Source organism: Arthrobacter sp. Leaf234, from assembly GCF_001422665.1.
GTDB lineage: Bacteria > Actinomycetota > Actinomycetes > Actinomycetales > Micrococcaceae > Arthrobacter_D.
Map to the genome: position 1 here is coordinate 57,672 of NZ_LMLU01000009.1, position 92,726 is coordinate 150,397.

86 protein-coding genes, 1 tRNA gene and 1 other RNA gene (1 of these 88 only partly in view) are annotated in these 92,726 nt (G+C 69.4%); 38 read left to right on the forward strand and 50 right to left on the reverse strand.

Annotated elements, in window-relative coordinates; genetic code table 11:
- The 12 genes from ASF21_RS14750 to ASF21_RS14805 all read right to left on the reverse strand — a co-directional run.
- Window position 1, reverse strand: partial view of a F0F1 ATP synthase subunit epsilon gene (locus ASF21_RS14750; protein WP_055772985.1) — a 1-nt sliver only. The gene continues 293 nt to the left of window position 1, outside the view; a 1-nt sliver of its 294-nt coding sequence is all that appears in the window; its start codon straddles the left edge of the window (only 1 of its three bases is visible, at window position 1); its stop codon lies off the left edge, out of view.
- A 5-nt stretch (window positions 2-6) separates the two neighbouring features.
- Window positions 7-1,470, reverse strand: coding sequence for a F0F1 ATP synthase subunit beta (gene atpD / locus ASF21_RS14755; RefSeq protein WP_055772988.1), 1,464 nt, complete (start codon window positions 1,468-1,470; stop codon window positions 7-9).
- An 86-nt stretch (window positions 1,471-1,556) separates the two neighbouring features.
- On the reverse strand, window positions 1,557-2,450 hold the full coding sequence (locus ASF21_RS14760) for a F0F1 ATP synthase subunit gamma (RefSeq protein ID WP_055772991.1): 894 nt from the start codon (window positions 2,448-2,450) through the stop codon (window positions 1,557-1,559).
- Window positions 2,451-2,542: 92 nt separating this feature from the next.
- Window positions 2,543-4,177, reverse strand: coding sequence for a F0F1 ATP synthase subunit alpha (gene atpA / locus ASF21_RS14765; protein ID WP_055772994.1), 1,635 nt, complete (start codon window positions 4,175-4,177; stop codon window positions 2,543-2,545).
- Between the two features lie 94 nt (window positions 4,178-4,271).
- A complete protein-coding gene (locus ASF21_RS14770; RefSeq protein WP_055772997.1) occupies window positions 4,272-5,084 on the reverse strand; it encodes a F0F1 ATP synthase subunit delta in 813 nt (270 codons plus the stop codon).
- On the reverse strand, window positions 5,084-5,635 hold the full coding sequence (locus tag ASF21_RS14775; RefSeq protein WP_055772999.1) for a F0F1 ATP synthase subunit B: 552 nt from the start codon (window positions 5,633-5,635) through the stop codon (window positions 5,084-5,086). The genes ASF21_RS14770 and ASF21_RS14775 overlap by 1 nt, the downstream gene beginning before the upstream one ends.
- A 50-nt stretch (window positions 5,636-5,685) precedes the next feature.
- A complete protein-coding gene (locus ASF21_RS14780) occupies window positions 5,686-5,901 on the reverse strand; it encodes an ATP synthase F0 subunit C (RefSeq protein ID WP_019481292.1) in 216 nt (71 codons plus the stop codon).
- Between the two features lie 75 nt (window positions 5,902-5,976).
- Window positions 5,977-6,798: a F0F1 ATP synthase subunit A gene (atpB, locus tag ASF21_RS14785; protein WP_055773003.1), complete on the reverse strand. Its 822-nt coding sequence runs from the start codon at window positions 6,796-6,798 to the stop codon at window positions 5,977-5,979.
- Window positions 6,799-6,880: 82 nt separating this feature from the next.
- Window positions 6,881-7,198 carry an AtpZ/AtpI family protein gene (locus ASF21_RS14790; RefSeq protein WP_235499024.1) on the reverse strand — a complete coding sequence of 106 codons (318 nt, stop codon included), beginning with the start codon at window positions 7,196-7,198 and terminating at the stop codon, window positions 6,881-6,883.
- Between the two features lies 1 nt (window position 7,199).
- Window positions 7,200-7,757, reverse strand: coding sequence for a hypothetical protein (locus tag ASF21_RS14795; RefSeq protein ID WP_200914848.1), 558 nt, complete (start codon window positions 7,755-7,757; stop codon window positions 7,200-7,202).
- 261 nt (window positions 7,758-8,018) lie between these two features.
- On the reverse strand, window positions 8,019-9,041 hold the full coding sequence (locus tag ASF21_RS14800; protein WP_055773005.1) for an MraY family glycosyltransferase: 1,023 nt from the start codon (window positions 9,039-9,041) through the stop codon (window positions 8,019-8,021).
- Window positions 9,038-11,023, reverse strand: a complete 1,986-nt coding sequence (locus tag ASF21_RS14805; protein ID WP_082471618.1) for a polysaccharide biosynthesis protein — start codon at window positions 11,021-11,023, stop codon at window positions 9,038-9,040. Before ASF21_RS14805 ends, ASF21_RS14800 begins: the two co-directional genes overlap by 4 nt.
- A gap of 202 nt (window positions 11,024-11,225) precedes the next feature.
- Between ASF21_RS14805 and ASF21_RS14810 the strand changes: the two genes are divergently transcribed.
- Both ASF21_RS14810 and ASF21_RS14815 read left to right on the forward strand, forming a co-directional pair.
- A complete protein-coding gene (locus ASF21_RS14810) occupies window positions 11,226-12,200 on the forward strand; it encodes a glycosyltransferase (RefSeq protein ID WP_162237556.1) in 975 nt (324 codons plus the stop codon).
- Window positions 12,197-13,129 (forward strand): NAD-dependent epimerase/dehydratase family protein, encoded by a 933-nt coding sequence (locus tag ASF21_RS14815; RefSeq protein ID WP_055773011.1) that lies wholly within the window; start codon window positions 12,197-12,199, stop codon window positions 13,127-13,129. Before ASF21_RS14810 ends, ASF21_RS14815 begins: the two co-directional genes overlap by 4 nt.
- Before the next feature lie 41 nt (window positions 13,130-13,170).
- Here ASF21_RS14815 and ASF21_RS14820 read toward each other — a convergent pair whose 3' ends face one another.
- The 10 genes from ASF21_RS14820 to argS form a co-directional block, all read right to left on the reverse strand.
- Window positions 13,171-13,878 carry an L-threonylcarbamoyladenylate synthase gene (locus ASF21_RS14820; RefSeq protein ID WP_055773014.1) on the reverse strand — a complete coding sequence of 236 codons (708 nt, stop codon included), beginning with the start codon at window positions 13,876-13,878 and terminating at the stop codon, window positions 13,171-13,173.
- Between the two features lie 114 nt (window positions 13,879-13,992).
- A complete protein-coding gene (locus ASF21_RS14825; RefSeq protein ID WP_082471619.1) occupies window positions 13,993-15,042 on the reverse strand; it encodes a glycosyltransferase in 1,050 nt (349 codons plus the stop codon).
- Window positions 15,039-15,938 (reverse strand): peptide chain release factor N(5)-glutamine methyltransferase, encoded by a 900-nt coding sequence (gene prmC / locus ASF21_RS14830; RefSeq protein ID WP_082471620.1) that lies wholly within the window; start codon window positions 15,936-15,938, stop codon window positions 15,039-15,041. The genes ASF21_RS14825 and prmC overlap by 4 nt, the downstream gene beginning before the upstream one ends.
- Before the next feature lie 2 nt (window positions 15,939-15,940).
- Window positions 15,941-17,020 (reverse strand): peptide chain release factor 1, encoded by a 1,080-nt coding sequence (gene prfA, locus ASF21_RS14835; protein ID WP_055773017.1) that lies wholly within the window; start codon window positions 17,018-17,020, stop codon window positions 15,941-15,943.
- Window positions 17,021-17,171: 151 nt separating this feature from the next.
- Complete coding sequence (gene rho, locus ASF21_RS14840) at window positions 17,172-19,421, reverse strand: transcription termination factor Rho (protein ID WP_055773020.1); 2,250 nt, start codon at window positions 19,419-19,421, stop codon at window positions 17,172-17,174.
- A 328-nt stretch (window positions 19,422-19,749) separates the two neighbouring features.
- Window positions 19,750-20,751 carry a homoserine kinase gene (thrB, locus tag ASF21_RS14845; RefSeq protein WP_414826634.1) on the reverse strand — a complete coding sequence of 334 codons (1,002 nt, stop codon included), beginning with the start codon at window positions 20,749-20,751 and terminating at the stop codon, window positions 19,750-19,752.
- A gap of 1 nt (window position 20,752) precedes the next feature.
- Window positions 20,753-21,856 carry a threonine synthase gene (gene thrC, locus ASF21_RS14850; protein WP_055773024.1) on the reverse strand — a complete coding sequence of 368 codons (1,104 nt, stop codon included), beginning with the start codon at window positions 21,854-21,856 and terminating at the stop codon, window positions 20,753-20,755.
- Window positions 21,857-23,185, reverse strand: a complete 1,329-nt coding sequence (locus ASF21_RS14855) for a homoserine dehydrogenase (RefSeq protein WP_055773027.1) — start codon at window positions 23,183-23,185, stop codon at window positions 21,857-21,859.
- Window positions 23,182-24,738 carry a diaminopimelate decarboxylase gene (gene lysA, locus ASF21_RS14860; RefSeq protein ID WP_157365935.1) on the reverse strand — a complete coding sequence of 519 codons (1,557 nt, stop codon included), beginning with the start codon at window positions 24,736-24,738 and terminating at the stop codon, window positions 23,182-23,184. The genes ASF21_RS14855 and lysA overlap by 4 nt, the downstream gene beginning before the upstream one ends.
- Before the next feature lie 2 nt (window positions 24,739-24,740).
- Window positions 24,741-26,390 (reverse strand): arginine--tRNA ligase, encoded by a 1,650-nt coding sequence (gene argS, locus ASF21_RS14865; RefSeq protein ID WP_055773029.1) that lies wholly within the window; start codon window positions 26,388-26,390, stop codon window positions 24,741-24,743.
- 256 nt (window positions 26,391-26,646) lie between these two features.
- Between argS and ASF21_RS14870 the strand changes: the two genes are divergently transcribed.
- The 11 genes from ASF21_RS14870 (at window position 26,647) to hrpA (ending at window position 39,357) form a co-directional block, all read left to right on the forward strand.
- Window positions 26,647-27,189 carry an FMN-binding protein gene (locus ASF21_RS14870; protein WP_235499025.1) on the forward strand — a complete coding sequence of 181 codons (543 nt, stop codon included), beginning with the start codon at window positions 26,647-26,649 and terminating at the stop codon, window positions 27,187-27,189.
- A gap of 11 nt (window positions 27,190-27,200) precedes the next feature.
- Window positions 27,201-28,061: an FAD:protein FMN transferase gene (locus ASF21_RS14875; RefSeq protein ID WP_055773032.1), complete on the forward strand. Its 861-nt coding sequence runs from the start codon at window positions 27,201-27,203 to the stop codon at window positions 28,059-28,061.
- Window positions 28,058-29,569 carry an FAD-dependent oxidoreductase gene (locus ASF21_RS14880; protein ID WP_055773035.1) on the forward strand — a complete coding sequence of 504 codons (1,512 nt, stop codon included), beginning with the start codon at window positions 28,058-28,060 and terminating at the stop codon, window positions 29,567-29,569. Before ASF21_RS14875 ends, ASF21_RS14880 begins: the two co-directional genes overlap by 4 nt.
- Window positions 29,570-29,666: 97 nt before the next feature.
- A tRNA-Arg gene (locus tag ASF21_RS14885) sits at window positions 29,667-29,739 on the forward strand.
- Between the two features lie 159 nt (window positions 29,740-29,898).
- A complete protein-coding gene (locus tag ASF21_RS14890; RefSeq protein ID WP_055773038.1) occupies window positions 29,899-30,639 on the forward strand; it encodes a DUF4129 domain-containing protein in 741 nt (246 codons plus the stop codon).
- The gene (locus ASF21_RS14895; protein ID WP_055773040.1) at window positions 30,636-31,112 is read left to right on the forward strand and encodes a hypothetical protein; all 477 of its coding nucleotides are present in this window, start codon (window positions 30,636-30,638) and stop codon (window positions 31,110-31,112) included. Before ASF21_RS14890 ends, ASF21_RS14895 begins: the two co-directional genes overlap by 4 nt.
- On the forward strand, window positions 31,109-32,188 hold the full coding sequence (locus ASF21_RS14900) for an AAA family ATPase (protein ID WP_082471623.1): 1,080 nt from the start codon (window positions 31,109-31,111) through the stop codon (window positions 32,186-32,188). Before ASF21_RS14895 ends, ASF21_RS14900 begins: the two co-directional genes overlap by 4 nt.
- On the forward strand, window positions 32,181-33,593 hold the full coding sequence (locus ASF21_RS14905; protein WP_055773043.1) for a DUF58 domain-containing protein: 1,413 nt from the start codon (window positions 32,181-32,183) through the stop codon (window positions 33,591-33,593). The genes ASF21_RS14900 and ASF21_RS14905 overlap by 8 nt, the downstream gene beginning before the upstream one ends.
- Window positions 33,590-34,144, forward strand: coding sequence for a hypothetical protein (locus ASF21_RS14910; RefSeq protein ID WP_157365936.1), 555 nt, complete (start codon window positions 33,590-33,592; stop codon window positions 34,142-34,144). Before ASF21_RS14905 ends, ASF21_RS14910 begins: the two co-directional genes overlap by 4 nt.
- A 93-nt stretch (window positions 34,145-34,237) precedes the next feature.
- Window positions 34,238-35,206, forward strand: a complete 969-nt coding sequence (locus tag ASF21_RS14915) for a helix-turn-helix transcriptional regulator (protein ID WP_055773049.1) — start codon at window positions 34,238-34,240, stop codon at window positions 35,204-35,206.
- Between the two features lie 77 nt (window positions 35,207-35,283).
- Window positions 35,284-39,357 (forward strand): ATP-dependent RNA helicase HrpA, encoded by a 4,074-nt coding sequence (hrpA, locus tag ASF21_RS14920; protein ID WP_055773052.1) that lies wholly within the window; start codon window positions 35,284-35,286, stop codon window positions 39,355-39,357.
- A gap of 5 nt (window positions 39,358-39,362) precedes the next feature.
- Here hrpA and ASF21_RS14925 read toward each other — a convergent pair whose 3' ends face one another.
- Window positions 39,363-39,788: an HIT family protein gene (locus ASF21_RS14925; protein WP_055773055.1), complete on the reverse strand. Its 426-nt coding sequence runs from the start codon at window positions 39,786-39,788 to the stop codon at window positions 39,363-39,365.
- A gap of 335 nt (window positions 39,789-40,123) precedes the next feature.
- A complete protein-coding gene (locus ASF21_RS14930) occupies window positions 40,124-40,951 on the reverse strand; it encodes a sulfurtransferase (RefSeq protein ID WP_055773058.1) in 828 nt (275 codons plus the stop codon).
- A gap of 150 nt (window positions 40,952-41,101) precedes the next feature.
- Between ASF21_RS14930 and ASF21_RS14935 the strand changes: the two genes are divergently transcribed.
- Complete coding sequence (locus tag ASF21_RS14935; RefSeq protein WP_055773061.1) at window positions 41,102-42,190, forward strand: PLP-dependent cysteine synthase family protein; 1,089 nt, start codon at window positions 41,102-41,104, stop codon at window positions 42,188-42,190.
- A gap of 24 nt (window positions 42,191-42,214) precedes the next feature.
- Here ASF21_RS14935 and ASF21_RS14940 read toward each other — a convergent pair whose 3' ends face one another.
- The gene (locus ASF21_RS14940; protein WP_055773064.1) at window positions 42,215-42,874 is read right to left on the reverse strand and encodes an MBL fold metallo-hydrolase; all 660 of its coding nucleotides are present in this window, start codon (window positions 42,872-42,874) and stop codon (window positions 42,215-42,217) included.
- Window positions 42,875-42,953: 79 nt separating this feature from the next.
- On the opposite strand from ASF21_RS14940, the gene ASF21_RS14945 reads away from it, so the two are divergent.
- The 4 genes from ASF21_RS14945 to ASF21_RS14960 all read left to right on the forward strand — a co-directional run bounded on the left by ASF21_RS14945 (window position 42,954) and on the right by ASF21_RS14960 (window position 45,128).
- Window positions 42,954-43,481: a Fur family transcriptional regulator gene (locus tag ASF21_RS14945; protein WP_082471624.1), complete on the forward strand. Its 528-nt coding sequence runs from the start codon at window positions 42,954-42,956 to the stop codon at window positions 43,479-43,481.
- A 218-nt stretch (window positions 43,482-43,699) separates the two neighbouring features.
- Window positions 43,700-43,882, forward strand: a complete 183-nt coding sequence (locus ASF21_RS14950) for a hypothetical protein (protein WP_162237557.1) — start codon at window positions 43,700-43,702, stop codon at window positions 43,880-43,882.
- A gap of 81 nt (window positions 43,883-43,963) precedes the next feature.
- On the forward strand, window positions 43,964-44,515 hold the full coding sequence (locus ASF21_RS14955) for a MarR family winged helix-turn-helix transcriptional regulator (protein WP_055773070.1): 552 nt from the start codon (window positions 43,964-43,966) through the stop codon (window positions 44,513-44,515).
- Window positions 44,516-44,588: 73 nt separating this feature from the next.
- Window positions 44,589-45,128, forward strand: a complete 540-nt coding sequence (locus tag ASF21_RS14960; protein ID WP_055773075.1) for a MarR family winged helix-turn-helix transcriptional regulator — start codon at window positions 44,589-44,591, stop codon at window positions 45,126-45,128.
- Here ASF21_RS14960 and ASF21_RS14965 read toward each other — a convergent pair.
- The 6 genes from ASF21_RS14965 to ASF21_RS14990 all read right to left on the reverse strand — a co-directional run bounded on the left by ASF21_RS14965 (window position 45,097) and on the right by ASF21_RS14990 (window position 52,290).
- Window positions 45,097-46,014 (reverse strand): metal ABC transporter permease, encoded by a 918-nt coding sequence (locus tag ASF21_RS14965; protein ID WP_055773078.1) that lies wholly within the window; start codon window positions 46,012-46,014, stop codon window positions 45,097-45,099. The two genes, ASF21_RS14960 and ASF21_RS14965, sit on opposite strands and share 32 nt — an antisense overlap.
- 3 nt (window positions 46,015-46,017) lie before the next feature.
- Window positions 46,018-46,854, reverse strand: a complete 837-nt coding sequence (locus ASF21_RS14970) for a metal ABC transporter ATP-binding protein (protein WP_200914849.1) — start codon at window positions 46,852-46,854, stop codon at window positions 46,018-46,020.
- A 78-nt stretch (window positions 46,855-46,932) separates the two neighbouring features.
- Window positions 46,933-47,907 carry a metal ABC transporter solute-binding protein, Zn/Mn family gene (locus ASF21_RS14975; RefSeq protein WP_055773081.1) on the reverse strand — a complete coding sequence of 325 codons (975 nt, stop codon included), beginning with the start codon at window positions 47,905-47,907 and terminating at the stop codon, window positions 46,933-46,935.
- 98 nt (window positions 47,908-48,005) lie between these two features.
- Window positions 48,006-49,094, reverse strand: coding sequence for a hemolysin family protein (locus ASF21_RS14980; RefSeq protein WP_055773084.1), 1,089 nt, complete (start codon window positions 49,092-49,094; stop codon window positions 48,006-48,008).
- Window positions 49,091-50,548, reverse strand: coding sequence for a hemolysin family protein (locus tag ASF21_RS14985; protein WP_082471625.1), 1,458 nt, complete (start codon window positions 50,546-50,548; stop codon window positions 49,091-49,093). Before ASF21_RS14985 ends, ASF21_RS14980 begins: the two co-directional genes overlap by 4 nt.
- 290 nt (window positions 50,549-50,838) lie before the next feature.
- Window positions 50,839-52,290: a GuaB1 family IMP dehydrogenase-related protein gene (locus ASF21_RS14990; protein ID WP_055773087.1), complete on the reverse strand. Its 1,452-nt coding sequence runs from the start codon at window positions 52,288-52,290 to the stop codon at window positions 50,839-50,841.
- 271 nt (window positions 52,291-52,561) lie between these two features.
- Here ASF21_RS14990 and ASF21_RS14995 point away from each other — a divergent pair, with 271 nt between their 5' ends.
- The 6 genes from ASF21_RS14995 to ASF21_RS15020 all read left to right on the forward strand — a co-directional run bounded on the left by ASF21_RS14995 (window position 52,562) and on the right by ASF21_RS15020 (window position 63,620).
- A complete protein-coding gene (locus ASF21_RS14995; RefSeq protein ID WP_055773090.1) occupies window positions 52,562-56,416 on the forward strand; it encodes a multifunctional oxoglutarate decarboxylase/oxoglutarate dehydrogenase thiamine pyrophosphate-binding subunit/dihydrolipoyllysine-residue succinyltransferase subunit in 3,855 nt (1,284 codons plus the stop codon).
- A gap of 120 nt (window positions 56,417-56,536) precedes the next feature.
- On the forward strand, window positions 56,537-57,136 hold the full coding sequence (locus ASF21_RS15000; protein WP_055773093.1) for a GDSL-type esterase/lipase family protein: 600 nt from the start codon (window positions 56,537-56,539) through the stop codon (window positions 57,134-57,136).
- Between the two features lie 228 nt (window positions 57,137-57,364).
- Entirely contained in the window at window positions 57,365-59,149 is a 1,785-nt protein-coding gene (locus ASF21_RS15005; protein ID WP_055773096.1) for an ABC transporter family substrate-binding protein, read from the forward strand.
- A gap of 105 nt (window positions 59,150-59,254) precedes the next feature.
- Entirely contained in the window at window positions 59,255-60,787 is a 1,533-nt protein-coding gene (locus tag ASF21_RS15010) for an ABC transporter permease (protein WP_157365938.1), read from the forward strand.
- 8 nt (window positions 60,788-60,795) lie between these two features.
- Window positions 60,796-61,830, forward strand: coding sequence for an ABC transporter permease (locus ASF21_RS15015; protein ID WP_082471626.1), 1,035 nt, complete (start codon window positions 60,796-60,798; stop codon window positions 61,828-61,830).
- On the forward strand, window positions 61,830-63,620 hold the full coding sequence (locus ASF21_RS15020) for an ABC transporter ATP-binding protein (protein WP_055773099.1): 1,791 nt from the start codon (window positions 61,830-61,832) through the stop codon (window positions 63,618-63,620). Before ASF21_RS15015 ends, ASF21_RS15020 begins: the two co-directional genes overlap by 1 nt.
- Window positions 63,621-63,700: 80 nt before the next feature.
- On the opposite strand, the gene ASF21_RS15025 is transcribed toward ASF21_RS15020, so the two are convergent.
- Entirely contained in the window at window positions 63,701-64,666 is a 966-nt protein-coding gene (locus tag ASF21_RS15025; protein ID WP_055773102.1) for a zinc-binding dehydrogenase, read from the reverse strand.
- Window positions 64,667-64,826: 160 nt separating this feature from the next.
- Between ASF21_RS15025 and ASF21_RS17610 the strand changes: the two genes are divergently transcribed.
- A complete protein-coding gene (locus ASF21_RS17610; RefSeq protein ID WP_369299106.1) occupies window positions 64,827-64,901 on the forward strand; it encodes a 50S ribosomal protein bL37 in 75 nt (24 codons plus the stop codon).
- Between the two features lie 96 nt (window positions 64,902-64,997).
- Here the strand turns inward: ASF21_RS17610 and rsrA are convergent, their stop codons facing one another.
- Window positions 64,998-65,258 (reverse strand): mycothiol system anti-sigma-R factor, encoded by a 261-nt coding sequence (rsrA, locus tag ASF21_RS15030; protein ID WP_055773106.1) that lies wholly within the window; start codon window positions 65,256-65,258, stop codon window positions 64,998-65,000.
- Window positions 65,255-65,953 carry a sigma-70 family RNA polymerase sigma factor gene (locus ASF21_RS15035; RefSeq protein ID WP_235499026.1) on the reverse strand — a complete coding sequence of 233 codons (699 nt, stop codon included), beginning with the start codon at window positions 65,951-65,953 and terminating at the stop codon, window positions 65,255-65,257. The genes rsrA and ASF21_RS15035 overlap by 4 nt, the downstream gene beginning before the upstream one ends.
- Before the next feature lie 347 nt (window positions 65,954-66,300).
- On the opposite strand from ASF21_RS15035, the gene ASF21_RS15040 reads away from it, so the two are divergent.
- The 11 genes from ASF21_RS15040 to ASF21_RS15090 all read left to right on the forward strand — a co-directional run bounded on the left by ASF21_RS15040 (window position 66,301) and on the right by ASF21_RS15090 (window position 76,175).
- A complete protein-coding gene (locus tag ASF21_RS15040) occupies window positions 66,301-66,849 on the forward strand; it encodes a DoxX family protein (protein ID WP_055773109.1) in 549 nt (182 codons plus the stop codon).
- A 41-nt stretch (window positions 66,850-66,890) separates the two neighbouring features.
- Complete coding sequence (aroA, locus tag ASF21_RS15045) at window positions 66,891-68,213, forward strand: 3-phosphoshikimate 1-carboxyvinyltransferase (RefSeq protein ID WP_055773222.1); 1,323 nt, start codon at window positions 66,891-66,893, stop codon at window positions 68,211-68,213.
- Window positions 68,210-69,340, forward strand: a complete 1,131-nt coding sequence (gene rsgA, locus ASF21_RS15050) for a ribosome small subunit-dependent GTPase A (RefSeq protein WP_055773112.1) — start codon at window positions 68,210-68,212, stop codon at window positions 69,338-69,340. Before aroA ends, rsgA begins: the two co-directional genes overlap by 4 nt.
- 158 nt (window positions 69,341-69,498) lie before the next feature.
- A complete protein-coding gene (locus tag ASF21_RS15055) occupies window positions 69,499-69,702 on the forward strand; it encodes a cold-shock protein (protein WP_043446208.1) in 204 nt (67 codons plus the stop codon).
- 137 nt (window positions 69,703-69,839) lie between these two features.
- Window positions 69,840-70,649: a histidinol-phosphatase gene (gene hisN / locus ASF21_RS15060; protein WP_055773117.1), complete on the forward strand. Its 810-nt coding sequence runs from the start codon at window positions 69,840-69,842 to the stop codon at window positions 70,647-70,649.
- A 27-nt stretch (window positions 70,650-70,676) separates the two neighbouring features.
- A complete protein-coding gene (locus ASF21_RS15065) occupies window positions 70,677-71,438 on the forward strand; it encodes a class I SAM-dependent methyltransferase (RefSeq protein WP_055773120.1) in 762 nt (253 codons plus the stop codon).
- 31 nt (window positions 71,439-71,469) lie between these two features.
- Window positions 71,470-72,393: a metal ABC transporter substrate-binding protein gene (locus ASF21_RS15070; RefSeq protein ID WP_055773124.1), complete on the forward strand. Its 924-nt coding sequence runs from the start codon at window positions 71,470-71,472 to the stop codon at window positions 72,391-72,393.
- Entirely contained in the window at window positions 72,390-73,208 is an 819-nt protein-coding gene (locus ASF21_RS15075; protein ID WP_082471627.1) for a metal ABC transporter ATP-binding protein, read from the forward strand. The genes ASF21_RS15070 and ASF21_RS15075 overlap by 4 nt, the downstream gene beginning before the upstream one ends.
- Window position 73,209: 1 nt before the next feature.
- Window positions 73,210-74,157: a metal ABC transporter permease gene (locus ASF21_RS15080; protein ID WP_055773127.1), complete on the forward strand. Its 948-nt coding sequence runs from the start codon at window positions 73,210-73,212 to the stop codon at window positions 74,155-74,157.
- On the forward strand, window positions 74,157-74,897 hold the full coding sequence (locus tag ASF21_RS15085) for a metal-dependent transcriptional regulator (protein WP_055773130.1): 741 nt from the start codon (window positions 74,157-74,159) through the stop codon (window positions 74,895-74,897). Before ASF21_RS15080 ends, ASF21_RS15085 begins: the two co-directional genes overlap by 1 nt.
- 177 nt (window positions 74,898-75,074) lie before the next feature.
- Complete coding sequence (locus ASF21_RS15090; RefSeq protein ID WP_055773133.1) at window positions 75,075-76,175, forward strand: glutamate--cysteine ligase; 1,101 nt, start codon at window positions 75,075-75,077, stop codon at window positions 76,173-76,175.
- A gap of 170 nt (window positions 76,176-76,345) precedes the next feature.
- Here ASF21_RS15090 and ASF21_RS15095 read toward each other — a convergent pair whose 3' ends face one another.
- From ASF21_RS15095 to ftsE, 8 genes are all read right to left on the reverse strand, one after another.
- Window positions 76,346-78,493 (reverse strand): alpha-galactosidase, encoded by a 2,148-nt coding sequence (locus ASF21_RS15095; protein WP_055773136.1) that lies wholly within the window; start codon window positions 78,491-78,493, stop codon window positions 76,346-76,348.
- A 40-nt stretch (window positions 78,494-78,533) separates the two neighbouring features.
- Window positions 78,534-78,761 carry a hypothetical protein gene (locus ASF21_RS15100; protein ID WP_055773138.1) on the reverse strand — a complete coding sequence of 76 codons (228 nt, stop codon included), beginning with the start codon at window positions 78,759-78,761 and terminating at the stop codon, window positions 78,534-78,536.
- Between the two features lie 191 nt (window positions 78,762-78,952).
- Window positions 78,953-79,320, reverse strand: a transfer-messenger RNA (tmRNA) gene (gene ssrA / locus ASF21_RS16610).
- A gap of 118 nt (window positions 79,321-79,438) precedes the next feature.
- Window positions 79,439-79,813, reverse strand: a complete 375-nt coding sequence (locus ASF21_RS15105) for a hypothetical protein (protein WP_055773141.1) — start codon at window positions 79,811-79,813, stop codon at window positions 79,439-79,441.
- The gene (gene smpB, locus ASF21_RS15110) at window positions 79,810-80,283 is read right to left on the reverse strand and encodes an SsrA-binding protein SmpB (RefSeq protein ID WP_043446231.1); all 474 of its coding nucleotides are present in this window, start codon (window positions 80,281-80,283) and stop codon (window positions 79,810-79,812) included. The genes ASF21_RS15105 and smpB overlap by 4 nt, the downstream gene beginning before the upstream one ends.
- Window positions 80,284-80,354: 71 nt before the next feature.
- Window positions 80,355-81,944 (reverse strand): M23 family metallopeptidase, encoded by a 1,590-nt coding sequence (locus ASF21_RS17450; protein WP_268753711.1) that lies wholly within the window; start codon window positions 81,942-81,944, stop codon window positions 80,355-80,357.
- A gap of 28 nt (window positions 81,945-81,972) precedes the next feature.
- Complete coding sequence (ftsX, locus tag ASF21_RS15120; RefSeq protein WP_055773147.1) at window positions 81,973-82,887, reverse strand: permease-like cell division protein FtsX; 915 nt, start codon at window positions 82,885-82,887, stop codon at window positions 81,973-81,975.
- Window positions 82,884-83,588 (reverse strand): cell division ATP-binding protein FtsE, encoded by a 705-nt coding sequence (gene ftsE, locus ASF21_RS15125; protein WP_055773150.1) that lies wholly within the window; start codon window positions 83,586-83,588, stop codon window positions 82,884-82,886. Before ftsE ends, ftsX begins: the two co-directional genes overlap by 4 nt.
- A gap of 200 nt (window positions 83,589-83,788) precedes the next feature.
- Here ftsE and rfbA point away from each other — a divergent pair, with 200 nt between their 5' ends.
- A complete protein-coding gene (gene rfbA / locus ASF21_RS15130; RefSeq protein ID WP_055773155.1) occupies window positions 83,789-84,685 on the forward strand; it encodes a glucose-1-phosphate thymidylyltransferase RfbA in 897 nt (298 codons plus the stop codon).
- A gap of 90 nt (window positions 84,686-84,775) precedes the next feature.
- On the opposite strand, the gene prfB is transcribed toward rfbA, so the two are convergent.
- The 8 genes from prfB to ASF21_RS15170 all read right to left on the reverse strand — a co-directional run bounded on the left by prfB (window position 84,776) and on the right by ASF21_RS15170 (window position 90,772).
- Entirely contained in the window at window positions 84,776-85,891 is a 1,116-nt protein-coding gene (prfB, locus tag ASF21_RS15135) for a peptide chain release factor 2 (RefSeq protein WP_055773158.1), read from the reverse strand.
- A gap of 106 nt (window positions 85,892-85,997) precedes the next feature.
- Window positions 85,998-86,480, reverse strand: a complete 483-nt coding sequence (locus tag ASF21_RS15140; protein ID WP_157365939.1) for a pilus assembly protein TadG-related protein — start codon at window positions 86,478-86,480, stop codon at window positions 85,998-86,000.
- Window positions 86,477-87,019 (reverse strand): hypothetical protein, encoded by a 543-nt coding sequence (locus ASF21_RS15145; protein WP_235499030.1) that lies wholly within the window; start codon window positions 87,017-87,019, stop codon window positions 86,477-86,479. Before ASF21_RS15145 ends, ASF21_RS15140 begins: the two co-directional genes overlap by 4 nt.
- Window positions 87,000-87,413, reverse strand: coding sequence for a TadE family protein (locus ASF21_RS15150; RefSeq protein ID WP_055773160.1), 414 nt, complete (start codon window positions 87,411-87,413; stop codon window positions 87,000-87,002). The genes ASF21_RS15145 and ASF21_RS15150 overlap by 20 nt, the downstream gene beginning before the upstream one ends.
- The gene (locus ASF21_RS17000; protein ID WP_055773163.1) at window positions 87,414-87,620 is read right to left on the reverse strand and encodes a hypothetical protein; all 207 of its coding nucleotides are present in this window, start codon (window positions 87,618-87,620) and stop codon (window positions 87,414-87,416) included.
- 133 nt (window positions 87,621-87,753) lie between these two features.
- The gene (locus ASF21_RS15160) at window positions 87,754-88,695 is read right to left on the reverse strand and encodes a type II secretion system F family protein (RefSeq protein ID WP_055773165.1); all 942 of its coding nucleotides are present in this window, start codon (window positions 88,693-88,695) and stop codon (window positions 87,754-87,756) included.
- A complete protein-coding gene (locus tag ASF21_RS15165; protein WP_157365940.1) occupies window positions 88,692-89,549 on the reverse strand; it encodes a type II secretion system F family protein in 858 nt (285 codons plus the stop codon). The genes ASF21_RS15160 and ASF21_RS15165 overlap by 4 nt, the downstream gene beginning before the upstream one ends.
- Complete coding sequence (locus ASF21_RS15170) at window positions 89,546-90,772, reverse strand: CpaF family protein (protein WP_055773169.1); 1,227 nt, start codon at window positions 90,770-90,772, stop codon at window positions 89,546-89,548. Before ASF21_RS15170 ends, ASF21_RS15165 begins: the two co-directional genes overlap by 4 nt.
- 311 nt (window positions 90,773-91,083) lie before the next feature.
- Between ASF21_RS15170 and ASF21_RS15175 the strand changes: the two genes are divergently transcribed.
- On the forward strand, window positions 91,084-92,726 hold a 1,643-nt coding region (locus ASF21_RS15175; protein ID WP_055773172.1), incomplete at its 3' end, for a zinc-dependent metalloprotease family protein.

Sequence of the window (92,726 nt, forward strand, 5' to 3'; positions counted from 1 at the left end):
TCGGCGCTACTTACCGGTCTGCTCTTGGATCTTGGCCCACTGGCGCTCGACGTCGTCGAGGCCGCCGACGTTGAAGAACGCCTGCTCCGCGATGTGGTCGAGGTCGCCGTTGCAGATGGCCGAGAAGCCTTCGATGGTGTCCTTGATGGAGACGGTCGAACCCTCGACACCGGTGAACTGCTTGGCGGTGTAGGTGTTCTGCGAGAGGAACTGCTGGATGCGGCGTGCACGCGCGACGATCACCTTGTCCTCCTCGCTGAGCTCGTCGATACCGAGGATCGCGATGATGTCCTGCAGTTCCTTGTTCTTCTGGAGGATCTGCTTGACGCGGACGGCCGTGTTGTAGTGGTCGTGGCCGATGTACTGCGGGTCCAGGATGCGTGAGGTCGACGCGAGCGGGTCCACGGCCGGGTAGAGGCCACGGGACGCGATCTCGCGGGAGAGCTCGGTGGTCGCATCGAGGTGCGCGAAGGTGGTCGCCGGCGCCGGGTCGGTGTAGTCGTCCGCAGGCACGTAGATGGCCTGCATGGACGTGATCGAGTGACCCTTCGTCGAGGTGATGCGCTCCTGCAGGAGACCCATCTCGTCGGCGAGGTTCGGCTGGTACCCCACGGCCGACGGCATGCGACCCAGCAGGGTCGAGACCTCGGAGCCCGCCTGGGTGAAGCGGAAGATGTTGTCGATGAAGAGCAGCACGTCCTGGTTCTGCACATCGCGGAAGTACTCCGCCATGGTCAGTGCGGACAGTGCCACGCGGAGGCGCGTTCCGGGCGGCTCGTCCATCTGGCCGAACACGAGGGCGGTGTCCTTGAGGACGCCCGCCTCCTCCATCTCGACCCAGAGGTCGTTGCCCTCACGGGTGCGCTCGCCGACACCGGCGAAGACCGAGGTGCCACCGAAGTTCCGGGCGACACGCGTGATCATCTCCTGGATGAGGACGGTCTTGCCGACGCCGGCACCGCCGAAGAGACCGATCTTGCCACCCTTGATGTACGGGGTGAGCAGGTCGATGACCTTGATACCGGTCTCGAGCATCTCCGTGGAGCCCTCGAGAGACGCGAAGCTCGGCGCCTTGCGGTGGATGGGCCAGCGCTCGGTGATCTCGAGCGCCGATTCCTCGACGTCGAGCGGCTTGCCCAGGACGTTGAAGATGTGGCCCTTGACGCCGTCGCCCACCGGCACGGAGATCGCCGCGCCGGTGTCCTGCACCACGGTGCCGCGGACGAGTCCGTCGGTCGCCTGCAGCGAGATGGCACGCACGAGGTTGTCGCCGAGGTGCTGCGACGTCTCGAAGGTGATCAGGCGGGTCTCACCGTTGAGCGTGATCTCGGTGGTGAGGGCGTTGTACATTGCGGGGATTGCGTCGGCCGGGAACTCGACGTCGACAACCGGGCCGATGACACGTGCAATACGGCCGGTGGCGCCGGGGGCAACTGAGTCCGTACCGTGTTCAACAGTCTGGGCAGTCATCTCTCTCACTTCATTTACGTAGATGGCGTGGAACTAAGTCTAGCTGTGCCACCCGGCGCCCCTGCGGGGCCCGGGCGGGGAGGATGTCAGGAGGCGTTCAGCGCGTCCGCGCCGGCCACGATCTCGGAGAGCTCCTGGGTGATCTCGGCCTGGCGTGCGGTGTTCCGCAACCGGGTGTACTTCTTGATCAGCTCGGTGGCGTTGTCACCCGCGGACTTCATCGCCCGCTGGCGGGCGGCGAGCTCGCTGGCTGCTGCCTGCAGCATCGCCGCGAAGATCCGCGATTCGATGTAGCGCGGCAGCAGTGCGTCGAGCACCTGCTCGGGCTCGGGCTCGTACTCGTAGAGGGGCAGGAGGTCGCCCTCCTGCGTGACCTGCTCGTCGACCACTTCGAGCGGGAGCAGGCGCATGACCGACGGCTCCTGCACCACCATCGAGCGGAACTTCGTGTAGACCACGTGGATCTCCTCCACGCCGCCGTCCTCGTAGTCCTCCAGGAAGGAGGACAGCAGAGCCGCTCCGACCTCCCGGGCGGTCTCGAACTCGGGAGCATCGGTGTTCCCCGTCCAGACCTTCTCGTAGCCGCGGCCGCGGAAGTCGAAGTAGGACTGCGCCTTGCGTCCGATCAGATAGGCCTTGACGTCCTTGCCTTCGCTCCGCAGTGTCTCGAACAGGCCTTCGGCCTGCTTGAGCGCACTCGCGGAGTACGAACCCGCCAGGCCGCGATCGGACGTGAGGACCAGGACTGCTGCACGCCTGACCTCGCCGCGCTCGGTCGTGAGGGGGTGGTCGATTTCCGACTGCGACGAAACGGCCGACACGGCGCGGGTGATCGCATTGGCGTACGGCAGAGCCGCGGCGACACGCGTGCGTGCCTTGCCGATGCGAGAAGTCGCGATCAGCTCCATCGCCTTGAAGATCTTCCGCGTGGACGTCGTCGACGCGATCTTCTGGCGGTAGACCCGGATCTGGGCTCCCATTCTTGTCCTTTCCTCCGCTCCCCCCGAGGGAAGCGTTCAGGCCAGGGTCCTGCAGGCCGGGAGGGGCGGTGCCCCTCCCGGCAGCAGATCCTCTAGCGCTTCTGCCTGACGATCTTTTCCTGCTCGACCGAATCGGCGTCGATCGCCTCGTGCTGCTCGCTGCCGACCCCGAAGCCGTTGGCCCCGGCACCGAAGAAGCCCTGCTTGAAGTCGGTGATCTGCGTCTTCAGCTCCTCCGCCGTCGAATCCTCGAGCTTGCCCGTCTGGGCCAGCGTCGTGAGGATCTGCGACTTGTGGCCGAGGTGCTCCAGGAACTCCGTCTCGAAGCGGTTGATGTCCTCGACGGGGACGTCATCCAGGTAACCGTTGGTGCCGGCCCAGATGGACACGACCTGCTGCTCGACCGGCATCGGCGAGTACTGGCCCTGCTTGAGCAGTTCCATCAGGCGTGCACCACGCGTCAGCTGCTGGCGCGACGCGGCATCGAGGTCCGACGCGAACATCGCGAAGGCCTGCATGTCGCGGTACTGGGCGAGGTCCAGCTTCAAGGTGCCCGAGACCTTCTTCATCGACTTCACCTGCGCGGCGCCACCCACGCGGGACACCGACACGCCGACGTCCACGGCGGGACGCTGGTTGGCGTTGAAGAGGTCCGACTGCAGGAAGATCTGGCCGTCGGTGATCGAGATGACGTTGGTCGGGATGTACGCCGAGACGTCGTTCGCCTTCGTCTCGATGAGCGGGAGACCCGTCATCGAACCGGCACCGAGCTCGTCGGAGAGCTTGGCACAGCGCTCGAGCAGACGGGAGTGCAGGTAGAACACGTCGCCCGGGTAGGCTTCGCGTCCCGGCGGACGGCGCAGCAGCAGCGACACGGCGCGGTAGGCCTCGGCCTGCTTGGACAGGTCGTCGAACACGATGAGGACGTGCTTGCCGCCGTACATCCAGTGCTGTCCGATGGCGGACCCGGCATAGGGCGCCAGGTACTTGAAGCCTGCGGGGTCGGACGCAGGAGACGCGACGATGGTCGTGTACTCCAGGGCGCCCTTGTCCTCGAGGGTCTGGCGGACGGCGGCGATGGTGGACGCCTTCTGGCCGATCGCGACATAGATGCAGCGGACCTGCTTGTTCACGTCACCGGAGGCCCAGTTGGCCTTCTGGTTGATGATGGTGTCCACCGCGATCGCGGTCTTGCCGGTCTGGCGGTCACCGATGATCAGCTGGCGCTGCCCGCGACCGATGGGGATCATGGCGTCGATGGCCTTGAGCCCGGTCTGCATGGGCTCGTGCACCGACTTGCGCTGCGTGACACCGGGAGCCTGGGTCTCCAGGGCACGGCGCCCCTCGGAGACGATCTCGCCGAGGTCGTCGATGGGCTGACCCAGCGGGTCGACGACGCGACCGAGGAAGGCATCGCCCACGGGAACCGAGAGGATCTCGCCCGTGCGGTGCACTTCCTGGCCTTCTTCGATGCCGTTGTAGTCACCGAGGACGACGACACCGATCTCGCGGGTGTCGAGGTTCTGGGCGAGTCCGAGCGTGCCGTCCTCGAACCGCAGCAGCTCATTGGCCATGACCGAGGGAAGCCCCTCGACACGGGCAATGCCGTCGCTGGCGGTGGTCACGCGGCCGACTTCGACGCGCTCCGCGTTCCCGGGCTCGTAGGACGCCGCAAAGTCGTTCAACGCACTACGGACGTCTTCGGCGTTGATGGTCAATTCGGCCATCTCAGTCCCTGCTCTCCTGTGTTGTGGTCACCGCAGGATGCGTGGCGACCGATGGGTGATTCAGTGTGTGTGGCACGGAACGGGGCGCGAACGCCTATCCCGCCAGCTTCCGGCGAAGCTCCGACAGGCGTGTGACGACGGTCGAATCGACCATCTCGTCACCGACGCTGACGCGGACGCCACCGATGAGGGCCGGATCGACCTTCACGTTGACCTTCAACTGGCGGCCGTACATGGCATTGAGCCCTGCCTCGAGGCGCTCGAACTGGCTCGCCGACAGCGGACGGGTGACGCTGACATCGGCGATCCAGCGCTGCTGGCGCGCCGCGACCAGTTCCAGGAACCGCTCGACCAGCGCAGCGGGCTTGAGTCCGCGCGGCGACCGGACGGCCTGCGTGATGAGCAGGCGGCTCGCAGGCCCTGCCGACGGCACGAGCTTCAGGCCGAGGGTGACCTTCGACTCCGACGACGCCTGCGCCTCGGAGAGAGCCCTCTGCAGGGCGTGGTCCGAAGCGACGACCTGGATGAAGGAGTACAGCTCGTTCTCGAGTTGCTCCAGACCCTCGACGCCGCTTCCCTGCTCGGCGACCGAGATCACCACGGTGGCCGCCAGGGTCTCCAGCGCATCACCGATGTCACGGGCATTGGCCCAGCGCTCACCGACGAGGTCGCGCACGACACCGGCCGCCTCCGAGGACACGCGTCCGGCGATCAGCTGATCGACGAGCACGGCCTTGTCCTTCCCGGTGCGGGACGGATCCGTCAGCGCCCGGCGGAGGCCTGCGTTGCTGTCAAGGATCGCCAGGACGCCGAACAGGTCCTCGGCCAGCGCGAGGTTCGCGCCCGCCAGGCGGGACTCGAGTCCTTCACGGACCGTTGCCAGGGAGACGCTCGATACTCCGGCCATTACTGCGATGCACCTGCGCTCGACGAGGTCTCGAGATCGGCGAGGAAGCGATCGACGACGCGCCCGGAGCGGGCGTCGTCGGCGAGGGATTCACCGACGATACGGCTCGCCAGATCGGTCGCCAGCGTGCCGACCTCGGCGCGGAGCGAGACCACGGCGGCCTGACGCTCGGCCTCGATCTGGACGTGGGCCTGCTCGGTGATACGAGCCGACTCCGCAGCCGCCTTCTCCTTCAGGTCCGCGAGGATCTGCGCACCTTCGGCACGTGCTTCCTCACGGATGCGGTTGGCCTCGGTGCGTGCGTCGACAAGCTGCTGCTTGTACTCGTCGAGGGCCGCGTTGGCTTCGGCCTGTGCGGCCTCCGCCTTGGCGATACCGCCTTCGATCGCCTCGGTGCGCTCTGCGAACGTCTTCTCGAACGCCGGCATGACGTACTTGAAGACGATGAACAGCAGGACGGCGAAGCCGACAACGGTCACCAGCAGTTCCCATAGGTTCGGGATCAGAGGATTGGAGCCCTCTTCCGCCGCCATAATCGCTGCGTTAAGCATTTTTCACCCGTCTTTCTTCAACTGGTCTTCGGTCGGTCAGGACGGCTGTGTCAGGCGCCGATGACGAAGGCGAAGACGAGGCCCAGGATCGCGAGGGCTTCGGTCAGTGCCAGGCCGAGGAAGGCGATGGGCTGGAGGACACGCTGTGCCTCAGGCTGGCGAGCCACGCCATTGATGTAGGCCGCGAAGACGAGACCCACACCGATACCACCGCCGATTGCGGAGAGACCGTATCCAACGAGGTTGAGGCTACCCTGTACTTCCATTGTGTTCCTTTCAAGATGCCGCCTTGATGCGACAGGTTGTTTGGGATCATCCCCGACGGGGAAGACATGTGTGAATCAGTGGGCGTCGGCGTGCAGTGCGCCTTCGATGTAGATCGCGGCCAGCAGCGTGAAGACGTAGGCCTGCAGGATCATGATCAGTGCTTCGAGCATGTACATCGCGACGGATCCGACGAGGACCAGGACGCTGGTTCCCTGCAGCAGGATGTTGCCCGTCATGACCATGTACTCGATGGCCGAACCCGCGAGGGTCACGATCAGGTGGCCCGCGAGCATGGTGGCGAAGAGTCGGAGCGAGTGCGTGACCGGCCGGACGATGAAGTTCGAGATGATCTCGATCGGCACCACGATCAGCAGGATGTACCAGGGGACACCCGAGGGGACCACGGCCAGCTTGAAGTAGCGGATACCGTGCCTCTTCAGGCCGATGCCGACCCAGAGGAAGAAGAAGATGGCGGCGATGCCGTAGGCGCTGCCGGGGTGGGAGAACGTCGGCAGCTGCAGGAAGGGAACCGCGCCGAAGATGTTGTTCACCAGCACGAAGAAGAACGCGGTGAAAAGCCACGGCACGTACTTCAGGAATTCCTTGCCGCCGATGATGTCCTTGCCGATGGAGTTCCGGACGAATCCGTAGGCGGACTCCCCCAGGAACTGCAGCTTGCCGGGCACCAGCTGGTTCCGCCTCGAGGCGACGAGGAAGAAGGCGGCGATGAGGACCACCGAGAGGATGGTCAGCAGCATCTGCTTCCCGAAGCCGCCCTCGAGGAGGACGCCGTATTCCCCACCCCAGGGCAGGATGTCCCGGTAGTGGGTGTCATCGATAGTCGGGGCTACGAATCCCTCTTCGGTAGTTGCGGCCGGGAGCGCAAGCGCGATCAACGCGTTTCCTCTCTGCAGTGTCCATCGTTGGGCAAGATCTGTTCGGCCGCGTGACTGGTCCGACTCGTTGAGTTATGGGGAGTCACTCGGGTCCTGTACCGGCATCGGGCGTCGGCCGGGATCCGCTCTGCGGATTCGGCGTATGGTCCCGGGTGAGGTTGTGCATGTGGGAGAGGTAGAAACCGCCCGCTGCACCTAAGAACGCTCCCGCCAGCACCAACCAGCGCGTGTCGAGGAGATTATCCAGCCACCAGCCTATCAAACTCCACACCAGGATCCCGCCAATGATGTAGCTGAAGACGGCCATCCCGGCGTTGTAGCCGCCGTTGGAATAGCGGGCGTCGCCGCTTCCGCGCGGCGTGCCGGGGCCACCGCCAGCTTCCGGTCCTGTCATCGGCATGTCAGTGTCCTTCCGGTCCGTGCGGGGTGGGCCGGGCGTCGGCCGGCCCCTCTACAGGCGGCTGCGCGGGGACGTGCCCGGGCTGGGTCCGGGGCTCCTCGCCGTCGCCGTACAGGGGGGTACGGAGGCGCGAGAAGGCGATGACCTCGGCGACCTGCCAGGCGATGACGGTGGCGAGTGCCCCGCTGAAGAACCAGGTGCGGTCCAGCCATCCCGGCGTTCCCAGGAAGAACAGCACGGCGGCGAACCCCACGACCTTGATGGCGTAGGTGACGGCGAAGAGGCCGAGTGCCCCGGACGGATTGGTGCGGCCCGCATAGTGGCCGATCAGGAGGCTGATACCGAAGAAGGCGACGACGAGCGCCGCTCCGGAGAGGACGCTGAGACCGGCTGCGGGCGACGTCGCCACGGTCGCGACGACGGCCAGGCCCACGGCGATCGCTCCCCCGGCCCCGGCGCTCCGTGCCAGGATCCCGAGCCAGGGTGACGCCGTCGCTCCCGATGCCGGCACGATGTGGGCCTGGTCGGGTCCTGTGGCCGGCTCATCCGGTCGTGGCACGTCATGTCCGCTCTGTCGGCTGCGCCGTCCGGCGCCCTGCTGGTCCTCCACCGACGGCGTCGGGAGGGCTGTACCGGATCGGCGGGACGGATAATCACCGCGCCCGGCGCATGGAATTCTACCGTACCCGCGCTGCGCCCCCTCTGCCGTCCGGCCTCCGGCACCGGCTCCCGCCGCCCCACCGGACGTCCCCGGCGATCCGCCGCCCCCGGCCCTTCACGGCTTCCTGGGCTCCCGCCTCCCCCGCCACAGTGCCTGCGATCAGGCGCCCGCAGCGACCCGTCGGCGGGCCGCGGCGCGGAAGATCCGCGGCGAGTAGAGGTACACGGCGACGACGGCGGCGGCGAACAGGGACGCCGACACCGCGAGCGGCGCGGGTGCCGTGGCGAGCACGAAGCCCGCTGCTCCGGTCAGGGCGGACAGCACGGAGACGAGGACGGAGACCTGTACGTGGGAGAGTCCCGTGTCCGTGAGTCGCTGGTAGACGTGCTGGCGGTGCGCCGTCGAGAGGCGTTCGCCGCGCCGCGCGCGCCGGAGGAACGTGGTGAAGGTGTCGGCGAGGTAGATGAGGACCGGCGAGAGCAGGTATTCCAGGTACACCCCTGCGAGCAGGCCGGTCACGGCGATCGCCGCGATGGAGGCGCCGAGCAGATAGCTGCCGACGTCGCCGAGGAAGACGAACCCGCGGCCGAGGTTCCAGGGCAGGAACCCCGCGAAGGCCGCCGCCACCACGAGTCCGGCGACGGTGAGCCAGAGCTGGTCCGACAGCACGCCGGCCCAGGCATAGAAGAGGCCGACCACGAGGCCGTGCATACCGGAGATGCCGTTGATGCCGTCCATGAAATTGGCTGCGTTGATGTAGGTGGCGACCGCGACGGCGCCGACCGGGATCCACCAGTAGCTGCTGTCGTCGATCGTCGTCGCCAGGGCGGCGGTACCGACCGCACCGATGAGCAGCTGGGTCGCCAGCCTGACCCGGACGGACAGTCCGCGGAAGTCCTCGATCCACCCCAGGGCGGACGCCGCGGCCACCAGCACGAGGATCACCAGGATCAGCGACCGGTCGACGGCGACGAGGCCCGTCGCGAGCGAGAGGGCGAGGGCCACGAGGATCGCGAGCGAGACCGCGAGGCCCATGCCGCGCAGGACGACCGTGCTGTGCGAGGAGCGGGTGTTCGGGATGTCGATCACGCCGAGCCGCCGGAGCAGCGGCCTGACGGCGAAGGGCAACAGGAGCGAGAGGACGAGCGCGATCAGGCCGATCACGACCAGCAGCGTGGTCATGGCGTCGTCCCGCCGGACCCCGAGGTGGAGGACGCGGACGGACGGGATGCCGCGGAACGTGCGTCGTGACCGCGGTCGTCGGACCGCGTCGGACCGTCCGGCGCCGATCCTGCGGGAGCCTCCAGCTCCGTCGCCGCATCGAGGGAGGCGATGCTGCGGTGATCGTGGCCGAAGCCGCCCTCGGCCTTCCACGCCTGCAGGTCCAGCTGCTGCGGGTCGAGGGCCACGACGGAGGTGTGCGAGATCTTCGGATGCAGCGGGCGCGAGTCGTCCTCGCCGACGCCCATGAGGTCCTCGTGCATCTTCTCGCCGGGGCGCAGCCCGGTGAAGACGATGTCGATGTCCTTGCCGGACATCGCGATCATGCGCTGGGCGACGTCGAGGATCCGGACCGCCTCCCCCATGTCGAGGATCAGGACCTCCCCGCCCCTGCCGATGGCACCGGCCTGCACCACGAGCTGGCATGCCTCGGGGATGGTCATGAAGAAGCGCGTCACCTCCGGGTCCGTCACGGTGATGGGACCGCCGGTGCGGATCTGCTCCGTGAACAGCGGCAGCATGGAGCCGCGGCTGCCGATCACGTTGCCGAACCTGACGGAGACGTACTGCTGCCCGGTCCGCTGGGCGTGGTGGGACGTGAGCTTCTCGGCGACGCGCTTGGAGTGGCCGAGGACGCTGGTGGGGTCCGCGGCCTTGTCCGTCGAGATGTTCACGAAGTTCGTCACCCCCACCGAGGCGGACGCCCGCAGCACGTTCAGCGAGCCCTGCACGTTCGTCTTCCAGGCCTCCTCCGGGTACTGCTCGAGGAGGGAGACGTGCTTGAGTGCCGCGGCGTGGAAGACGACCTGCGGCTTGCGGTCCTCGAAGATGTCCAGCAGTGCGTCCGCGTCCCGGATGTCCGCGAGGACGGTGTCGCGGCCGGTCAGCAGTCCCCGTCCCGTGAGGGAGATCTGCGTGGACTGGAGGCCCGTCTCGTCACGGTCGAGCATGATCAGCTCGGCCGGGGCGAACGCGGACAGCTGGCGGCACAGCTCGGAGCCGATCGAGCCGCCCGCTCCCGTCACGAGCACGCGCTTGCCGGTGATGTAGCCGGCCACCTCGTCCGGGTGGATGTCCACCGGACGGCGTCCGATGAGGTCCTCGACCGCGACCTCACGGAAGTCGGCGATGGCCGGGCCCGAGGCACCCAGCATGTCGCGCAGCGGCGGGAGGACGAGCACCTTGATGCCGAGGCCCGCGACGAGGTCGGAGACGCGACGCACCTGGGCTGCCTCGACCCCGGCGAAGGCGATGACCAGGAGCGAGGCCTGCGTCCTCGCCACGACCTCGCGCAGATCGTCGATCCGTCCGAGGACCGGCACCGAGGAGAGGCGGAGGTGCTTCTTGGCGGGATCGTCGTCGATCAGGCCGACGGGGAAGTAGGGCGATCCGGGGTCCTGCATCATGCGGACCACCAGGGAGTTGCCGAGGAAACCGGCACCGTAGATGAGCGTCCGCTGCGCATCCTCGCCCGGCTTGGCCTTGCTCTCCACGTACATCCGCTTGAGGTACCGGGTCGCTGCGAGGAACATGCAGGCGAACGGGAAGGCGATGATGCCGATGCTGCGCGGGACCTCGATGACGGTGAAGAAGGCGACGCTGACGAGGACGAGGATGACGCCGACCAGCACCGCGACGATGACGAGGAGCTTCGCCTCGTGGAAGCTGCCGAAGCTGTACCTGCCCCGGTAGAGCGCGAAGCTCAGTCCGACGACCAGCTGTGCCAGGACCGCGACCGCGCAGAAGGCCGCGATACCGGGGACATTGACCTCCTTCACGAGCAGCTCGTACCTCAGGATGAGGGCCAGGAGGATCGCGACGATCCAGGCGGCGGCGTCCAGCAGGTACTGCGACCACAGCCAGATGGCGGGTTTGTCGCCGCTCGACCCGACGGCGGTGGAGCCGGATGTCCGGGCCGCGGCCCGTCCTTCGTTGAGTCCCATGATTCCTAACGATGTCTTGCAGGCCGGGACCGCGTTCCCACCGTCGGACCTGCCGTCTCCGGGCCCGCCGGTGGTGACGGGCGGGCCGGTCCGGCAGCAGCTGGAACACGGTGTAATAGACTGCTACTACCCGAGAATACTAACTGCACGGCCTGTACCAGGCCCGTCGCGCACCGCCCTGGCGCGGCCCGGAAGGAGCAGTTTGCACGCCCCTGACGCCGGCTCCCCCCGCGTGTTCATCGTCATCACGACGTACAACCGGGCGTCCTTCCTGAGGGATCTCCTCGACTCCATCGCAGCCCTGGACCCCGCCCCGGCGGGGGTCGTCGTCGTGGACAACGCCAGCACCGACGACACCGCAGGGGTCCTCGCGGACCTCGACCTCGCCGTGCCGGTCGTCGTGCTGCGACTGCCGGCGAACGTCGGGGGTGCGGGCGGCTTCGCGGCCGGCGTGGCCCGCGGGCTCGAGGCAGGCGCCGACTGGCTCTGGCTGATGGACGACGACGTCGTCGTCCTCCCTGATGCCCTCGCGTCCTTCCGGCCCTGGATGGACCGCTACTCCTGCATCCACGGTCGTCGCCTCGACCACGCCGGGCGACCCTTCTTCTGGCAGCACCAGCTCCACGAGCGGCTCGGCGTCCATCTGCCGGTCCGCGGGGACGTCTTCGCCACCTCCCCGGTGTTCCACACGAACGTGGGCTGCTTCGAGGGGATGCTCGTCGCGGCCGACACCGTGCGGGAGACCGGTCTGCCCGACGCACGGTTCTTCCTCAACGGGGACGACACCACCTACGGGTGGCTGATCTCGCGGCACCACCCGGTCGCCTACGTCGATGCGTTCGTCCTCCGGAAGACGCGGGCGCAGCGGCAGATCGACCTCGGCGTGCGTCACCTCAACGACTCGAGCGACCTGTCCCGGTTCTGCGGCATGCGCAACCGCGGGCACCTCGCGCGCTACCTCCAGCTCCACGGCCGGTACTCCCGCCTCGGCTTCGGGCTGGGCACCCTCCTCTCCGCGGGGAAGGAGATCTTCCGCCTCCTGGCGGTCGAGCACTCCGTGTCCGGGCTGTCCGCCGTGTGGCGTGGCTGGCGGGCTGCGCGCGTGATCCTGCGGGACCGGAGCTGGCGTCCCGAGCCGTCGCCGGCGGGCTCCACCGGCACGGGTGGCCCAGGATGAGCTGGCTGGTCATCGGCGGCTCCGGCTTCGTCGGCCACGAGATCCTCGGTGCGGCCCGCGCAGCGGGCATCGAGACCCGCAGCGCTCCTGCGCCCCGGCTCCGGACGACGGCGGACACCCCGGAGGCGGTCCTCGCGGAAGCGCGCCGCAGTGACGTCACTGCACTGACCGGGCTCATGGCGGGTCACGACGTCGTCGTCAACGCGGCCGGACTCGCGACGCCGTCCGCCGAGGACAGTGCCGGGCTGAGGGGTGCGAACGCGTTGCTTCCGGCCGTCCTCGCCAGGGCGGCCGGCGCCGCGGGTGTCCGCCGCCTCGTCCACCTCAGCAGCGCTGCGGTCCAGGGACGCACGCCGCTACTGGACGAATCCGGCGGCGTCCAGCCCTTCTCCCCGTACTCCCGCAGCAAGGCGCTCGGCGAGCAGGCCCTGGCCCTGCTGGACCCGGGCGGCCTGGCGGTCGTCACGGTCCGCGCCACCTCCGTCCAGGGAGCAGGGCGGCCCACGACGGCGGCACTGGCGCGCCTCGCCCGTTCACCGCTGGCGTCGGTGGCGGCACCCGGTACCGCCGCCTCGCCCGTCACCTCGGTGGGCGCGCTCGCGGACCTCGTGATCGCCGTGGGGCGTCACTCCGGCGAGGTGCCCGCCGTCGTCCTGCAACCGTGGGAGGGACTGTCCGTACGATCGGTCCTCGAGGCCGCGGGCGGAAGACCGCGTGTCCTGCCGGCGTGGCTGTGCAGGACTGTCGTCAGCGGGGGCTTCGCCACGTCGCGGCTCCTCGGCGGGAGGCTGGACGGCCATGTCCGTCGCGTCGAGCTCATGTGGTTCGGACAGGACCAGGTGGCGGGCTGGGCCGCTGCCGAAGGGCTGGCGCCCGCGCCCCGGGTGAGGGATGTCCTCGGAGCGGCAGCGCTGCCCGACCAGCGGTAGGCGTCCGGGCGGCGCCCCGGGGCGGGATGGCCGAGGAGGGCTCAGCTGTCGGCGGCGACCGTGCCGTCGCCGTCGTCCCTGCTTGGACCTGCGTCGCCGTCGACGCCGATGATCCCCGGAACGATCTCCCGAAGCCGCTCCAGCGGAAGTGTCCCCTGGCGGACCACGCGCAGGGCCTCCCCCGTGGCGTCGACGATGGTCGAGCCCGTGCCGCCGCCCTCGCTTCTCGGACCTCCGTCGAGGTACACCGCGACCGAGGCGGCCAACTGGTCGGCGGCCTCGGCCGCCGTCGTCGCCGCCGGTTGCCCGGTCCTGTTGGCGGACGACACGGCCAGCGGACCGGTGAGCATCAGCAGCTCGAGGGCGATCTCGTCGTCGGGCACCCTGAGCGCCACCGTACCGAGGGTGTCCCCCAGGTCCCACGTCAGGGAGGGCTGGGCATGGCAGATGAGGGTCAGTCCGCCGGGCCAGAACGTCTCGGCGAGCTTCCGCGCGTCCGGGTGGACGTCGGTGGCGAGGCCGTCGAGCGTCTGGAGGCGGGGGATGAGGACCGGCGGCGGCATGGTGCGCCCGCGCCCCTTCGAGGCCAGCAGCGTGGCGACGGCCTGGGGCGAGAAGGCGTCCGCCCCGATGCCGTACACGGTGTCGGTGGGCAGGACGACGCACTGCTTCAGCGAGACGGCGCGCTGCGCGGCCGCGAGGCCTTCACGGCGCTGGGCGGGATCGGAGCAGTCGTAGCTGGTGGTCACCGGGTAATCTCTCCATTCGCCGGCGGTGCACGCCGGAGTCGGGGTATCGGGTGGGAGGGGTCGATGGGGTCGATCGGGTCGAGGCGTCGGCCCGCGGTGCACGCGCCTCGTCGATCAGGCCGACGGCGGGGGCCCGAAGCCCCGGCCGCGGAAGCCGGCCGAGTAGGCGGCGAACCAGGACCTCAGGCCCGTGAGGTCACGCTGCGTGAGGAAGTAGTAGGGGAAGCCGATCATGTCGGCGCCGAACCACCGGAGGTTCCGGTACTTCCGTGCCAGGTAGGCACGGTTGCGGAAGTAGGAGGCACGCTTGAACTCCCCCACCGGGATCACGGGGGTGATGAAGCCGCCGAAGATCGGCTTCATCTCCGACCAGGTGGCCGGGTGACGGACCGCGACGGTGGCGAGGGTCCCGAACTTCAGTCCCGCCTTCCGCACACGGGCCAGGAAGTCGACCTCGTCCCCGCGGATGAAGAACTTCATGTCCGGCAGTCCGATGGTCGAGAAGACCTCGGTGCGGATCAGGGCGCCGTTGAAGAAGTGCACCATGTCGGGCAGGAAACCGAGCGGCTCGAGGGTTGCACGGTCATTGGTCAGCAGGCCGCCGATGCGGAAGTTGAAGGACAGCCGCGTCGGATCGTCGGTCGCGGCGACCAGCGGGCTCACGATGTCGAGGTCGTGCTCGTGGGCCGCGCGCAGCAGTTCGGCGAGGCAGCGCTCGTCCTCCGGATGCCCGTCGTCGTCCATGAGCCAGATCCACCGCGCGCCGCTCGCGATGGCCGCGAGGATCGCGAAGGCGAAGCCGCCGGCCCCGCCGAGGTTCGCCTCCGAGCGCAGGTAGTGGATGGAGCCGCCGGCAGCCTCCACGACGTCGGTGGCAGGACGCGTGCCGGAGTCGACGAGGGCGACCGTCCTGATCGGTGCGGTCTGCCGGGCGAGCGCCTGCAGGAGCTGGGCGAGTTCCTCGTGGCGGTCGTAGGTGACTGCGGCGACGGCGACGGTGTCGGCGAGCTGCCCGGTGAGCTGCCCGGTGAGCTGCCCCGTCCCCTCCGCGGTTCGATCCGAGGCCTCGATGGCATCCGCGGCTCCGCCGTGCACCGGCTGATCCGGCTGATCCGGCTGATCCGGCTGGTCCGGGTGATCCGTCTGCTCCGTCTGCTCCGTCATCGTCCGCCTCCTGAGGCTGTGTCCGCGACGTCGGCTTCCGACGTCGATGTCCCGTCCACGCGGAGCTGCCCCAGGACGGCGCTGGTGGCACGGTCGCGCCCGCCGAGGTCCTGGTGCGTGGTGACGTCCGCCCACACGCCGGCCTCCGCGAGGAACGCGGCGACCCAGGGCGCCTGCACCTCGGCGTGCTCCATGACGAAGTACCCGCCCGCCCTGAGCAGGCGGGCGGCCGAGGCCGCCGCGGCCCGCGGCAGCCGGAGTCCGTCGGCTCCCCCGCCGTACAGCGCCATCTGCGGATCGTGCTCGGCCACCTCGGGTTCGGTGGGCACGGCGTCGGCCGGGATGTACGGCGGGTTCGACACGACGATGTCGAAGGTGCCGTTCTCCTCGGGCAGCGCCGTCGCGAGGTCACCCTGGACGAGGCGGACCCCGTAGGGCTCGAGGTTCGCGCGGGCCCAGGCGATCGCGAGGTCGCTCAGTTCGACGGCGTAGACCTCGGCGCCGGGCACCTCGTCCGCGACCGACGCGGCGATCGCCCCGGAGCCGGTGCCCAGGTCCACGATCCTGGGAGCCGCCAGCGTGCCCGCCCGGTCGATCACGAGCTGCGCCACTGATTCGGTCTCGGGACGCGGGATGAAGACTCCCGGGCCGACCGACAGCTCGATCCGCCGGAAGGATGCAGCGCCGGTGAGGTGCTGCAGCGGGACACGGCGCGCGCGCTCGTCGACGAGGGCGTCCAGTCCCTCCGGCGCCGGAGCGCCGATCAGTGCCATCGATCGGAGCCGGCCGCGGGACACCCCGAGCAGGTGGGCTGCCAGGAGCTCGGCGTCGACCCGGGGACTCGGCACGCCCGCCGCCCGCAGCCGTTCCTCCGCCGCACGCAGGGCGTCCTCCACGCCTACTCTTCCGTGCCGATGGCGTCCAGGCGGGCCTGCTCGTCCATCTCGATGGCCGACTGCACCACGGGCTCGAGGTCACCGTTCATGACGGCGTCCAGGTTGTAGGCCTTGTAGCCCGTGCGGTGGTCCGCGATCCGGTTCTCGGGGTAGTTGTAGGTGCGGATGCGCTCGGAGCGGTCCATGGTGCGGATCTGGGACTTCCGGATGTCCGAGTTCGCGGCGTCGATCTTCTCCTGCTCGTGCGCGAGGATGCGGGAGCGCAGCACGCGCATCGCCGCCTCGCGGTTCTGCAGCTGCGACTTCTCGTTCTGCATCGCCACGACGATCCCCGTGGGCAGGTGCGTGATGCGGACCGCCGAGTCGGTCGTGTTGACGGACTGGCCACCCGGACCCGAGGAACGGTAGACGTCGATCTTCAGGTCGTTCTGGCTGATCTCGACCTCCTCCGGCTCGTCGACCTCGGGCAGCACGAGCACGCCCGCCGCGGAGGTGTGGATGCGGCCCTGCGACTCGGTGACCGGGACGCGCTGGACGCGGTGCACGCCGCCCTCGAACTTCAGGCGCGCGTAGACGCCCTCCGCCGGATCGTTGGAGGACCCCTTGATGGCCATCTGGACATCCTTGTAGCCGCCGAGGTCGGACTCGTTGGCGGAGATGAGCTCCGTCTTCCAGCCCCGGGACTCCGCGTACCGCGCGTACATGCGCAGCAGGTCCCCGGCGAACAGCGCGGCTTCGTCGCCACCCTCGCCGCCCTTGACCTCGATGATGACGTTGCGGCCGTCGTTCGGGTCCCGCGGGATGAGCAGGCGTCGCAGGCGCTCCTGCGCCACGGCGAGCTGTTCCTCGAGCACAGGAACCTCGGCCGCGAACTCGGGGTCCTCGGACGCCATCTCGCGTGCGGCCTCGAGGTCGTCGTTCAGGGCGGCCCACCGGTTGTGGGCGTCGACGATCCTGCCGAGCTCGGCATACCGGCGGCCGAGCCTGCGGGCCAGCGCCTGGTCGGCGTGGACGGCGGGGTCGGCGAGCTGGTCCTGCAGTTCGGAGTGCTCGTCGAGCAGTCCCTGGATGGACTCAAACATCTGGTGTACCTCTTTCGGCGTCTACCGCCAGTCTACGAAGGTCGGGACGGCCCGGTTGACCACGCTGTGCCGGGACGCGACTTAACGGGCGAAGCCGCTCGCCCTGCCGTCCCGGGGAGGGACGGCAGGACGAACGGCGTCGTGGGGTGCGCTAGTCGGAGTCCTTGGAGCCCAGGGTGGTCTTCTGGACCTGCATGAGGAACTCGACGTTGGACTGCGTCTCCCGGATCTTGTTGGTCAGCAGCTCGAGTGCCTGCTGGGTCTCGAGACCCGACAGCACGCGGCGCAGCTTCCACATGATCTTGACCTCGTCCGGCGAGAGCAGGTTCTCCTCGCGGCGCGTACCGGACGCGTTGACGTCCACGGCCGGGAAGATGCGCTTGTCGGCGAGGCTGCGCGAGAGGCGGAGCTCCATGTTGCCGGTGCCCTTGAACTCCTCGAAGATGACCTCGTCCATCTTGGAACCGGTCTCGACGAGCGCGGTCGCGAGGATGGTGAGCGAGCCACCGTTCTCGATGTTGCGGGCAGCACCGAAGAAACGCTTCGGCGGGTACAGCGCTGCGGAATCGACACCACCGGACAGGATACGGCCCGAGGCCGGCGCGGCCAGGTTGTAGGCACGGCCGAGGCGCGTCATCGAGTCGAGGAGCACGACGACGTCCATGCCCATCTCCACGAGGCGCTTGGCGCGCTCGATGGAGAGCTCGGCGACCGTGGTGTGGTCGTCCGCGGGTCGGTCGAAGGTGGAGGCGATGACCTCACCCTTCACCGTGCGCTGCATGTCGGTGACTTCCTCGGGACGCTCGTCCACGAGGACCATCATGAGGTGCACCTCGGGGTTGTTGATCGTGATGGCGTTCGCGATCGCCTGCAGGATCAGCGTCTTGCCGGCCTTGGGCGGCGAGACGATCAGGCCGCGCTGGCCCTTGCCGATCGGCGCCACGAGGTCGATGACGCGGGGGCCGATCTTCTTCGGGTCCGTCTCGAGGCGCAGGCGGTCCGACGGGTAGAGCGGCACGAGCTTCGCGAACTCGACGCGGTCCTTGAGGTCCTCGGCCGGCTTGCCGTTCACCGTGGTGACGCGGACGAGGGCGTTGAACTTCTGGCGTGCGCTGGCCTGCGTCTCGCCCTCGCGGGGAGCGCGGATGGCACCGACGACGGCGTCGCCCTTGCGCAGGTTGTGCTTCTTGACCTGGGCCAGGGAGACGTAGACGTCGTTCGGACCCGGCAGGTAGCCGGACGTGCGCACGAAGGCGTAGTTCTCGAGGACGTCGAGGATGCCCGCGACGGGCAGCAGGACGTCGTCCTCGGTGACCTCGACGTCGTCGACGTCGGGCTGGTTGCGGCCACGGCGACGGTCGTTGCGCTCATTGCGCTCGTTGCGGTCACGGAAGCGGCTGCTGCGGTCCTCGACGGGATTCCCACCGTTGCGGTTGGCACGGTTGCGGCGGTTCCGGCCGCGACCCTCGTCGTCGTTCGATGCGTTGGAGCCGTTGGAGCCGTTGCCCCCGGAGTTCCGGTTGTCGCTGCGCTCGCTGCCGGTGCGGCCGCCGTCGTTCTGGCCGTCACTGTTCGAGCCGCTGTTGTTCGAGTTGTTGTTCGAGTTGTTGTTCGAGCCGTTGTTCGAGCCGTTGTTCGAGCCGTTGGAGGACCCGTTGTTCGAGCGGTCCTCGTCGCGGCCGTTGCGTGAGCGGTTGCGGCGCTCGTTGCGGTCGCCGCGCCCCTCGCCCTGCTGGCCGAAGCCGGAGTCACCCTGCTGGCCGGACTCGTTCTGTCCGTCGTTCTGGTTCTCGTTGCGGGTCTCGGCCGCGGTCTCGGTCTGCCCGGACTGTGCGTCGCTGCGGTCCTCGCCGCGACGGTTGCGGCGGTTGCGCTGGTTGCGGCCGCCGGTTTCGCGGTCACCGCGATCCTGCTGGTCCCCGGCGGACGGGGCGTCGGCGGTCTCACGCGACGGGGCCTCGACCTGCTCGCCGGTGATGACGGCAGCGTCCGTTGCAGGCACGGAGACGACGCCGTCGCTTCCCGCGCGGCGGTTCCGGTTCCGCGTCCGGGGCTGGCGCTCGGGCGCCTCCTGCCCGTCCTGCGTCGGAGCGGCCGGTGCTTCGGTGGCGTCCGGCGTGCCGGCGACGACAGGGCGCGCGCCGTCCGCGTTCCGCTCGCTGCGGACGGTGGGGGCCTTCTGGCGGTCGGCCACCGCGCCTCCGCGCTGGTGGTCCGAGATGGCGGAGACGAGGTCGCTCTTGCGCATCCTCGATCCGCCGGTGATGCCGAGCTGACCGGCGAGTGCCTGCAGCTGGGCGAGCTTCAGGCCGGCGAGGCCGCTGCTCTTGGAAGTTGTTGCGCCGGTTGCTTCAGCGTCTTGGGTGGCCACACCTGGTAACAGGTCAGTGGTTTCAGTCACGAAGGATCCTTCCCCCTCGTCGGGCGGCCACCTGATCAGTGGTCCGCGGTGGTTTGCCCCGTGCCGCATGTGAAGCAGGCGGGGTTCAGTCGGGCCGGGAACTGTCCGGCCTCGACTGGGCGTGCTGGAGCCTGAGGATGTCTTCGCAGGCAGGACTGGCCCGCGCACGAAGATCAGGTCGGAGGCTACACCGGAGGATGCGCTACTGCTGATGGACCCTGCAGTTTTCGCGGCGGTCCGAAGAAGAGGACGGCCGACTCAGCAGAAGCACACGATGCCTTGAGAGACACAGTGACACGTAGTGCGCACAGCGTACGCGGAACGGTCACTACCCTTGGTGCACTCCTACTTTAGCACCCGAACGCTCCACCGTGAGTCGCAGGATACGCCAGGGTTCCGGCGTGTCGAGGGTGCGAAGAAGCGCCCGCAGCGTCTCCTCGGCCGCCTCCGCCCCTGCCGCGCCGACGGCCAGCGTCATGATGCTGGGCCCCGCTCCGGAGATGGTGCTCGCGAAGCCCGCAGCGCGCAATCCGCGCAGGAGCGTGGCACTCGGGAGCATGGCCTGGGCGCGGTAGTCCTGGTGCAGCCAGTCCTGCGTCGCGGGGAAGAGGAGTGACGGATCCTCCGCCAGGGCGTGCACCAGCAGCGCCGCACGCCCTGCGTTCGCGGCCGCGCTGTGGTGGGAGACCGACGCCGGCAGCAGCGCCCGGGCGCTCTCCGTCGACAGCACGCTCCCGGGGACGGCGACCACGGGGACGACGTCTGGATGCACCTCCACACGCGTGCTGTGGTAAGCGTGTCCGCTCTCCCAGGAGACGGCGAGGGAACCCATGAGGGCGGGGGCCACATTGTCCGGATGGCCCTCGAGCTGTGCCGCCCACTGCAGGAGGTGGGCGTCGTCGAGCCTGCGGTCGACGGGCAGGAGCGCGTTGCCCGCGAGGACACCCGCGACGATCGCGGCCGCGGAGGAGCCGAGGCCCCTGCCGTGCGGGATCACGTTGGTCGTGTCCAGTTTAAGGCCGGGTGATGCGAACCCGGCGCGCTCCAGCGTACTGAGGAGCGAACGCGCCACGAGGTGCGTCCCGTCCGTCGGCAGGGCGGCGGAGCCCTCCCCCGTCGGCCTCACCACCGTCGTCCCGGCGGTGACCGTGCGGACGCGGACCGTGTCGTAGAGCGACAGTGCCAGACCGAGTGCGTCGAAGCCCGGTCCGAGGTTCGCACTCGTCGCGGGGACGCGCACCTCGACGGACTGTCCGGGCGCTACGCCGGGGAGTCCGGCGGTGCCGTCCGGATCGGCGACGGGGACCGGCACCGCGTGGAGGCCGGTCACCTCAGCCCTCGAGCCCGAGGGCCGCGGCGACGCTGACGACGTCGAACTCCACCTTGGTGGGCTCGACATCCGCGCCGTCGGCGGTGCGGAGCGCCCACTGCGGGTCCTTCAGGCCGTGACCGGTGACCGTGATGACGATCGTCTTGCCCGTCGGCGCGAGGCCCTCGGCGTGCTTCTTGATGAGTCCTGCGACGCCGGCAGCGGAGGCGGGTTCCACGAAGACGCCCTCGCGGGAGGACAGCCAGCGGTGCGCGTCGAGGATCTCCTCGTCCGTCACGGCCTCGATGAGTCCGCCGGACTCGTCACGGGCGGCCACGGCGAAGTCCCAGGACGCGGGGTTGCCGATCCGGATGGCGGTCGCGATGGTGTCCGGTTCGGTGATCGGGTGGCCCTTGACCAGCGGGGACGCGCCCTCTGCCTGGAAGCCCCACATGATCGGCGTCCGGGTCGCCACGGCCGGCAGCTCACCGTGGTGCATCGAGGCGTACGGCGCCGCGTACTCCTTGTAGCCCTTCCAGTAGGCGCTGATGTTGCCCGCGTTCCCGACCGGCATCAGATGGTAGTCCGGTGCATCGCCGAGAGTGTCGACCACCTCGAAGGCTGCGGTCTTCTGCCCCTCCAGCCGCGCGGGGTTGACGGAGTTCACCAGGAACACGGGATAGGCCTCGGCGAGCTTCCGCGCCACGTCGAGGCAGTTGTCGAAGTTGCCGTTGACCTGCAGGAGCTGCGCACCGTGCGCGATCGCCTGGCTCAGCTTGCCCATGGAGATCTTGCCGTCGGGAACGAGCACGGCGCAGGTGATTCCGGCCTGCGTGGCGTAGGCCGCCGCGGAGGCGGAGGTGTTGCCCGTGGACGCACAGACCACGGCCTTGGCCCCGGCGGCGACCGCGGCCGTCATGGCCATGGTCATGCCGCGGTCCTTGAAGGAGCCGGTGGGGTTCATGCCCTCGACCTTGAGGTAGACGGTGTTGCCCGTCAGCTCGGACAGATGGCGGGCGTGCACGAGGGGCGTACCGCCCTCGCCGAGGGTGATGACCTCGGTGGCCTCGGTGACAGGTAGGCGTTCTGCGTATTCGCGGATGACTCCGCGCCACTGGTGGGCCACTTAGATTCCCTCTACTCGGAGCACGGATGAGACGGCGGTGATGACGTCGAGCGCACCGACCTGCTTGACGGTCGCCGCGAGGGACGCCTCGGGGGCGCGATGGGTGACGATGCGCAGCTCGGCGGTGGTGCCGCCGTCGGGCCCGCGCTGATGGATGCGCTGGCGCATCGTCTCGATGGAGACGCCGTTCTCGGCGAAGATGTGGGCGATCCGGGCGAGGACACCGGGCTGGTCCGCGACCTGCAGGCCGATGCAGTAGCTCGTGCGGACGGTGTCGATGCTCAGCGGCGGCACGTGGCCCGTGGTGGTCTCGGTGCGGCCGGGCCCGCCGAGGACCATGCGGCGGGCCGCGCTCACGACGTCGCCGAGCACGGCCGACGCCGTCGGCGTCCCGCCTGCACCCTGGCCGTAGAACATGAGCTCGCCCGCGTTCTCCGCCTCGATGAACACGGCGTTGAACGCGCCGTGGACGGCCGCGAGCGGGTGCGAACGCGGCAGGAGGGTGGGGTGGACGCGGACGCCCACGCCCGCTGCGCCGGCCTCGTCGGTCAGGATCTCGGCGATGGCGAGCAGCTTGATGACGTAGCCGTCCTCGGCGGCGGCCGCGATGTCGTCCGCGGTGACCGCGGTGATGCCCTCGCAGTACACGTTCTCGAGCGCGAACCGGGTGTGGAAGGACAGCGAGGCGAGGATCGCGGCCTTCGCGGCGGCGTCGTGCCCCTCGACGTCGGCCGTCGGGTCGGCCTCCGCGTACCCGAGGTCCTGCGCCGCCTTCAGCGCGTCGGCGAACTGCGCCCCCGTGGAGTCCATCTGGTCCAGGATGTAGTTCGTGGTGCCGTTGACGATGCCCAGCACGCGGGTGATGCGGTCCCCCGACAGGCTGTCGCGGATGGGTCGCAGAATGGGGATGGCTCCGGCGACGGCGGCCTCGTAGGACAACTGCACGCCGGCCTTGTCGGCCTGCTCGTAGAGCTCCGGCCCGTCCTGCGCGAGGAGGGCCTTGTTCCCGCTGACCACCGTGGCACCGTGCGCGATGGCGCGCAGGATCAGCGTCTTGGCCGGCTCGATGCCGCCCATGAGCTCGATGACGATGTCCGCCCGCTCGACGAGCGACTCGGCGTCCTGGGTCAGCAGCCCCGCCGGCAGGTCGACGTCGCGCTCCGCCTCGAGCGAACGGACCGCCACCCCGGTGAGTTCGAGGGGGGCGCCTGCCCTGAGCCCGAGGTCCGCGGCGTCCTCGAGGAGGATCCGGGCCACCTGGGAGCCGACGTTGCCGCAGCCCAGCAGGGCGACGCGGAGGGGTGCGGGAGAGGGTGCTGGTGCATTCATGCGGTCTGTGAAGCTCCTGGATCCGGGGCGGCTACTGCTGGTGAGGGCTGGGCGGTCTCGCGCTGGACATCCCTGCGGAACAGGTCCTCCTCGGTCTCGCCGCGGACGATCAGTCGGGCCGCACCGTCGACGACCGCCACGACCGGAGGCCGCGCCAGGTAGTTGTAGTTGCTCGAGAGCACCCAGCAGTAGGCTCCCGTTCCCGGGACGGCGAGGAGGTCACCTGCTCCGGTGTCCTCCGGGAGGTAGACGTCCCGCACCACAATGTCACCGCTCTCGCAGTGTTTTCCAACCACACGGGACAGGACGGGCGGCCCCTCGGGCGTCCGCGAGGCGAGGACGGCCGAGTAATCCGCGCCGTAGAGCACCGGACGGGCGTTGTCGCTCATCCCGCCGTCCACCGACACATAGCGTCGCGGGTGCGTAACGGAGGTGTCCTGCACCACCTCGGAGCCGTTGGCGGCTGCGTCGACGCGCACGGTCTTCGTGGTGCCCGCGGTGTAGAGGGTGAAGGTCGTCGGTCCCACGATGGCACGGCCGGGCTCGATCGAGATCCGGGGGACGCGCAGGCCGAGCTCACGGCAGGCGGAGCCGACGACGGTGGCCATCGCGCGGGCGATCTCCGCCGCGGGCCGCGGCTGGTCGGCCTCGGTGTAGGCGATGCCGTAGCCGCCGCCGAGGTCCAGTTCGGGCAGCTCGACGCCGTGCCGGTCACGGACCCCGGCGAGGAAAACGAGCAGCCGGCGGGCCGCCAGCTCGAAGCCCTCCGATTCGAAGATCTGCGAGCCGATGTGGCAGTGCACACCGAGGAGGTTGATGCCCGGATGGGCCAGGGCGTCGGCGACGGCCCGCGCGGCCGGGGAGGAGCCGCCGTCGTCCTGTCCGTCCTGCTGCCCGGGCCCCTGCTCGGTGGTGAGCGACAGCCCGAACTTCTGGTCCTCGTGGGCGGTGGCGATGAACTCGTGCGTGTGGGCGTGGACGCCGGGCGTCAGGCGGATCATCACGTTGGCGCGGCGGCCGCGTTCGACGGCGAGGTCACCCACCAGGGCGACCTCCTGGAGGCTGTCGACGACGATCCGGCCGAGGTCCGCGTCGATGGCCCGCGTGATCTCCGCAGCGGACTTGTTGTTGCCGTGCAGGCCCAGGCGGTTCCCGGGCATGCCGGCGCGCAGGCCCACGGCGAGTTCGCCGCCGGAGCAGGTGTCGAGGCCGAGGCCCTCCTCGCGGACCCAGTGGGCCACTTCGGTGCAGATGAAGGATTTGCCCGCGTAGAAGACGTCCACTCCCCCGCACAGATCGCGGAAGGCGTCGTCGAACGCGTCGCGGAAGGTGGCGGCCCGGGTGCGGAAGTCCCGCTCGGACATCACGAACAGCGGGGTGCCGAACTCGGCGGCGAGGTCGGCGACGGAGACGCCGTCGATCCGCAGGACGCCGTCGCTCCCGCGCGCGACGTCCTCGGCCCAGAGCTTCGCGTCCAGCCGGGCAGGTTCCGCCGGGACGGACAGCCAGTCTGGCGCGAGGGGCGAGGGGCGGGTGGGGTCCACGACGGTCACGGTCACATCCTCTCCGGTGCCGATACCCCGAGGAGCCCGAGGCCGTTCGCGAGGACCTGCTGCGTGGCGTTGTTCAGCCAGAGGCGCGAGCGGTGGACGTCCTCGACCGGGGCGTCGCCCAGCGGGGACACGCGGCAGGCGTCGTACCAGCGGTGGTAGGTGCCGGCGATCACCTCGAGGTGGCGGGCCACGCGGTGCGGTTCGCGGAAGGTCGCGGACTGGGCGACGACGCCCGGGAACTGCCCGAGGGCAGCGAGCAGCGCCCCTTCCGTCGGGTGCGCCAGTGCCGCGGCGTCGAAGGACCTGGTGTCCACACCCGCGGAGACGGCGTTGCGCGCCACGGCGTGCGTCCTGGCGTGGGCGTACTGCACGTAGAACACCGGGTTCTCGTTGGTGTGCCGGGTCAGGAGGTCCAGGTCGATGTCGATATTCGAATCGGCGGAGAAGCGGGCCAGCGTGTAGCGCGCGGCGTCGACGCCAACTGCGTCCACGAGGTCTTCGAGCGTGACGACCGTTCCTGCGCGCTTCGACATGCGCACCGGTGCGCCGTCCTTCACGAGGTTCACCAGCTGGCCGATCAGGACCTCCACGGCATCGGGATCGTCACCCAAGGCAGCCGCCGCGGCCTTCAGGCGCGCCACGTACCCGTGGTGGTCCGCCCCGAGCATGATGATGTTGAGGTCGAAGCCACGGTTCCGCTTGTTGACGAAGTACCCGATGTCTCCGGCGATGTAGGCGGGCGCGCCGTTCGACTTGATCACCACGCGGTCCCGGTCGTCGCCGTAGTCGGTGGACCTCAGCCACCAGGCGCCGTCCTCGAGGAAGAGGTTGCCGGACGCCTTGAGCTTGTCGAGGAGGTCCTCGACGAAATCGTTCTCGAACAGCGAGTGCTCGTGGAAGTACACGTCGAAGTCCACGCCGAAATCATGCAGGGACGCCTTGATGTCCGAGAACATGAGGTCCACGCCGATCTCCCTGAACCGCTCGACGGACGCCGGTCCGTCGAGGGCCAGCGCGTCGGGATCGGCGGCGAGGACACGCTGGGCTATGTCGACGATGTACTGGCCGCTGTAGCCGTCCTCCGGGGCCGGATCGCCGTTGGCGGAGGCGTGGAGTGAGCGGGCGAAGCGGTCGATCTGCGCGCCGTGGTCGTTGAAGTAGTACTCGCGGGTGACCTCCGCACCCTGCGACTGCAGGATCCGCGCGAGTGCGTCCCCGACGGCCGCCCAGCGGGTCCCTCCGATGTGGATGGGACCGGTCGGGTTGGCGGAGACGAATTCGAGGTTGATCTTCCGGCCCGCGAGCGCATCGTTGGTGCCGTAGGCCTGGCCCGCCTCGACGATGGTGCGGGCGAGCTCACCCGCGGCACCGGCGTCGAGCGTGATGTTGAGGAAGCCCGGACCGGCGATGTCGACGCTCCTGACGCCCTCGATGCCCGCGAGGCGGTCGCTGAGCAGCTGCGCGAACTCCCGGGGGTTCATCCCGGCCTTCTTGCCGAGCTGCAGCGCGATGTTCGTGGCCCAGTCCCCGTGCTCCCGGTTCTTCGGTCGCTCCACCCGCACCTCGGAGGGGAGGTCGATGGTCAGGTCACCGGCGTCGACGGCGGCCCTGAGGCAGGCGGAAATAGCGGAGGAGAGTTCTTCGGGAGTCACCCGTCAAGCATAGCCGCGGCGCCCCGTCCGCCCTGATTCGCGTGACGCGGCGAGCGCCTGCGGCACAGGCGCGAATCCGCCCCACGGGTCTGCCGACCGGTGCGCGGCCGGTACAGTCCGGAAGGCCGGGAGAAACGAATGGAGTCATGGGACGTTGAAATGCATCAGTGGCTCTCCTCGACATCCACGCCTCCCTCGGTGCGGAGCCCTTCCGCCCGGTCCCGCCACCGCGATCCACCAGGAGCATCCAGTGACCATGACAGGCCAGACCGAAACACCCCTGATGACGGCGCCGGCGCGGGCCGGGTTCCCCCTCCACAAGCGCGTCCTGACGGCGCTCGCCGCCGTGTCCATTCTCGGTGCGGCCGGCTGCGCCGGCGCCGAGGCCGAGACCCCGGCCGCCGAAGCTCCCGCGGCGGAATCCTCCGCAGCCGATGCCACCGAGGCACCCGGAGCGGCACCGACCGGGGCAGCGACCGCGGACGCCGCCGCAGCGGACCAGAGCTACGAGGACGGCACCTACACCCAGACGGGCGGCTACCAGTCCCCCGCCGGCCCCGAGGAGGTCGGCGTGACCCTGACACTGGCGGCCGATGTCGTGACCGCCGTCGAGGTGGAGCCGATGCCGGACAACCCCACCACCACGATGTACCAGGAGCGTTTCGCCGGTGGGATCTCGGACGCGATCGTCGGGAAGAAACTCGACGAGCTCGCCGTGGACAAGGTCGCCGGGTCCTCCCTGACCAGCGGCGGCTTCAACGAAGCGGCCGACAAGATCAAGAGCGAAGCACAGCTGTAGGGCGCAGCGGCGTGGGGCACTCCTTCAGCTTCGAGGCGATCGGTACGGCCTGGCGCGTGGACAGTGCCGCGCCGCTCCTGGCCGCCCAGAAGGCCGGCCTCCTCCGCATCGCCGAGGACTACGACGCGCTGTACTCCCGCTTCCGCGCCGACTCCGGCATCACCGAGCTGGCGGCCTCAGGGGGCTCCCTCTCCCTGCCGGGGCACGGCGCCCGGCTGGGGCGCCTCCTGCGCACGCTGCACGACGTCACCGGCGGCGGCGTGTCCCCCCTGGTCGGCGAGCGCCTCGCCGACCAGGGCTACGACGCCGGATACAGCTTCGTCCCTACCGCGGCACCGGCGCCCGCGAGAGCCTGGGACGGCCTCCTCGAGTGGACGGAGGACGGCGTGAGCCTCGCGGCCCCGGCGCTCCTCGACGTCGGCGCCGCAGGCAAGGGGCAACTCGTGGACCTGATGCTCGAGTACCTCCTCGCGGCCGGGCACGGGCAGGCGGTCGTCGACGCCAGCGGTGACATGCGACGGGCCGGCAGCGGCTCCATCACGGTGGCCCTCGAACACCCCTACGATCCGTCGTCGGCCATCGGCACGGTCGTGCTCACCGAGGGGGCGCTGTGCGCCTCGGCGTCGAACCGCCGGGTCTGGGGTGACGGACTGCACCACGTCCTGGATGCCCGGACAGGGCACTGCGTCGACACGGTCGTCGCCACGTGGGTCCTCGCAGCCGACGCCATGACCGCCGACGGACTGTGCACGGCCCTGTTCGTCACCGACCCCGCGGACCTCGCCGGGTCCTTCGACTTCGACTTCGTCCTGATGTACTCCGACGGACGCGCCCGCTATTCCGCCCCACTCGCAGGAGCACTGTTCTCATGACCGCAGCACTCGACGGCCTGCTGGGCCGCATGACCATGTACCGCCTGACCCTGGGCCTGCTGCTCCTGCTGACCGTCGAGGCCCTCGTGCTCTCGCTGACAGGACTGCTCGCCTACACCCCGGCCGAGATCGGCGGCACCCTCGTGGCCGCCGTGGGAGGGACGATCATCGGGACGCGGCTCATGGCGCTGATCCTGCGGCTGCGCCCGCACGGCGACTCGTCGCTCATCACCGGGCTGATCGTCTTCCTCATCATGTTCCCCTCCAGCACGGCTGCGGGCCTCGGCGGCATCCTCACGGCGGGCGTCGCGGCCGGAGCGTCCAAGTTCCTCCTCGCCTTCCGCGGCCGCCACATCTTCAACCCCGCAGCCACGGGGGCCGTCGTCGCGACCCTGCTGGGGGTCGGCGCGGCGGCCTGGTGGGTGGCGAACGCGTACATGCTGCCGGTCGTCGCGCTCGGCGCCGCCCTGCTGCTCCACCGGACGCGGAAGCTGTCCATGGGTGCGGTGTTCCTCGTCGTCGCCCTCGGGATCCTGCTCGTCGGCCTGGTGCAGGGCGGGCTGACCGCCGGTGCAGGACTCCAGCTGGTCCTGACGTCCTACCCGGTCCTGTTCCTGCTCGGCTTCATGATGACCGAGCCCCTGACGCTCCCCCCGCTGCGCTGGCAGCAATGGCTCTTTGCCGCGATCGTCGCCGCCGTCTTCGCCCTGCAGGTATCCGTCGGACCCGTATTCCTCGGACCGGAGTTCGCGCTCGTCATCGGTAACGCCGTCGCGTTCCTGATGGGCCAGCGACGCGGTGTCCGGCTCTCCTTCGCCGGGTCGCGACAGCTGACGCCCACGAGCACGGAGCTCGTCTTCGAACCGGCCCGTCCCGTGCGCTTCACCGCGGGGCAGTACATGGAACTGTCCATGCCGCACCGCGGGGCGGACAGCCGTGGCAGCCGCCGCGTCTTCAGCATCACGTCCGCACCCCAGCAGGCCGACGCCGTCACCTTCGGGTTGCGCACCACGGCGCAGGGGAGCTCGTTCAAGAAGGCCCTGCTCGAGCTGCCGAAGGACGCCCACATCACCGGGACCCTCGTGGGCGGCGACTTCCGCCTGCCGCGGGATGCGTCCGTCCCGCTCCTGCTGGCCGCCGGCGGGATCGGTGTCACCCCCTTCATCAGCCAGCTCAGGGACATCGCCGCACGCGGGGAGGACCGCGACATCGTGCTCGTGTACGTGGTGCGCAGCGCCGAGGAGATCGCCTTCCGGGATGAACTGGCCGGACTCGGTACGCGCGTGGTGCTCTTCGTCCCGGCCGACGACGGCGTTCCGGCGGTCCCCGGCACCTGGACCCTCGCGGGGAGCGGGCTCTCCTCCGAGGAGCTGCTCGCAGCCGTCCCCGACCTCAAGCGACGCCGGGTCCTGGTCTCCGGGTCGCCGGCGTTCATCGGGGACCTCCGCCGCGTGGTCCGCACCGCCGGGGTCTCCCGGGTGCGGACGGACGCTTTCCTGGGGTACTGAGGCGTGGACCGACCGGGTCCGGCCCGTGCGTTTTCCGACGCAGGCGGCACCTGCTAAGCTCGATGAGTCCCGCACGGGTACGGGAAATCCCGTCTCCGCCTTCGTAGCTCAGGGGATAGAGCGTCTGCCTCCGGAGCAGAAGGTCGTAGGTTCGAATCCTATCGAGGGCACCCCGGACTCCCACGGAGTCAACCGCCGTCGGCCCACCGGGCCGGGGGCGGTTCTGCTTTTGGTAGGCTCCACTGGACGCGGCCCCCGGGGCTGCACCAGCACCGACCGGCGGGGGAATCGTGGGGACGAAGCGCAGGTCGCGGCATCCGCATCCCCGCGTGGACGCACCTACGCTCCTCACCGTCGTCGTCCTCGTCCTCGCGGTGGTCGCCGCCGGCTTCATGGGCCGGCTGACGGCCCAGCCGGTCATCGACGCGCCCGTCGCCACCGCCACGCAGGAGAGCACCGCCGAACCCACACCAGCCGTGAGCGGCCCCGCGGAACCGGTCCCGGACGCCGAGCGGCTGATCATCAGCGGCGACACCGCGGCGGGTGCGATCCTCCTCCTCGTCATGATCGGCCTCGCCCTCCTCGTCCGGCTGCTCCTGCGGATCAGGCGGCGCCCGGAGCGTGACGGCAGCCCCGAGCCGACCGGCCTGCAGCAGGCCGGATCGCCCGGCCTCGTCGACGACGTGCTCCCTTCATGGACCGAGGACGCCGAACGCGCCCTCACGGACAGTGCCGACACCTCGGACGCGGTGATCCGCTGCTGGCTCGCCTTCGAGGACCTGTGCGCGGCAGCGGGCGTGGGCCGGACTCCCGCGCAGACCACCTCCGACTTCGCCGCCGCCGCCGCGTCCGCCCTCGATCTTCCGCCCCGGCCGCTCACGGTCCTGAACCGTCTCTACCAGCGGGCGAGATTCAGCGCGTCGGGTCCGCACCCCGACGCCACCGACCCCAAGATGACCGCTCCCGGCGCGGCGGGTGCGCACCTCGACGCCGCGGACCGCGAGCTGGCGCTGGCCTGCGTCCGGGCACTGTCCGCCGCCGTCGCAGCTCGCACCGGTCCTGCGCGGTGAAGCGCTCGGCCTGGGCTGTCACGGCTGTCCTCGTGGTCCTCGCGGGCGTCTCCGCCTGGTTCTTCGGGCTCGATCCCCGGCACGCCGTGGTGCTGGTCGGCGCGGCCTTCGCGGCAGGCATCGCCGACGGCCTCCTCGAGGCGGTCGACGTCCCCCGGGCCCGGCTGACGCCACTGCCCGTCCCCGTCCGTGGCCTCGCGGAGATCCAGGCGCTGGAATTCTCGCTCTCCTCGGCGGACCCCGGGATGCGTGCCGTCCTCGAGGTCCACGGGCTGGCCGCCGACGCCGCCCGTGCCCGTCCCGACGTGCCGAGGAGCCCGTCCTTCGACGCCTTCGTCGCACAGTCCCAGCCCGCACCCCTCGACCACCGCACCCTGCGCTCCCTCGCCGACGAGCTGGAGCGGATCGTCCTCTCGCCGCGTGCCACGGATGCCGCGCCGCCGCCCTCGAACAACTCTCAGGAGACCCGATGACCGCAGCAGACACCGCCCGCAGTTCCGGTGACCACGGACGCCGCATCGGCGCCGACGAGGCAGCCCGCATCGGCGCGCAGGTCATCGAGCGCACCGCCACCGTCGTCGTCGGCGCCGGGGGCGCCCTGCGCCTGGCCCTCGCGGCCGTCCTCGCGGGGGGACACGTCCTCTTCGAGGACCTGCCCGGACTCGGCAAGACCCTCGCGGCCAAGACGCTTGCGCAGGCGCTCGGCCTCGACTTCCGGCGCCTCCAGTTCACGCCTGACCTGCTGCCCTCGGACGTCACCGGTTCGTCGATCTTCAATCCGGGCACGCGCGAGTTCGAGTTCCGGGCGGGGCCCATCTTCGCCGGGCTGTTCCTCGCCGACGAGATCAACCGGACCTCGCCGAAGACGCAGTCGGCGCTGCTGGAGGCCATGGCGGAGGCACAGGTCTCGGCCGAGGGCACCACCCTCCCGCTGCGGCGCCCGTTCCATGTCTTCGCGACGTCCAACCCCATCGAGTTCGAGGGGACCTACCCCCTGCCCGAGGCTCAGCTGGACCGTTTCATGGTCCGGCTGCGCTTCGGCTATCCCGGCGCGGGCGGCGAACAGGACATCATCGCGCGTCGCCTGGCACGCCGGCGCGACGAGACCCTCGTGGAGAGCGTGACCACCGCGGACGGACTGCTGGACCTCCAGGCCGCCGTCGAGTCGGTGCTGGTGGACGACGACGTCATCGACTACGCCGTGCGCCTCACCGCCGCGACGCGCACCCACCCGGCCGTCGAGGTCGGGGCATCGCCCCGCGGCTCACAGGCGCTCGTGCTGCTCGGCCGGGCTCTGGCCGTGCTCGACGGCCGCGCCTTCGTGCTCCCCGAGGACGTGAAGGAAGGCGCCGTGGCCGTGCTCGCGCACCGGCTCACGCTCACGCCGTCGGCCTGGGCGCAGGGCGTGGCGACGGAGAAGGTGGTGCAGGACGTCCTCGCCGAGGTCCCGACACCTCCGACCGTGCACCGAGGGACCGTGGATGAGACCGTGGACGAGAGCGTGATCGAGGGCGAGATCGAGGGCGGGCGGGGCGCGCACCGTGGCTGACACTCCGGGCGGCCACTCCCCCGGGTGGGCCCTCGCCGTGATCCTCGCCCTGGTGTGCGTGGTCTCCGGACTGGTGTCGGGACGGCCGGACACCGTGGCACTGGGTGCGCCGCTCGTGCTCCTCGCCCTCGCCGGACGCAGGGCCCAGGTGCGCAGGACGGTGCATCCGTCCTTCTCCCTCGATCGACGCGGGCAGCAGCAGGGCGGTCGCCTGCGGCTGCTGCTGGCACCACCCGGCACCGACTCCGGGACGCCGCGCACCAGCCTGGTCGCAGCCGTCCTCGCAGCGCCCGGCTGCGCCCCCGACGTCCTGGTGCTCAGGGAGGGCGAGGAATGCCCGGTGCTCGCGGACGGACCGCTGTCGGGCGAGGTCGAGATCCTGTCCTACGGGACCCTCGGTTTCACCCCGGATCTCACGCACGCGTCCGCCTTCCACCCGGCGCCACCCGTCCGCGTCAGCATCCTCCCTCCCATCGGGTCCCTGCTCGCGCGGCCCGTCTCGCGTCGACTCGTCGGCCTGGCCGGCACGCACGGCTCGAGGCGTCCCGGGGAGGGAGCGGAGCTGAGGACCATCGCGCCCCTCGAGCCCGGTGACCAGCTCCGGCGGATCGACTGGCGCTCCACCGCGCGCCGCTCGACCGACCAGGACCGCCTGATGGTCCGCCGATCCTTCGCCGACGCCGAGGCCTCGGTCCTGCTCGTGATCGACCAGGGACACGACCTGCCCGCGTCGACCTCCGACTGGTTCGCGGCGGGATCACCCCGGCTGGTGACGGGATCGCTGCACGGTGCCAGGACGGCGGCGGCGACGATCGCGGCCTCGTACCTGGCGGCCGGCGACCGCGTGGGACTGGACGATCTCGGCGGGACGCGCCGCGCGCTGCGCACGGCCTCGGGCGCCCGGCACCTCGAGCAGATCCGCGCCCGCCTGGCGGCCACCGGGGTGGTTCCCCGCCGACGGCGACGGCGCGATCCCGTGCCGCCGCAGGGCGCCGTCGTCGTGGTGCTGTCCGCGTTCCTGGACCCCGAACCGGGACGCCTGCTGAAGCTCTGGCACGCCCGGGGGCACGTGGTGATCGGGGTCGACTGCGTCCCTGTGCTGGAACGGACCGAGGCCACGCCGGCGCAGGAGAGGACCGTGCGGCTGACCCTGCTGCGGCGTCGCCTCCTCCTCGAGGACCTGCACCGGGACGGCATCGCCGTGGTGGACGGCTCCGTGGTGGAGGGACTCCTGGCCGACCGGGACCGGATGGCAGCACCCCCTGCGGCGTCCGGCACGACAGCTCCGTCCGGTCGGGACCGACCGGCGCGCCAGGCCGATCTTGCGGTCGGTCCCGACCTGTCCCTCCCGACCGGCTTCCGCCTCCTCGCCCGCCGTGGCCGCCCTCCGGGGGTGCGGCCGTGAGGTGGCCCCTGGCCGGGGCATGCCGGGCGACGCACGTCGGCACCCCCGCGGTGCCGGATCGCCGCGGGCTCGTGCCCCTGTGGACCGTGCGCTGCGCCGCAGCTCTCATCGCCGTCCTCCTCGGCGCCCTCGTCTGGAACGGGAGCGGCTGGATCGTCCTGCCCGTCGTGGTGGCCGCGGGCGCAGCGATCCTCCCGTCGATCGGGCTCACGGTGCTCACCCTGCTCCTGCTCGTCGTGGCGTACGCCGTGAACATGCCGGCCGGCTCACCGTGGCTCCTGGTCTTCGCCGCCGGCCTGCACGCGGTCTTCGTCCTGGACCTCCTGCTGGTGCACCTGCCGCTGCGCGGCTGGATCAGCCTGTCCGCCCTCCGCCTCCTCGGGGTGTCCTTCCTGCGCGTGCAGGCGGTCGCGCAGCCGCTGGCCGTCCTCGCGCTGCTCGTCGACGACGCCGGGTCCAGCCTCCCCCTCGTCCTCGTCGGCGTCGCCGCGCTGGTCGCCTGGTGCTGCTGGCTCATCGGACGGCGGCCACCGCAGCGGTCCCGTCGGTAGGTCGCGGGCAGCAGGCGGCCCGGGCGGCTGCCCGTGGGGCACCGCCGGATAATGCGGACAGGTGCTGACCGCACGTCGCCGTACCCTTGGAGCATGATCGAGACCTCGGCCCGGTTGCTGCAGCTCCTCTCGCTCCTTCAGCTGCGGCGCGAGTGGACCGGACCGGCGCTCGCCCAGCGCATGGACGTCACGGAGCGGACCGTCCGCCGGGACATCGGGAAGCTGCGCACGCTCGGCTATCCGATCAACGCCTCCCCCGGTGTCGCGGGCGGCTACCAGCTGGGTGCCGGCGCGCAGCTGCCTCCCCTCCTGCTCGACGACGACGAGGCGCTCGCCGTCGCGATCGGACTGACCGCCGTGACGGCGAGCCCTGTCTCCGGGGTCGGGGAGGCGTCCGTCCGTGCGCTCACGAAACTCGAGCAGGTCCTCCCGCCGCGCCTCCGCCCGCGGTTCTCGGGTCTCCGCTCAGCCGTCACGCGTATGGCCGCCGCGAGCACGCCGGTGAATCCCGAGGTGCTGACGTCTCTCTCCGCGGCGATCACGGAGCGGCGCTGCGTGGCCTTCCGCTACGACCGGCACGACGGCGAGTCGTCCCGCCGCGTCGTCGAGCCCTACCGGCTCGTCGACACCGGCCGTCGGTGGTATCTCGTCGCTTACGACCGCTCGCGCGAGGACTGGCGGACGTTCCGCGTGGACCGGTGCCAGAGCGTGCCGGTGGCCCGCGATCGCTTCGTCCCGCGCCCGCTGCCGGCCGCCGACCTCGCCGCCTACGTCCAGCAGTCCATCACGCGCTCCCCCTACTCCTACGACGCCGTGATCCGCTTCAGCGCACCGCTCCACGAGCTCGAGGCCCGCGTGCCCTCGAGCACAGGGACCCTCGAGGCCGACGGCGAGGACCACACCCTGCTGAGGGCCGGCTTCGACTCGCTGGATTTCCCGCTGGCCTACCTCGCGAGCTGGGACATCGACTTCGTGGTGCTCGAACCCCCGGAGATGCGCGAACGCGTGGCCGTCGTCGCGGACCGGCTGCGGCGGTCCGCCGGGGCTGCCACGGAGTCCTGACGCGGAGGGTGGGAGCCGCAGCCCTCGGTGAACGCCCGACACCGGGCGGACGCGAGGAACTAGACTGGCAGGCAACTATGGCACTGACACTCTCCTACCCCGCGGACCTCCCCGTCTCGGACCGCCGGGCAGACATCATGGCCGCCATCGCGGCCAACCAGGTCACCATCATCGCCGGCGAGACCGGTTCCGGGAAGACGACGCAGATCCCGAAGATGTGCCTCGAACTGGGCCTCGCCGAGAACGGGCTGATCGGCCACACCCAGCCGCGGCGCCTCGCCGCCCGCACCGTCGCCGAACGCATCGCGGAGGAACTGCAGGTGCCGCTCGGCGACGAGGTCGGGTACCAGGTCCGCTTCACCGGTTCCGTGGGCCGGAAGACGAAGATCAAGCTGATGACGGACGGCATCCTGCTCGCCGAGATCCAGCACGACCGCATGCTGCGGAAGTACAGCACGATCATCATCGACGAGGCCCATGAGCGCAGCCTCAACATCGACTTCATCCTCGGCTACCTCAGGCGCATCCTGCCGGAGCGCCCGGACCTCAAGGTCATCATCACCTCGGCGACCATCGACCCGGAGCGCTTCGCCGCGCACTTCGCCGCCGACGCCGCCGTGGAGAACACCTCGCCCGCCCCGATCATCGAGGTCTCCGGGCGCACGTATCCCGTCGAGATCCGGTACCGGCCGCTCGACCAGCCGCCGGGCGGGCTCGACGACGGGGACGGTGGCGCGGACAGCGAGCTCGAGGAGGAGCGTGATCCGCTCGACGCGGTCTGCGACGCCGTCGACGAACTCTCCCTCGAGGCTCCCGGCGACATCCTCGTGTTCTTCTCCGGCGAGCGCGAGATCCGCGATGCCGCCGATGCTCTCCGCGCCCGGATCCAGGCGACGCAGCGACTCCGCGGGACCGAGGTGCTCCCCCTGTTCGCGCGGCTCTCCCTCGAGGAGCAGCACCGCGTCTTCCGCCCGACGGGCAGCCACCGGAGGATCGTCCTCGCGACCAACGTCGCCGAGACCTCCCTGACGGTGCCCGGCATCAAGTACGTCATCGACACCGGGACCGCGCGCATCTCCCGGTACTCCCACCGGACGAAGGTGCAGAGACTGCCGATCGAGCGCGTCTCGCAGGCGTCGGCGAACCAGCGCTCGGGCCGCAGCGGCCGCGTCTCGGACGGTATCGCCATCCGCCTCTACTCGGAGGAGGACTATGCCTCCCGCCGGCCCTTCACCGAGCCGGAGATCCTGCGCACGAGCCTCGCCGCCGTCATCCTGCAGATGGCCGCCATGGGCGTCACGCGGAGTCCGAAGGACATCGCGGAGTTCCCGTTCGTGGAACCGCCCGAGACGAAGGCGATCAACGACGGCGTCGCGCTCCTGCGTGAGCTCGGCGCCCTGAAGGACGACGGCAGTCTGTCCGCCGTCGGGCGCAAGCTCGCCCAGCTCCCCGTGGACCCGCGGCTGGGCCGCATGATCGTGGAAGCCGGTGCCCGCGGTGCCGTCAAGGAGGTCATGGTGCTCGCGGCGGCCCTGACCATCCAGGACCCCCGCGAGCGGCCGTCCGCGGACCAGCCCGCCAAGCAGCAGCAGGCCGCCGAGAAGCACAAGCGCTTCGTGGACGAGAACTCGGACTTCACGGCGTACCTCAACCTCTGGCGGTACCTGCAGGAGAAGCAGGACGAGCTGTCCTCGACGCAGTTCCGCAAGCTGTGCCGCGCCGAGTTCATCAACTACCTCCGCGTCCGGGAGTGGCAGGACCTGTTCCAGCAGCTGCGCCAGCTGGCCAAACCCCTCGGCATCACCCTGCCCGCGGGACCCGTGGACCCGGTGGGCCTGCACGAGCAGATCCACGTCAGCCTGCTGTCGGGACTGCTGAGCAACATCGGTCTCTACGACCAGCGCAAGCGCGAGTACGCGGGCGCCCGCGGGACACGCTTCGCCGTCTTCCCGGGGTCCGCCCTGTTCAAGAAGTCGCCGGACTGGGTGATGGCCGCCGAACTCGTCGAGACCTCCCGGCTCTGGGCGCGGGTCGTCGCCCGGATCGATCCCCTGTGGGCCGAGCAGGTGGCCCCGCACCTCGTGAAGCGCACCTACAGCGAGCCGCACTGGTCCCGGAAGATGGGCTCGGTCATGGCCTACGAGAAGGTGACGCTGTACGGCGTGCCGATCGTGCCGCAGCGGCGCATCAACTACGGGCGGATCGACCGCGAGGTGGCCCGCGAGCTCTTCATCCGGCATGCCCTCGTCGAGGGCGACTGGAAGACGCACCACACGTTCTTCAGCCGCAACCAGGCCCGGCTGGCCGAGATCGAGGAGCTGGAGAACCGCCTGCGGCGGCGGGACCTGCGGGTCGACGACGAGACGCTCTTCGAGTTCTACGACCAGCGCATCGGCGCCGACGTCGTATCGGAGCGCCACTTCGACGCATGGTGGAAGAAGGCACGCCACGAGTCCCCGGACCTGCTCGACTTCGATCCGGAGCAGCTGCTCGCCGACGACGCCACGGAGCTCGACGAGACGGCCTTCCCGACCGTCTGGCACCAGGCGGGGTTCGAGCTTCCGCTCACCTACGAGTTCTCGCCCCTCACCCCGGGCGCGCACGACGGCGTCACCGTGACCATCCCTGTGCTGTTCCTCAACCAGCTCGATCCGAAGCCCTTCCGCTGGCAGATCCCCGGACAGCGCGTCGAGCTCGTCACGGCCCTCATCAAGTCCCTGCCGAAGCAGGTGCGGAAGAACTTCGTGCCGGCCCCGGACGTCGCCCGGTCCACCGTCGCCGCCCTGACGTCCGACTTCGACCCGGCCGGGGACGATCTCGAGACGTCGCTCGAGCTCGCGCTGCGCCGCCTGCGCGGACACATCATCCCGCCGGGCTCGTGGAACTGGTCGACCGTCCCGGCGCACCTGCTGATGATGTTCCGCATCGTCGACGCCGACGGCCGGGTCCTCGACGAGTCCCGCGATCTCGAGGCCCTGAGGGAGTCCCTGGCCCCGGCGGTCAGCCGCGCCATCGCGCAGTCGCTCGGTGCCGCACCGGGCAGCACGCGGCGGGAGGGAACCTCCCGCGGCCCCGGACGCGGTGGCAGGGGTGCCGGCGGCAAGGCGGACGACGGGCGGGGCACCGGGAGCACCGGTCCGCTGGGGCGCGACGACGCCCGCCACGGACCGGCGCGCACCGACGGCCGGGACGCCCGGACACCCGCATCGCGGGACGTCCCCGACGTCGCCGCGGGAGCCGTGAGGGGCGGGGTCGCCGTCGCGGAGGCCCCGGCGGTGGCGGAGCGCACCGGGGAGAAGGCCTGGGTCTTCGGCAGCATCGAGCGCGAGGTCTCGCGAACGGTCGCCGGTCACCGCATCACGGGCTTCCCGGCGCTCGTGGACGAAGGTGCCACCGTGGGTCTCCGGGTCTTCCCCACGCCGGGCGAGCAGGCCACGGTGATGCGCGCCGGGATCATCCGGCTCCTGTCCCTGCGCATCCCGAGTCCGGCGAAGTACGTGCTGGAGCACCTCAGCAACACGGAGAAGCTCACGTTCAGCCAGAACCCGCACGGGAGTGTCGCGGAACTCATCCGTGACTGCTCGCTGGCCGCGATCGACAAGCTCGTCCCCGAGGACCTGCCCTGGACCGACGAGGCGTTCGACCGACTGTACGAGGAGGTGCGGGCCGAGCTGATCGACACGGTCTTCACCGTCACGGCCACCGTGGAGAAGATCCTCGCCAGTACGCGACGGATCCAGAAGCAGCTCAGGGGCACCACGAGCCTCGCGCTGATCACGGCCCTGAACGACATCCGCAGCCAGCTGGAGCACCTCGTGTATCCGGGGTTCGTCGCGGCGACGGGGTATGCGCAGCTCGCGCACCTGCCGCGCTACCTCCGGGCCATCGAGGTCCGTCTGGAGAAGCTGCCCACGAACGTCCAGCGCGACGGCCTCGGCCTGGCGACGGTGCAGCGGTTGGAGGACGAGTACGACGACGCCGTGGCGTCCCTCGCGGCCGGGCGGCACCGGCCCGAGAGCCTCCGCCGCGTGCGCTGGATGACCGAGGAGCTACGCGTCAGCCTGTTCGCGCAGGACCTCGGTACCGCGTACTCCGTGTCCGAGAAGCGGATCAGGACCGCCCTCAACGAGGCGATGGCTGCCGCGCGGTAGGCCCGTCACACGGGGACCGATTCCCCGTGACCGGCGTCGCGCAGCGCCTGGCGCAGGGTCTCGGCGTACTGGTCCATCGCCTCCGGCTTCACGGCGAGGTCCACCTTCTTCACGTCGAAGTCCGCCGGTGACTGCGTGGGCCACACGTGGACGTGCAGGTGCGGCACCTCGTAGCCCTCGAGGAGGACGCCGACGCGCTGCGCACCGAAGGCCGACTGCTGCGCCTTCCCGATCGTCTGGGCGACCGTCATGACCTTCGCGAGCGTGTCGGTGTCGGCTTCCAGCCAGTGCTCGATCTCCTGGCGTGGCACGACCAGCGTGTGGCCGGGTGTGATGGGCGCGATCGTCAGGAAGGCGACGACGTCGTCGTCCTGCCAGACGAAGCGGCCGGGGATCTCGCCGTCGATGATCTTCGTGAAGAGCGTAGTCATGGGGACTCCTGGTGGTGCGGCGGTCGGAGCACTGCCCTGGCGCTCCGGCAGGCGGACGGGACCGCGCAGTGGCGGTGGAGCGGGGCGTCCCGGGTTCATACGGAGGACGCTACCGCGCGGTGCAGCTGCGATCCACCACGCGGGACGCGGCACGGCCGGGGTCGACCGTGCCGCGGCGACTGTGCAGCGGCGACTGTGCAGCGGAGAACGTGCAGCGACGACCGTGCCGCGGCGACTGCGCTGCGGCGTCGTGTCCGGTACGCCTCCACGACACAGGAGTGGACGGGCGGGACGAGTGTCGCCGTCGGCACCCGCCCCGCCCGGTCCGCCCGCGGTCAGGCGCCCGTGGCGACCGGGAGCCCCTCCGTGGTCGACCACTGCGACCACGAGCCGGGGAACAGTGCGGCGTCGATGCCCGCGATCTCGAGCGCGGCGATCTGGTGGGCGGCGGTGATCCCCGATCCGCAGTAGACGGCGACCCTCCCCCGGTCGGCGCCCAGGGCGTCGAAACGGCGGCGGAGCTCCGCTGCCGGCCGGAAGCGCCGGTCCTCCCCGAGGTTCTCGGTGGTCGGAGCGCTGATGGCACCCGGGATGTGGCCCGCCCGGGGATCGACCGGTTCCAGCTCGCCCCGGAAGCGTTCCGCGGCGCGGGCATCGAGGAGCACGTCGACCAGCGCCGCATCCACGAGGTCCGGCACGTCGACCACCGGCATCCGCCCGGTGGAGAGGTGCACGTTCCCCACGCAGTGGCGCTCCTCCCCGCCCTCGACGTCGAACCCGGCGGCACGCCAGGCGGTCAGACCGCCGTCGAGCAGGCTGACGGAGGTGAAGCCCGCGTCCCGCAGGAGCCACCACAGCCGGGCCGCCGCGAGGTTCCCGGACGCGTCGTAGGCGACCACGGTGTCGCCGTCGTTGAGTCCCCACTGGCGTGCAGCTTCCTGGAGCGCGTCGGCATCCGGGAGCGGATGGCGGCCGAGGCCGGGCCCGCCGGGTGCGCACAGCTGCGTCTCCAGGTCCACGAACACGGCACCGGGTATGTGGGCTGCGCGGTAGTGCTCGTGTCCGTGGGGGTCACCCAGGGACCAGCGCACATCGAGCAGGATCGTCTGCGCACCGGAGGTCATCCGGGCCTGCAGGTCCTGCACATCCATCAGAGTCTTCATCGAGATCTCCTGTCGGGACGGGCGACCGGACCTGCGGTGGTCACCGCGGCCGGTCCTGATGCAGGCCAGTCCACCACACCGCCGTCCCCGCTCCAAGAAGCCCACGCCGGACCTGCAGGACGGCCCTGGCACGGCTTGTAGGCTGGCATCATGCCCAGGTTCAGCGCCGCCGACAGATCGTGGTCCGACGACGCCGTGCGCCGCATCGAGGCGGACGGCAACCGCTCCGCGGACACGCACCTGTTCGCCGTCCCCCTCCCCGAGGAATGGGGCGTCCAGGTCTACCTCAAGGACGAGTCGACGCACCGCACGGGCAGCCTCAAGCACCGCCTCGCCCGGTCCCTGTTCCTGTTCGGCCTGGTCAACGGCTGGATCACGGAGGGGACCACCATCGTGGAGGCTTCCAGCGGCTCCACCGCCGTCTCCGAGGCCTACTTCGCGCAGCTCCTCGGCCTCCCGTTCGTCGCCGTGATGACGGCGACCACGAGCCGCGAGAAGATCGCCCTGATCGAGCAGTACGGCGGCACCTGCCGGTTCGTCGAGCACGCCTCCGACGTCTACGCCGTCGCCGAGACGGTCGCCCGCGAGACGGGCGGACACTACATGGACCAGTTCACCTATGCGGAGCGTGCCACCGACTGGCGGGGGAACAACAACATCGCCGAGTCCATCTTCGACCAGCTCTCCCTCGAACCGCACCCGCTGCCCGCGTGGATCGTGGTGGGAGCGGGCACGGGCGGAACGAGCGCCACGATCGGGCGATACCTGCGCTACCATCGCCACCCCACGCGGCTGGCCGTCGTCGATCCCGAGGGGTCGGCCTTCTACCCGGCGTGGGCGCACCCGGGATCGACGCCCGGCGGCCGTCCGTCACGCATCGAGGGGATCGGCAGGCCCCGTCCGGAACCGAGCTTCGTCCCCTCCGTGATCGACGCGATGATCCAGGTACCGGATGCGGCCTCCGTCGCCGCGGCCCGCCACCTGCGGGCGCTCACCGGCCTGCACGCCGGACCGTCCACCGGGACGAATCTCTGGGGAGTCTGGCAACTCGTGGCCGACCTCGCGGCCGACGGACGGACCGGGAGCATCGTGTCCCTGATGTGCGACTCCGGCGACCGGTACACGGCGACGTACGACGACGACGCCTGGCTCAGGCGCAAGGGCCTGGACCCCGCGGAACCAGCGGCCGTGCTGGAATCGTTCTTCGCCACCGGCCGATGGCCGCACGACGCGTCCTGAGGGACACGCAGCGGCCTGCGTCCGTCAGACCTCGACGCTCTCCCGCACGTCGAGGTGGCGGAACTCGGTGCCGTAGGGCGCCCCCAGCCGGGTGACCTGGCCCTCGACCGTGCCGAGGCCGGCCTCGTTGAGGAGTCCGTCATGGATCTGGTAGGCACGCGCCGCCCGCACGGAGGTCACGAAGTCCACCACCTCGGACAGCTTCGACCAGGGCGCATGCACCGGGACCAGGAGCGTCTGCACCCCGATGCCGTCGGGGACGATCAGCGAGTCGCCCGGATGGTAGACGGATCCGCCGATCAGGTAGCCGACATTGGCGATCATCGGGATGACGGGGTGGATCAGCGCGTGCTGCCCCCCGTAGGTCCTGACGGGGACGCCGGCCGCAGTGAACTCCTCGCCACCGCCCACGGCGTGGACGCGCTCCTCCGAGCCCTCCCCCAGTGCCGCGACCACCGCGTCCGCCGCCGGCTGCGGCGCCCAGAGCTCGATCCCCTGGTCGGCCTGCAGGACCGCCACCACGCGGTCCAGCGCGATGTGGTCGGGATGCTCGTGGGTGATCAGCACAGCGGTGGCACCCTGCAGAGCCTCCTCGACCTCCGAGAAGGTGCCGGGGTCGACGACGAGGACGGCGCCGTCCTGCTCGAACCGGACGCACGAGTGGGAGTACTTGGTGAGCTTCATGGCCTCAGACTACTCGCGCCCACGCTGATAATCTTGACTCTGGTCCAGGGCACCCGAGTGCCCGCGGGAAAGGGAGGACATGACGCCCGAGGCGACATCCGCGGCAGCGCGGAAGGCTGCTCACGAGCAGGGACCGCGCACGGCGCGGAACACCGGGACGGGCACGGGACCGGATGCCGAAGCTGCTCCGACCGGCCGCAAGGCCCCCGAGCAACGGGTGACGCGCCAGCGGCGCGCCGTGAGCGCTGCACTGGACGAGCTCGACGACTTCCTGAGCACGCAGGAGCTCCACCGGCTCCTGCACGACCGCGGCGAGTCGGTCTCCCTGGCCACCACCTACCGGATCCTCCAGTCCATGGCCGACGACGGCGTGGTGGACGTCCTGCGGAACGGTGACAACGAAGCGGTGTACCGGCGCTGCGCCGTCGAGCACCACCACCACCACCTGCTCTGCAGGAACTGCGGCAGGACCGTCGAGATCGAAGCCCCTGCCGTCGAGCAGTGGGCCACACGGGTCGCGGCCGAGCACGGCTTCACCGATGCCGCCCACACGGTGGAGATCTACGGACTCTGCCCCGAGTGCACTGCTGCGGCAGCCGCGTCCTGAGGCCCTGCGGACCGCGGGTCGGGACACTCCGGAGCTCCTCGGCGACCATGCTCCACGCAGGAGAGAGGGCTGGTTGCCGGTCGGCGGCCCGGTCCGGGCCGCCGCGTTCGAGGTATGCGAGAGTAGGAATCATGACGGCGCCCGACAAGCATCACGACATCAGTGCCACCCGACACAGCCGGGGCGCGGCCCGACTCCCGCGGATGAGGACCGGACTGATGCATCTGCTGTCCTGGCTGGTTCTCGCGACGGTGTTCTTCGCCGTCCTAGCGGGCCCTACCGATCTGTCGGCACCTGCGGTGGTCCTCGTCGCGGCCGGCCTGGCCACCCTCGTGGTCGTCGTCGCCGCATATCTCCGGCGCAGGCCGACCCGCGGGGACGTCGACGTCACCGGCCTCTGATGCGGTCCGCCCTGCTGCGTCTACCGCGGCGGAGATCTTCCCGCTGACCGTGTCGGCACCGTCGATTATCCTTGAACGGTGATGTCCTCCGGCAGCTCCGGCCCCAGCGGCGACCGCCCGCAGTCCCCCGCACCCGGCGATCCTGCCGACGCAGGTGCCCTCGCGGACCTGATCGAGGCCGTCCGCCGATACCGCGACGCCGAGGGGTCCATGCGCGGAACGAGCAGGGATTCGATGCATCTCGGGAAGACGGACATGACGGCCCTCCGCCTGATGCTCCGGGCCGGCCGGACCGGCACACCGCTCAGCGCAGCGGCGCTGGCCCGGCAGCTCGAGATCTCCTCGGCCGCCACCACGGTCCTCGTCGACCGGCTCGAGAAGAGCGGCCACGCCGAACGCCGGCGCAGCGCCACCGATCGGCGGGCCATCGAGATCTGGCCGACAGCCACCACCGACGACGAGGTACGGTCCACGATGGGCGTCCTCCACGAACGGATGATGGGTGTCGCCGCTGCTCTCCCTGCCCGGGACTGCGCCACGATCCACCGGTTCCTCCTCCAGCTCGGCGCCGCCATGTCCGGCATGACCGCGGCGGACGGTGCCGTGCAGGCTCTCCCCCGTCAGAACGCCTGACCGTCGAACCGACCGCTGGAGGTCCCGGGACCTCCCTAGAGAGATTGACTACTAGATGGTCTAAACTGTCACCATGAAACCTTCGGACGCACGGCAGGGAGCAGGATACTGGTACCCGCCGTCAGGAGAAGGGACTACCGCAGAGGCAGCCACGGGCGTCGACGTCCTGAACGCGCTGCGCGCCTACCGGAACGTGGAGAGCGGCCTCCGGCGACGCCTCAGCCAGCGGCTCAGCATCAACGAGACGGACCTCGGAGCCCTGCGCTACCTGCTCTCCGTCTGGCATCGGGACCAGGGTGCGAGCCCCAAGGATCTCGCTCTCGCGCTGGGGATCTCGAGTGCGTCCACCACGCTCGTGATCGACAGGCTCGAGAAGGCCGGTTTCATCCGTCGTCGCCGGCATCCGGTCGATCGACGTGCCGTGATCCTCGAGCCCGGTGAGCGTGCCACCGACGAGTTCCGCTCGGCGTTCGACATCGAGAAGCAGGGCGTGCTGGCAGCAGCGGACGGACTGACCAGCGAGGAGACCGAGACGGTCACCCGTTTCCTCCGCAGCATGGAGCAGGCGATCGCGGACGCCGTCAGCCAGCCGGAGCGCTCGCAGGACGCCTGACACCCCGGCCCGGCTCCGCACCCGCCGTGCCCCGACGTGATCCCCGCCGCGACCTCCTCGACGAGATGACACGGCATGCGAGGTAGATGGCGAACGAGATCGTCGTGACGTACGGGCTGATGGGGATGCGTCCGCCCAGGGCGAGGAGGATTCCGCCCACCACCGAGACGCAGGCGAAGCTCACGCTGAGGAGCACGACCAGGCCGGGGGCCGAGGTGACCTTGAGGGCGGCGGCCGCAGGCGTGATGAGCAGGGCCAGCACCAGGAGCGCCCCGACCACCTGGATGGAGAGGGCCACCGAGACCCCGAGCAGCACCATGAAGAGGATCGACAGCCCGCGGACGGGTACACCGCGTGCCTCCGCGAGATCCGCGTCGGCACTGGCGAAGGTCAGGGGACGCCAGATCGCGGCCAGCGCGAGCATCACGACGACGGCGCATCCGACCAGGAGGTTCAGCTGCACGTCGTCGACGGAGACGATCTGCCCGGTCAGCAGTCCGAACTTGTTGGCCGCCCTCCCCTCGTAGAGCGCGAGGAAGAGGATGCCGAGCCCCAGACCGAACGGCATGACGACGCCGATGATCGAATTGCGGTCGCGCGCCCGGATGCCCATCAGTCCCAGGGTGAGGGCGGCGAGGACGGACCCGACGAGGGAACCCGCCACCACGTTCGCCCCGACCAGCAGGGCGAAGGCGGCGCCGGCGAAGGACAGTTCGGCGATCCCGTGCACGGCGAACGCGAGGTCGCGCATCATCACGAAGGTGCCGATGAGTCCGCCGAGCAGTCCCAGCACGGCTCCCGCGATCAGTGAGTTCCTGACGAGTGGGAGGAGCTGGGCGTAGTTGTCGAAGGTGAAGACGGCGCTGATGACGTCCTGGAGATCCATGGTCTAGGCGCTTTCGTGGTGGTGCGTGGTGGCGTCCGGAAGGCCGACGACGATGATGCGGCCGTTGCTGTGCAGGACCTCCACGGGGCTGTTGTAGAGGTCCGACAGCACCTCGCCCGTCATGACCTCCTCGGGCGTGCCCACCCGGAACTCGCCGTCGGCCAGGTAGAGCACCCGGTCCACGTACTCGATGACGGGGTTGATCTCGTGGGTCACGAAGACCACGGCGCTGTTCTTCTCATGGCTCTGCCGGTTGATGAGCGAGCTGACCGCCTGCTGATGGTGCAGGTCGAGCGAGAGCAACGGCTCGTCGCACAGGAGGACGGCAGGATCCGAGGCCAGCGCCTGCGCTGCGCGGAGTCGCTGCTGCTCGCCGCCGGACAGCAGTCCGACCGGCGCGTCCGCGTACGTCTCGGCCCCGACGTCGCGCAGGAGCCCGTCGACCCGCGCGTTGTAGGCGCTGCTGCGCAGCCGGACACCCCAGCGGTGCCCGTCCACGCCGAGGCCCACGAGGTCCCTGGCCCGCAGCGGCGTGTCCGGCGGGAAGGATTTCTGCTGCGGGATGTACCCGAGGGTCCGGCTGCCGCGGGCGATGGGCCGGCCCTCGATCAGCGCGGTCCCGGTGTCGAGCTGCTGCAGACCGAGAAGCACCTTGAGGAAGCTGGTCTTGCCCGAGCCGTTCGGACCGAGGACGGCGAAGAACTCCCCCGGCATGATGTCGAGGTCCAGTCCCTTCCACAGGGTGCGGTCGCCGAACGAGAGCGCTGCCCCGCGCAGGCTGATGGCCGGCTGATCCCCACCCTGGGAGGAGGGGCTCTGCCGGGGCAACGTCGAGGTCATGCGGGGCGGCTTCCAGTCTGTCGTGGAGGTGGCGGTGGAGGGTTCCGACCACCACTCCGGTTTCGCGGTCTGACGGCCTCAGCCCTCGAGGGCGGCCTCGACGGTGTCCGTGTTGGCCGTCATCCAGGACACGTAGTCCTCGCCGTCGGGCAGTGTCTCGGTGAAGTCGAGCACCGGGAGGCCGGCGCCGTCAGCGGCCGAGCGGACCGCTTCCGTCTGCGATCCCTCGGTCTGGTCATTGTAGGCAAGGAAGGCCAGCCGGCCACCGCTGACGAGGTCCTTCATCTCGTTCAGGGCAGCCACCGGGACGTCGGACTCCTCCTCGACCGCTTCGCTGAACCCCTCCGGAGTGACGTTCTCGAGGCCCGCCGCCTCCAGCAGGTACACGGGAACGGGTTCCGTGACCGCGACCTCCCTGCCGGCCCCCTCGGCGGCCAGCGCGGCCAGGCGGTCCTGAACGGGCTGCACCTCCGCCGCGAAGGCGTCGGCGCGCTCCTGGTAGGCGTCGGCGTTGACCTCGTCGAGTCGTCCGAGCTCGTCCGCGATCGCATCGGCCAGGGTGACCATGGCCGGCAGGTCGTACCAGACGTGCTCATTGAACGCGCCGTGGCCGTGGTCCTCCCCGTCGGCGTGGTCGTCCTCCGCCTCGTCGGCGTGCTCCCCGGTCCCGGCGGCCTCGTCGAGTCCCGACAGGTCGACGGCGTTCAGCACCGTCCCCACCCCGGTCTCCTCCGCGAGGCGGCCGAGGAAGGCGTCGTACCCTCCCCCGTTCTCGATCACGAGGTCCGCCTCGGAGACGGACAGCTTGTCCTGCACCGTCGCCTCGTACGAGTGCGGATCCTGGCTGAGGCTGTCGACGATCGAGGTGACCTCGACGTCGTCGCCCCCGACCACCGCGGCGATGTCCCCGTAGACGTTCGTCGACGTCACGATCGAGAGACCCCCCTCGGCCCCGGAGGACCCGGCGTCCGGGGTTCCTGCTCCACAGGCGGTGAGGCCGAGGGCCGACACCGCGAGCAGGGCCGTCACGGCGAGAGGACGGGCAGCAGGCATGGAGGACCTCGATCGGGCTATTGAGAATTGTTTACGTTAGCGGATCGAGTCTAGCCGACACGCGAACCGTTCGCATGCCGCGCTCAGCCACCCCTCCGTCAGGCGACTGTCGCCTCGGTCCCGTTGACGCCCTCTCCCGATCGCCGCGCGCCCTGGTTCTGCGTCGCATCGCGGATCTCGCCGATCAACTGCTCGATCACGTCCTCGAGGAACAGCACGCCACGGGTCGCGCCGTCGGACCCGAGCACGCGCGCCACGTGGGAGCCCGTGCGCTGCATCACGGCCAGCGCATCCTCGATCTCGTCGCTGAGAGCGAGATTGGCGAGGGTGCGGACCTTGTTCTCGGTGATCGGTCTGCGGTACATCGCCTGCGGCATGGACATGATGTCCTTCAGGTGCATGTATCCCGTCAGGTTGCCGTGCTCGTCCACCATCACGAACCGCGAGAAACCGGTGCGGCCCACGGCCCGCTCGAAGTCCTCGGGCGTCGCATCGGTCCGGATCGTCACCAGCTCGGTGAGCGGGATCATGGTGGTCTCGGCCGTCTGCCCGGAGAACTCGAGCGCGCCGGTGATCAGTCCGGACTCGTCGTCGACCAGGCCGCTCTTCGTCGACTCCTCGACGATCGACTGCACCTCCTCGAGCGTGTAGGTCGAGGACACCTCGTCCTTCGGTTCCACCTTCATGGCTCGCAGGATATGGTTCGCAGCCCAGTTGAGGGAGGAGATCACCGGGTTGACGATCCGGGCGATCATGACGAGCGGTGGCGCCAGCAGCAGCGCCGCCTTGTCGGCGACGGACACCGAGATGTTCTTCGGCACCATCTCCCCGAACGTGACGTGCAAGAACGTGACGAGCAGCAGGGCCAGCGCGAACGCCACACCGTCGGCCAGTCCCTCGGGAACACCGACGGCTTCGAACGGCACCACGAACAGATGGTGGATGGCCGGCTCCGCGACCTGGAGGATGAGCAGCGAGCACACCGTGATGCCGAGCTGGGAACAGGCCAGCATGAGGGACACGTGCTCCATCGCCCAGATGGTGGTGCGCGCCCGCTTCGAGCCTGCATCGGCCAGAGGCTCGATCTGGCTGCGGCGTGCCGACATCACCGCGAACTCGGCGCCGACGAAGAAGGCGTTGCCCATCAGGAGGACGACGAGCCAGACGATCCCTGCCCAGTCGCTCATCGGTGGTCCTTCCCGTCGGAGGTGCTCCCCGCGAGGGCGGGAGTCCCGGTGCGTGGCGGTCGCGTCTCGTCGGTGACCGGCCGGTGTTCGGGGACGACGGCGCGGTCCGGGGCATCGTCAGCGGCGCTGTCGGATCCGTCCGGCTCGGGCGGTCCCTGGACCGGCGTCGGCCGGAACTGGACGCGGTCGATCCGCCGTCCGTCCATGCGCTCGACCGTGAGCGTCCCGGCCGGGACGCTGACGACGTCGCCCGCCTCGGCGACGCGGCCGAGTTCGGCGAGGATGAACCCGGCGACCGTCTCGTACCCTGCCTCGTCCGGCACCACGAGGTCGGGGATCTGCAGGGTGACCTCGTCAGGTCGCATGAGACCGGGGAAGAACCAGTCGCCGGCCGCGCTCTGGAGCACACCGGGCTTGAGCTTGTCGTGCTCGTCCTTCACCTCGCCCACGATCTCCTCGACGAGATCCTCGAGCGTCGCGACTCCCGCCGTCCCGCCGTATTCGTCCAGCACGACGGCGAGTTGCAGGTTGGCCTCCCGGAGTTCGCTGAGCAACGAGTCCAGGTGGACGGTCTCCGGCACGCGCAGCACGTCGGTCATGATGGTCCCTGCTGGTAGGTCGGCCCGCTTGTGACGGGGGACGGAGACGGCCTTCTTCACGTGGACCACGCCACGGATGTCATCGGCGGACTCACCGATGAGTGGGAACCGCGAGTAGCCCGTGCGCCGGGCGGCCTCGACGACATCGGCGACCGTCTGGTCGGAGTCGATGACCTCCATGCGGATCCGCGGCGTCATGACGTCCGCGGCCGTGCGCTCGGAGAAGCTGAAGGTGCGTGCCAGGAAGGTGGCGGTGGACTGGTCGAGCGTTCCCATCTCGGCGGAACGACGGACCAGGGACGAGAGTTCGGACGGCGTGCGCGCGCCCGAGATCTCCTCCTTCGCCTCGAGTCCGAACACGTTGAGGACCCGGTTCGAGAACCCGTTGAGCACGACGATGGCCGGCTTGAAGACCGCCGTGAACAGCAGCTGCGGCCGCGCGAGTGCCTTGCCCACCCGGAACGGCAGGGCGATGGAGAGGTTCTTGGGGACGAGCTCGCCGATCAGCATCGAGAGCAGGGTGGCGAGCACCATCGCGATGACGATCGAGGAGGACGCCACGAGCGCCTCCGAGAGCCCGAGGGACGTCAGCGGACCCTCGAGGAGCCGCCCGACGGACGGCTCCATCACGTAACCGGTCAGCAGGGTGGTCATCGTGATGCCCAGCTGGCAGCTCGAGAGCTGCGTGGAGAGGGACTTCAGGCAACGGAGCAGCGGTTCGGCCCTGGTGTCGCCGTCGTCGACCGCCCGCTGGACGTAGGTCTGGTCGAGCGCGACGAGTGCGAACTCCACCGCCACGAAGAATCCCGTCCCGAGGACGAGGAGTACGCCGGCGGCGAGATAGATCCATTCCACCGCTGCTACCCCTTCCCGGTCGGGCGGGACAGGGATCGCAGCGGTCCCCGTCTGAGGGGGTCCGCAGCGTCCGTCGGCAGTGGCACCGGGCCGTGGTCCGCGTCGGCGGGAGGTCCGACCTGCGGGCCGGACAGCGCATGGGCAAGGAGAGAGGGGATGCCGGCGTCGAGCCGGCCCCTAGAAGGACTGTCCATAAGACGGCCAGTTTACCGGCTCCGCCCTTCTCCGCCACACGCGATTCCGCTGACCGCGATCGCACCGATCCGTGCCGGCCACCGGCCCCGCGCGCCCTACCAGCTCTGCTGGAGCGGACGGCCCTCCTCGTAGCCGGCAGCCGACTGCACGCCGACGACGGCGCGCTCACGGAACTCGGCCAGGGACGCGGCGCCCGCATAGGTCATGGAGCTGCGCACGCCGGCGGTGATCATGTCCAGCAGGTCCTCCACCCCGGGCCGGGCGGGGTCGAGGTACATCTTGGACGTCGAGATGCCTTCCTCGAACAGACCCTTGCGGGCACGGGCGAAGACGTCGTCGCGCCGTGTCCGGTTCTGGACCGCCCGCGCCGAGGCCATGCCGAAACTCTCCTTGTAGCGCCGGCCGTTGCTGTCGGTCTGCAGGTCGCCGGGGCTCTCGTACGTGCCGGCGAACCAGGAACCGATCATCACCTGGCTGGCTCCCGCGGCGAGCGCGAGGGCGACGTCGCGGGGGTGGCGCACCCCGCCGTCGGCCCATACGTGGGCGCCGAGGTCGGCGGCGGCACGGGCGCACTCGTACACCGCGGAGAACTGGGGACGGCCGACGGCCGTCATCATGCGGGTGGTGCACATGGCACCGGGGCCCACGCCGACCTTGACGATCGACGCGCCGGCCGCGACGAGGTCGCGTACTCCCTCGGCGCTGACCACGTTGCCCGCGACGATCGGCACCGTGGGATGCAGTCCCCGCACGACCGCGAGCGCGTCCAGCATCTTCCGCTGGTGGCCGTGGGCGGTGTCGACGACGAGCACGTCGACACCCGCATCCAGCAGGGCGGCCGTCTTCGCCTCGACGTCCCCGTTGATGCCCACCGCCGCGGCCACCCGCAACCTCCCCGCTCCATCGAGCGCGGGATCGTAGATGGTGGAGCGGAGTGCGCCGGTGCGGGTGACGACGCCCTGCAGGACGCCGTCGCGCACCACCGGCGCGAGCGAGCTGCGCGCACCGTCGAGGTCCTCGAACGCCTTCTGCAGCGCGGCCGCGGGGTCGGCGTCGAACAGGGCCGCATCGAACGCCGCCGGGGCGGGTCGCATCACGGACTCGAGGGAGGCGAACCGGTCCACCTCCTCGCAGTCGGCCGCGTTGACCACCCCCACGCAGGTCCCGCCGTCGTCGACGACGAGCACCGCTCCGTGCGCGCGCTTGTACATGAGGTGCAGCGCGTCGATCACGGTGCTGCCCGGACGGAGCTTCAGCGGCGTCTCGAAGACGGGATGCCGTTCCTTGACCCAGAACGTGACCTCCGCGATCACCTCGGCCGGCACGTCCTGCGGCAGTACCCCGATACCTCCGCGGCGCGCGACCGTCTCGACCATGCGGCGCCCCGTGACCGCGGTCATGTTCGCGACGACGAGGGGGATGGTGGTGCCCGTCCCGTCGTCGGAGGAGAGATCGACGTCGAACCGGGAGACGACCTCGGACGCGGACGGGACGAGGAAGACGTCCGAGTAGGTGAGATCGGTGGTGGGCGGGGTGATGAAGCGCATGGTGTCCCTGTCTCGACGGCGGGGTGAGCGGCGGGCTGAGCGACCGCGTGGACGGCCGCAAGGAGTCTAGTGCGTCGACCGCACCGCTCCCACTCCGGCCGCCGCCCACGGGCTGTTCGCGGCACCCGCCCGGGAGGGTACCCGAGCGACGCGCCTGATTGGATTGTTCGTCAGTCCTGTCACTACACTTGGACAGGGTCCAGACACGGCTTCGCGCCGATCCTGCCGACCGCTCCGCGCTCAGGGCAACTTACGGAAGAGGCGTTTACACGTGCCAGAACAGACCAGCCACCGGTTACCTGAAGAATTCGGCGGGAACGAGTGGCTTGTTGACGAACTCTACGAGCAGTTCCAGAAGGACCGCCACTCGGTCGACCGGAAGTGGTGGGAGCTCTTCGATTCGTTCGATGCGGAATCGGCGCCTGCGGAGAACGGACGCCCCTCGGCGTCGAAGCCCGCCGATCCCGCGACCGCACCCGCGTCGACCAGGCCCCAGACCCCTGCTGCCGGAAGCCCCACATCGTCGGTGACGGCCCATCCGCCGACCAAGGAACTCCCCGTCGTCACGGCGGAGGCACCCGCACCCAAGGCGTCGGGCGAGAGCCCGGCCAGTACACAGGAGAGCGGCAAGCCTCCGGTGGCGAAGGAACCGGCCAGAAAGCCCGAGACCTCCCGCGAGGAGAAGTCCGCCGCCAAGCCCATCCCCGCGCAACTCCCGGCCTCGGACCGGAATGCCGAGATGGACGAGAACAAGGTCAGTGTGCTGCGTGGACCCGCCAAGGCGATCGCCACGAACATGGAGGCCAGCCTCACCGTCCCGACCGCGACCAGCGTCCGCGCCATCCCCGCGAAACTGCTGATCGACAACCGCGTGGTCATCAACAGCAACCTCGCGCGCGCCCGGGGCGGCAAGGTCTCGTTCACGCACCTCATCGGCTACGCGATCATCCGGGCGCTGGCCCAGTTCCCCTCGCAGAACGTCTACTACGACGTGATCGACGGTAAGCCGTCCGCCGTGCAGCCCGCGCACGTGAACTTCGGTCTCGCCATCGACATGCCGAAGCCGGACGGCACGCGCTCGCTCGTGGTGCCGAACATCAAGAAGGCCGAGACCATGAACTTCTCGGAGTTCTGGCACGCCTACGAGGCCCTCGTGAGGAAGGCCCGCGCGGGCAAGCTCGGTGCCGACGACTACGCCGGCACCACGGTGTCCCTCACCAATCCCGGCGGGATCGGGACGGTGCACTCCGTGCCCCGGCTCTCCAAGGGACAGGCCTGCATCATCGGAGCGGGCGCCCTCGAGTACCCCGCCGAGTTCCAGGGTTCGAGCGAGAAGACCCTGGCCAAGCACGCCATCAGCAAGACGATCACGCTGACCTCGACCTACGACCACCGCGTCATCCAGGGCGCGGGCAGTGGCGAGTTCCTGCGGATCATCCACCAGCTCCTGCTGGGTGAGCAGGGCTTCTACGACGAGATCTTCGAGTCGCTGCGGATCCCCTACGAGCCGGTGCGCTGGAGTGCCGACATCCAGGTGGATCCGATGGACCAGATCAACAAGGTCGCCCGGATCCAGCAGCTCATCCACGCCTACCGCGTGCGTGGTCACCTCATGGCGGACACGAACCCCCTCGAGTACGTGCAGCGCAAGCACGCCGATCTCGACATCCGCACGCACGGCCTGACGCTGTGGGACCTCGACCGCGAGTGGCCGACCGGCGGCTTCGGCGGCCAGCCGATGCTCAAGTTCCGCGACATGCTCGGCGTCCTCCGCGATGCCTACTGCCGCACCACGGGCATCGAGTACATGCACCTGCAGGACCCCACCGAGCGGCAGTGGTTCCAGGACGAGCTGGAGCACCCCTACTCCAAGCCGAGCCGCGAGGAGCAGCTGCGCATCCTGCACAAGCTGAATTCCGCGGAGGCCTTCGAGACCTTCCTGCAGACGAAGTTCGTCGGGCAGAAGCGCTTCTCCCTCGAGGGCGGCGAGTCGCTGATCCCGCTGCTCGACGCCGCCATCTCCGGAGCAGCGGACGACGGCCTCGACGAGGTCGCGATCGGCATGGCCCACCGCGGCCGCCTGAACGTGCTGACGAACATCGCCGGCAAGACCTACGCGCAGGTCTTCCGCGAGTTCGAGGGCACCCAGGACCCGCGCTCCGTCCAGGGGTCCGGCGACGTGAAGTACCACCTCGGCACCGAGGGGACCTTCACCTCCGATGCCGGCAACGAGACGAAGGTCTACCTGGCTGCGAACCCCTCGCACCTCGAGGCCGTCGACCCCGTGCTCGAGGGCATCGTCCGCGCCAAGCAGGACCTGCTCGACCAGGGCGAGACCTTCCCCGTGCTGCCGATCCTCATCCACGGCGACGCGGCCTTCGCGGGCCAGGGCGTCGTCGCGGAGACCCTGAACCTCTCGCAGCTGCGCGGCTATCGCACGGGCGGCACCATCCATGTGATCGTCAACAACCAGGTCGGCTTCACCACGAGCCCGACGTCGTCGCGCTCGTCCGTGTACTCGACGGACGTCGCGAAGATGGTGCAGGCGCCGATCTTCCACGTGAACGGGGACGATCCCGAGGCCGTGGTGCGCGTGGCGCAGATGGCCTACCAGTTCCGTCAGCGCTTCAACAAGGACGTCGTCATCGACATGGTGTGCTACCGCCGCCGCGGGCACAACGAGGGTGACGACCCCTCGATGACGCAGCCGATGATGTACAACCTCATCGAGGCGAAGCGCTCGGTCCGCAAGCTCTACACCGAGGCGCTGATCGGCCGCGGGGATATCACGCAGGAGGAGGCGGAGCAGGCGCTCCGTGACTACCAGGAACGCCTCGAGCGCGTGTTCGCGGAGACACACGCGGCACAGACCTCGCCGATCCCCGTGGTCACGAAGGATCCCCAGGCCGTGTCCGACCTCGAGCGTCCCTACGCCCAGCAGGCCGACGGCGCCACGGGCGATGCTCCGCAGACGGCGATCAGCGCGGAGACGCTGGCTCACATCGGTGCCGCGCACACCTCGATCCCCGACGGCTTCACCGTCCACCCCAAGCTGAAGGCCCTCCTGGAGAAGCGTGAGCAGATGTCGCGCGAGGGTGGCATCGACTGGGGCTTCGGCGAGATCGCGGCCTTCGGCTCGCTGCTCATGGAAGGCGTGCCCGTGCGGCTCGCCGGCCAGGACTCCCGACGCGGCACCTTCGTGCAGCGCCACGCGGTCTTCCACGACCGCGCGACGGGCCACGAGTGGCTGCCCCTGGACGACCTCGCCCAGGACCAGGCGAAGTTCTGGGTCTACGATTCGCTGCTCAGCGAGTACGCGGCGATGGGCTTCGAGTACGGCTACTCCGTGGAGCGGCCCGATGCACTCGTGATCTGGGAGGCGCAGTTCGGCGACTTCGTCAACGGTGCGCAGACGATCATCGACGAGTTCATCAGCTCGGCGGAGCAGAAGTGGGGCCAGCGGTCCTCGCTGGTCCTCATGCTCCCGCACGGTTACGAGGGGCAGGGGCCGGACCACTCGTCCGCCCGGATCGAACGGTTCCTCCAGATGTGCGCCGAGCAGAACATGGTGGTCGCCAACCCCAGCAGTGCGGCGTCCCACTTCCACCTGCTGCGCCGCCACGCGTACACCCGGCCGCGGAAGCCCCTGGTGATCTTCACGCCGAAGCAGCTGCTCCGCCTCAAGGGAGCCGCGAGCTCGGTCGACGACTTCACGCAGGGCACGTTCCGCCCGGTCATCCCCGACACGCTCGGAACCGCGGGCAAGGACGTCGAGCGTGTGATCATGGTGTCCGGCAGGCTGTACTACGACCTGCTGGCCTCACGGCAGAAGCTCGACGACGACCGGACGGCCATCGTCCGCGTCGAGCAGCTCTACCCGCTCCCCGTCGAGGAGATCCGGGCCGCCGTCGGCGCGTACCCCGATGCCGAGCTCGTGTGGGCACAGGACGAGCCGGCGAACCAGGGGCCGTGGCCGTTCATCGGCCTGAACCTGCCGCAGGAGCTGGACCGGCCCCTCAGGCTTGCCAGCCGACCGGCCTCGGCCTCGACCGCCACAGGATCGGCCAAGAACCACGCGATCGAGCAGGAGCTGCTCATCAAGAAGGCGTTCGGCCGGCAGAAGTAAGCGATCAGTATGATGTCAGGTGGGGCCCACGGCCCCACCTGATGTCTTTAAGGGATCGAGGCCGGCAGGCAGCGCCGCCGGACCCACCCGTACACCGACGACCAGCACACCGAGGGACCAGTGGAACAACGCAGAATCCGGCTAGCAGCAGTGGGCGACGAACTCCTCGCGGGCATCGGTGATCCCCGCGCCCTCGGCTGGCTCGGTCGCGTCATGGCCCGCACGCGCCCCGACAATGCCGTGGTCGAGGCGTTCAGCCTCCCCGCCCCCGCGGAGGGCACGGAAGCGCTGGCGAACCGCTGGTTGCAGGAGGCCGGCCGCCGCTTCGCGGACGGACACGATAACCGTCTGGTCATCGGTCTGTCGGACCGCGACCTCGATCTCGACCTCTCCACCGCCCGCAGTCGGCTCAACCTCGCGAACATCCTCGACGGCGCGTCCCAGACGAGCGTGAAGGTCCTGGTGGTCGGGCCGCCCCCCGGCCTCGACGCCGAGCGAAACAGACGCCTGGCCGACCTGTCCGCAGCCTTCGGGGATGTCACCACGCGACGCAAGCACGTCTTCGTCGACACGTTCACCCCGCTGCTGGCACACGAGCAGTGGCGGCATGACCTCGCCGCCAACGGCGGCACCCCGGGACAGGCCGGATACGGCCTCATGGCGTGGCTGGTGCTGCACCGGGGCTGGTTCCAATGGCTCGAGGTGCCCGCGCCAGAGTAGACCCGCATCGCGCGGGAAGGCCCCGATGACACGCCGTCGTCGGGGCTTTCGCGTTCCTCAGAGGCCTTATATTTCACAGAGGTAACGAATGGGTTATCAATGGTTCACTGAGTGTCTAGAGGCAACGATCGTTCGCTATGCTGGCCCAGTGTGATTGCCGTCACTGCCGCAATCCGCCTCGGGGGACATGACTGCGTCCCTCGCGCCTAGCACAGTAAGGACTATCGAATGCGTAATAAGCGCACCTTGACGCTCGCCGCACTGTCCATCGGAGCGCTCATGCTGAGTGCCTGTGGATCGGCGGGCGGAACCGCTGAGACCCCGGCATCGGAAGGCGCCTCGGAAGACCTGGCGACCACCATCAACATCGCGATCAGCCAGGCCCCCACGGGCTACAACGGCAACACCGCCAGCACCAACTCGGTCTACAACACCTACGTGGACAACCTGACGTCGGCAGGCTTCGCAGCCTTCACTGCAGCAGGCGAGCTGGAACCGAACACCGAGTTCGGCACGTACGAGAAGACCAGCGACGATCCGCTGACCGTCAAATACACCATCAACGAAGATGCTGTGTGGTCCGACGGCACGCCGATCGACTTCGACGACGTGCTGCTGACCTGGGCGGCCCTGTCCGGCACCCACCCGAGCGGCGAGACCGACCCCGAGACGGGCGAGGAAGCCGACATCTTCCAGGCTGCGTCGACCAACGGCTTCGCGCTCATGGAGAAGATCGAGGGTGAGCCCGGTGCGAAGGAGTTCGAGACCGTCTTCTCCGAGCCCTACGCGGACTGGGAAGCGCTGCTCACCCCGGGCACACTGATGCCCGCGCACGTCGCCGCTGAACAGGGCGGTATGTCCCCCGAGGGCGACGGCGCCGAACTGGTCGAAGCCATCCAGGCGGACGACATCGAGGCCCTCAAGCCGGTCGCCGAGTTCTGGAACGCGGGCTGGAACTACGAGGTGGACCTCCCGACCCTGCCCGACACCGCGCTGCTGCCCTCGTCCGGCCCCTACAAGCTGGACAACGCGGTCAACGGCACCCTGACCCTGGTCAAGAACGACCAGTACTGGGGCGAGGAGCGCGCAGGCAAGACCGACACCATGGTCTTCAAGACCATCGTCGACGAGGAAGCGGTGCAGGCACTGCAGAACGGTGACGTCGACGTCATCGATCCCTCGAGCCCCACGGTCGACACCAAGGCTGCGCTCGAGCAGATCGGCGAGAACGTCACGGTCGACACCGGGACATCGCTCACCTTCTCGCACATCGACCTGGACCAGCGTCCCGGAGCGGTCTTCGAGGACGTCAAGGTGCGCCAGGCCTTCCAGGCCTGCGTGCCCCGCGCGGACATGGTCGACAAGTTCGTCACCCCGATCGACCCCGAGGGTACGGTCATGAACCTCCGCGAGTACCAGCCGGGACAGCCCGACTACGACACGGTCCTCGACGGTGCCCCTGCCGCCCAGAGCGACGGGACCGCCGACATCGAAGGCGCCAAGGCCCTCCTTGCCGAAGCAGGCAAGACCGAGCCCGTCAAGGTGTCCCTCATGTTCGCCTCGACCAGCCAGCTCCGTGCCGACATGGTCGCCCTCGTCAAGGACTCCTGCGACAAGGCCGGCTTCGAGATCATCCCGCAGCCCGAGGCCGAGTGGAGCGCGAAGCTCTCGCAGCCCGGGTCCTGGGACGCCGTCATCTTCGGCTGGTCCGGTTCGGGTCTCGTGGCCTCGGGTGAGTCCATCTACATCTCCGAGGGCGAGCAGAACTTCGGCGGCTACGCCGACGAAGAGGTCGACCGCCTGTGGAGCGAGATCGTCACCAACACCGACGAGGAGCAGGTCGTCCCGCTCAAGACCGAGATGGAACAGCGCCTCGCGGAGACCCAGTACAACGTGGTGCTCTACGCGAACGCAGACATCATCGGGTACTCCTCCAAGCTCCAGGGCGTGGAACTGAACCCGACGCAGACCGGCATCACCTGGAATGCCTACAGCTGGACGAAGCAGAACTGATCGCTCATTCCGGCTGACGCATGAGGACGGGCAGGCTCCCACGGGCCTGCCCGTCCCTGTGCCCGGCCGCCGCGCCAGCCTGCACCGTTTCCTAGGAGCCCCCACGTGTTCTACTTCATCGCCAAGCGGACGATCATCTCGTTCTTCATCATGCTCGCAGCGACCACGCTGATGTACTTCCTCACCATCTCGTCGGGCGATCCGTTCGAGGACCTGGGTGAGACGAGCGGCCCCGAGAAGGCCGCGACGATCGCGGCACGGACTGCAGCCATGAACCTGGACGTCCCGCCCATCCCCCGCTACTTCCTCTGGCTCCAGGACGTCGGCCACTGCCTCGTCCCGGGCGGCATCAGCTGCACGCTCGGCCAGGACCGCACCGGAGCGGCGGTCCTCCCCCAGCTCGAGAACGCCATCGGTTCGACGCTGCGACTCGTCGTCGTCGCCACCGTGCTGGCGCTGATCCTCGGCGTCGTCGTCGGGATCGTCACGGCGATCCGCCAGTACAGCACCTTCGACTACTCGGTCACCTTCATCTCCTTCCTGCTGTTCTCCCTGCCCCTGTTCTGGCTCTCCACCCTGCTGAAGCAGTACCTGGCGATCGACCTGAACACCTGGCTGGCGAATCCGCAGTTCTCCTATCTGACGATCGCCCTGATAGGGGTGGTCGCCGGCGTGGTCTGGGCGATCGTCGTCGGCGGTGACCGACGGCGTCGCCTCATGGTGTTCGGCATCGCCGCCGTCGCCACCGCACTGGCGCTCTATCTGCTCCTCGTCACCGGCTGGTTCGTCGCTCCGGGCTTCGGCGTCGTCGGTATGCTCATCTCGGCGGCGGGCATCGCCGTCCTGTGGACCGCCCTGCTCGCCGGATTCCGCCGTCGTCGCGTCCTGAACGCCGCCCTCGCCGCTGCGGGCGTGAGCTACATCGGCTACCTCGTGTCGATCCCGCTCCTGACGGATCCCAGCTGGTTCCTCGTGGTCGCGCTCGTCGTGGCCCTCGCGGTCGTGTCCTACGTCGTCGCAGGAGTGGTCGGCGGTCCGTTCCGTGCCCAGGCAGCGAAGATCGGCGCGGTGATCGCCGTCTCGGTGAGCCTGCTGATCGTGCTCGACCGCCTCCTGCAGGCCTACCCCACCCTGTCCGCCAAGGCGGGCGGACGCCCGATCCCCACCACCGGCTCACAGTCCGCCAACCTCGAGGGCACGTTCTGGGAGATCAACCTCGACTACGCGCTGCACCTCATCCTGCCCACGATCGCCCTCACGCTGATCTCCTTCGCCACCTACACCCGCTACACCCGTGCGAGCCAGCTCGACGTGATGAACCAGGACTACATCCGCACCGCTCGGGCCAAGGGCCTCAGCGAACGGACCGTCCTGGTGAAGCACGCATTCCGCAACGCGATGATTCCCATCACCACGCTGATGGCGTTCGACTTCGCCGGCGTCCTCGGCGGCGCCGTCATCACCGAGCAGGTCTTCGGCTGGAACGGCATGGGCAAGATGTTCGTCGACGGCATCGCGAACGTGGATCCGGGGCCGGTCATGGCCTTCTTCCTCGTCGTCGGGACGGCCGCCGTGCTGTTCAACATGCTCGCCGACATCGCCTACGCGTTCCTCGACCCGCGCATCACCCTGAGCTAGGACCCACCATGACTCCACACGACAAGAACCGGGACGACTCCCGCGCATCCGTCGAGCTGTCCGAGCTGACCCTGCAGAGCCAGGACACGGACATCTCGACGGCCCGGCCCACCAGGGACCAGACGGATCGCATCCGCACCACGGAGGCCAAGAGCCAGGGCAAGCTGATCCGCGAGCGGTTCTTCCGGCACAAGGGCGCCCTCGCCGGGATAGCCCTGCTGGTCCTCATCTTCATCCTCGCCTTCAGCTCCATCGGTTTCGCCGGCCTGCCGGGCTGGTGGAACAAGGAATACGACGTCCTCGCTCCCCGGTTCAACGAAGGCCGGCCCACGCTCACGCTGTGGCCCTTCAGCCTCGGGGAACATCCGTTCGGGCAGGACGTCCTCGGACGCGACTATTTCGCGCTCACGATGCGCGGCACCCAGACCTCGCTGATCATCGCCTTCATCGTCGGGCTCGTCGCCATGGTGATCGGCACCACGGTCGGCGCGCTGGCCGGATACTTCCGCGGCTGGACCGAGGCGTTCCTCATGCGGATCACCGACGTGGTCATCACCATCCCCACCGTCGTGATCGCCGCCGCAGTGGCGGGGATCGTCGCGAAGGCCGGCATCATCCCCTTCGCCGTGTTCCTCGGTGTCGTCACCTGGACGGGCCTCGCGCGGCTCGTGCGCGGCGAGTTCCTGTCGTTGCGGGAGAAGGAGTTCGTCGAATCGGCGAAATCCGTGGGCGCCAGTTCGTTCCGCATCATCTTCCGCCACATCCTGCCGAACACGGTCGGGGTGATCATCGTCTCGACGACGCTCGCCATCTCCGGAGCCATCCTCCTCGAGACCGCGCTGAGCTACCTCGGCCTCGGCGTCGTCGCGCCGGACACCTCGCTCGGCAAGGCCATCAACGACAACCGCTCCGCGCTGACGGTCCGGCCGTGGCTGTTCCTCTGGCCGGGCGCCTTCATCATCGGCATCGCCCTCGCCGTCAACTTCATCGGCGACGGCCTGCGCGACGCGTTCGACCCCAAGCAGACAAGGGTGAAGCAGTAATGGCAGCACACAGTTCCGTCGTCATCTCCGACGAGCAGGTCCCCCTCGGGGACGGCCCCATCCTCGCCGTGAAGGGACTCGGCGTCGACTTCAACGTGGACAACGAGTGGGTCATGGCCGCCGAGGACGTCTCCTACGAGATCCACCCCGGTGAGATCCTCGCGATCGTCGGCGAGTCCGGCTCGGGCAAGAGCATGTCCTCCATGGCGCTCCTCGGGCTCCTGCCCCGCAACGGGCGCTCGCACGGCAGTGCGAGGATGCTCGGCAAGGAGCTCATCGGCGCCCCGCAGGGGACACTGCGCCGCGTGCGCGGCAACGAGATCGCGATGATCTTCCAGGAGCCCATGACGGCGCTCAACCCGGTCCTCACCGTCGGTGAGCAGATCCGCGAAGCCGTCGAGCAGCACACCGAGCTCTCCCCCGCCCAGGCGAAGAAGCGCGCCATCGAGCTGCTGCGCATGGTGGAGATCCCCGAAGCCGAACGCCGCTACGACTCGTTCCCGCACCAGTTCTCCGGCGGCCAGCGCCAGCGGGCCATGATCGCCATCGCCCTCGCCAACGACCCGATGCTCCTGATCGCGGACGAACCGACGACGGCGCTCGACGTCACGGTGCAGGCCGAGGTGCTGGACCTGCTGCGCAAGCTGAACAAGAGGCTCAACAGCGCCGTCCTGCTCATCACCCATGACATGGGCGTGGTCGCCGATCTCGCGGACCACGTCGTGGTCATGGAGAAGGGCAGGATCGTCGAGGCCGCCCCCACGGCCCGGCTGTTCGCCGCCCCCACGGAGGCGTACACCCAGCAGCTCCTCGGGGCGGTCCCCCACCTGGGCTCGAAGGTCGGCGGGGTGCTCACCGACGTTGAGGTGGTGGACGGGCAACTCAGCATCCACGAGGAGTACGCCGAGGCTGCCATCCGGGCCCGGGAGACGCGGACCGCCTCGGGAGTCGTCCCGGCCCTGGAACTCACCGATGTGGACATCGAGTACCCGGGGCGCTTCCGTCAGCCGCCCTTCAAGGCGGTCAACGGCGTCTCCCTGACCATCAATCCCGGTGAGGTCATGGGTCTGGTGGGCGAGTCGGGCTCCGGCAAGTCGACGATCGCGCGCGCGGTCACGGGCCTCATCAAGACCTCCGGCGGCAGGGTGAGGATCGGCGGCACCGACATCACGGAGCTGACGGCACGGCAGCTCCTGCCGCTGCGCAAGAAGTTCGCGATCGTGTTCCAGGATCCGGCGGCGTCGCTGAATCCGAGGCTGTCGATCGGTGACAGCATCGGCGAGCCGCTGCTCCTCCACGAGAAGCTGGGCCGCGGCGAGCTGGACAAGCGCGTCGCCTCCCTGCTCGAGGACGTGCAGCTGCCGGTGGCCTTCCGCAACAGGTACCCGCACGAGCTCTCCGGTGGCCAGCGCCAGCGCGTCGGGATCGCCCGGGCCCTGTCGCTGCAGCCGGACCTCCTGGTGGCCGACGAACCCACCTCGGCCCTCGATGTGTCCGTGCAGGCGAAGGTCCTCGAGCTCCTGCAGGAGCTGCAGCGGGAGCGGGGCTTCGCCTGCCTGTTCGTCAGCCACGACCTCGCCGTCGTCGAGCTCCTGGCCAGCCACATCGCGGTACTGAACAAGGGCAACCTCGTGGAGCAGGGCAGCACGGAGCAGGTGCTGAAGTACCCCCGCGACGCCTATACCCGGCGGCTCCTCGCCGCCGCTCCGGTCCCGGACCCGGCGGTGCAGGCCCTGCGGCGGGAGCAGCGCACCGCCATCCTCGCCGCCGGAGCCACCGACCAGGGCTGACGCAGGACGCGCAAGGGACCCGCCATGCTGGAGGGTCCCTTTCGTGTTCCTGCAGGTCCTTCCGGACAGAGCGGGAGCGGCTAGTGGCGGAAGACGATCTTCCCGAACACCTCGCCGTCCAGCATGCGCCGGAAGCCCTGGGCGGCATCCTCGAGCGGCAGCACGCTGTCGATCACGGGCCTGACCCCGGTCGTCACGAGGAAACGCGTCAGCCGGATCAGCTCCTCCCGCGTGCCCATGGTGGAACCGAGCACCCGCAGCTGGAGGAAGAACACCCGGTTGAGGTCTGCCGACGGTGCAGGACCGCTGGTCGCACCGCAGGTCACGATCGTCCCACCCGGCACGAGGGACTTCAGGGAGTGGCTCCAGGTCGCCTCCCCCACCGAGTCGAAGACCACGTCGACGCGCTCGGGAAGGCGCGCGCCGTCGTCGAACACGCGATCCGCGCCCAGGTCGAGGGCACGCCGGCGTTTCTCCTCGCTCCGGCTGGTGGCCCAGACGCGGAACCCGGCGGCAGCGGCCAGCGCGATGACCGCGGACGCGACCCCGCCACCCGCGCCCTGCACCAGGACCGTGGACCCCGGAGCGGCCGGTGACACGGTGAACAGCATCCGGTAGGCGGTGAGCCAGGCCGTCGGCAGGCAGGCCGCCTCCTCGAAGGTGAGCTCGGGAGGCTTGGGCACGAGGTTGCGCTCGGGCACCCAGACCTCGTCGGCCATGGTGCCGGGGTGCTGCTCCGACAGCAGCGACCGCTTCGGGTCCAGCGTCTCGTCGCCCCGCCAGCCCTCTGAGGACACGACGCCGTGCACGATGACCTCGTTGCCGTCGTCGTCGACCCCGGCCGCGTCGCAGCCGAGCACCATCGGGAGCCGCTCCCCGGACAGACCCACACCCCGCAGGGACCAGAGGTCATGGTGGTTGAGGCTCGACGCGACGACCCTGACACGGCGGAAGCCGGAGGGCGCCTCGGGAAGCTCGAGCTCCCCGACGGTCAGGCCGGCGAGGGGGTCGCCCGCCGACTGGGTGGCTACATAGGCAGCACGCATGCACACGCTCCTTCGGTCATGGCTGGTCCGTCCATCCTAGGGGCGCCTCCCCGGCGGGCAGGGGACGGTGCGCCGCTGTTTAGGTGACGCCCCTCGCCGTATGGGAGACTGGGGTGCAGTTCTGCACGACTACAGTGCCTGAAGAAGAAGGAGGCAGCCCATGAGCAAGCGAGCACGCAAGCGTCGCGACCGCAAGCGCGGAGGCGCGAACCACGGTAAGCGCCCCAACACCTGAGTCCAGGCGTGAGAAGCACGACGACAGAACCTCCGGCCCCGAAGGGTCCGGAGGTTCTGTCCTTCTACGGCCGGCTGACGTACGCCGTCGGCAGGGTCAGTGGTCCACCGTCTTCAGGTGGCTGATGCGATCGAGGATGCTGGCCTTCAGCGTGGACGGCGCCACCTCGGTGCAGGACCGCTTCACCACGGAGCGGATCACGCACTCGAGATCGTGCTCCTCCGCGCACTGCGGGCACCCGTCCAAGTGGTCCTTGATGTCCACCAGGTCCTGGTGCGACAGCGCACCGTCCAGGTACTCGTACAGCCGTTCGATCCTCGAGTCGGCGCAGTCGCCCATGCTCCCGCAATCGCTCATTTCTCCATCTCCTGTTCTGTGCCCGCTGCCTTCGCGCCGCCGGTCGTTACCCGGACCCTGGCGCCTGTGCCGTCCCCGAGGCCCCGCTCGTAGGCGTATTCCGCGAGAAGCTCGCGCAGCAGCTTGCGGCCGCGGTGCAGCCGGGACATGACCGTCCCGATGGGCGTATTCATGATTTCCGAGATCTCCTTGTACGCGAAGCCCTCGACGTCCGAGAAGTAGACGGCAAGCCTGAACTCCTCGGGAATGGCCTGCAGGGCGCTCTTGACGTCGGAATCGGGCAGGTGGTCGAGCGCCTCGGCCTCGGCGGACCGCAGCCCCATCGAGGTGTGTTCGGCGGCCTTCGCGAGCTGCCAGTCCTCGATCGTGTCCGAGTGCGACTGCAGGGGCTCGCGCTGCCTCTTGCGGTACAGGTTGATGTAGGTGTTCGTGAGGATGCGGTACAGCCACGCCTTGAGGTTGGTCCCCGGCTTGTACTGGTGGAAGGCCGAGAACGCCTTGGTGTACGCCTCCTGCACCAGGTCCTCTGCATCACTGGGGTTGCGGGCCATGCGCATGGCGGCCGAGTACAGCTGGTCGACGTACTGCATCGCGTCACGCTCGAAGCGCGCCTTGCGGTCAGCCTCCGACTCCGTCGAGACGTCCAGCTGTGCGTCTTTGGCCTGGTTACTGCCTGCGGGGGCTGTTGTATTCATCGAGTCGAAGTCTACGCGTCCGCCCCCTCGCGACGCCGGGGCACCGGCACGCCGCACCGTTGTCGACAGCTGGAAATCCGGCCTGCCGATCGTCGCCGTCTGGAGAACCGTCATCGGTGCATCCCCTTCCGTTCGGGTTCCTGTACACCTCCTCCAACCCCGGGCCGGGACCTTCTATTCCTGTACATCCGCCCGCAGCCGGTCGGTTGACGGGCTGCGGGCAACCCCGGCACCCGTCGCGGTCACTGATCGCACGGCCCGGCGCGGCATGCAAAACTAGACTCAGCGTGCTTCGTATCCGTCCAAGCAATGCCCGGCAGCAGCCGCCGGGCCACCAGGAGGCAGTTGTGACCCTTGTCCGCGTTATCGCCCGTCCCATGATCGCCAGCAGCTTCGTGTTCTCCGGCGTCGACCGGCTCCGCGCCGCCGGAGCCACCGCACCGCAGCTGAAGCCCGTCCTCGCAGGAGTCACGAAGGTGGTCCCCTCGGCCGCCGCCATCACAGGGAACGAGAAGCTCGTGGGCCAGGTGCTCGGCGCGACGCAGGTCGGTGCCGCACTGCTGCTGGGCATCGGCCGGTTCTCCCGTGTCGCGGCACTGCTGCTCACGGTCACTGCGACGGTCAACGCCCTCGTCGACTACCGCTCCGCCGATTCAGCCACGAAGGAGGGTAAGAAGGCCCGCCGCACCCAGCTGCTGAAGAACCTCTCCCTGATCGGCGCCGTCCTGCTCGCCGCCGTGGACACCAACGGTCGCCCGGGCCTCGCCTGGCGGGCCGAGCACCTCGCCATGGACGCGAAGAAGAACGCGACCGGCCTCGGCAAGGACGCGCGCAAGCAGCTGAAGAAGGCCGACAAGGCCGTGCGCAAGACCGCCGCAGACGTCGTCGGTTCCTAGACTCCGTGACGACCTCCCCAGGCGGGGTGCCCGGCCAGACCATGTGGCGGGCGCCCCGCCTGACGCATGCCGTGGACGCAGCCATCTCGGTTCCGGGCTCCAAGTCCCTCACCAATCGCTACTTGGTGCTCGCGGCCCTGGCCGACGGTCCGTGCGTCCTCCGCCGCCCCCTGCACTCCCGTGACTCCGCCCTGATGATCACCGCGCTGCGCTCGCTCGGTGCCGTGATCGACGACATACCGGGCGACGGCGACTTCGGGCCCGACCTGCGTGTCACCCCCCTTCCCACGGGTGCGCACGAGCCGTCCGCACGGACCGTCGACTGCGGCCTCGCGGGGACGGTCATGCGCTTCGTCCCGGCACTGGCGGGCCTGGTCACCGGGACCACGGCCTTCGACGGCGATCCCCACGCGCGCCGCCGGCCGATGGGAGCGATCATCGATGCGCTGCGCGGCCTCGGCATCAGCATCGACGACGGCGGTGCGGGTTCGTTGCCCTTCACCATCGAGGGCCGGGGCGGGGTGCGGGGCGGCCGACTCGTCATCGACGCGTCCGCCTCCTCGCAGTTCGTGTCCGCCCTGCTGCTCGTCGGCGCGCGATTCGACGAGGGACTGCACCTCGAACACGTCGGCAAGCCCGTGCCGAGCCTCGACCACGTCCGCATGACCGTCGAGACCCTGCGCTCCCTCGGCGTCGCGGTGGACGACTCCGTCCCGGACCACTGGCACGTGCCCCCCGGCCCCATCCCCGCGTTCGACGTCGCGATCGAGCCGGACCTCTCCAACGCGGGGCCGTTCCTGGCGGCGGCCGTCGTCACGGGCGGTACCGTCCGCATCCGCAACTGGCCGTCCGGCACCACGCAGGTCGGCGACGCGTGGCGCCGCATCCTGCCTTCGATGGGTGCGACGGCGACGCTCGACGACGGCACCCTCACCGTGACCGGCGGGCCGTCGATCACCGGCGGCGTCTTCGCGGACACCTCGGAGCTGGCCCCGACCGTGGCAGCGCTGTGTGCCCTGGCGACGACGCCGTCGACCCTCACCGGGATCGCACACCTCCGCGGCCACGAGACCGATCGGCTGGCGGCCCTCGCCGCCGAGATCACCGGACTCGGCGGGAGGGTCGAGGAGACGGCCGACGGCCTCGTGATCGAGCCCGCCCCGCTGCACGGCGGCGTCTTCCACACCTACGAGGACCACCGCATGGCGACCGCCGGGGCGATCCTCGGCCTCGCCGTCGACGGCGTGCAGGTCGAGAACATCGGGACGACGGCGAAGACCATGCCGGAGTTCCCCGAGCTCTGGGCGGCCGTCGTGTCCCCCGCCACGCCGTCCACCACGATCGAGTCGGGTGCACGGGCATGAGCGAGGCCGGCAACCGCAGGGGTTCGCGCGCCTGGGACGAGTCGGACGTCCGGATCCGCCCCAACAAGAAGGGCACGCGCCCGCGGACCAAGACACGTCCCGCCTACGACGACGCGGTGATCGGTCGCGTGGTGACCGTGGACCGCGGCCGCTACACCGCGGTGGTCGAGGAGGACACGCCGGGCGAGCGGATCGTCGTGGCCGCCCGGGCCCGGGAGCTGCGGCGCAACGCCGTCGTCGCCGGTGACCTCGTGGCCCTCGTCGGGGACCTGTCCGGTGGGCCGGATTCCCTCGCGCGGCTCGTGCGCATCGAGGAGCGGCGCACCGTGCTGCGGCGCAGCGCCGACGACACCGACCCGGTGGAGCGCGTCGTCGTCGCCAATGCCGACCAGCTGGTCATCGTCGTCGCGGCGGCCAATCCCGAGCCGAGGACCGGCTTCATCGACCGCGCGCTCGTGGCCGCCTACGACGCCGGGATCGAGCCGCTGCTGTGCATCACCAAGGCCGACCTCCGCGATCCCGCGGACCTGCTCGCCAACTACGAGCACCTCGACCTGCGCGTCATCATCAGCCGGACGGACGAGGGCGTGGGCATCGAGGCCACCTCCGACGACGGCGAGTCCGCGCGGCTCTCGCACGGAGCCGTGGACGCCCTGCGGGACGAGCTCGACGGACAGGTCAGCGTGCTGCTGGGACACTCGGGGGTGGGCAAGTCCACCATGGTGAATGCCCTCACGGGGTCCACCCGCGCGACGGGCGGAGTCAACGCCGTCACCGGGCGCGGGCGCCACACGTCGTCGTCCGCCCTCGCCCTGAAGGCCGCGGACGCGTCGCCGGGTACGTGGATCATCGACACCCCCGGCATCCGCTCCTTCGGGCTGGCGCACGTGGATGCGGACCGCATCCTCCAGGCGTTCCCCGACCTCGAGCCCGGGACCGAGCGCTGCGAGCGCGGCTGCCGCCATGACGACAACGCGGTGGACTGCGGCCTGGACGGCTTCGTCGCCGAGGGGCTCGCGGGCGAATCGGGTCCGGTCCGGCTCGCCAGCCTCCGCAGGTTGCTGACGGCCGGGATCGCGGATCCCCGGGGCAATGCGCATGATGCGAAGGAGCTGGGCCAGCAGTAGGCGAGGAACTGCTAGACTGGCATCTGTTGTTGTTTGCGCATTAAATTTCAAGCCTTGACCCTCCACCTGGAGTTCGACAGCTTTTGACGTAAAGCGGGTAACGAACACCACGATGAGCCCCGATCGTCGGGACGCTCTCCCAGGTAAGGATGTACAACATGGCTACTGGCACAGTGAAATGGTTCAACGCCGAAAAGGGCTTCGGCTTCATCGCTCCCGAGGACGGCGGCGCTGACGTGTTCGCCCACTTCTCCGCGATCAACTCGAACGGCTACCGTTCCCTCGAGGAGAACCAGAAGGTCAACTTCGAGACCACCCAGGGCCCCAAGGGTCCCCAGGCCGAGAACATCACCGTTCTCTGATCCTGCTCGGCACCGCTGACGCGGCGCCGGATCGAAAGCCACCGCGCGGCGAGAGCCCGCGGTGGCTTTTCGCTGTCATGACCCGCCCGGCCGCGCCCCGGCATGCGCGGGCCCACCGGGACGATAGGTTGATCGGTATGAGTTTCATGCAGGGCTACAACGACGACCTCCGGCTCGCGCACATCATGGCCGACTCCGTCGACGACCAGACGATGTCCCGCTTCAAGGCCCTCGACCTCCGGATCGAGACCAAGCCGGACCTCACGCCCGTGACGGACGCCGACAAAGGCGCCGAGGAGGCGATCCGCGGGCAGCTCTCGAGGGCACGGCCCCGCGACGCCGTGCTCGGCGAGGAGTTCGGCAGCACCGGCTCCGGCTCACGCCGCTGGGTGATTGACCCCATCGACGGCACGAAGAACTTCGTCCGCGGCGTCCCCGTGTGGGCAACGCTCATCTCGCTGGTCGACGACGGCAAGCCCGTCGTCGGTGTCGTCAGCGCTCCCGCCCTGGGCAAGCGCTGGTGGGCCGCCGAGGGGACCGGCGCCTACACCGGTAAGTCCCTCGCCGCGGCGCAGCGCCTCAGGGTCTCCAACGTCTCCCGCCTCGAGGATGCCTCCCTCTCCTACTCCAGCCTGTCCGGCTGGCGCGAGCGCGGGGCGCTCGCCGAATTCGTCAACCTGACGGACCGCGTGTGGCGGACGCGCGCCTACGGCGACTTCTGGTCCTACTGCCTGGTGGCCGAGGGCGCCGTCGACATCGCCTGCGAACCCGCCTTGAATCTGTACGACATGGCGGCCCTGGTCCCGATCGTGACCGAGGCCGGTGGCCGCTTCACCTCGCTCGACGGCGAGGACGGACCCCACGGCGGCAATGCGCTCGCCACCAACGGGACGCTCCACAGCGAGGTCCTCCGCACGTTGAATCCCGATGTGGACGATCTTCTCTAGCAGCCGACCGGCACCTGGACACACGGCATGAACATCGGCCCCCGGCTCGACGACGACCGCCGGCGCGAACTGGCGGGCGCCTACCTCTCGGGAGCCGGGCGCTACGACCGCGTACGGCCCGGCTACCCCTCTGCCGTCGCCGACTGGGTCGTCCCGGCGGACGCGCGCCAGGCGGTCGACGTCGGCGCCGGTACGGGACTGTTCACCCGCGACCTCGTGGAGCGCGGGCTCGAGGCCACGGCGATCGATCCCTCCGAGGACATGCTGGCCGTCCTCGCCACGCACCTGCCCGAGGTTCCCGCGGTGGTCGGCACCGCCGAGCAGACGGGTCTCCCCCGGTCCTCCGCCGATCTGCTGGTGCTCGCGCAGACCTGGCACTGGTGCGACCACGCAGCCACCGTCGACGAGGCCGCCCGCGTGCTGCGGCCCGGCGGCAGACTCGCCGTGGTGTGGAACCAGCTCGATGTCTCCCTCCCCTGGGTCCACCGGCTCTCGAGGATCATGCACGCCGGAGACGTGTTCTCCCCCGAGGACCGCCCGTCCTTCGGCCCGGCCTTCGGCGCGTCCGAGGAGCTGCTCGTGCACTGGACCCAGGAACTCGCCGTCGAGGACGTCGTCGACCTGGCCCGGTCGCGGAGCTACTACCGCCGGGCGGGCCCGGCGCTGCGCTCGCGGGTGGAGACCAACCTCTCGTGGTACCTGACGGACTACCTCGCCTTCCGGCCGGAAGCGGTGCTCCGCCTGCCCTACTACACCCATGCGTGGCGCGCGGACCTTCCCCTGCCCTAGATTTCGGCCTGCCTCGACGTTAGATTTAGGCATGCCTCAACATCGATCCGCACCGGTGACGGGGACGATCGCCCTCGCCGCCTCCCTCCTGCTCGCCGGTTGTGCGGCGTCGGCCGGGGCAGCACCGGGCGAGGGCCGGGAGGACGACCGCGCGCTGGTCCTCACGACCTTCTCCGTCCTGGCGGATCTCGCCGACACGGTGGGCGGGGGCCACGTCCGCGTGGAGTCGATCACGAAGGTCGGCGCGGAGATCCACGGGTACGAACCGACACCCTCGGACCTGGTCCGCGCCCAGGAGGCGGACCTCATCCTCGACAACGGGCTCGGGCTGGAGCGCTGGTTCGAGCGGTTCCTGAACTCGGTCGACGCTCCCCACGTGGTCCTCTCCGACGGCGTTGAACGGGTCGACATCCGGTCCGGCGACTACACGGGCCGGGCGAATCCGCACGCGTGGATGTCGCCGGTCGCCGCACAGACCTATGTGGACAACACCGTCTCGGCCCTCTCGCGCCTCGAACCCGGCCACGCCGCCGACTTCGAGGAGAACGGGCGCGCGCTGAAGGCCGAACTGGAGGACATCCTCGCCGACTTCAGGGCGGACATCGCCGGGATCGACGAGCCGGCGCTGGTCAGCTGCGAAGGTGCGTTCTCCTACCTGGCGCGGGACACGGGACTGCAGGAAGCCTTCCTCTGGCCCGTCAATGCCGACGCGGAGGGCACCCCACGCCAGATCCGCGGCGTCATCGATTTCGTCGAGGAGAACGACGTCCCGACGCTCTTCTGCGAATCCACGGTCAATCCGTCCGCCCAGGAACAGGTGGCTCTCACCACGGGCGCCCGGCTCGGCGGGACCCTCTACGTCGATTCGCTCTCCACCGAGGACGGCCCGGTGCCCACGTTCGTCGACCTCATCCGCTACGACCTGCGGACCATCGCGGAAGGACTCGCCCGATGAGCAGCATGCCCACCGACCACGTGCCGACGGGCGACGCCCCGGAGGACGGTGCCCCGGTCCTCGATGTCCGCGGGGTCGGTGTGACCTACGACGACGTGCAGGCGCTCGACGACGTCTCGGTGTCGCTGCGGGCCGGCAGCATCTGCGGCCTGATCGGCGTCAACGGTTCGGGTAAGTCGACGCTCTTCAAGGCACTGATGGGGCTCGTGGCCCCGCAGCAGGGCACGGTGGAGCTCTTCGGCCGGACGACGGCGGCGGCGCGGAAGGCAGGCCTCGTCGCGTACATGCCGCAGGCCGAGGAGGTGGACTGGACCTTCCCAGTGTCGGTGTCCGACGTCGTCGGGATGGGCGTGTACGGGCGTCTCGGAGCTGCACGCCGGCTCCGTCCGGCGGATCGTGCCGCCGTCGGCGAGGCGCTCGAGCGGGTGGGCCTGACCGACCTCGCGAGGCGCCAGATCGGCCGGCTCTCCGGCGGACAGCGCAAGCGCGTGTTCATCGCCCGCAGCATCGCGCAGGACGCACGCCTGCTGCTGCTCGACGAGCCCTTCGCGGGGGTCGACCAGGCGAGCGAGCGCACCATGACCGCACTCCTGAGGGACCTGCGCGAGGAAGGCCGGACGGTGCTCGTCTCGACGCACGATCTCGCGGGGGTACCGGAGTTCTGCGACGAGGCCGTCCTGCTGCACCGGCGGGTCCTCGCCCACGGGCACCCGGCCGCGGTACTGACACAGGGCAACCTGGCTCGCGCCTTCGGAGCCGCCCCGTCCGACGCCGTTCCCCGGCCCCTCCTTCCCGCCCCGATCGGAGAAATGTGACATGGACGTGCTCGCCTTCCTCGTCGAACCCCTGCAGTACGGTTTCCTCACCCGGGCACTGGCCGTGACCGTCGCCGCCGCCGTCGTCGCCGCGGTACTCTCCTGCTGGCTGATCCTCATGGGCTGGTCGCTCATGGGCGACGCCGTGTCCCACGCCGTCCTCCCCGGAGTGGCGCTGGCGTACATCATCGGCATCCCGTTCTCGATCGGTGCCTTCGTCTTCGGCGCGGGTGCGGTGGCGCTCATCGGGATCGTCCGGTCGACGACGAAGCTCAAGGCCGACACGGTGATCGGTGTGGTGTTCACGGCGCTGTTCGCGGCGGGGCTAGCGATCGTCTCCGCCACCCCGTCGCAGATCGACCTGATGCACATCCTCTTCGGCAACGTGCTCGGCGTGTCGGCGAGCGATGTCTGGCAGGTCCTCATCCTGGGGGCCGTCACGCTCGCGATCCTGCTGTTCAAGCGCCGGGACCTCACCCTGCTGGCCTTCGACCGCACGCACGCCCACGTGATCGGCCTCAACACCCGCTTCCTCTCGGCGCTCCTGCTGGGGCTCCTCGCCCTCACGGTGGTCGTCGGCCTGCAGGCCGTCGGGATCATCCTCGTCGTGGCGATGCTGATCACGCCCGGCGCCACGGCTTTCCTGCTCTCGCGCAGCTTCGACCGCATGCTGGTGATCGCCGTCGTCCTCACCGTCGCCGCGTCCGTCACCGGCATCTACGCCAGCTACTACCTCGACATCTCCACCGGGGCCGCCGTGGTGCTGAGCCAGGCGATCGTCTTCGCCGTCGTCTACCTCGTCGGTCGACCGGACGGCGTGCTGTGGCAGGCACGTCGCCGGCGCCCGGGGTCGTCCGTCGGTGGACGGCGGCAGTCCGCGGATGCCGTCGCTGCTGCGGCCGTCGCCCCGCGATGCAGTGCCGACGACGCCGCGACGAGCGGCGCCTGATGGCCGGCCGGAAGGGTTCGGTGCTCAGCATCGAGTCCTCCAGCGTGCAGGACTACGTCAAGGCGATCTATGCGTCCACCGAATGGCAGGGGGGCGACGTCACGGCGTCCCACCTTGCCGGGCGCCTCTCCGTCGCCAACTCCTCCGTCACCGGGATGGTCACCAAACTGGTGGATCTGGGTCTCGCCGAGCACCGGAAGTACGGGCCCGTGGGCCTCACGCCGTCGGGCCGGGCTCTCGCCCTCGCCATGGTGCGGCGCCACCGCCTGATCGAGACCTTCCTCGTCACGGAGCTCGGTTACGGGTGGGACGAGGTGCACGACGAAGCCGAGCTGCTCGAGCACACGGTCTCGGACGCCTTCATCGAGCGAGTCGACGCGAAGCTCGGACGGCCCCGGCGGGACCCGCACGGGGACCCCATCCCGGCCGCGGACGGGACCGTCGTCTATCCGGTGGCGCACCGCCTCGACGGCCTGGACGACGGGCACACCGGCCGCCTCGTGCGCGTCAGCGACGACGATCCCGAGGTGCTGCGGTATCTGGACAGCGAGGGGATCCCGCTCGACGCAGACCTCCGGCTCGGGCGTCGCGGAGGGCAATCGCTGCTCGACCTGCACGTCGGGGCGGACGGCGCGCGGGCGCTCACCGTCGACGCGGTGCTCGCACGCGCCCTGTGGATCGAGAGCACCACGCCCCATCAGGGGTGCACGCTCGCCGAATCCTCGTCGACGCAGCGGTGACGCCCGTCGGGCAGCGCAGGGGACCACGCAGCAGTGACGACGCAGCCGTGACGACGCAGCCGTGACGCGCGTGTGACGCGGGGCATGCAGCGATGACGGTCCGGCCGCAGCCCCCTCATAGACTGGGCACGAAACCGGCTCGTGCACGGCCCCGATGCTCCTGGAGGGAGACCACCGATGACCACTCTCGGACTCGAGGAGGAATACCTCCTGCTCGAACCGCAGTCGGGTCTGCCGGCGGACCGCGCGCCCGAGGTGCAGGATCTGCTCGAGGCCAGTCCGGAGGTCGGTCGTGACGAGATCCAGCGCGAGCTGCTGTCCTGCCAGATCGAGACGGCGACGCCCGTGTGCGACACACTCACGCAGGCGGAGGAGTCGCTGCTGAACTTCCGCCGGAAGTTTGCCGAGGCCGCACGCCGCACCGGCAGCATCGGCGCCGCGACCGGCACGGCCCCGTGGATCCGGCAGGCGTACCCGGAGCTGACGGACAAGCAACGCTACGAGGACCTGAAGGCCACCGCCCCCGGAATCGTCGGCGACCAGTTCGTCAACGGCCTGCACGTCCACGTCGGGATCCCCGACCAGGAACGCGGGGTCCAGGCCCTCAATCGCATCCGGCCGTGGATCCCCCTCCTGACCGCCGTCAGCGTCAACTCACCGTACTGGCTCGGACGCGACAGCGGCTTCGGCAGCTGGCGCGTCATCCACTACCGCCGCTGGGCAGTTCAGGGAGTGGCCCCCTACTTCGCCGACGCCGAGGACTACGAGCGACGCATCAGCAGGCTCGGCGCGTCGGGGGCGATCCTCGACCGCGGTGTCCTGACCTGGGTGGCCCGCCTCTCCGACCACTACCCCACGCTCGAGCTGCGTGCCTGCGACGTCCAGCTCGAGGCCCAGGACTCGGTCCTCCTCGGGGCGCTCACGCGGGCGCTCGTCGTGACGGCCCTCGGGGACGCCGAGGCCGACACCCCTCCGCTCATCCCCGATCCCGAGCTGCTCGACGCAGCACTCTGGCAGGGTGCCCGCGACGGCCTGGCACACCATCTGGTCGACCTGGCGACGGCCGAGCCGGTGCCGGCCGGTCAGCATCTCGCCAGCTTCCTGGAATACGTGGGCCCGGCCCTCGAGGCGGAGGGCGACACCGACTGGGTCCGCGCCGGGCTCGCGCGACTGGCCGCCCGCGGGACGGGAGCCCAGCGTCAGCGGGAGGCCATGGGCGACGGCGGCATGCAGGCCCTCCTCGCCCTGTACGACGACACCCTGACGGCCGAACCCTAGGTCGCACTCGGCCGCTCCACCTCGTCCCTTCTCGTCCACGCGCACTCGGTCCTCTGCCGGGCGCAGTGGTGCCTGACCGTGCGCGCCGGCCGACCGCGGCCCGCGCCGGACCGAATGCCGGAGCGGCGTGCGGGACGGACGCAGACAGGATGTCCCGTCCGTCCCCCGCCTCAGTCCTCCTGCCGCAGCTCGATCAGCAGCGTCTGCTCGGGCAGCAGCACCGGTGCCTGCACCCCCGCCCGGGCCAGTGCCCGCCCCGAGAGTCGGAGGGGCGCGCCGTCGAGCGCTGCCTGCAGCCACGCGAGCGGCGACTGTCCGTTCCCGGGATGCCCCTCCTCCGGTACGGCGAGATCGACGAGGTAGTGTGCGTCGGCCGCCAGGCCGGGGAAGGTCAGCGCACCCGGCGGGTAGCTGGCGCTCGACGCCGTCAGGGAGTAGCCGAAGAGGGCGCGACGACGGTCGGCGGACACGATCCCGCGCAGGTCCATGGCATGGTCCGCCAGGTCGGCGTGCACGACCTGCCCGCGGTGCAGGTCCCCGCGCCAGGAGGTGTGGAGGCGGACATAGCGGCCGAGCACGGAGTACTCCGCCTCGGACAGGTCCGAGATGTCCCACTCGATGCCGTAGTGGCCGAAGATCGCGGTGGCAGCGCGGAACGGCAGCGTGTGTGCGCGGCCGGTCGAGTGCGACACCGGACCGCCCACATGCATACCCATCAGTTCGGGTGGCACCACGAGCCCCGTGTACTTCTGGTTGACGAGGCGTTCGATCGGGTCGATGCAGTCACTGGTCCAGATGCGGTCGGTCCGCTGCAGGATCCCGAGGTCCACTCGGGCACCACCGGAGGCGCAGCTCTCAATCTCCAGGGCGGGATGGCGGCGCCGCAGTTCGTCGAGCAGGGCGTAGAGCGCCTGGACGTGCCGGTGCCCGGCGGCCCTGCCCGTGCGGGCGTCGGCTGCTTCGAGCAGGTCCCTGTTGTGGTCCCACTTCACGTAGGCGATCTCGTACTCGGACAGGATGGCGTCGAGCCGTCCGAGGATGTAGGCGTAGGCCTCGGGGTTCCCGAGGTCGAGCACCTGCTGCTGCCGACCGGGCAGGGGAAGCCGTCCCTCGGGCTGCAGGATCCACTCGGGGTGGGCCCGGGCGAGATCCGAGTCCGGGTTGACCATCTCGGGCTCGAACCAGAGGCCGAACTCCATGCCCAGTGCCCGCACGTGGTCGACGATCGGCGAGAGCCCCTCGGGCCACACCGTCCCGTCGACGTACCAGTCCCCGAGGCTCGAGGTGTCGTCGCGACGCCCGCGGAACCAGCCGTCGTCGAGCACGAAGCGCTCGACGCCGAGGGACGCCGCTCGGTCGGCGAGCGCCTTCAGGCGTTCCAGGTCCATGCTGAAATAGACGGCCTCCCAGGTGTTCAGGGTGACGGGGCGCGGGCGTCGCGGGTGCGTGTCGCGGGAGCGCAGGTCACGGTGGAAGCGCGCGGAGAGCTCGTTCAGTCCGTCTCCCCAGGAGCCGACGGCCACCGGCGTGGAGTAGCTCTGGCCGGGCGCCAGGACGACCTCCCGGGGTGCGAGGACCTCGGATGCCGCCAGGAACGCCGCGCCGGCCGGCGTCTTCTCGGCCAGGACCTGCTGATTCCCGCTCCAGGCGAGGTGCACGCCCTGTACGGTCCCGCGTTCGAAGCCGAATCCGGGCGCTCCGGCGGCGAGCAGTACCGTGGCATCGGCGCCGGGCCTCCCCCGCCGGCTCGTCCGCGCGTAGGTCCCCGCCGTCAGGGCGTGCCGCTGCGGCGACCTCTCGCGGAGGTGGCGGCCGGTCGTGTCCAGGACCTCGACAGCAGTGGGGTGCAGCGGGAAGAACAGGGCGAGCGAGCGCACCTCGTAGTCGTCGTCGCCCGTGTTCGTCAGCGTGAGGCGTTGCGTGAACAGGCCCGAGTCGGTCAGGTGGAGGGTCGCGGTCAATCCGAGCCCGGCGTCGTCGTCGCTGGCCTCCACCACCGCGGTGGCGCCGTCGTCGTGCAGGGACGTGGCGGTGACGGTGAAGCGCGGATAGAGGTGGGTGCCGGCGCGGTCCCCGACCAGTCCGGGCGTGCCCTGCCAGCCCGCCGACTCCAGCGGGAGAAGGGTGAGGCGGGCAGGCACGTCGATGCCGCCCGACACGCGCTGGGGCTGCTGTGCCGCAGCGATCGCCTCGAGCTCCCCGCGGTCCACGGGACCGAGGTCCGCCCCCCAGTAGGCGAGGACGGGCAGCCCGAGGGGATGGGGCTCGAGCACGACGCTGGTGCCACCGCGCGAGAGATGGAGGGGTGTGGGGGTCATGCTTTATTTTTATCGGGAAACTAACCCGTGGGCAACACGCCTACCGCTCGCGGCTGTCCCTGCGCAGCAGACCGATGATGAGGCAGAGGAGACCGAGGAGAAGCGGCACGAGGGTCAGGAGCGTATGCGTCCCGCCGAGGTAGCTCATGATGAAGATGTAGACGAACGTGCCACCGACGAGGATCCAGCCGAGCACGATCAGAGCACGCCCCTTGTTGGGCGGCGGCAGTGGCGGGAGCCACGACGGCGGCCGGTCAGTCCAGCTCATCCTCCCAGTGTAGTTCGCGGGGCGTCGCCCGCTGCGGGCTGCTGTCTCCGGCCGGCGGCTGCGGGAAGGAGAGGCCCCAGCATCCACATCGTTCGGAGATCCCGCGCTGATGCCGAGCCCGTGATCGAGTCCGCGAACGGGTCCGCGAACGACGAAGCGCCCCGCCGGCTACCGGCGGAGCGCTTCGAGGGTGGTGGAGATGGCGGGAATTGAACCCGCGTCCGATGCAGTGTAGTCAGGGCTTCTCCGGGCGCAGTCTGCGTCGGTTTTTCTCGGCTCCAGCCATCGTGCAGACGAGTGGCTGCCAAGCCCAGTTGTATAAGAGTCCCCCCGATCCCTACAACGAGGATCGGGAGCAGTGGCCCTCTAAATGACGCCAGGATCCGGGGCGAGAGCAAACCCGGGCTGACGGACTAGCTAGGCTGCTTAGGCAGCGAGAGCGAAGTCAGTGCGCTTTTGTTCGGCACTTATTGTTTTACAAGGAGCGTTTACGAGATAACCCTGTATCCTCGGCCCGCTTCCCCTGTCGCGACTAACATCGTCGAAACCTGTCATCCCCATGTTCAGTTATCAAATGATTCCTGCGTCGTCCGTCCCACCGGCCGGGCGACTCCTCGAGTCTACCCCACCGCGGTCCGGGACCGCTGGGGACCTTCGCTCAGGGAGAACGACGGCGGTCACCCGCCGAGCGTCAGGCCGAGGATCACGATCGGGGCCTGCCACAACCGGACGACGACGAAGGCGAGGGTCACGAAGGCGATGCCGAGTGCCGCGAGCGCCGTCGTTGCGGCCTGCTTGCGCCGGAAGCTCCACCAGAAGATGAGGGCGTTCAGGATGAGCAGGACCGGCGAGATCCACACCAGCACCTGCGCGAAGAAGACGTAGACGAGGAAAACGAACGGAATGAGGGACAGGATCCCGACCGGTACGACGACCAGCAGCAGGACGAGGTCGACGACGGCTCCCAGGGTCACCCACCAGGGACGCCGGTAGGCCAGCTCGGACGGCTCCGGCTCCTCCTCGTCCTGGGCATCCCAGAAGACATCGCTCACGCGCCCAGGTTCTTCTCGCGCATCGCGCGGAGGGCCTCGCGGTTGTCCTGCTTCTCCCGCAGGGTCTGGCGCTTGTCGTAGTCGCGCTTACCCCTCGCGACCGCGATCTCGACCTTCGCCCGGCCATTGAGGAAATACAGCTGGAGAGGGACGAGCGTGAAGCCGGACTCACGGATCTTCTGCGAGATCTTCGTCAGTTCCTCGCGGTGGAGCAGCAGTTTGCGCCGTCGCCGTGCGGCGTGGTTGGTCCAGCTACCCTGCGAGTACTCGGAGATGTGGATCCCCTCGAGCCAGAGCTCGTCGTTGTAGAAGACCGCGTAACCGTCCACGAGCGAGGCCCTGCCGGCGCGCAGGGACTTCACCTCCGTCCCCATCAGGGCGAGGCCCGCCTCATACGTATCGAGGACGGCGTAGTCGTGGAAGGCCTTCCGATTGGTGGCCACCACTTTCCGGCCACTTTCCTTCGGCACGGCACAACTCCTTCGAACGACACTGCGGCAGGCGGAGGCCCGCGGATGAACAGTGTCTTCCATCCTACGACCTAGAACAAACCGATCGGATCGACGAGCGTGCCGTTCAGCATGGTCTCGAAGTGGAGGTGGCATCCGTTGGAGTTGCCCGTGGTGCCCGTATAGCCGATGAGTTGCCCTGCGCTCACGCGCTGTCCCACCGAGACGACGTAGCTGGTCAGGTGGTAGTAGTTGGTCGCGAGGGCGTTGCCGCCGATCACTCCGTGGTCCAGGACGATCCTGTTCCCCGCACCCGGCAGGACGCTCGAGTCCGCGTACCAGACCTCACCCGCGGCCGGAGCGTACAGGGGCGTCCCGCAGCCCACGCCGTAGTCGATCCCGGTGTGCATGTAGCCCCCGGTCCCATTGAAGTCGATCGTGCCGACCGGCGTGGGACGCCAGCCGAAACCGGAACTGATCGGGCCGGCGACCGGGGCCCTCAGGCCGAAGGCGCCGGGGCCCGACGGAGCCTGGACCGGAGCCTCGGGGATGACCGGCACCACGGGGGCGACCGGGGCGACGGGCGCGGCGACCTGAGGCACCACGGGCGCAGGGGCAGGCCTGTTGGCCGCCTCCGCTTCCGCCGCGCGCCGCGCGGTCTCCTCGGCTGCGCGACGATCGGCCTCCCGCTGCGCCTCGGCCTGGGCCTCGGCCTGCAACCGGGCCTGTTCGGCCGCGGCTGCAGCCTCCGCCGCCTTCTGCGCCTCCGCTGCCTTCCGGGCCTCCTCGGCTTTGCGCGCCTCCTCGGCCTTCCGGGCTTCCTCCAGCTGGCGGCGCTGGCGCTCGGCGAGGTCGGCGTTGTTCTGCTGCTGTGCCTTCTCGACGCCCGCGAGCTTGGCCTCGATGACGGGCTTCTGCGCCTGCAGCTTGGCGGACAGCGACGAGGTGTCCGCCACGAGCTTGTCGACCTTGGCCTTCTCGCCCGCCGCGGTGTCCCGTGCCGCCTGCTCGGCGGCGAGTGCGGCGTCGGCCTTCTCCTTGAGGCGCGTGATCTCGGCCTCCACGGCGACGAGCCTCGCCTGGCTGTTCGCGTTGGTGGCGTTCTGCTCGGACAGGCGCTCCATCGCTGCATTCTGCCCGCGGAGCGCCTGGTCCACCATGTCCATGGACTGCGTGAAGTCCTCCACGCCCTCGGCCCCGAGCAGCAGCGAGACGTTGGTCGGGACGCCTCCGTTCTTGTACGCCTCCGTGGCGATCTGGCCGATCACCTCGCGCGTCTCATCCATCTCCTGCCGGTCCGCGCGCAGCTCCTCGGTGATCTTGTTCCGGGTCTCCTGCGCCAGGTCGACCCGGACGGCGAGCGCCTCGACCTCCCCGGCCGACGACTCGACCCTGCTCTGCGCGTCGGCGAGGGACTGCTGTGCGGCCGGCAGTCGTCCCTGATAGGTCTTGAGCGTGCCGATGGTCTCCGCGATGTCCGAATCCAGGTACTCCATCGACTGCTGCACCTCGGCGATCTCGTTCTCGAGGGCGCTCTTCCGGTCGTCGAGTTCGTCGGCGACGACCGGCGTGCTGAAGCCGAGCGCGAGGGCGACGACGAGGGCGATCGACGTACCCGCCGTCGTGCGGACCACGAGAGCCTGTGTTTCGTTCCGGGCCCACCAGGATCTGGGTGAGCGCACGTGTCCCCTGGCGCTGAACGGCATGGTGCTAGACCTTTACGTATCGTCGGAGGGTGAGCAGGGATGAGAGTCCTGCGAGGATGGCTCCGAGCAGTATAAGCGCGGGAACCAGGATCAGGACCTGCTGGGAGGAGATGAACGCCGTCTGCGGGAAGGTGTTCACCAGCCAGCCGTCGATGACGAAGCGCGATGCACCGTACAGCGTGGCCGAAGCGAGCACCGCGCCGATGACCGCGGCAATGACGCCTTCGAGGACGAAGGGCAGCTGGATCACGGCCTTGGACGCTCCGACCAGGCGCATGATGCCGGTCTCCCGGCGGCGGCTGAACGCGGACAGACGGATCGTGGTGGCGATGAGCAGGATGGCGCAGAACGTCATGATGCCGGCGATCACGAGGGCGACGACGGACGCCCAGTTCATGTAGCGGAAGATCGCCTCGAGGAAGTCCCGCTGGTCGCTGACGGCCTCCACCCCCGGTTCGGACGAGAACGCCTCGTCGATGACCTCGTACTTCTCGGCGTCGACGAGGCTCACGCGGAACGACTCGGGCAACTGGTTTGCGGTGACGGAATCGACGATCGGCGAATTGGCGAACTGGTCGCGGAAGTGACCGAGCGCCTCCTCCTGCGATTCGTAGGAGACCGTGTCGATGTAGGGGGCGAACTGCTCGGACTCGAGCTTCCCCTCGATCGCCGCGCGCTGGTCCTCCGTCACGGGTCCCGCGGCGCAGCTGGTCTCGGAGGAGTTCTCGACGCAGAGGTAGACGGTCACCTGGACGCGGTCGTACCAGTAGCCCTTCATCTGGCTGATCTGCAGCTGGAACAGCCCGGCGGCTCCCACGAAGGTCAGCGAGATGAAGGTCACGAGGATCACGGAGGTGACCATGGACAGGTTGCGACGAATGCCCGACCCGATCTCGGACAGGATGAAGGCCAGCCTCACTCGACCACGACCCCGGTCTCACCGATGTAGATGCCCTGGGCGTCGTCGCGCACCACGGACCCGTGGTGCAGTTCGACGACGCGCTTGCGCATCGTGTTGACGATGTCGTCGTCGTGCGTGGCCATGACCACCGTGGTGCCGTTCTGGTTGATCCGGTCGAGGACCTTCATGATGCCCATCGACGTGGTGGGGTCGAGGTTTCCGGTGGGCTCGTCGGCGAGCAGGATCCCGGGTCGGTTCACGATGGCGCGGGCGATCGCGACGCGCTGCTGCTCGCCGCCCGAGAGCTCGTGCGGCATGCGGTTGTTCTTGCCCTCGAGGCCCACCGTCGCCAGGACGTCCGGCACGGTTTCGCGGATGACGGCGCGACTCCTGCCGATGACCTGCATCGCGAAAGCGACATTGGAGAAGACCGTCTTGTTCGGCAGGAGCCGGAAATCCTGGAAAACCACGCCGATACCGCGGCGGAGGCGAGGCACACGCCAGCTGGGGATGTTCGCCACGTTCTGGCCGGCGACGTAGACGGCGCCGCGCGAGGCCCGGTCCTCCTTGAGCACCAGGCGGATGAACGTCGACTTGCCGGAACCGGATGCACCGACGAGGAAGACGAACTCGCCACGGTCGATGTCGAGGGAGACGCCGTCGAGGGCGGGCCGCGACTTCTGGTCGTAGGTCTTCGTGACGCTGTCGAATCTGATCATGACCACTCTGCGCCCATGAGGTGCGCCGGGCACGGGCATTTGATGGGGGAAGGAAGCTCCGGCTCCTCGACTATAACGACGGCGTCACGAAGCGCCCGCTACCCCGGCGGTGTGTCGCAGTCAAGGGGCGGCTCGGAAACCCAGACCCATACCCGAGAGCCGCGGGTCTCTCATTCCGGAATTCGGGAGATGATAGGGAAATGCGCGGAATAATACTTGCCGGTGGCACAGGCTCACGACTTCACCCGATCACGCTCGGCATCAGTAAGCAACTTGTGCCGGTCTATGACAAACCGATGATCTACTATCCTCTCTCGACCCTCCTGCTCGCAGGAATCACGGACATCCTCATCATCACCACTCCCCGGGACGCGGCACAATTCCAAAGCCTGCTGGGTGACGGTGCGTGGTGCGGAGCGAATCTCACCTACGCGATCCAGCCGGAGCCCGACGGTCTCGCCCAGGCATTCATCATCGGCGAAGGGCATATCGGCAGCGACGACGTGGCGCTGGTTCTCGGGGACAACATCTTCTACGGCCCTGGGATGGGCGCAACGCTCAGCCGGTTCTCGGGCATCGACGGGGGTGCGATCTTCGGCTACCACGTCCAGGATCCGCGCCAGTACGGCGTCGTCGAGTTCGACCAGCATTTCAAGGCCCTGTCCCTGGAGGAGAAGCCGGAGCATCCGCGCAGCAATTACGCGGTCCCGGGTCTGTACTTCTACGACAACGACGTCATCTCCATCGCCCGATCATTGAAGCCGTCCGCACGCGGTGAACTCGAGATCACCGATATCAATCGGCACTATCTGGAAGCGGGGCGACTGAGGGTAGAGGTCCTGCCACGAGGGACGGCATGGCTCGACACCGGTACCTTCGATTCGCTCAACGACGCCTCCACCTTCGTCCGGACCATCGAACATCGGCAGGGTCTGAAGATCGGCGTGCCGGAGGAGATCGCCTGGCGTCGGGGGCTCCTGACCGACGATCAACTGCTCGAGCGGGCGAACGGGCTGCTCAAGAGCGGGTACGGGACGTATCTGCAGGATCTCATCGAGCGCGAACGGGACACAGCACTCACGAGTACGGGCTCCTGACGTGAGTGACGCCTGCAGGCGGTGATGTCGAGGAGGTGCGGCGGGACCTCCCGTCGCCGCCACGCACCCGCAGGCTGAGCCGGGGGAGGTCTAGGCGGCGTCGTTGCGGTTGTTGGTCCGCCAGCGGATGCCCGCGTCGATGAAGTCGTCGATCTCGCCGTCGAACACGGAGGACGTGTTGCCCACCTCGTGGTTGGTGCGCAGATCCTTGACCATCTGGTACGGATTGAGCACGTAGGAACGCATCTGGTCACCCCAGGACGCCTTCACGTCACCGGCGAACGCCTTCTTCTCCGCGTCCTCCTCCTGCTTCTTGAGCAGCAGGAGCCTGGATTGGAGGACCCTCATGGCGGCTGCCCGGTTCTGGATCTGGGACTTCTCGTTCTGCATGGACACGACGGTGCCGGTGGGGAGGTGGGTCAGGCGAACAGCGGAGTCGGTGGTGTTGACCGACTGGCCGCCCGGACCCGACGAGCGGAAGACATCGACGCGGATCTCGTTGTCCGGTACCTCGATGACATCCGTCTGCTCGATGAGCGGGATCACCTCGACGGCGGCGAAGGAGGTCTGCCGGCGGCCCTGGTTGTCGAAGGGACTGATGCGCACCAGACGATGCGTCCCCGCCTCGACGGACAGCGTTCCGAAGGCGTAGGGCGCCTTGACCTCGAAGGTCGCGGACTTCAGCCCGGCTTCCTCGGCGTAGGAGGTGTCGAGGACCTGCGTGGGATAGCCGTGACGCTCCGCCCAGCGGAGGTACATCCGGAGCAGCATCTCGGCGAAGTCCGCGGCGTCCACTCCCCCGGCGCCGGAACGGATCGTGACCACGGCTTCGCGCTCGTCCCACTCACCGGCGAGCAGTGTCACGATCTCGAGGTCGTCGAGGGACTTCCCGAGTGAGACGAGTTCCTTCTCGGCCTCGGCGAGCGAGTCCTCGTCCCCTTCGTCCTCGGCGAGTTCGACCAGCACCTCGAGGTCGTCGATGCGGCTGTTCAGGGTCTCGAGGCGCTCGAGCGCGGACTGCCGGTGGGAGAGCTTCGACGTCACCTTCTGCGCCGCTGCGGGGTCGTCCCAGAGATCGGGCGCCCCGGCTTCCTCGCTCAGTTCCTCGATGTCCTTGCGCATCCCCTCGACGTCGGAGACCTGCTCGATGGACTGGTACTTGGCGCGCAGGGCGCGGATCTCAGCGGGAAAATCAGTGGTTGCCATGGTCGTTCCAGCCTACGTCATGGGCTCGCACGGGCCGGCGTGTGCGCGCCGCCCGACGTCGTCGTCACCGGCCGTCCGCCGTCCTGGTGTGCGCGTCGTTCCTCCTTCACCGCACGAGTTGTGCGCGGGCATCCGCCTGCACGACGATCGGGATCCCGTCGGGCACCAAAAAATTGACGATGGGCGGCCGGACGACGGCGGTGAGCACCACGCGTGCGGTCCGGCCGTCCGCGGTGCCCGTCGCAGGATCGACCGTCAGCTGATCGAACCGCGCTGCTGCGCCCGTGGCGACGAGGTAGCCGGACGCGGACTCCTCCACCCGCGCGTCCTGCAGGGACGGGAGCGGCGTGGTCGTCCCACCGCTATCCACGTCGATGCTGTAGGTGTCCGCGGCCGCGAGTGCCGCACCGTCGGCGACCGAGAGCAGCTTCTTGTGCCCGATGTAGACGGAGGACACGGCGAGGACGACCGTGACCACCAGCAGCGAGACCAGCACGTACCCGATGATCAGGACTCCGACCTGTCCGTCCTCGCAGGTCTGACCCGGGTGGTCGTGGTCCTGCCCGTCGGACGTCGCACGCGTGCTCATCCGAATCGCTCGACGATCTGGGCCGAGGTCGAGTCGACCGTCGCGGCGGACGGATACGCACCCGCGACGGAGGGGACCAGGGGCAGGGGGACCTCGAGCCGCACCACCACGGTGACGGTGGAGCCCGGAGCGAGGCACTCGTCGCTGCAGGCGATGTCCACGACTGCCTGCTCGGGGGCGAACCCGAAGTCCGCGAGGGCAAGACGGGCAGCCTCCCGGGCACGGGCGTCGGCCTCCTGGGGTGTCCGGGCGTCGACGAACACCTTCGCGGCCTGATCGGCAGCCCCGACCACCGCGAACGAACCGCCCTGCACCTGCCCCACGGTCAGCACGAGGTACACCACCGGCACCAGGAGCAGGACGCTCAGGAAGACGAACTCGACGACCGCGCTTCCGCGTTCCTGCCGGAGGAGGGCGTCCGCGACCCGTGCGCGATGCAGCTGCTGCACCCATCCGACAGCACCGGGAAGCGCTGCTCGAGCGGGCACGATTCTTCCGGCGGAGGTGTCGACCGTCGGATCACGACGGAAGGGCGGCATGACCGCGTACCTCCATGACACCGGCCGGACCGATCAGGCCGATCACCGGCAGCGGCGCACGGACGACGACCTCGAGCGTCCGCACGCCCCCGACCGTGCTCTCGCCCACCGTCACATCCGAACCGTAGGAGTCTGCCAGCGAGCCCCTGATCAGCTCCTCCGCCCGTCCGACGGCGTCCTGCGGGCTGCGATCCGCGAGGGTGCCGTACCGGGCTCCCGAGGACGCGGCATCGATCAGGGTGTTGCGGACGTGCAGGACCAGCGTGAGCTGGATGATCGCGACGAAGATCACCGTCAGGAGTCCGCCGATCAGCGCGAAATCCACGACGGCGGCACCGCGTTCCGGGTCCTCGCGGTCCCTGCCGACCTGCAGCCGACGGAAGATGGCCCTCATCTAGGGCGAGACCTGATCGATCGCCTGGTTGAAGAGGCCCTCGAGTGCCGGGCCCGCGATGGCGAGCAGTGCCGCGACCAGGACGGCGGACATGAGCGTGATCATGACCCACCCGGGCACGTCACCACGTTCCCGTTCCTCGGTCGGATGCAGCAGGACGGCTCCCGTCGCCAACAGGAGCAGGGTGAGGCGCTGTGCAGTTGTCATGATTCTCATGGGATTGCCCCTTGCAGTGGTGATTCGCGGAGTGATGGCCCGTGCAGTGATGGATGCGGCATGCGGATCGTGAAGCCCACGGTAGAGTGCGGAGGCGTGTCCGGACCTGGAGCGCTCGTCGTCATCACAGGCCGATGTTGATCAGCGCGATGCCGGGATAGACGGCGAAGAGGACTGTCAGCGGCAGCACACCGAATACCAGCGGAACCATCATGGCAATTTCCTTCTTGCCGGCTGATTCCATGAGTCCACGCTTCGCGAGGTCGCGTACGTCCTGCGCCTGAGCCCTCAGCACATCGGCGAGAGGTGTACCCCGCTGCACGGCCACGGTGATCCCGTCGACGAAGCGGGCGAGTGGAGCCAGCCGCGTCCGGTTCGAGAAGTCCTGGAGTGCCTCCACCAGGGGCTTTCCCGCTCTGGTCGCCGCGAGCACGAGGGCGAACTCGCCGGCGAGCTCGCCCTGTGCCGTGCGGCAGATGCGCTCCAGGGCGCCGGTGGTGCTCTCCCCCGCCGATACGGCGAGAGCCATCAGCTCGGCGAGGCTCGGGAACTCGGCGAGCATGCGGGCCTCGCGCCGCTTGATGTCGGAGGAAAGGACGTAGTCCCTGCCGACGAACCCCATGACGGCACAGCCGAGGACGATCAGCACGGCCAGCGGCAGGTTGGCGGATCCCGAGGCGGCGAGCAGAGCGATCACCATCGTGGAGCCGGCGAGTCCGCCCGCCGACCAGAGAAGTTGCTGTGCACGGAACTCCGCCGGTGTCTGGCCCCTGCCGGCCTGATCGAGCCGCCGCGACAACGTCGCCGTCGCCGGGTTGAAGCGGTGCGACCAGCGGACGGCGTCCGCGAGAAGGGGGCGCACGATCCTTTCCAGCGGGCCGAAGGGGGTGACGTTCGATGTCCCGTCGAGAAGAAGTCGTGACTGGACGTCGACGGCCCGCAGCTGAGGGGCGATACGTTCGGTGAGGGTGGCGGGACGCATCGAGGGAAGGCGGACGAGTGTCAGCCACAGTCCCGCTCCGAGAACCAGGCCGCACAGCGCAGCGAGGGCCAGTGGTGACGTCATCGCAGAACCCTCTCGTCCTCGGGCAGCGCTCCGACGCGCAGCATCACGCGATAGCAGACGACGGACACCACCAGGCCACCGAGCAGGACCGCGGCACCGGCTGTCGAGTTGTAGGCGCGCACGGCTTCAGGTCGGGTCGAGAGGAGCAGGAGCACCAGCCACGGTGCGGCAACCGCCAGCCGCGCCGCATTCACGGTCCAGGACTGCCGCGCCTCGAGTTCACTGCGTGTCCTTGCTGCGTCGCGCAGGAATTCCGACAGCGTGCCGAGTAGCCGGCCGAGATCGGATCCGCCTACTTCTCGTGTCATCCGGAGGGCTTCGACGATGCGGTCCGCCACGGGATCCGCCAACCGCTCCTTGAGTCGATCGAGGGCATCCTCGAAGCGGCCACCTGCGCGGTAGTCGTCAGCGAAGGCTCGGAAAGCGGGGCGTAGTTCGATGGGCCCCTTCTCGCCGAGTTGCACCAGAGCCTCCGGCAGCGAAAGCCCGGCGCGGATGGCGGACCGCAGGTGGTCGACCGCGTCCGGCCAGAGTTCGCGCAGCGACGCCGTGCGCTTCGCCGCGCGCCATCGAACGATCCCGAAGGGAAGGAAACCCCCGAACAGGGCGAAACAGACCGCAATGGGCCAAGATCCGGTCAGCACGAAGCCGAGGAGAAGCACGAAGAAGCCGACCGCGGCACACGAGGCCAGGAGCCCGTTCGTGGAAACACGCTCCACCCCTGCCCTCAGGAGCAGATCGTCGAGCGACCTCCGCCGGGTACGCCTGGCTCGCGGCGCGACCGGGCGCTCCCAGAAGGACCACCAGACAAGGAAGAGCCCGGCGCCCAGGCCGACTCCGAGGGCCGTGTTCACGATCGAACCCCGAGCACGGATGCGATGTCGACGCCTGCCGCCCTGAACTTGTCCTCCGCCGGCATGCCGGTGGCCGTGAGCTCCAGGGTTCCGTCAACGCGGTGGAAGATCGACGAGGATTCGATGACCCCGTTCTCGACCCTCCGCCCGAGTGCCATGATCTCCATGACGCGGCGCTGCCCGCCGGGAAGCCGCGCGCAGTGGACGACGAGGTCGATGCAGGAGGCGACGGTCGGAACCACGAAGCTGCTCGAGATGTTCTCTCCGGCGAGCAACGGCAGGGTGCAGATCTTCGTGATGGCGTCATGAGCGCTGTTGGCGTGCACACTGCACATCCCGGGGAGGCCGCTGTTCAGGGCGATCAGCATGTCGAGGCACTCGGCCTCCCTCACCTCGCCGACGATCAGGCGGTCGGGCCGCATGCGCAGAGCCTCCTTCACCAGCCGGCGGAGTGGGATTTCGCCATGGCCCTCCAGGTTCGGCTGGCGGCACTGCAGGCCGACGACGTCCCGCAGGGGTAGCTGGAGCTCGAAGATCTCCTCCACCGTGATCACCCGCTCGCGCGGCCCGATGGACGCGCCGAGGCAGTTGAGCATCGTCGTCTTGCCGGCCTGGGTCGCCCCGGAGACGAGGATGTTCAAGCCGCTCGCGACCGCGACCCCGAGGAAGCGCGCTGCCTGGGGCGACAGCGTCCCGAGCTCCACCAGGTGCTCCAGTCTCGACGCCCGGGCGATGAACTTCCTGATGTTGACGGACCAGTGCTGCCGCGTGACGTCGGGGATCACGACGTGAAGGCGTGATCCGTCGGGGAGCGAGGCATCGACGAACGGGGAAGAGAGGTCGAGGCGCCGTCCAGAAGACTTCAGCATCTTCTCCACGAGGTCCCGGACCTGCTTCTCGGTCAGGGAGAGGTCTGTCAGTTCCGATTCGCCGTCGCGGGCCACATAGACCTCGGAGGGGGCATTGATCCAGACCTCCTCGACCGTAGGGTCGTCGAGGAACGGCTGTAGGGCGCCGAAGCCGGCAACGGCGTCGTAAACCTGCTTGCGCGCCACATCGAGTCGTCCGAGCGCGGGAAGGACGCCCAGCCTCGACCTTTCGTCATAGTCGGCAACGGCATCATCGACCAGAACCTGCACCTGGGAGGCCTGCCGTGACGGATCGAGGCCACGACGGCGGATGAGTTCCCGAACTTCCCCCTCGACGAGCCGCACACCGTCCATCCGAAACTCCCATTGTCATGGTTCCGCATAGCCCCGGGCCGCTCCACACCGACGCGTCCGACCTTCACCCTACTGAAGCCCACGCAGGGCGACCAGAGTCACCTGCAGATGTGGACATCCCGCGTACACGGCGTCTTTCCTGCGGAATGGACGTGCGCCTCCCGACACGCCGAACCAAATACGACGACAGGCGCAGGTTTTACCTAAGATTCTTCCTTCACTTCCGAAACTCGGGTCCCACTAGTAACAGGGCTGTACTCTTTCGAGCAATCACTCAGCTGGCTGACGCCCGGATTCTGCTGGAGAAACCCGTGACCTTGCCCTCCCCCGCCCGGCTTCTGTGCGCCGCCCTCCTGTCCTTCGGACTTCTGGGCAGCGCGGTGCCCGCCATGGCGAACGACGCCGTGCCGGCGGCGCCGCCGTCGACCGCCCCGGCGCCGCCGTCGACCGCCCCGACGTCGCCGGCCACGGTCGCCCCCCGGCAGGCGCTGGAGTCCGCGACACTTCCGGCCACAGCGCCCGAAGCGCCGGTCCCGGCCGAGACCGTTCCCGCGACCGAGAAACGCGCGGCGGCCGCGGAACCGTCGACGGTGAAGCCGTCCGAGGCCGCCGCAGGAGCATCGCCGCCCGCGGCGTCGCCCGCACCGAACGAGGTGACCTCGTTCGTTCCGGACCTGAACTGGAACCCGCTCAATGATCCTGGATCGAATGCCCGGTACGGCGAGCACTTCGCCCAACCGGTCACACCGCTGAAGACGGCGTCGCCACTGGGCCTCGACGACGCAGGCGGCAGCGCCGCCATCGCGCCGCGCTCGGGCACTTTCAAGGTCACGCTGGTGACGGTGCAACTGTCGGGGAAGACAGTTGCGGACACCGACGCGATCAACATGACTGCGGCGCGCAACTCGATCACCGGTGCGAACGCCTACTGGAACTCGGCGTCAGCGGGTCGTCTCTCCATCACCAAGGTGAACGAGCTACGCCACAAGTCGGCAGCGAAGATCACCGACTCCTACGGCACCATCATGGCGACCGTGACCAAGGAGCTGAACTGGCAGTACCGCTCCTACGAGTCGCTGGTCATCTTCGTCCCCCACGCGGACCTCAACTACAACGGGTCCTGGGGCATCCTCGGTGGCGGGTTCACCGACAGCGCGACCAGTGGACGCGTGATCATGCCGTACCCGTCGGCACTCACGAACAACGTCGTGACGCACGAATTCGGCCACGTCCTCGGCCTGCACCACGCCAACTCGCTGGCATGCTCCAACGGAAGGGTCGACGCGGAACGGACCGGATCCTCCTGGGGCAACTCGGGCTGCTGGTCGTCCGAGTACAGCGATATGTCCGATCTGATGGGCTACGCCCAGGTCAGCTCGCCGATGATCAACGCCTTCCTGTGGGAATACGGTGGCTTCGGCTCAGGCGACGAGATCCGGAACATCGGAACGCCCTCGAACAAGCAGCAATACACCCTCAGGCCATGGGGCGGCACCGACAGGCAACGGGCACTGAAGTTCACCGATCCGGTCAGCAAGGAGGTCTACTACCTCGAACTGCGCGCGCCGGTCGGCTTCGACAGGACGGCTGCTGTGGGCGGTAACCAGGGCGTGAAGATCACGAAGCAGGACATCCTCGGCTGGAGCGGCAACGCGTCCGTCGTCCTCACTCCCAACAGCAGCCTGTCCGGCTACTCGAACCGTGCCCTCACATGGAAGGCGGGACAGTCGTTCGTCACGCACTCAGGGACACGCGTGGAGATCACGTCGACCACCTTCCCGACGAACCAGGCGGATGCTGCCAGTGCGGTCGTGACCATCACCCCACCCACCATGACGCCTGCTGCTGCGATGTCGGCGATCTCGTCGGTTGTCGCTGGTTCTCCGCAGCTCGGGGGTGCGAAGTCGGAGGTGCAGTGCGGTCTGGTCGGAGGGGGTTGCTACCAGAATTTCGT

Coding starts and splice junctions, on each gene's coding strand:
- atpD (WP_055772988.1), bottom strand. CDS start 1,470: ATGACTGCCCAGACTGTTGAACACGGTACGGACTCAGTTGCCCCCGGC.
- ASF21_RS14760 (WP_055772991.1), bottom strand. CDS start 2,450: ATGGGAGCCCAGATCCGGGTCTACCGCCAGAAGATCGCGTCGACGACG.
- atpA (WP_055772994.1), bottom strand. CDS start 4,177: ATGGCCGAATTGACCATCAACGCCGAAGACGTCCGTAGTGCGTTGAAC.
- ASF21_RS14770 (WP_055772997.1), bottom strand. CDS start 5,084: ATGGCCGGAGTATCGAGCGTCTCCCTGGCAACGGTCCGTGAAGGACTC.
- ASF21_RS14775 (WP_055772999.1), bottom strand. CDS start 5,635: ATGCTTAACGCAGCGATTATGGCGGCGGAAGAGGGCTCCAATCCTCTG.
- ASF21_RS14780 (WP_019481292.1), bottom strand. CDS start 5,901: ATGGAAGTACAGGGTAGCCTCAACCTCGTTGGATACGGTCTCTCCGCA.
- ASF21_RS14790 (WP_235499024.1), bottom strand. CDS start 7,198: ATGCCGATGACAGGACCGGAAGCTGGCGGTGGCCCCGGCACGCCGCGC.
- ASF21_RS14800 (WP_055773005.1), bottom strand. CDS start 9,041: ATGACCACGCTGCTGGTCGTGATCGGCCTGATCGCGCTCGTCCTCTCG.
- ASF21_RS14805 (WP_082471618.1), bottom strand. CDS start 11,023: ATGGGACTCAACGAAGGACGGGCCGCGGCCCGGACATCCGGCTCCACC.
- ASF21_RS14815 (WP_055773011.1), top strand. CDS start 12,197: ATGAGCTGGCTGGTCATCGGCGGCTCCGGCTTCGTCGGCCACGAGATC.
- ASF21_RS14825 (WP_082471619.1), bottom strand. CDS start 15,042: ATGACGGAGCAGACGGAGCAGACGGATCACCCGGACCAGCCGGATCAG.
- prfA (WP_055773017.1), bottom strand. CDS start 17,020: ATGTTTGAGTCCATCCAGGGACTGCTCGACGAGCACTCCGAACTGCAG.
- ASF21_RS14855 (WP_055773027.1), bottom strand. CDS start 23,185: ATGAATGCACCAGCACCCTCTCCCGCACCCCTCCGCGTCGCCCTGCTG.
- ASF21_RS14870 (WP_235499025.1), top strand. CDS start 26,647: ATGACAGGCCAGACCGAAACACCCCTGATGACGGCGCCGGCGCGGGCC.
- ASF21_RS14880 (WP_055773035.1), top strand. CDS start 28,058: ATGACCGCAGCACTCGACGGCCTGCTGGGCCGCATGACCATGTACCGC.
- ASF21_RS14900 (WP_082471623.1), top strand. CDS start 31,109: ATGACCGCAGCAGACACCGCCCGCAGTTCCGGTGACCACGGACGCCGC.
- ASF21_RS14915 (WP_055773049.1), top strand. CDS start 34,238: ATGATCGAGACCTCGGCCCGGTTGCTGCAGCTCCTCTCGCTCCTTCAG.
- hrpA (WP_055773052.1), top strand. CDS start 35,284: ATGGCACTGACACTCTCCTACCCCGCGGACCTCCCCGTCTCGGACCGC.
- ASF21_RS14925 (WP_055773055.1), bottom strand. CDS start 39,788: ATGACTACGCTCTTCACGAAGATCATCGACGGCGAGATCCCCGGCCGC.
- ASF21_RS14930 (WP_055773058.1), bottom strand. CDS start 40,951: ATGAAGACTCTGATGGATGTGCAGGACCTGCAGGCCCGGATGACCTCC.
- ASF21_RS14935 (WP_055773061.1), top strand. CDS start 41,102: ATGCCCAGGTTCAGCGCCGCCGACAGATCGTGGTCCGACGACGCCGTG.
- ASF21_RS14940 (WP_055773064.1), bottom strand. CDS start 42,874: ATGAAGCTCACCAAGTACTCCCACTCGTGCGTCCGGTTCGAGCAGGAC.
- ASF21_RS14945 (WP_082471624.1), top strand. CDS start 42,954: ATGACGCCCGAGGCGACATCCGCGGCAGCGCGGAAGGCTGCTCACGAG.
- ASF21_RS14950 (WP_162237557.1), top strand. CDS start 43,700: ATGCATCTGCTGTCCTGGCTGGTTCTCGCGACGGTGTTCTTCGCCGTC.
- ASF21_RS14955 (WP_055773070.1), top strand. CDS start 43,964: ATGTCCTCCGGCAGCTCCGGCCCCAGCGGCGACCGCCCGCAGTCCCCC.
- ASF21_RS14960 (WP_055773075.1), top strand. CDS start 44,589: ATGAAACCTTCGGACGCACGGCAGGGAGCAGGATACTGGTACCCGCCG.
- ASF21_RS14965 (WP_055773078.1), bottom strand. CDS start 46,014: ATGGATCTCCAGGACGTCATCAGCGCCGTCTTCACCTTCGACAACTAC.
- ASF21_RS14970 (WP_200914849.1), bottom strand. CDS start 46,854: ATGACCTCGACGTTGCCCCGGCAGAGCCCCTCCTCCCAGGGTGGGGAT.
- ASF21_RS14975 (WP_055773081.1), bottom strand. CDS start 47,907: ATGCCTGCTGCCCGTCCTCTCGCCGTGACGGCCCTGCTCGCGGTGTCG.
- ASF21_RS14980 (WP_055773084.1), bottom strand. CDS start 49,094: ATGAGCGACTGGGCAGGGATCGTCTGGCTCGTCGTCCTCCTGATGGGC.
- ASF21_RS14990 (WP_055773087.1), bottom strand. CDS start 52,290: ATGCGCTTCATCACCCCGCCCACCACCGATCTCACCTACTCGGACGTC.
- ASF21_RS15005 (WP_055773096.1), top strand. CDS start 57,365: ATGCGTAATAAGCGCACCTTGACGCTCGCCGCACTGTCCATCGGAGCG.
- ASF21_RS15015 (WP_082471626.1), top strand. CDS start 60,796: ATGACTCCACACGACAAGAACCGGGACGACTCCCGCGCATCCGTCGAG.
- ASF21_RS15020 (WP_055773099.1), top strand. CDS start 61,830: ATGGCAGCACACAGTTCCGTCGTCATCTCCGACGAGCAGGTCCCCCTC.
- ASF21_RS15025 (WP_055773102.1), bottom strand. CDS start 64,666: ATGCGTGCTGCCTATGTAGCCACCCAGTCGGCGGGCGACCCCCTCGCC.
- rsrA (WP_055773106.1), bottom strand. CDS start 65,258: ATGAGCGATTGCGGGAGCATGGGCGACTGCGCCGACTCGAGGATCGAA.
- ASF21_RS15035 (WP_235499026.1), bottom strand. CDS start 65,953: ATGAATACAACAGCCCCCGCAGGCAGTAACCAGGCCAAAGACGCACAG.
- aroA (WP_055773222.1), top strand. CDS start 66,891: ATGTGGCGGGCGCCCCGCCTGACGCATGCCGTGGACGCAGCCATCTCG.
- rsgA (WP_055773112.1), top strand. CDS start 68,210: ATGAGCGAGGCCGGCAACCGCAGGGGTTCGCGCGCCTGGGACGAGTCG.
- ASF21_RS15055 (WP_043446208.1), top strand. CDS start 69,499: ATGGCTACTGGCACAGTGAAATGGTTCAACGCCGAAAAGGGCTTCGGC.
- hisN (WP_055773117.1), top strand. CDS start 69,840: ATGAGTTTCATGCAGGGCTACAACGACGACCTCCGGCTCGCGCACATC.
- ASF21_RS15065 (WP_055773120.1), top strand. CDS start 70,677: ATGAACATCGGCCCCCGGCTCGACGACGACCGCCGGCGCGAACTGGCG.
- ASF21_RS15070 (WP_055773124.1), top strand. CDS start 71,470: ATGCCTCAACATCGATCCGCACCGGTGACGGGGACGATCGCCCTCGCC.
- ASF21_RS15075 (WP_082471627.1), top strand. CDS start 72,390: ATGAGCAGCATGCCCACCGACCACGTGCCGACGGGCGACGCCCCGGAG.
- ASF21_RS15080 (WP_055773127.1), top strand. CDS start 73,210: ATGGACGTGCTCGCCTTCCTCGTCGAACCCCTGCAGTACGGTTTCCTC.
- ASF21_RS15085 (WP_055773130.1), top strand. CDS start 74,157: ATGGCCGGCCGGAAGGGTTCGGTGCTCAGCATCGAGTCCTCCAGCGTG.
- ASF21_RS15090 (WP_055773133.1), top strand. CDS start 75,075: ATGACCACTCTCGGACTCGAGGAGGAATACCTCCTGCTCGAACCGCAG.
- ASF21_RS15095 (WP_055773136.1), bottom strand. CDS start 78,493: ATGACCCCCACACCCCTCCATCTCTCGCGCGGTGGCACCAGCGTCGTG.
- ASF21_RS15100 (WP_055773138.1), bottom strand. CDS start 78,761: ATGAGCTGGACTGACCGGCCGCCGTCGTGGCTCCCGCCACTGCCGCCG.
- ftsE (WP_055773150.1), bottom strand. CDS start 83,588: ATGATCAGATTCGACAGCGTCACGAAGACCTACGACCAGAAGTCGCGG.
- rfbA (WP_055773155.1), top strand. CDS start 83,789: ATGCGCGGAATAATACTTGCCGGTGGCACAGGCTCACGACTTCACCCG.
- prfB (WP_055773158.1), bottom strand. CDS start 85,891: ATGGCAACCACTGATTTTCCCGCTGAGATCCGCGCCCTGCGCGCCAAG.
- ASF21_RS15140 (WP_157365939.1), bottom strand. CDS start 86,480: ATGAGCACGCGTGCGACGTCCGACGGGCAGGACCACGACCACCCGGGT.
- ASF21_RS15145 (WP_235499030.1), bottom strand. CDS start 87,019: ATGCCGCCCTTCCGTCGTGATCCGACGGTCGACACCTCCGCCGGAAGA.
- ASF21_RS15150 (WP_055773160.1), bottom strand. CDS start 87,413: ATGAGGGCCATCTTCCGTCGGCTGCAGGTCGGCAGGGACCGCGAGGAC.
- ASF21_RS17000 (WP_055773163.1), bottom strand. CDS start 87,620: ATGACAACTGCACAGCGCCTCACCCTGCTCCTGTTGGCGACGGGAGCC.
- ASF21_RS15160 (WP_055773165.1), bottom strand. CDS start 88,695: ATGACGTCACCACTGGCCCTCGCTGCGCTGTGCGGCCTGGTTCTCGGA.
- ASF21_RS15170 (WP_055773169.1), bottom strand. CDS start 90,772: ATGGACGGTGTGCGGCTCGTCGAGGGGGAAGTTCGGGAACTCATCCGC.